Origin of the sequence: Bradyrhizobium sp. SZCCHNRI1029, assembly GCF_032487555.1 — a bacterium.
Classification (GTDB): domain Bacteria; phylum Pseudomonadota; class Alphaproteobacteria; order Rhizobiales; family Xanthobacteraceae; genus Bradyrhizobium.
Window position 1 is genome coordinate 56,406 of sequence record NZ_JAUEUK010000015.1, and the last position, 90,311, is coordinate 146,716.

Here is a 90,311-nt window from a genome sequence, read left to right on the forward strand (position 1 = left end):
TTCAAGGCCTTCGCCTACTTCCGTAAGATCTTCGACGAGGTCGCTCAACTTCATCCGGACGTGAAGACGGACCGCCTCTACATCGATGCTTGCGCGCTCATGCTGGTGAAGCGGCCGTGGGATTTCGACGTTCTGGTCACCGAGAACATGTTCGGCGATATCCTGTCCGATCTCGCCGCCGGTCTCGTCGGCGGCATGGGCATGGCGCCGTCGGCCGACATCGGCGATCGCCAAGCCGTGTTCCAGCCCTGCCACGGCACCGCGCCCGACATCATGGGGCAGGGCAAGGCCAACCCGACCGCGATGATCCTGTCGGCCGCGATGATGCTGGACTGGCTGGCGGACACCCATGGCATCGAGGGGGCAGCCGAGGCGGCCCAGCGGATCGAGCAGGCCGTCGACCAGGTCTACGCATCCGGCCTCAAGCCATTCGAGTTCGGTGGCAATGCCGGCACGATCGACGTGACCAGGGCGGTGCTGGAGGCGCTCTAACGTCCCTTGAAGGCTGGCTTGCGCTTCTCCATGAAGGCGCGGCGGCCCTCGCGGAAATCCTCCGAATCCATGCAGACGTCGCCGATCCGCTTGATGGCTTCCATGTCGCGGCGGCTTTCGTCCTTCAGCACTTCGGCGATGGTGATCTTGGCGGCCTTGACCGCCAGCGGCGCATTGACGGCAATGGTGCGGGCGATCTCCAGCGTGGCCGGCAGCAGTTCGTCGTTGCTCATCATCCGGTCGACGAGGCCGATCCGCAGCGCCTCCGCGGCATCGATCCGCAGGCCCGTATAGAGCAGCAGCCGCGCCTGCGACGGGCCGACCAGTGACACCAGGTTGCGCAGGCCGTCATAGCCATAGGCGATGCCGAGCCTGGCGGCGGGGATGCCGAACTGGCTGTCCGCGGCGGCGAAGCGCATGTCGGTCAGCATCGCGATCTGCAGGCCGCCGCCGAGGCAGAAGCCGCTGACGCAGGCGATCGTCGGCTTCGGGTAGCCGGCGAGCAGCGCCCGCTGGGCGGCGCTTCGCTCGGCATAGGCCTCCGAGGCCGCGGCATTGTGGCGGCTCTGCTCGAACTGGCTGATGTCGGCGCCGGACACGAAGGCCTTGCCGCCGGCGCCGGTCAGCACCACGACCCGGATCGCGTCATCGTCGCGCAGCGCGACCAGTGCCTGGCCGAGCCCCTCCCACATCTCCAGCGACATCGCATTGCGCTTGTCCGGGTTGTTGAAGGTAATGATGCCGACGCCATCGTCCGCTCTGGTCATGAGGATCTTGTCCCCGGCGAAGGTGGTGGGGAGCTCGGAGATGGTCGGCATGTGGGTCCGTCCGCAGGAGGGCAGGCGGCCGCCATCGTTCACCGCGCCCGTGACGGCGTCAATGCAAGTTCAGGACATGATGGGCAGGCAAAGGGACGTTCGGGCCGAGGCTCTCGACCTGTGCATGTGTGGCCCAGGAGAGGACGCGCAGCAGTCATGATCAGCGTCGGCCGGACGGGACCGAAACGCCGGCATGCCGCCACTTCCTATGACGGCAGAGAGCACGAGATTATAAAGGCGACGAAGCCTCAGACCGCGCAGCGATCGCTGTGCGGACGAGAAGGGCCGGTGTGTCGGCCGCGCCGATCGCTCGGCCTTGAGCCGAGGCAGTGAACTCGCCCGAGCTGGCAGAGCGCCTGGCGCCCCCAAGTTGCGCCCTCGAGCGAAGATGGCCCATATCCATCACGGGCAGACCTGTCTGACGGATCAGACAGCCTTGCCTATTCTTCGTTCGCTGCGATCGATTCCATCAAGGATACCAGCTGACGTTGCACGGTCTGGTCCTTGATCTTGCTGTAGGCGCGCAGCAACCGCAGGCTGAAGGCTGAGTCCAGGAACAGGAGGCTCTCGACCTCGCGCGCCTTGCTGTCGCCGTCGTAGAAGAACGTCACAGGCACGTCGAGCGCGGTGGCGATCTGCTGCAGACGCGCAGCGCCGACCCGGTTGACGCCCTTCTCGTACTTCTGGACCTGCTGGAAGCTCACGCCGAGCTTCTCGCCGAGCTCGGCCTGCGAGATCTTCTGCTCTACACGCCGCAGGCGAATCCGCTTGCCGAGCTCGATGTCGGGCTTGCCCGCACTGCGCTGCTTCATTTTCTTTGCCGCTGATTTGTTCATACTGATTTTACCGTCCTTCCATCGGAAAGCCCCCGAATAGATGGGTCAGGGGTTCACCCATATATACTGTTTTAAGTTGCTGTGGATGAATGAATTCGTCTTTAAACCACGGGTATTTGCCAGGGTTAAAAGCCTCGACCAGCCAGTCGATCATGTGACGCACCCTAGGGATGCGTCCGGTGGTGGCATGGTAAGACAGCCAGATGTCGTAGGACCACTTGAGATCAACCTCAAGTGGTACGATCTTCCCGCCCAGGGCACTCGCATAGGTTGGGAAGACCCCGATGCCGGCGCCGTGCGCCACGGCCCAGTAATTGGCGCTCGAGACATTGGTGGTCATCGCGATCAGGTCCCGCTGCTCGAAACCAGGGAAGATGGTGGCGAAGGCGGCATTGGCGGCGGCTTCGTCCGCCACCTGCAGAACCAAGCGGTGTTTGACGAGATCGTCAATCGTCTTTGGGATGCCAAATATCTCCAAATATTTCTCGCTCGCAAAGCACATCAGGTGCATGCGGCCAAGCCGGACCAGCTTGACGTCGAGCGCCGCCGGCCGGGAGAGGTGGATGGCGACGTCGGCCTCGTGACGCGACACGTCGGCCGAGCGCATCGCGCAATAGAGATCGACCATGACGTTGGGAAAGCTCTGCTGAAATTCGACCAGCCGGGGCGCCAGCCAGAACGTGCCGAGCCCCTCGGTCACCGCGACCCGGACCTCGCCCGACGCAGCGCCGGCGAGACCATCGCCCGCGCGCAGCAACTCGAATGACGCGGCCTCCATGTGCTCGACGGCGGAGACCACCAGCGCGCCTTCGTCGGTCAGCCGAGCGCCGTGGACATCGCGCGTGAACAGCGTCGCGCCGATCTGCCGCTCGAAATCATCGATGCGTCGCCGTACGGCATTGATCGAGAGCGTCAGCCGCTCGGCCGCGGAGCGAAAGCTGCCGGCCCTGACAACCTCGAGGAATATCCGCGCTGCATCCCAGTCGGTGAGGCTTGCCTGCGCCGATTTGCTCACGGTCGACTTGGCCGGGGCGGCCCGGCCCGTCGCAGTTCTTGCCGGCTTGCTCGCCGTTGCGCCCTTGGCGCCGCCACTCTCTCGGCTCAGTTCAATGCTCGATCCTGCCCCAGCAGACGAGCCGCCGTGCTCCCCTGGTGCCAGCGTCGCAGGGGTCTCGGCTAGTTCCCGGCGTTCCTTCTGAGGAACGCCCCGTTCCGCCGCAACGCGCATACAAGCTCTCTCCGCCTGCTAGAGTGATTCCGATAAATTACGGGCAGGGCACGTTCGTGCCATGATTTGGTTGAGCGATCGAGGGTCGATGAGTCTGCCACCTTCAGTTCTCTGCAGCATGGTCTTACCGCCAGCAGATGCGCGGTCTGACACATCATGTAGGACAGGGACACGCTTAACGCGAGTCGAACCTAAGATCGACGGTTTTTGCCTCGACCGCAATGAAATGGTATTCGAAGATGGGCCGTTGTCATGCTATCGTGATGAACGGATCGTGGCGCTAATTCATCGAATGCCGGGGAGCGGTGATGTCTCTTCACCCTGCGTCATGCCAGGACGCCGTCGTGCCGTCCCAGGGGGTGGGTGCATGGCTCGGCTGAGCCGCATCGGCAAAGCGCAGGGGAGCAACGACATGACGTATTTGGAAGCCATCCGCGAGTCGGGAGTTGCTCGGCTCCATCTCGTCGCACGCTACTAGAACGGAAACGACGCCTGTGGCCAATTCAGACGAACAAATGCTTGCAGTGCTTGCGTCCCTCGAGCAGTGCCGCGCCATGCTCGCGGCGACGGGCAATCGCGAATCGGCGCATTTGGTCTCGGTTGCCATCCTCGACCTGCGCATGAAGCTGAACCGTCTGAGCGAGGACGATCTGAAATCGCTCTGCGATGAGATGGTTCAAGCCGACAATCCCGACAAGCTGCGCGATGCGAAGCTGCAGCCGGGTCAGCGCCGGCCACCGTTGCTTCGAGTGGTGAAATAGCACAGTTCGATGTGTGCACAAGAGTGCATTTGGCGCATTTGTGATATGTCGTGATCCCACGGTGAGGCGCGCGCCGGCTCGCAGACGAGCCGGTTAAAGCGAGGCGACACTCCCTACCGGGGCGGGGGACTTCGCCAATGAGGCCCCGATCCGGGGACGTCTGGCTCTATCCTGGCGAAAGCCCGCAGGCCGCGATCATCGTTGACCGCCGTAACTTCGGCACGTCTGTTGCGTATTCCCCGCATCGGCGGCAAGAAGCGTCGTGCCCCGGCTTGCGCCTGGAGGGGCGTATCGCGGGACTCGCATGATCCAGAACGTATCGATTCCGGCCGCGTTCATTGCTGGCTTGGTCAGTTTTCTTTCGCCCTGCGTGCTACCGCTGGTTCCTCCGTATTTGATCTATCTCACCGGCGCCACGATCGAGCACATCGAGAGCGACGAGCCTCCGGCCGCGTCGCGTCGCGCCGTGATGATCTCGGCCGCACTGTTCGTGCTGGGCTTCTCCACCGTGTTCGTGATGCTGGGGGCGAGCGCCTCGCTGATCGGCGGCCTCATCCGGGCCTGGTCGGAGCAGTTGTCCATCCTCGCCGGCGTCGTCATCATCGTGATGGGCCTGCACTTCCTCGGCCTGACGCGGATCTCGTTCCTGATGCGCGAAGGGCGGCTGCCGATCCCCAAGCCGGTCGGCCTGTGGGGCGCCTATGTCATGGGGCTCGCCTTCGCCTTCGGCTGGACGCCGTGCATCGGGCCGATCCTGGCGGCGATCCTCTCGATCGCAGCCGCGGAGACGACGGTCGCCAAGGGGGCGGGGCTTCTTGCCGTCTATTCCGCCGGCCTCGGCATTCCGTTCCTGATCGCGGCGTTCATGATCGAACAGTTCTCGGCGCTGTTCATCCGCATGCGTGGCCATCTCGTGAACATCGAGCGCGCGATGGGCGTGCTGATGATCGCCACCGGCATCGGCTTTCTCACTGGCGCGGTCTCGACCTTCAGCATCTGGCTGCTCGAGACGTTCCCGGCGCTGCAGAGGTTCGGCTGACGCGGCTCAATCGTCGAGCTTGCAGGTGATGGTGTAGACCACGCCCGGCGGCAGGAAGTCGACCGTGGCCTCGCCGCCGAGCTGATCGCGCGCGCTGCGCTCGATCAGGCGGGAGCCGAAGCCGCGCTGGATCGGCGCCGAGACCACCGGGCCGCCGGTTTCCTGCCACACCAGCCGCAGCCGTGCCGGCAGCTTCTTCGCCGCGTCGGCCGCGTTCGCCAGCTCCCAGGACAGATCGACCGTGCCGGTGTCGTTGGAGAACGCACCATATTTGGCGGCGTTGGTTGCGATCTCATGCACGATCATCGACAGCACGACGGCGAGCCGCGGCGACAGCGCCACCTTCGGGCCGGAGATCCTGATGCGGTCGGGCGTGTTGAGGCGGTAGGGCTTGAGCACGCGCTCGATCACGTCCTGCAGCTCGGAACCCTGCCATTTCTCCTTGCTGAGCAGATTATGCGCCTCGGCGAGCGCGCCGAGCCGGCCCTCGAACTTCTCACGCTCAAGGCGGCTGGCGCTGCGGAAGGTCTGCACCGCGATCGCCTGCAGGATCGCCAGCGTGTTCTTGACCCGGTGATTGAGCTCCTCGATCAGCAGGTCGTGCAGCATCTCGGCGCGCGCGATCGTCGTCGCCATCCGCACCGCGAAGGCCAGACCGATCGCCAGCATGATGCCGCCGAGCAGGCTGGTGACGGCGAGGTTGCGCCACAACGGCGCAACCAGCGAATCCTCGGCGATGCCGGCGCCGATGGTCCATCCGGTGAGGGTGGAATGGGTGAAGCTCGACAGCAGCGGCACGCCCTCGAGCGATACGCTCGACAGCGTCGCCTCCTGCTCGTTGCGCATGCGATCAAACACCGAGGGCGAGGCCTGCTTGCCTATCGTCTCCGCCGGATTTGGCACGCGTGCGAAGACGGTCGCCTGGCGGTCGAGCAGCGACAAGGTCCAGTCCGGATTCGGCCGCTGCTTTTCCAGGATGGTCTGGAACATCTCGATCGGCGGGCTGAACGAGATGTCATAGACGACCTCGCCGTCGCGAAAGACGGGCACCTCGACGGTGACGATCAGGCTCTTCTTCACGACGCCGTAGAACAGGTCGGAATATTGCGGCTGCCGGGTCTCGAACACGCGGCGGGTGATCTCGCGGTTGTTGCGCGTCGGCAGGTGAGCCGTATCCGTCGTCGCCGACGAGAACAGCTGGCGTCCGTTGCGGTCGGCGACCACGATCGTGCCGTTCTTGCCGTACTGCTCGAGGAAGCCCGTCGCGATCGGCCGGAAGCGTTCGAAATCGCCGGTGGTCAGGGCATCGGTCAGCGCCAGGACCTGAACGCCGCCAGTCATGCGCTGCATTTCGGCATCGAGCGTCAGCCGGATGCTGCGCACCGTCTCCAGCACGCGCTGACGGGCGTCGCTGCGATCCTGCATGTAGCTGTGCAAGACGATTCCGCCTGCGAACAGGATGAGCGGCAGTGTGGTCCCTGCGACCAGAAGAGCAAGCCGGATCGGCAGGGAGAGTTTTGGCACGGATGCCCCGTTTGAGCTGGCGCTGCTGATCGCCGTTGGGACTGACGCAGGCGGGAGACGCGTCGGGCGGAGGCGAATTTGTGCGGCGAGCGCATATCAGGCTGGAGCGGCTGCCTCCGCAAGGGCTCGGCGGTTGCAGCCGTTCACATGACTGTCAGCATAGGAGAGCACCGCGTGCACGCCAAGCGCAACGCGCGGGGATCGCCGGTTCCCTGAGCGGCTTTACCGCCACGACGCCTCTCCTAGACGTTGCTTTCGGTGATCGCCGCGTACACCATCGTGCGCAGCTCGCGGCGGATCGGGTAGGCGCTCGACGGCAAGACCTGGGTCATGAAGATCGTGATCAGCTCCTCGGCCGGGTCGATCCAGAACGCCGTGGAGGCCGCGCCGCCCCAGGCATATTCGCCGGCGCTGCCGGGGATCAACGTCTTGGCCGGATCCATCGTCACCGAGAAGCCGAGACCGAAGCCGATGCCGTTATAGGCTGCTTCCGCGAACATCGAGCGCGACAGCGCCGGCAGGTCGACGCCGCCCGGCAGATGGTTCGAGGTCATCAGCTTCAGCGTCTTCGGTCCGAGCAGCCTGACGCCGCCGAGCTCGCCGCCATTGAGCAATGCGCGGCAGAACGTCAGATAGTCGGCCGTGGTCGAGCACAGGCCGCCGCCGCCGGAGATGAAGTCGGGCGGGCTCAGGAACGAGCTGGTCGCCGGGTCGTCCTGCAAGGTCAGGCCGCCCTTGCGATCGGCGGCGTGGAACGACAAGGCGCCGCCGGCATCGGCCGAGTAGCACGCCGCCAGCCGGTGCGCCTTCGCCGCGGGCACGTGGAAATCGGTGTCGCTCATGCCGAGCGGATCGAAGATGCGCTGCTTCAGGACTTGCTCGAACGGCTGGTCGGCGATCTTGCCGACGAGATAGCCGACCACGTCGGTCGAGACCGAGTAGTTCCAGGCCTCGCCCGGCGAGAATTCGAGCGGAATACGCGAGAGATCATCGATCATCGACTGCAGCGTTCCCGCCTTTTCGACTGCGCCGATCTTGGCGTCGCGATAGGCGGCATCGACGTTCGATCGCTGCTGGAAGCCGTAGGTCAGGCCGGAGGTGTGGCGCAGCAGGTCGACGATCAGCATCGGCCGCGACGGCGGCCGGCTGACAAAGGCCGGTGCGGTCCCGGCGACGAACACGCCGAGATTCTTCCACTCCGGAATGTATTTCGCGACCGGCTCGTCGAGCGCGACCTTGCCTTCCTCGACCAGCATCATGAAGGCGACGGAGGTGATCGGCTTGGTCATCGAATAGATGCGGTAGATCGTGTCGTCCCTGACCGGGACCTTGCGCTCGACGTCGGCATAGCCGAGCGAGCTCGCATGCACGATCTTGCCGCGGCGATAGACCATCAACTGCGTCCCGGGAAAGCGGCCGGCCTCGACATAGCGCTGCCGCAGATGGGCATCGATGCGATCGAGCGCGGCTTTCGACATGCCGACGGTTTCGGGCGAGGCGGGTGTCGGGGCGAGCATCGGGCGTCTCCGCTATGATCGGTTTCTGGCGGCCTGCGCGAGGATCGGCCGCGCATCCCGTTTGTTCCGGGTGATAGCCGAAAAACGCGCCGCGTCCAATGGCAGGCCAGGCATGCGTCGTGTACCCTTTGCGCCGGGAGGAATTGGCAATGACACAATTCAATGAAGCCGAGCTCACGGAGGCCGTCGTCGCGAGCTTCGAACGGACACCCGATCCGCGCGCGAAATTCCTGCTGCAGGAATTGGTGAAGTCGCTGCACGATTATGTGCGCCGGACGGAGCTCACTTTCGACGAATGGGCCGCCGCCATCGACTTTCTCACCCGCACCGGACAGACCTGCACCGCAAGCCGGCAGGAGTTCATCCTGCTGTCCGACGTGCTCGGCGTGTCGATGCTGGTCGACGCCATCAATCATCGCGACCGGGCAGGGGCGACGGAGACGACCGTACTCGGCCCGTTCTACGTCGGCGAGCACAAGGTGACGCCCCACGGCACCGACATCTCGGCGGATCTCAAGGGCGAGAAGATGTTCGTCCAGGGACGGGTGACCGATCTGGCGGGTGCCCCGCTGGCAGGCGCCGCGGTCGATGTCTGGCATGCCGACGACGAGGGCTTCTACGATTCGCAGCGGCCGTCCTATGAAAGCGATGGTCCGTCGTCGCGGGCGCGCTTCATCACCGATGCGGATGGCCGCTTTTTCTTCCGCACCATCCTGCCCTGCAGCTATCCGATCCCGACCGACGGTCCGGTGGGACGGATGATCCTCGAGACCAAGCGTCATCCGATGCGCCCGGCCCATGTGCATTTCCTGGTGGACGCCAAGGGCTACGAGCCGCTCATCACCCATGTCTTCGTCGGCGGCGACGAATATCTCGACAGCGACGTCGTCTTTGGCGTCAAGGACGAGCTCATCGCCCAGGTCGAGCGGCGCAGCGACGCGGTGATGCCGGACGGCAAGCTGGCCATCGGGCCATGGCACTTGATGACCTATGATTTCCGCATGAAGCCGGGAGCGGGCGTGGCGCCGAGGCCGCTTGGCGCGATCGCGCCTGAACCCGCCTGATCCGCGGCTGGCAGGTCCGCCTACCAGCCGCCGTGGCGAGCCGCGAGCAGGATGATCACTGCGATCGCGAGCAGCGCAGTCGTCGCCTTCCAGAACAGCAGCGGATTGCGCTCGATCAGGGGCGTCCGGCCGCCGCCGATATAGGCGGGATTGGGGTGCCGAAGGTCGAAGACGAATTCCGAGAGGCTCTCGTAACGTTTGGCGGCGACGGGATGGACGGCGCGCCGGAGTGCGCCATCGATCCAGAGCGGGACGGTTTGGTCATCGCCGGAGGCCGGGTGATAAAGCACCTTGCGAAACTGCGCCCGGGTTCGTGCACGTGCCATCTGCGCGCCGTAGGGCAGCCGGCCCGTCAGCATCTGGTAGGCGATCACGCCGAGCGAGAACTGGTCGGACCATTCGGAGCCGCCCTCGCCGAGAAAATATTCCGGCGCCGTATACTGCTGGGTGCCGAGGATGCTGTCGTGGTCGGCAGCCGGATCGGCCTCGACCACGCCGCTGACCCGCACCGATCCGAAATCGATGATCTTCACCGTCCCGGTCCGGTCGATCATGATGTTTGCAGGCCGCAGATCCTGGTGCAGCACTTCCTTGCGATGCAGCGCCTGCAGCCCCCTGGCGATCTGCTCGATGATGTCTCTGACGGTATCGAGATCGGCTTTGGGATGGTCGATCATCCATTGCGCCAGGGTCTGGCCTTCGACGAATTCGGTGACGACGTAGAGATGATCGCGGCGACGCGTCGATGGGAAGGCCTTCAGCACGTGCGGGTTGTCGATCCGCCGCGCAATCCAGTCTTCCATCAGGAACCGTTTGAGATAGGCCGGGTCGCCGCGCAGGTCGATCGAAGGCACCTTGAGGGCGACGGCGAGCTCCGTCTCGACGTCGACGGCCAGATAGATGTGGCTGCGGCTGCTGGCGTGGATCTCGCGCACGATCCGGTAGCCCTCGAAGATCATCCGCGCGTCCAGCAGCGGCGCCGGCGGCAGCTGCTCGGCCTGGACCGGAATCTCGGCGGCATCGCCGGCACCGAGTTCGTCGATCCGCACGATCTGGATCGTGAGATTGTCCGCGCTGCCCTGCGCCAGCGCCTCAGCGACGATGATACGGGCCGCCTGGTCGAGGTCGTGGGAATTCTCTTTCAACACGTTGGCGACAAAACGCTTGCCTACGTGTTCGTGAACGCCGTCGGTCGCGAGCACGAAGATGTCGCCGCGCTCGATCCGAATGGCCTGATAGTCGATTTCGACCTCGGGATTGACCCCGAGCGCACGCCCCAGATAGCTCTGCTGCGACGAGATGATGACGCGATGATCGTCGGTGAGCTGTTCGAGCGAATGGCCTGCGGGGCGATAGATGCGACAATCGCCGATATGGAAGAGATGCGCCGTGGCCGCCTTGATCACCATCGCGCTGAGCGTGCAGACGTAACCCTTGTCGCGGTCATAGGCGTATTGGCTGGCTCTGGTCTGGGCGTAGAGCCAGGAGTTGGCCGCGGCGATCACGCGTCGCGCCGAGGTCTTCACCGACCAGGCATCCGGCGTACAGTAATAGTCGGTCAGGAAGCTCTTGACCGCCGACTCGCTCGCAATGTGGCTGACCTCGCTGCTGCTGATCCCGTCCGCGATGGCGATCGCGATGCCCTTCAGGCTGAGCGCCGGCTCATCGGGAATCAGTGCGCCGTGGAAGTCCTGGTTGCCCGGCTTCTGCCCTTTGTCGGAATGCGCTCCGATGGTGATCCGCAATGGCATTTGGGCTATCGAGCGATTTGAGGAGAGCCCGACCTTAACTGAAGCCGGGCTCTCCAAGGGAGACGGAAATCAAGCCGCGACGCGGGCTGCGATCTTGGCATCACGCTTCGGCTGCGTCCTGACATGGGTGGCGTACAGCGTCAGGCCGGTGAACGAGAGACCGCCGACGAGATTGCCGAGCACGGTCGGGATCTCGTTCCAAATCAGGTAGTCCATGATCGAGAACTTCGCATGGAGCATCAGCCCCGACGGAAACAGGAACATGTTCACCACCGAATGCTCGAACACCATGTAGAAGAACACCAGGATCGGCATCCACATCGCCAGCACCTTGCCCGGGACCGTCGTCGAGATCATCGCGCCGACCACGCCGGTGGAGACCATCCAGTTGCACAGCATGCCGCGGATGAACAGCGTCGCCATGCCGGCCGCGCCATGCGCCGCGTAGCCGAGCGTCCTGCCTTCACCGATATTGCCGATGACAGCGCCGACCTTGTCCGGCTCCTGCGTGAAGCCGAACGTGGTCACGAATGCCATCATGAAGGCAACGGTCAGTGCTCCGGCGAAATTGCCGATGAAGACGAGGCCCCAGTTGCGCAGCACGCCCCCGAGGGTCACGCCGGGACGCTTGTCGATCAGCGCCAGCGGCGACAGCACGAACACGCCGGTCAGCAGATCGAAGCCCAGCAAATAGAGCATGCAGAAGCCGACCGGAAACAACAGCGCGCCGATGATCGGCTGGCCTGTGTTCACATTGATGGTGACGGCAAACCAGGCCGCGAGCGCCAGGATCGCGCCAGCCATGTAGGCGCGGATGACGGTGTCCCGGGTCGACATGAAGATCTTGGACTCACCTGCGTCCACCATCTTGGTCACGAATTCTGAAGGCGCGAGGTACGACATTCAAACGTCCTTTGTTTGCTCTCGGGAATAGATTGCGCGCTGCCTTGCGAGAGGTTCTGGCTCTCGCGGGACATCGCCACGGGCAGGCGGATCGGATGTCGAATGCGGGGAAGGGCGTCACGACGACCGCGCCGAGGTGACCCCGGTCGCGAGCGCGCGTCCGTCCCGGAGATCAGGCGCCATCGGCCTCGACAGTCCGGCGAACCGCAGTCATCGTTGACTTGTAGGCGTCGAAGCAATGCCTGTGCCAATTTTGACGCCAATCAAAAGATCATCGATTTCAATCGATTACGTTTGGACGTCCGGGCCGCGGCTGCTTGAAAGGGCTGATTTGCTGCCCTGGTGCTCATGGAACAATCGCGCCATGCCCGCTTTGTGTGCGGCGCACACAAAGTGGGCGAATCGCAAATTTTGGATGCGGCCTTCTGCCTCTGATGGATTTGCTGTGTGCAGTTAAACGATTGAATTTACTTGTAAATTCAAAATTGATGCGTTGGCACGAAGCTTGAAAGAGCATTCGCGACGCCATCGATGCCGTCCGCGCAATCCTCATCCGAATCGTGACGCTGCCCCTTCCGAGGCCACCTCGGAACACGCGCCTTCGTGCGTGGCGCAGCGACCCGCAACGGACGGCCTTTTCACCCATCGAGCGCTCTTCAGACAAAGGACGACAGCACTCATGACGAAGACTGCCAATCCTGCTCGCCGCAACGGCTTCAGCCGTCGTCAGCTTCTCAAGGCGGGCGCCGGCACGGCTGCGCTGCTAGCAGCCGCGAAGCTGAACTTGCCGGGCGGAGCGTTCGCCCAGGGGGCGGGGCCGGAAGTCGCCAGCGCCAAGCTCGGCTTCATCGCGCTCAGCGATGCCGGTCCGCTGTTCGTGGCCAAGGACAAGGGCATCTTCGCCAAATACGGCATGCCCGACGTCGACGTACAGAAGCAGGCCTCGTGGGGCACCACGCGCGACAATCTCGTGCTCGGCTCTGAAGGCAACGGCATCGACGGCGCGCACATCCTGACCCCGATGCCGTACCTGATCTCCTCGGGCAAGGTGACGCAGAACAACCAGCCGACGCCGATGTACATTCTGGCGCGGCTCAATCTCGATGCGCAGTGCATCTCGGTCGGCAAGGAATATGCGGACCTCAAGCTCGGCCTCGATACCGCGCCGTTCAAAGCCGCGCTGGAGAAGAAGAAGGCCTCCGGCAAGTCCGTGAAGGCCGCGATGACCTTCCCGGGCGGCACCCACGATCTCTGGATCCGCTACTGGCTCGCCGCCGGCGGCATCGATCCCGACAAGGACATCGAGACCATCGTGGTGCCGCCGCCGCAGATGGTGGCCAACATGAAGGTCGGCACCATGGACTGCTTCTGCGTCGGCGAGCCGTGGAATGCGCAGCTCGTCAACCAGGGTATCGGCTACACCGCCGTCACGACGGGCGAGATCTGGAACAAGCATCCCGAAAAATCCTTCGCGATGCGCGCCGCCTTTGTCGACAAATATCCGAAGGCCGCGAAAGCGTTGACGATGGCGGTGATGGAAGCGCAGCAGTGGGCCGACAAGATGGAGAACAAGCAGGAGCTTGCGACCATCATGGCCAAGCGGCAGTGGATGAATTGCCCGGTCGAGGACGTCGCCGGACGCACGGCCGGCAAGTTCGACTACGGTACCGGCAAGGTCGTCGAGAACTCGCCGCACATCATGAAGTATTGGCGCGACTTCGCGTCCTATCCATTCCAGAGCCACGATCTCTGGTTCATCACCGAGGACATCCGGTGGGGCAAGTATGAGGCTGGCTTCGACGCCAAGTCGCTGATCGCCAAGGTCAACCGCGAGGACATCTGGCGCGAGGCCGCCAAGGAGATGAACGTCGCAGCCGCCGAGATTCCGACCTCCAAGTCGCGCGGCAAGGAGACCTTCTTCGACGGCAAGGTGTTCGATCCGGAAGATCCCGCCGCCTACCTGAAGTCGCTGTCGATCAAGCGCGTCGACGCCTGATCAGGACCTCCCGCTGCGCGCGCAAGGCGCGCGGCCTCTCTCATTGCACGGAGAAAGATTTCCGATGTCCATGCCAGCGTTGACCAACGATAGCGCTCCCCAGGTCGTGCCGACCGCGGCGGCGTCCACCTCGGCGTCCATCGTGACCATGACGCCCAAGCAGGCGCCGAAAGCCGAACGCTATGGAAAGATGGCCCGCGAGGCCGCGGTGCGCGTGGTGCCGCCGTTGATCGTGCTGGCGCTGTTCCTGCTGATTTGGGAGCTGGTCTGCCGCCGGGCCGGCTCGGCGCTGCCGCCGCCCTCCCGGGTGTTCAGCGATACCCGCGAGCTGATCTTCGATCCGTTCTTCGATCATGGCGGCATCGACAAGGGACTGTTCTGGCATCTCGAGGCCAGCCTGCGCCGCGTCGCCTTCGGCTACGCGATTGCTGCCGTCGTCGGCGTCGGTGTCGGCACGCTGATCGGCCAGTCGGTGTGGGCCATGCGCGGCCTCGATCCGATCTTCCAGGTGCTGCGCACGATCCCGCCGCTCGCCTGGCTGCCGCTGTCGCTGGCGGCGTTCCGCGACGGCCAGCCGTCGGCGATCTTCGTCATCTTCATCACCTCGGTATGGCCGATCATCATCAACACCGCGGTCGGCATCCGCAACATTCCGCAGGACTATCGCAACGTCGCCGCGGTGGTGCAGCTCAACCCGCTGGAGTTCTTCGCCAAGATCATGATTCCGGCGGCCGCGCCCTACATCTTCACCGGCCTGCGCATCGGCATCGGCCTGTCGTGGCTCGCGATCGTCGCGGCCGAGATGCTGATTGGCGGCGTCGGCATCGGCTTCTTCATCTGGGACGCGTGGAATTCCTCGCATATCAGCGAGATCATCCTGGCGCTGTTCTATGTCGGCATCATCGGCTTCGTGCTCGACCGCCTGATTGCGGTCGTCGGCAAGATCGTCACCCGCGGCACCGCGACGAATTGAGAGGTAGAGATCATGGCCTATCTGAAGCTCGACCACGTCGACAAGACCTTCACCCGCGGCACCGCCACCGCCGAAGTGCTGAAGGACATCAACCTCTCGATCAACAAGGGCGAATACGTCTCGATCATCGGCCATTCCGGCTGCGGCAAGTCGACGATGCTCAACATCGTGGCGGGGCTCACCACGGCTACGACCGGCGGCGTGCTGCTGGAGGAGCGCGAAGTCAATTCGCCGGGGCCCGACCGCGCCGTGGTGTTCCAGAACCACAGCCTGCTGCCCTGGCTGACGGTCTATGAGAACGTGCGGCTCGGCGTCGACAAGGTGTTCGCCAAGACCAAGACCCGCGCCGAGCGCGACGCCTGGACCATGCACAATCTCAATCTCGTGCAGATGGCCCATGCCAAGGACAAGCGGCCCAACGAGGTCTCCGGCGGCATGAAGCAGCGCGTCGGCATTGCCCGCGCGCTCGCCATGGAGCCGAAAGTGCTGCTGCTCGACGAGCCGTTCGGCGCGCTCGACGCGCTGACGCGGGCGCATCTGCAGGACTCGGTGATGGCGCTGCACCAGAAGCTCGGCAACACCATCCTGATGATCACGCACGATGTCGACGAGGCGGTGCTGCTGTCCGACCGCATCGTGATGATGACCAACGGCCCGAGCGCGCATATCGGCGAGGTGCTCGAGGTCGCCCTGCCGCGGCCGCGCAAGCGGCTCGAGCTGGCGACCAACGCCACCTACGTCAAGTGTCGCCAGCGCGTGCTGGAGTTCCTGTATGAGCGGCATCGCTACGTCGAGGCGGCGTGACGATTGGAAAGCGGAGAGCGCATCGAACCGCTCTCCGCGTCGGGCGACTAACGGGTTCTCGTTTCCATCATAAGGATTTCCCATGACGCCGTCTCAGATCGCATTGGTTCAGGATAGCTTTGCCAGGGTCGCGCCGATCTCCGATCAGGCCGCGACCATCTTCTACGATCGGCTGTTCGAGGTCGCGCCGCAGGTGCGCGCGATGTTTCCCGACGATCTCACCGAGCAGCGCAAGAAGCTGATGGCGACCTTGGCGGTCGTCGTCAATGGATTGACGAATCTGCCCGCGATCCTGCCGGCGGCAAGCGCGCTCGCCAAGCGCCACGTCGATTACGGCGCCAAGCCGGAGCACTATCCGGTGGTCGGCGCCGCGCTGCTGTGGACCCTCGAGAAGGGACTTGGCGGCGGCTGGACGCCCGATGTCGCCGATGCCTGGACCGCGGCCTACGGCACGCTGTCCGGCTACATGATCGCGGAAGCCCATGGCAAGGCGCAGGCGGCGGAGTAGGCGCTTTGAGTGAACCGCTCGTCATCGTCGGCAACGGCATGGCTGCCGCAAAGCTGGTCGAGGAATTGTCGCAGACTGCGCTCGGCCGCTACGCGATCGCCGTCATCGGCGAGGAGCCGCGGCTCGCCTACAACCGCGTGCTGCTGTCGTCGGTGCTGGCCGGCGAGGCCGCGTCCCACGAGATCGAGCTCAAGCCGGCGGCCTGGTGGCGCGAGCGCGGGGTAACGTTGAAATACGGTGCGCGCGTCACCGCCATCGATGTCGGCCGTCGCGAACTGCGGATCGAGAACGACGAGAACGTGGCGTTCTCGCGCCTGGTCCTCGCCACCGGCTCGCTGCCGCTGCGGCTGCCGGTGCCGGGCGCCGATCTGCCGGGTGTGCACACATTCCGCGACAGCCGGGACACGGATGTGCTTCTGGCGCTGGCGGCGAAGAAGGGGCGCGTGGTGGTCGTCGGCGGCGGGCTGCTCGGGCTGGAAGCGGCCTATGGCCTGGCGCGTGCCGGCGCCAGGGTGACGCTGTTGCATCTGATGGACCGGCTGATGGAGCGGCAGCTCGATGCGCCGGCCGCCGCGTTGCTGAAGGCGCTGGTGGCACGCAAAGGGATCGAGGTTCTGCTCAATGCCAGCACCGCGGCCATCCATGGCGATGGTCGCGTCGAAAGAGTCGAGCTGGCCGATGGGCGGCGCCTCGCTGCGGATGCGGTGATCTTCGCCGCCGGCATCCGGCCGAATGTGACACTGGCGAAGGAGGCGGGGCTCGCCGTCAACCGCGGCATCGTCGTCGACGACGCGATGCAGACCTCGGCCCCCGGGATTTTCGCGCTCGGCGAGTGCGCCGAGCACCGTGGCACCTGTTATGGGCTGGTCGAACCTGCCTATGAGCAGGCGCGGGTGCTGGCGCGGCATCTCGCCGGCCGCCAGGCGGCCTATGGCGGCAGCGTCGTCTCGACCAATCTGAAGGTGTCGGGCGTGTCGGTGTTCTCGGCCGGCGACTTCATGGGCGCCGAGGGCAGCGAGGCGATCGTGCTCAACGACGTCAGGCGCGGCATCTACAAGAAGCTCGTCATCGCCGAGGGACGCCTCACCGGTGCCGTGCTGATCGGTGAGACTCAGGACGCGTTGTGGTATCGCGACCTGATCCGGAGCCGCGAACCGGTCGCAGCGATCCGGACAGCGATGATGTTCGGCCGCGCGGGGGCGCGGCCGCAGGCAGCGTGAGAAGGGGCCACGCACGACGATGACGACGCTCGATCCGAAGCTGCCGATGGTGCGCACCGCCTGTCCCTATTGTGGCGTCGGTTGCGGCGTGCTCGCCACGCCCGACGGTCGCGGCGGCGCGGCGATCTCCGGGGATCCTTCGCATCCGGCCAATCTCGGCCGGCTCTGCTCCAAGGGCTCGGCGCTCGGCGAGACGCTCGGGCTGGAGAGCCGCCTGCTGTACCCGATGATCCGCTGCAAGGGCGGCATGCAGCGGGTGGCCTGGAGCGATGCGCTCGATCACGTCGCGACCCGGCTGAAGCACATCGTCGCCCGCGACGGCGAAGACGCTGTGGCGTTCTATCTTTCCGGCCAGATGCTGACCGAGGACTACTACGTCGCCAACAAGCTGATGAAGGGCTTTCTCGGCTCGGCCAATGTCGACACCAATTCGCGGCTGTGCATGGCCTCGTCGGTCGCCGGCCACCGCCGTGCCTTCGGCGCCGACACCGTGCCCGGCACCTATGAGGATCTCGATCAGGCCGATCTGCTGGTCTTCGTCGGCAGCAACGCCGCCTGGTGCCACCCGGTGCTGTACCAGCGCATGCTGGCCAACAAGCAGGCGCGCGGCGCCAGGTTCGTGGTCATCGATCCGCGTCGCACCGACACGTCGAGCGAAGCCGATCTGTTCCTGGGATTGAAGCCCGGCGCGGATGCGGCGCTGTTCGCCGGCCTGCTGGTGCATCTCGCCGACAGCGGTGCGCTCGATCACGACTACATCAACGCTCACACCGGCGGCTTCGACGAGACCCTGGCCCGCGCCCGGAGCCTCGCCGGCAGCGCCGCGGCGACCGCGCTCGCCACCGGCCTGTCCGAGGTCGACGTCGCCGCCTTCTTCAAGCTGTTCCGCGATACTCCCAAGGTCGTCACCCTCTATTCGCAGGGCGTCAACCAGTCGGCGCAGGGCACCGACAAGGTCAACGCGATCCTCAACTGCCATCTTGCGACCGCGCGCATCGGCAAGCCGGGCATGGGGCCGTTCTCGCTGACCGGCCAACCCAATGCGATGGGCGGCCGCGAGGTCGGCGGGCTCGCCAACCAGCTCGCGGCCCACATGGGCTTCACGCCGCCGGACATCGACCGCGTCCGCCGCTTCTGGAAGGCCAAGGACATCGCCACCCATGAGGGTCTCAAGGCGGTGCAGATGTTCGAGGCGATCGTGCGCGGCGAGATCAAGGCGCTGTGGGTGATCGGCACCAACCCCGCGGTGTCGCTGCCGGACGCCGATCTGGTCCGCGCCGCGCTCAAGAAGCTCGAGCTGCTCGTCGTGTCCGAGAACGTCCGCTCCAACGACACCGTCGATGCTGGCGTCCACGTGCTGCTGCCGGCGCAGGCCTGGGGCGAGAAATCGGGCACGGTCACCAACTCCGAGCGCCGCATCTCGCGCCAGCGCGCCTTCCTTGCGCCGGCCGGCGAGGCCATGCCGGACTGGTGGATCCTGAGCGAGGTCGGCAAACGGCTCGGCCACGCGGGCGCCTTCAATTACAACTCTGCGGCGGACGTGTTCCGCGAGCACGCGGCGTTGTCGGCGTTCGAGAACGACGGCACGCGCGACTTCGACATCGGCGCGCTGGCGACGCTCACCGACGACGAATACGACGCGATGGCGCCGGTGCAATGGCCGGCGCGCGCGGGCAGGCCGCCCGAGCCGCGCTTTTTCGCCGAAGGCGCCTTCTTCACCAACGATCGCAAAGCGCGCTTCGTCGCGCCGGAGGTGCCGGCGCTGCGCGGCGAGACCACCGCCGCCCGCCCGCTGCGCCTGAACACCGGTCGCATCCGCGACCAGTGGCACACGATGACGCGCACCGGCTTGAGCCCGCGGCTATCAGCGCATCTGCCGGAGCCGTTCGTCGAGGTGCACCCGGATGACGCGCTGCGCTATGGCCTGATGCATGACGGTTTCGCCAAGGTCACGACCGAGCACGGCCAGTGCATCCTCAAGGTCGTCGTCAGCGAGCGCCAGCAGCGCGGCATGCTGTTCGCGCCGATCCATTGGAGCGCCACCAACTCATCGCATGGCCGCGTCGGCGCGCTGGTCGCCTCCTACACCGATCCGTTCTCCGGCCAGCCCGAGGCCAAGGCGACCCCGGCTGCGATCAGTTCTTATGAGTACGTATTCCGCGGCTTCATCCTGTCGCGCAACGAGCTCACGCTGCCGTCCAACCTGTGGTGGGCGCGCGCGACGGTGCAGGGCGGCTTCGGCTATCTGTTCGCCGACAACGGCGATCTGTCGCGCTGGCCGGCCTGGTTCAAGGCGCGCGCCACCGACGATGTCACGGACTACATGGATGTCGGCGGCGGCGTCTATCGCGCCGCGTCGTTCGCCGACGATCGCATCGAAACCTGTTTGTTCGTCGGCCCCGGCCATGATGCTGGCGACTGGAACGTCGTGAAGACGATGTTCGCCGCCGACCGCCTCGACGACGACCAGCGTCGCACGCTGCTGTCCGGCCGCGCGCCCGACGGCGTCGGCGGCGGCCCGATCGTCTGCGCCTGCTTCGGCGTCGGCCGCGACACCATCTGCGATGCGATCACGGCAGGTGCGCGCACGCCCGCCGCCATCGGCGCGCAGCTCAAGGCCGGCACCAATTGCGGCTCGTGCATTCCGGAGATGAAGCGGCTGATCGCGCAGACGGCCACGGACGCCCCGCCCATCGCGGCGGCGAGCTAGCCGAGAACACTGTCGTTCCGGGGCGAGGCCAACGGCCTCGAACCCGGAATCTCGACATGGTGGAAATGAAACAGCGCAAGACAAGCTCGGGATTCCGGGTTCGACGCTGACGCGTCGCCCCGGAATGACGTGGGTGTGGAAGCGTGTCAGATGCCTTGAGCAGGGAGGGCACCCAATCGACGCCGTGCGCCTCATCCACTATGCTCCCGCGCATGAAGCACAAGACATTCGGAACCGGCGGCGGCGGCGTCTCCGTCATCGGGCAGGGCACTTGGTATCTCGACCACGCCGATCGCAGCCGCGCCATCGCCACGCTGCGGCGCGGCCTGGATCTCGGCATGAGCCACATCGACACCGCCGAGATGTATGGCGATGCCGAGCTCGTCATCGCCGAGGCCATCGCCGGCCGACGCGACGAGGTGTTCCTGGTGTCGAAGGTGCTGCCGAGCAACGCCTCGCGCAAGGGCACCGTCACCGCCTGCGAGCGCTCGCTGCAGCGGCTGAAGACCGACCGGCTCGACTGCTATCTCCTGCACTGGCCGGGCTCCTATCCACTCGCGGAGACGGTGGCGGCGTTCGAGGAGCTCAAGGCGGCCGGCAAGATCGCGTCCTGGGGCGTCAGCAATTTCGACGTCGACGATCTCGACGAACTGCTGGAGGTCGCAGGCGAGGGCAAGATCGCCTGCAACCAGGTGCTCTATCATCTGCAGGAGCGCGCCATCGAGCATGCCGTCATCCCGTGGTGCGGCCAGCATGGTGTTGCCGTGGTCGCCTACTCGCCGTTCGGCCATGACGACTTTCCGGAACGCCGCAGCGCCGGCGGCGAGGTGCTGCAGCGGATCGCGGAGCAGCATGGTGCAACGCCGCGCCAGGTCGCGCTGGCCTTCCTGACGCGGGCGTCGTCGCTGTTCGCGATCCCCAAGGCGTCGCGGCCCGAGCATGCCGAGCAGAATGCGGCGGCCGGCGACATCGAGCTCACCGCGGCCGAGATCGCCGCGATCGATCGCGCCTTTCCGCGCGGGCCGAAGCCGCGTGGCCTGCCCATGCTGTAATGCAGCATCACGGAAAATTACGGATGTTTGCTACCCCGGCGCGTAGCAACGCATAAGTGCTGCCCGCTTCGATGGGTTGTCGCGGCGTCGCGATTGGCGTCTTGTCGCCACTCACCGAATCGTCCTGTTTCCAAACTTCCGAGTTCGACCGTGACCCCGCCACCGAGTGCGGCCGCCGCCGCGCGCCTCGACGACGTGCCGACATCCGTGCAGGAGAAGCCGCAGGCCACGCGCAAGCGCGCGCCCGCGCGCGCCGACCGGCCGTTCCGCGGCATCGCGCTGATCCTACTGTCGACCGTGTTCCTCGGCACCTCGGACGTCACCGCGAAGTATCTGTCGAAGACGCTGCCCTCGATCGAGATCACCTGGATCCGCTTCGTGGTATTCGCAGCGATCATGGTGCCGGCGATGATCCCGGGCTCGCCGCTGTTCGCGATGCGCACCGAGCAGCTCAAGTTCCAGCTGCTGCGCGGCGTTGCGCTGCTCGGCTCGTCGCTGATGTTCATCACCGGTTTACGCTATCTGCCGATCGCCGAGGCCTCCGCGACCGGCTTCGTCGCGCCGCTGTTCGTCACCGCGCTGTCAATCATCTTCCTCAGCGAGAAGGTCGGCCTGCGCCGCTGGGTCGCAACCGCGGTCGGGCTGTGCGGCGTGCTGATCATCCTCCGCCCCGGCACCGGCGCGTTCCATCTTGCCGCGCTGTTCCCGATCGTCTCGGCGTTCGCCTGGGCCTGCACGCTGATCATGACGCGGATGATGAGCGGCCGCGAGCATGCCATCACCATCATGACCTATTCCTCGATTGCCGGCGTCTGCGTGCTCACGGCAATCGTGCCGTTCGTATGGACCACGCCGTCCTGGCAGGACATCGGCTTCGGCGTGCTGGTCGGCGTCGCCTCGACCATGGGGCAGTGGATCGTGGTGCTGGCATTCCGCTATGCCGACGCCTCGGTGCTGGCGCCGTTCTCCTACACCCAGCTCCTGTGGGTCAGCATCCTCGGCTTCCTGGTGTTCGGCGAGGTACCGGACGTCTGGACCATCGTCGGCGCCGCCTTTATCGTCTCCAGCGGCCTCTACACCGCCCATCGCGAGCGCGTCCGCCGCTCGCAACTGCTCCAGGTCGCCGGCGAGAGCTCGCCGAATCCTTGAGCCATCGGTCGCACGCCCCCAGGCCATTACGGGGGAGCGACTTTTTGGGTGGATGCGTTGCGTGTCCGCTACACCTACGATCAAACGCGTAACGTGCTGATTTCAAATAAGAAACAGTAACGCCGTCGATCTCGGCGGGCGCCGTGCGCCTGCTAGGTCTTGGATTGCATCACGGGGTGCAGAGCAAGATCGGGGGATTGCGTGCGGAGGCGGGTCGAAACGGCGGTGTGTCGGACGGCGCGGGCCGTGTGGGGCGCGCTGGGACTCATGCTCGGGCTCTGTGGGCTCGGGCTGACGACGTCGGCGCAGGCCCAGACCGACTACACCTGGGGCGGCACCGGCTCGTCCACTGCGACCTCCGACTACAATCTCTCGACCAACTGGGAGAGCCCGCCGGCCGGCGCGCCGCCGGCATCGAGCGGCCAGGAGGCGCTGTTCGGCGCCACCGGCGCATCGACCATCACGGTCACCGCGCCGATCAATCCGGATTCCTGGATCTTCCTCAGCAACGCCCAGTCCTATTCGATTGGCGGCGCCGACGTGAATTTCGGCGTCGCCGGCTCCGGCTGGGGCTTCATCAACAACGCCAATTCCGGCCAGACGATCACGATCGGCAACAATCTCGGCGAGACCGTTGCCGGCGTGCGCGCCGAGCTGCTCGGCAACAGCACCACCATCCTGCTCGGCACCAACTCCTATTCCGGCGGCACCTTCATCGGCAGCGTCGCGACGCTGCAGCTCGGCGACGCCACCCACACCGCCCGCATCATCGGTGACGTGTCGAATTTCGGCATCTTCAACATCGTCAGGGCCGACACCTCCGGCATCACCTCGCTCACCAATGACGGCGGCACCACCAACTTCCTCGGCGCGAACTCCGCCGGTGCGATGACGATCGTGAACCAGTCGATCGCCACGACCGCGTTCGGCGTCGCCGGCGGCACCGACACGGCCACGGCGGGGAACGCCGTGATCACCAACCATCAGGGTCGTACGCTGTTCAACGCCAACACCAGCGCCGGCAACGCGACGATCACCAACGATACGTTCAGCATGCTGGCGTTCGTCAATGCCGCCACGGCCGCCAATGCGGTCATCACCAATGGCGGCAATTCGTACGTGATGTTCGGGATCGGCTTCGGCAGCGACACCCCGTCGGCCGGCAATGCCACCATCATCAACAACATGAACGGCCAGGTCCAGTTCAACGCCCATTCCACCGCGGCGAACGCGACCGTCACCACCAATGACGGCGGATCGACGCTGTTCTTCGATCATGCCAGCGCCGGCTCCGCCACGATCATCACCAATGATGGCGGCCGCACCCGCTTCCTCGACAATACGACCGGCGGCACCGCCCAGTTCGTCACCAATGGCACCGGCGTGGTCGATTTCTCCGGTAGCGTGGGTGTCAATGGCGACGGCCGCATCACCGCCGGCTCGCTGGCGGGTTCCGGCAACTACTACATCGGCGCCTTCAACACGCTGGTGGTCGGCGGCAACAATCTCTCCACCGAGGTCTCCGGCGTGATCGGCGACACCGATCCTTGCGGGTGCGGCACCATCGGCCCAGGCTCGCTGACCAAGGTCGGCAGCGGCAAGCTGATATTGTCCGGCATCAACACCTACACCGGCACGACCACGGTCGATGGCGGCATCCTCGCCGTCAACGGCGCCATCGCCGGCAGCAGCGTCACCGTGAATGCCGGCGGGAGGCTCGGCGGCAACGGCATCGTCGGCAGCACGCTGGTCAATGGCGGCGCGCTCGCGCCGGGCAATTCGATCGGGCTGCTCACGGTGCAGGGCAGCCTCACCTTCACGGCGGCCGCGAGCTACATGGTCGAGGTGTCGCCGGCCAATGCCGACCGGGTCAACGTGACGGGCACCGCGACGCTCGGCGGCGCGACCGTGCAGGCGGCGTTCGCCCCTGGCAGCTATGTCAACAAGCAGTACACGATCGTCAACGCCGCCGGCGGCATCAGCGGCACCTTCAACACGCTGATCAACACCAACCTGCCGGCCAACTTCTCTTCGAGCCTGAGCTACGACGCCGACAACGTCTATCTGAACCTGACGCTCGGCACGGCCGGGACCAACACCAACCAGCAGAACGTCACGGACACCACGACCGGCTATTTCAACCGCACCGGCGGCATCCCGCTCGCTTTCGGCGCGTTGACCCCAGCCGGTCTGACACAGGCGTCCGGCGAGATCGCCACCGCCTCGCAGCAGGCGATGTTCGACTCGATGAATATCTTCCTTGGCCTGATGACCGATCCCTTTGTCGCCGGGCGCAGCGCGAACGCATCTGGTCCGGCTGCAGCGTTCGCCGACGCAGGACAGGGCGCCGCGCCGCGCGATGCCTTCGCGCGCATGCCGGTGAAGGCCACACCGGCCCAGCGCTTCGATGAGCGCTGGAGCACCTGGGCGGCGCCGTTCGGTGGCGGTTCGTTCGCCGACGGCAATGCCGCGCTCGGCTCGAACAACGCCACCATCCGCGAGGTCGGCTTCGCCGCGGGCGCCGATTACATCGTGTCGCCGAACTGGCTGGCCGGCTTCGCGCTGTCGGGCGGCGGCACCAGCTTCGGCGTCAATGGCGGCGGCAGCGGCCGCTCCGACCTGTTCCAGGCCGGCGCCTTCGCCCGCTATCGCAGTGGTCCGGACTATCTCTCCGCGGCGCTCGCCTATGGCTGGCACGACGTGACCACCGACCGCGCCGTGACCGTCGCCGGCGTCGACCAGCTCCGCGCCCGCTTCGATGCGTCGGCCTATTCGGCCCGCCTCGAGGGCGGCCGCCGCTATGCCACGCCGTGGGGCGGGATCACGCCCTATCTCGGCGGCCAGGCGACGGCTTACGTGCTGCCGTCCTATGCCGAGCAGGTGCTCTCCGGCGCGGGCACCTTCGCGCTGAGCTATGCCGGCAAGACCGTGACGGACGCGCGCACCGAGCTCGGCGCGCGCGTCGACCGGTCGTTTGCGCTCGCCGACGGCGTGCTGTCGCTGCGCGGCCGCGCCGCCTGGGCGCACAATTTCAACCCCGATCGCACCATGACCGCGGGCTTCGAGGCGCTGCCGGGCACGAGCTTCGTCGTCAACGGCGCCGCGCAGTCGCGCGACCTCGCGCTCACCACCGCCTCGGCCGAAATCGCCTGGCGCAACGGCTGGTCGGCGGTCGCGACCTTCGAAGGCGAATTCTCGTCCATCAGCCGCTCCTACGCCGGCAAGGGCGTGGTGCGCTACAGTTGGTGATTGCGCGACGTCGTGTGGCTTGGAGCCGGCGTGCACCGATGCTAGGGGTGCGCTGAGCAACAAGAACAACAGGGAGCACGACGCCATGATCAACCTGACGCCCGAGACCGTCCTGCCCGACGACGGCACCAGCGGCACGCTGGTTGGCCGGGTCTGGCGCCCCGACGTGGACGGACCGGCCGTGGTCGCGGTGCGCGATGACGGTGTTTATGACGTCACCTCGGCTTTCCCCACCGTCAGCGCGCTGTGCGAGCAGGATGATCCGGCGACGGCGCTGCGCGGCATGGGCGGGCAGCGCATCGGCGACCTCGCCGCCATCCTCGCCAACACCCCGCCGGATCGCCGCGATCCGGCCAAGCCGTGGCTGCTGGCACCGGTCGACCTGCAGGTCCTGAAGGCGGCCGGCGTCACCTTCGCGATCTCGATGCTGGAGCGCGTCATCGAGGAGCGGGCGCGCGGCAATCCGGCCTCGGCCGAGGCGATCCGGAAAGAGGTGGTGCGTCTGGTCGGCGACGATTTCTCCAAGCTCAAGCCCGGCTCCGACCAGGCGATGCACCTCAAGCAGGTGCTGATCGAGCAGAACGCCTGGAGCCAATATCTCGAGGTCGGCATCGGGCCCGATGCCGAGGTCTTCACCAAGGCGCCGACGCTGTCATCTGTCGGCACCGGCATGGATGCCGGGCTGCATCCGAAATCGACCTGGAACAATCCGGAGCCGGAGGTGGTGCTGGCGGTGTCGAGCCGCGGCCGGATCGTCGGCGCGATGCTCGGCAATGACGTCAACCTGCGCGACTTCGAGGGCCGCTCGGCGCTGCTGCTGTCGAAAGCCAAGGACAACAACGCCTCCTGCGCCATTGGCCCCTTGCTGCGCCTGTTCGACAAGACCTTCACGCTGGATGACGTCCGCAAGATGGACGTGGCGCTGAACGTGACCGGCAGCGACGGCTTCGTGCTCGACGGCCATTCCTCCATCAGCAAGATCAGCCGCGATCCGACCGACCTCGTCGCCCAGACCATCGGTGCCGTGCATCAATATCCCGACGGCTTCGCGCTGTTCCTCGGCACGATGTTCGCGCCCGTCAAGGATCGCGACGCACCGGGCCAGGGGTTCACCCACAAGCGCGACGACATCGTCACCATCTCCGCGCCCCAACTCGGCCGTCTCGTCAACCGTATGCGCAACAGCGACGAATGCGAGCCGTGGACGTTCGGCGTGGGTGCGCTGATGCGTAGCCTGGCGCGGCGGAAGCTGATCTGAGGCACGCGGCTTCCACACCCACGATGTCATTCCGGGGCGCGCGACAGCGCGAGCCCGGAATCCATACGCCGCAGCGCTCGTGAGGCAGACGGCCTGAGTTACGATCGCGCTCCATCACGCAGGCTGGTGGTTATGGACTCCGGGCTCGCTCGCTTCGCGAGCGCCCCGGAGTGACGGAGAGACTGGGGGGACTCCTGCGTCATCTCACACATGCCCCGAGGCCATCTGGCTGGCGGCGCGGCGCGGGCGCTCCTGCAGCGATGAGGCGTCGCCCAGCGCGCGCTCGCGCACCAGCGAGAGCGCGTGGTCGCGTTCGGCGGCCGTGCTGCGCCGTGGCTCCGACCGGCGCAGGCCCAGATCGTCGTCGATCGGATCCTTCGGCACCAGCGACAGCGCCCGCTCGAACGGATCGAGCGACGCGTCACGCCCCCTGCCGCCGTCACGGCCCGGCTCAGGCTCGGGCGGACGTCGCGCCACGAGCGTCTTGATGCGGCCGATGAGGCCGGACGGCGCTTCCGGTGGCGCGGAATCGAACGGGTCGGCATAGAACGTCGCGCCGGCCTTCTCGACCATCCCGGCGAGCGCAGTCACCATGCGCGGCGAGCCGCAGGCATAGACGACATCGGAGGCCGTCAGCGTCGGCATGTGCGGCTCGATCCGTCCGGTGCGGATCGAGGGATGATTGACCGGACCTTCCTCGACCGTCGGGATGATCGTGACGTTCGGCAGCCGCGCCAATTGCGCCAGGATCGGCGTCATATAGAGCTGCGGCAGCTTCTTGGCGCCGGCGATGATCACCATGGGACGGCTGCGCTGCTCGCGTAGCGCCATCGCCGCGATTGCCCAGATCGGCGCGAAGCCGGTGCCGCTGCCGGCGAGGACGAGACGGCCGGTGCCGCCCGGGCGCAGGAACGCATGCCCATACGGCCCCTGGATACGCAGCCGATGGCCGGGACGGATGCCGCTGCCGAGCGCGGTCGTGACGCGGCCGCCACGCACGCGCTTGATGTTGAGATGGATGACGCGGCCGCCGATGCGGCCGTCGAACGACGCCGTTGGGCTGTAGGCGCGTGCCGGATAGCCGTTGAAGGTGAACTTGAAGTACTGCCCGGGCAGATAGCTGATGCTCTTCTCCGGAGCGATCATCAGCTCCATGATGTCGGGCGCGACCTCGCGCAGGCCGACCAGCCGCGCCTTGCTGGTGTCGATTTCCGGCACGTCCTCCAGCTCGACGTCGAGATCGGAGACGACGCGCGCCTGGCAGGCATAGATCATGCCCTGCGTATGCGTCTCGCCGCACACCGTCTGGCCCTTGGAGACGTGAACCATGCAGGTGCCGCAGGTGCCGGCGCGACAGTCGAACGGAATCTCGACGCCGTTGGCGAGCGCGCCATCGAGCAGCACGTCACCCGCGCGGACGCGGAACTGGCGGCCCTTGACGGTGACGGTCCTGAAGTTCGACATGGTTCACTCCTCGATCGGATACGCTGTGACGATGGTGGGATGAGACCGCGGGGATTCACGCCTTGCCGGGCGACACGCGGATGAGATTCTTGTTGGCGGTGCTCTCGAACCGGCTCGACCAGTAGTTCGACGCCATCACCGGCCGCTTCAGCCAGCTCACCTTCGGCGAACGCAGCACCAGGAACCAGAAGAAGAACGGCGTCGTGATGAGATGCGAGACCAGCGGAAACCAGTCCGGCAGCAAGGATGCCGGGCCGGGCAGGCGATACCAGTAGTAGGTGCTGATCGCGGCGGCCGCGAAGATGCGATGCATCCGGGTGCGGGCGGCGGGCCTGTAGCGCAGGATATGCTCGCCGATCCTGAAGACGACGTAGCTGACGAGCGCGGCGCCCAGCGGCCACACATAGGCGGTGATGATTGCGGCCTGGTCGACCTGCTGCGGCGGATAGTCCGGCACTTGATACCAGCCCCAGACGAAGCCGGGGAAGCTGCCGATCAGGAAGTTGCCGAGGAACTGCTGGACTTTGGTGGGCACGCCCGCCGTCGGCGTCAGCTCGGGCGTGGAGTCGGGACACGGATTGCTGCAGGCCTCGCAGATGTTGCAGCGGGCATTCTTGAAGGTCAGGGCGGGGTTGGTGCCGTAGAGCCGCTCGACGGGGTGGATCGGACACAGCGAGGTGCACCAGCCCGAGCGCATTTCGAACACAGAGCCCATCGCGAACGCCATGACCGCGGCCGACAGCAGCATGACCGCCGTCAGCGGACCGTCGACATTGAGTCCGATTCGTCGCATCGGCACGACGATGAAAAGAAGCGTCACGCTGATCACCGCGAGCGTCGCCGCGCCCCATTCCGGCATCCGGATGTTCTGCGAGATGCCCATCTTGTTCGGCAGCAGATGGAATGTCGCCATTGGACAGATGTTGCGCCACAGGCCGGGCGAGATCGTCACCAGCGCGGGCGCGATCGGAATCAGGAGATTCCACATCAGGGCGATGCCGAGGGGAGGGAAGAACAGCAGCAGGTTCACCAGCAGCACGCCGACGACCAGCATGACCGTCTGCATCGTCAGCCAGAATCGCCGCTCGGCCCGTCCGGTGCTGCGGCTGCCGGCCTGTGCGGCCGGCTGATACCTGGCGGGAGCCACCTTCACCGCCACGTGCGCGAGCGGCCGGGCATCTCGATGTTGCGAAGCGTAGTCGTGTCGGGGCGAACGTTGAGCGCTGTTGTTCTGCATTGCTTTCCAGGACGCGAGTTGGTCTTCACGATCGCGCCGACGTCACGTTCACAGGCGCGGAGTTGTTAGTCCCGCAATCCCTGTGACTTCGTGTCGCAGCGCATGCTGTGACGCAGAATCTGACGGCGAGATGTGGCGCTTTTTGACGGCCAATATGGACGTCCCTGGGCCATGCTGCGGTCGGCCTGCGGCCGTTTGATCTGGATCAAATCGAGGAACATCAAGGATTTGATCGGGGGCTGGAGCAGTTTTTCCAGATCGTTTGATCTGGATCAATGACGGCCTCGGCTGTGACGTAGTTCGGGCGTGATCAGGGCAGTGCGCAGATGATTTTTGACGCTGCCATAACGACCCGACGGGCAAATCAGATCGCGCGCTAAAATCCTGTCCAGCCGTCAGGCAAAAAATAAATCGCTTGCCGATTTCGTATAATCAGCATTACAGTCCAGCCCGTTCCGTTGCGTCGGAGGGGACGTATCGCGGTCGTCATGGACGTCGGCAGCGGAATGCGATGGGCGTGTGTCGTTGCAGCGTGATCATTCGCGCCGACGAACAATGATGCACGCACGGTCAAGTCGCGCGGTCCTGGCACCCCGATGCTGGTGTCCCCGCGGCGGCGCGCGGACAGCGCGTCGTCGCGCACGGTGGCCAAAAGCCGGCGCACCGGGGAGAACGCGAAGCAGCCGTCAAAACCATCGCGCAGGGAGGGCCGGGCGTCTTCGGCCAGACCTGTGGTACCTGCCGCCTGCATTTTTTCCGCAGGCGGGCCACGGGCGCGGCCAGCGCCCGGCCTTCCCTGCGCCCTTCACGTCATAAGGGCGATGATATCGGCATCACCCGGACGCAACGCGCCGCGGGAGTGAGAACGCATGTGACCATCCCGGTCGGTCCTGGACTCACGATTGTGGCAAATCCGATGACACAACAAAGGTCGTTATTCCGGGACGCGTCGCGCAGCGGCGCGGGCCCGGAATCCATACGCACGATCGTGGTTATGGATTCCGGGCTCGCCCTGCGGGCGCCCCGGAATGACGGCGCAGGGAGAGGGGCTCATGCGAGGTCTCTCATGGCCGAGCGCCAGAGCTGGCCGAAAGTCTCGCTTGGCTCTCCGCTGTCGTACCGGACAAGCGTGCGCAGCACGCGCAGATCCGGGACCCATAACCCCAGGGAGATGTTGTTGCGCACGATGTTGGACCAGTCGTTCTTCGCAACGTCTGCCGCGGAGTATGGGTCCCTGCGTTCGCAGGGACGACAGCTGAGGTCGTGGCGATGGCCTGCCTCACACCGGCAGCGCGATGGAGTACTTCACCTGGCTCAGCGCAAAGCTCGATTCGATCGAGGCGATGCCGTCGAGGCGGGTCAGCTTGCTCTTCAGGAACGCTTCATAAGAGGAGAGATCGGCCGCGACCACGCGCAGGAGATAGTCGCGATTTCCCGTCATCAGATAGCACTCCAGCACCTCGGGCCAGGCCGAGATCGCCTTTTCGAACCGCTTCAAATCCTCCTCCTTCTGCCGCGCCAGCTTGATGGAGATGAAGACCGAAACGTGCAGCCCGAGCGCCTTTTGGTCGACGGTCGCGAGATAGCGGGTGATGACGCCGCGCTCCTCCAGGAGCTTGACGCGGCGGTGGCAGGGCGAGACCGACAGCCCGACCTTGTCGGCGAGCTCCTGCATGGTGATGCGGCCGTCGGCCTGGAGATGGCCGAGGATCTTGCGGTCGATGGCGTCGAGCTCGGGCATTGGGATAAAATCGCTCAAAGTGGATCCTGAATGGGAAAATATCTCAACAATCGGCAACTGCACGCGAAAAATTGAGAATTATGGCCGGTGCGACAGGATTAAAATCGGCGAATCCAACAAGGCCCCGGGGAGCAGCGCGCCATGGCCACGCCATCCGCATCGTCAGACCGTCTCGACATCCTGAACGCGCTGACCCGCAAGGCGCTGTGGCTGTCGTCCTGGACCATCCATCACGCCAACCACATCCGGCCGAACACCGACGGCCTGAAGGTTGGCGGCCACCAGGCGTCGTCGGCCTCGCTCGCGACCATCATGTCGGCGCTGTACTTCTCGGTTCTGCGCCCCGAGGACCGCGTCGCGGTGAAGCCGCATGCGAGTCCCGTGTTCCACGCCATCCAGTATCTGTTCGGCCGGCAGACCCGCGAGAAGCTGGAGAATTTCCGCGGCTTCAAGGGCGCGCAATCCTATCCGTCGCGCACCAAGGATGTCGACGATGTCGACTTCTCGACCGGCTCGGTCGGCCTCGGCGTCGCGCAGACTTTGTTCTCCTCGCTGGTGCAGGACTACGTGCACGCGCATGGCTGGATGAAGGACCGCCGCGAGGGCCGCATGATCGCGCTGGTCGGCGACGCCGAGATGGACGAGGGCAATATCTTCGAGGCCCTGGCCGAAGGCTGGAAGCACGGCCTGCGCAACACCTGGTGGATCGTTGACTACAACCGCCAGAGCCTGGACGCCGTCGTGCGCGAGGGCCTGTGGGAGAAGTTCGAAACCATGTTCCGCAATTTCGGTTGGGACGTGGTGATCGTGAAATACGGCCGGCTGATGCGCGAGGCGTTTGCCGAACCCGGCGGCGAGGCGCTGCGGCGCTGGATCGATAACTGCCCGAACGCGCTTTATGCGGCGCTGTGCTTCCAGGGTGGGGCTGCCTTCCGCAAGCACATCCAGGACGAGATCGGCGATCAGGGCGACGTGACCCGGCTGCTCGACAAGCGCACCGACGACGAGTTGCTGGCGCTGATGAGCAATCTCGGCGGCCACGACATGGCCAGCATGCTTGATGCCTTCGAGTCCATCGACCACGACCGCCCGGTGTGCTTCATCGCCTATACCATCAAGGGCGTCGGCCTGCCGTTCCAGGGCCACAAGGACAATCACGCCGGCCTGATGACCGTCGCCCAGATGGAGAAGTGGCGCGCGCAGCAGAACATTCGCCCGGGCCATGAGTGGGACAAGTTCGAGGGACTGACGCAGGATGCTTCGACGCTGGAGTCGTTCCTCGCGTCGGTGCCGTTCAATCGCGATGGCCGCCGGCTCGATGATGCGGTGTTCGACGTGCCGGAGCGGCTGACCTTCACCGCGGCGGCGCAGATGTCGACGCAGCAGGGCTTTGGCCTGATCCTCAACGATCTCGCCCGCAGCGACACCGCGCTGGCCTCGCGCATCGTGACCTCGTCGCCCGACGTCACCGTCTCGACCAATCTTGGCGCCTGGGTCAACCGCCGTGGCCTGTTCGCCCGCGCGGAGAAGGCGGATTTGTTCCGCAGCGAGAAGATCCCGTCGACCTTCAATTGGGCGGCCTCGCCGAAGGGCCAGCATATCGAGCTGGGGATCGCCGAGATGAACCTGTTCATCATGGCCTCGGCGCTTGGCCTGTCGCACGCCATCAACGGCGCGCGGCTGCTGCCGGTGGTCACCTTGTACGATCCCTTCATCGAGCGCGGCCTCGATGCGCTGAACTACGCCTGCTATCAGGATGCGCGTTTCATGGTGGCGGCCACGCCGTCGGGCGTGACCTTGGCGCCGGAGGGCGGCGCGCATCAGTCGATCGCGACACCGTTGATCGGCATGGCGCAGGACGGGCTGTCGTCGTTCGAGCCGGCCTTCGTCGACGAGCTCGCCGCGATCATGAAATGGGGCTTTGCCCACATGCAGCGCGAGGCAGGCGAGGGCGGCTCGCTCTATCTGCGGCTGTCGACGCGCACCATCGATCAGCCGCAGCGGATCATGACGCCGGAGCTGGAATCCGACATCGCCGCCGGCGCCTATTGGCTGCGCAAGCCGGGACCGAATGCCGAGGTGATCGTCGCCTATACCGGCGCGGTCGCGCCGGAGGCGATCGAGGCCACCGGCCTGATCGGCGAGTCCCGCCGCGACGTCGGCCTGCTCGCGATCACCTCGGCGGACCGGCTGCATGCCGGATGGACGGCGGCGCGCAGCCTGCGGCGGCATCGGCGCGGTGTGCAACATCTCAGCCACATCGAACAACTGCTGGCGCCGCTGCCGCGCGATTGCGGCATCGTCACCGTGATCGACGGCCATCCGGCGACGCTCGGCTGGCTCGGCTCGGTGCGCGGCCATCGCGTCGAGGCGCTGGGGGTTGAGAAATTCGGCCAGACCGGGACGATCGACGACCTCTATCGCCACAATGGGATGGACGCCAACGCGATCATCGATGCGGCCGAGAGCCTCACTGGCGCGCCGGTCCGGCATCGCAAGATGGCAGTGTGAGGGCGGGCCAAGAACGGGGACGCCGTCTCCCTCACCTGGATGAAGGAGACGGCGTCGCAACTTGGATCAAATGTCTACGTACTGAAAGGCTGCGCAATAAGAACTGGCGAAAATATCGGTTCTGAAATCTTATCCGGCGTCCTTTCGAGATGCCGGGATGTCTATGAAGAGGAGATTAGCCAGAGCGATCGAACGGCGATGTGAAGCAGTTCACATCTTGGAAATGAATCTTCGACGGCGGGAATTCTGCCATCCGGAATGATGGCGATCTGGAGGGGGCGAAGGGGACACGCGGTTGCTGCGATGCAAAATGGAGCGGCGACGAAACGCAGGCCGGTCGGCTTGCGCCGGTCGCGGCCTTGCTCCTATATCCGCGGGACGCAACCCCGGTCCCCGCATGTGGCGGGTTCATCCCGCGGATCGCGCGTGCCAGGATGCCGGCCGCGTGCTGCCGCCCCCTCCAGATGCTTCCACGTGAAGAGGTTTTCCGATGGTCAATCGCCTGCAATTCTACATCGACGGCGCCTGGGTCGATCCGGTCGTCAAGAAGTCCACCCAGGTCATCAATCCGGCGACCGAGGAGGCGATGTACGAGGTTGCGCTGGGCTCCAAGGCCGATGTCGACAAGGCCGTCGCCGCCGCCAAGCGCGCCTTCGAGACCTTCTCACAGACCTCGCGCGAGGAGCGCGTCGCGCTGCTCGAGAAGATCATCACGATCTACAAGGGCCGCATGAAGGAGATCGGCGCCGCCGTCTCCGACGAGATGGGCGCGCCGCTGCCGATGGCGGAGAAGCTGCAGGCCGGCGCCGGCCTCGGCCATCTGATGTCAACGCTCGACGTGCTGAAGAAGTATGAGTTCGAGGAGACGCTGCCTGCGTCCGTGGTGGTGCGCGAGCCGGTCGGCGTGGTCGGCATGATCACGCCCTGGAACTGGCCGCTGAACCAGATCGCCTGCAAGGTCGCGCCGGCGCTGGCCGCGGGCTGCACCATGATCCTGAAGCCGTCGGAATTCACTCCGACCTCGGCGCTGATCTTCGCCGAGATCCTGCATGAAGCCGGCGTGCCGAAGGGCGTGTTCAACCTGATCAACGGCCTCGGGCCGGAGGTCGGCGCTGCGATGAGCGAGCATCCGGACATCGACATGATCTCGTTCACCGGATCGACCCGCGCCGGCATCGACGTCGCCAAGCGCGCGGCGCCGACCGTGAAGCGCGTCAGCCAGGAACTCGGCGGCAAGTCGCCGAACGTGATCCTGGAGGGCTCCGACCTGGTGAAGGCAGTGACCGGCGGCGTCATGCATATGTTCAACAACTCCGGCCAGTCCTGCAACGCGCCGTCGCGCATGATCGTGCCGGCCGCGCGCATGAAGGAAGTCGCTGCCATCGCGAAGGGCGTCGCCGACAAGACCAAGGCGGGTGACCCGCGCGGCGAGGGCACCACGATCGGCCCGGTCGTCAATCGCGGCCAGTGGGACAAGATCCAGGCCCTCATCAATAAGGGTATCGAGGAGGGCGCGACCCTCGTCGCCGGCGGCCCGGGCCTGCCGGAGGGCGTCAACAAGGGCTTCTATGTGCGGCCGACCATCTTCGCCGACGTCAAGCCTGAGATGACGATCTCGCGCGAGGAAATCTTTGGACCAGTGCTCGTGATCATCGGCGCCAAGGACGAGAACGAGGCGGTGCGTATCGCCAACGACACGCCCTATGGTCTTGCCGGCTATGTCACGGCCCCGACGATCGAGAAGGCCCGCGAGGTCGGCCGCAAGATCCGCGCCGGCAACGTCAACCTGCAGGGTGTCCCGAACGACCGCACCGCGCCGTTCGGTGGCTACAAGCAGTCCGGCAACGGCCGCGAATGGGGCCGGTTCGGTCTCGAGGAGTATCTCGAGGTCAAGGCCATCGCGGGCTACAACGCGGCTTGATTGGTCTCCGTCATTGCGAGCGCAGCGAAGCAATCCAGGGGCCGGGAAGGAAGTCTGGATTGCTTCGTCGCTTCGCTCCTCGCAATGACGGCCAATTATCCCCCCAGCGCGCCCTGCGTGTTGACGTAGAGCGCGTAGATCGACTGGCTGGCGGCCATGAACAGGCGGTTGCGCTTGAGGCCGCCAAAGCAGAGGTTGGCGCAGCGCTCGGGCAAGGCGATGCGGCCGATCGGGGCGCCGTCGGGTGCGAACACCATGACGCCATCGAGCTCGGGCGAGCCCATCCCCCAGCCGCACCAGAGATTGCCGTCGACGTCACAGCGCATGCCGTCCGGCGTGCCCGGACCGGCATCGATGTGGACGCGTTTGTTGGCGAGCTTGCTGCCATCGGCGGAGACGTCATAGGCGAGGATCTTGCGGTTCGGCACGCCGCGGGATTCGACGATGTAGAGGATGGATTCATCGGGCGAGAAGCACAGCCCGTTCGGTCCCAGCACGCCCTCGGCGACGATGGTCGCCCGGCCCGTGGCCGCGTCGATCCGATACACGTTGGCGTCGATCTCGGACTCGGCCTTGTAGCCCTCGTAATTGCCGAGCAGGCCGAAGGTCGGATCTGTGAACCAGATCGAGCCGTCCGATTTGACGACGACGTCGTTTGGCGAGTTCAGCCGCTTGCCGTCGAAGGAGTCGATCAGCACGGTGATGGAGCCGTCATACTCGGTCCGCGTGACGCGGCGGCCACCGTGCTCGCAGGTGACGAGACGGCCCTGGCGATCCCGGGTGTTGCCATTGGCGAAATTGGAGGGCTTGCGAAACACCGAGACCGCGCCGCTTTCCTCCTCCCATTTGAGGATGCGCTGGTTGGGGATATCGCTGCACAACAGATAGCGCCCGTCGCCGAACCACACTGGCCCCTCCGCCCAGCGCAGGCCCGTCGCCAGCCGCTCCACGGCCGAGAGCTTGAGCCAGTATTTCTCGAAGCGCGGATCCAGCGCCTGGATCGCCGGATCGGGATAGAAGGTGGCAGGGCGCCAGCCCTGCGCGTGAGCGTTTCCGTCGGACATTTGGCCGGTCCTGTTATTGCGCGGTTGCGATCTCTGCTATCATTGGCCCGCCACAACCGCAAACCTGCGGACCCAACACGAGGGATGAAATGCCACGTATCTTGATGACCGGTGCGAGCGGTGGAATCGGCACTTCCTTGCGGAAGCTGCTGCCGCCGATCTATCCGGACCTTCTGCTCAGCGACCTGAAACCGCCTGCCGATCTTTCCAGCCAGGAGACCTTCAAGGCGGCCAATCTTGCCGACCTCGCTCAGGTCGAGGCGCTGTGCGAAGGCGTCGACGGTATCATCCATTTCGGCGGCTATTCGGTCGAGGGACCGTGGAACGACATCCTGCAGGCCAACATCATCGGCGGCTACAACCTGTTCGAGGCGGCCCGCCGCAAGGGCGTCAAGCGCGTGGTGTTCGCCTCGTCGAACCATGCGGTCGGCTTCTATCCCCGCCACCGCAAGATCGACAATGACGTGCAGCCGCGTCCCGACGGCCGCTACGGCGTCAGCAAGGTGTTCGGTGAGGCGCTCGGCTCGCTCTATGCCGACAAGCATGGGCTGAAGGTGACGTGCCTGCGCATCGGCAATTTCGGCGACAAGCCGCTCGACAAGCGCCGGCTGTCGATCTGGCTCAAGCCGGAAGATCTGGTGCAACTTTGCCGCATCGGCCTCGAGCATCCCGACATCCATTTTGAAGTGCTCTATGGCGCATCGCTGAACGAGCGCGCCTGGTGGGACAACCAGCGTGCCTATGACCTCGGCTATCGCCCGACCGGCCGCGCGGAGGATTTCCGCGAGCACGCCTTGGCCGAGCAGGCCAAGCTGCCCGCCGATCCGATCGGCGACTATTTCCAGGGCGGCGCGTTCTGCACCACTGAGTTCGACGGCGACACCAGCCGGATCATCGACTGGGGTTGATCCGACCTCGTCATTCCGGGGCGCGTCCGCAGGACGCGAACCCGGAATCTCGATGTGAGAGCGCAAGACAATGTCTGGATTCCGGGTTCGCGCTTCGCGCGCCCCGGAATGACGTTGAGAATGAAAGAAGAGAAGACCATGACCGATGGATTGCGCAAGGGACTGACCGCTTACGGCGATGCCGGCTTCTCGCTGTTCCTGCGCAAGGCCTTCATCAAGGCGGCCGGCTATTCGGACGACGCGCTCGATCGCCCGATCGTCGGCATCACCAACACCTACAGCGACTACAATCCGTGCCACGGCAACGTGCCGCAGATCCTGGAGGCGGTGAAGCGCGGCGTCATGCTGTCGGGCGCGATGCCGTTCGTGTTTCCGACCATCTCGATCGCCGAGAGTTTTGCGCATCCGACCTCGATGTATCTGCGCAACCTGATGGCGATGGAAACCGAGGAGATGATCCGCGCGCAGCCGATGGATGCGGTGGTGGTCATCGGCGGCTGCGACAAGACCCTGCCCGCGCAGATCATGGCCGCGGTGTCGGCCGATCTGCCGACGGTGGTCATTCCGGTCGGGCCGATGGTGGTCGGGCATCACAAGGGCGAGGTGCTCGGCGCCTGCACCGACTGCCGACGTCTCTGGGCGAAGTATCGCGCCGGTGAGATGGACGGCGGCGAGATCGACGCAGTCAACGGCCGGCTCGCTCCTTCGGTCGGCACCTGCATGGTGATGGGAACGGCCTCGACAATGGCCTGCATCACCGAGGCGCTCGGACTGTCCTTGCCGATGAGCGCGACCATCCCGGCGCCGCATGCCGAGCGCTTCCGCTCGGCCGAGGCCAGCGGCCGGGTCGCGGCCGAGATGGCCAAGGTGAAGGGACCGAAGCCGAGCGAACTGCTGACCCCTGCGGCGTTCCGGAATGCGCAGGTGGTGCTGCAGGCGATCGGCGGCTCGACCAACGGGCTCGTGCATCTCACCGCCATCGCCGGCCGGACGCCGCATAAAATCGAACTCGATGCATTCGACAGCATCGGTCGCGAGGTGCCGGTGCTGGTCGATCTCAAGCCGTCCGGCGATCACTACATGGAGCATTTCCATCACGCCGGTGGCGTGCCGAAGCTGATGAAGCAGCTCGGCGATCTCATTGATCTCGATTGCCGCTCGATCACCGGCCAATCGTTGCGCGACATCGTGGCCGCTGCCGAGGACGTGCCGGGGCAGGACGTGATCCGCGCGCGCGGCGACGCGATCAAGCCGGAAGGCGGCCTTGCCGTGCTGCGCGGCAATCTGGCGCCGCGCGGCGCGGTCATCAAGCATTCGGCGGCAAGCCCCAAGCTGCTGCAGCACACCGGGCGCGCCGTCGTGTTCGAGTCGATCGAGGACATGACCTTGCGGGTCGATGCTCCCGATCTCGACGTCTCGGCCGACGATGTCCTGGTGCTGCGCAACGCCGGGCCGAAAGGCGCACCCGGCATGCCGGAGGCGGGGTACCTGCCGATCCCGAAGAAGCTCGCGCGCGGCGGCACGAAGGACATGGTGCGCATCTCCGATGCGCGCATGAGCGGCACCGCCTTCGGCACCATCGTGCTGCATATCACCCCGGAGTCCGCGGTTGGAGGCCCGCTGGCGCTGGTGCGGAGCGGCGACATGATCCGGCTCGATGTTCCCAAGCGCAGCATCGACCTGCTGGTCGACGACGCCGAGTTGGACCGGCGTCGCGCTGTGCTGAAGCAAGCCGCAACGCCCGAATGGGCGGAGCGTGGCTATGCGCATCTCTTCCATGAAACGATCCTGCAGGCCGACGACGGCTGCGATTTCGATTTCATGCGCCGGAAAGGGAAGGGGTGAGCGCAGTCCTACTTTCCCTTGCTGGTGAACCGCTTCACGGCGGCGCGGAATTCATCCGTGTGCATGCAGTTGATGATGGCATCGCGCTCGGCGGCGAGCTGGTCTTCGACCGAGCTGGTTGGCGCGCGATGGATTAGCGCCTTGGTCGCCGCGATCCCCGCCGGCACATTCAGCGCCAGCCGCGCAGCCAGCGCTTCGGTGGCTGCCGCGAGTTCGGGGGCGGGGACGACTTTCGCGACCAAGCCCCATTCACGGGCCTGCGCGGCCGTGAAGCTGTCCTCCGCCAGGAAGATCTGCAGCGCCCGCCTGATGCCCACAGTGGCGACCACGCCAACTGTACCGCCGCCGTCGGGCGACACGCCGAGCTTGGCATAGGCCGGCGTGAAGCGCGCGTCCTCGGCGGCAATGCAGAGGTCGGCGGCGAAGGCGAGCGACATCCCCGCGCCGGCGGCGGAGCCGTGCACGCTCGCCAGCACGATCTTGGGCATGCGCCGCAGGCTCGCGATGAAGGCATGGTAGTGATGCAGCAGTTCGCTGACGACAGGCGTGATGGCGTCGGCCTCGGCGGCAGCGCCGATCGTCTGCAGGTCGCCGCCGGCGCTGAAGGCGCGGCCTTCGCCTTTCAGGATCAGCACGCGGATGGTGTCGTCGGCCTCGACCTGGGCCGCAAGCAGCTCCAAGCGCTTCGCAATCGCAAGGTTGATGGCGTTGAACGCTGCCGGGCGGTCGAGCGTGATGGTCGCGATCGGACCTTCGATGCTCAGGCGGGCAGGTTCCGCTACGGCGTCCGACATTCATACCTCCCGGGGCGTGGCTTTTGTTGCCGCATTTAAACCGTATGGCGGGACCGGTGACAATGCCGGACAAGTCTGCCAAAACCCGGTTCCGTCGGCGTGGACAATGACAGAATGGGGCAGGGTGCAGTGACGAAGGGACCGGTGGTGATCGTGGGTGCGGGGCATGCGGGATTCCAGCTCGCGACCTCGCTGCGTCAGGCAGGCTTTGCCGATCCGATTCATCTGATCAACGACGAGCCGCATCTGCCGTATCAGCGCCCGCCGCTGTCGAAGGCGTATCTGAAGGGCACCGGCGGTCCCGAGACCCTGATGTTCCGACCGCAGAAGTTCTACGCCGACCAGACCATCGATCTCGTCTACGATCGTGCCGTCGCTGTTCAGCGCGATCAGCGACGGGTGCTGCTCGCCTCCGGTAGGACGCTCGACTATGGGCACCTCGTGTTCGCGACCGGTGCGCGCAACCGGCTGCTCGACATTCCCAACGCCAATCTCCCAGCGGTGCGCTATCTGCGCATTCTCGACGACAGCGAAGCGCTGCGAGGCTTGCTCGCCGATGCCAAGCGGGCCGTCGTCATTGGCGCCGGCTTCATCGGTCTTGAATTCGCAGCGACTGCGCGGATCAAGGGCCTCGAGGTCGACGTGCTCGAGCTCGGCGCTCGGGTGATGGCGCGGGCAGTGACCGCCGAAATCTCGGACTACTTCCAGAAGCAGCATGCGGAAGCCGGCGTGCGCATCCATCTCGGCGTGCAGGCCACCAGCATCGAGGCCGACGGCAACAAGGTCACCGGCGTCAGCCTCAGCGATGGTCGGCACATCCCCGCTGACCTCGTCGTGGTCGGCGTCGGCGTGCTGCCGAATGTCGAGCTCGCTGCCGAGGCTGGATTGCAGGTCGCCTCCGGCATCGTCGTCGACGAATATCTGCTCACCAGCGATCCGCACATCTCGGCCATCGGCGACTGCGCCCTGTTCGTCAGCCAGCGCTTCGGCGGGACGCTGCGGCTGGAGTCGGTGCAGAACGCCACCGATCACGCCCGCTGCGTCGCGGCGCGGCTGATGGGCGACGTCAAGCCCTATGACGGACAGCCGTGGTTCTGGAGCGACCAGGGCAATGACAAGCTCCAGATCGCGGGGCTCACCACCGGCTATGACCAGGTCGTTCTGCGCGGTGATCCGGCGCAAAAGGCGTTCTCCGCGTTCTGTTACAAGGAGGGCCGGCTGGTCGGCATCGAGTCGGTCAACCGCGCCGGCGACCATATGTTCGGCCGCAAGTTGCTGGCTGCGGGCGGCACCTTGGATGCAGCCAAGGCCGCTGATCCCAGCTTCGACCTGAAGAGCGCTCTGGCCTAGAGCCACGCGCGAACCTCCTCCTCGGTCGGCATCGACGGGCCGGCGCCCATGCGCTGCACCGAGATCGAGGCGGCGACGTTGGCATAGCCGATCGCATCCGCGATATCAGCGCCCTGCGACAGCCGCGCGGCGAGCGCACCGACGAAGCAGTCGCCGGCACCGGTGGTGTCGACGGCCTTCACCGCGCGGCCTTCGACCAGCCGGGCCTCGGCACCAGAAACCGCGACCGCGCCACGCGCGCCGAGCGTGACGCAGACCGTCTGGTCGTCGCGAGGCTTGAGCGCGCGAACCGCCTCATTCACCTGCTGCGGCGTCGGCGCGTCGCCGAGCTCGATGCCGGCCAGGAAACCGAGCTCGGTTTCGTTGAGCACGAGGACATCAACCAGCGCAAACAGCGGGCTGTCGAAGGCGCTCGCGGGGGCGGGGTTGAGGATCGTGGTGGCGCCGGCCGCTTTGGCACGCTGGAAGAACGCGACAATCGTCGCTTGCGGGATCTCGAACTGGCTGACGGCCACGTCTCCCGAGCCAAGAGACACCTGCGCCACATCGTCGGCGCTGACCTCGGCGTTGGCGCCTGATATCACCACGATCGTGTTGTCGGCCTTGGCCAGCGTGATGATCGCGGTGCCGGTCGACGCGCTGGCGCTGTCCTTCACGGCGGTGAGATCGATGCCCTGAGCCGTGAGAAATGCGCGCAACTGCTCCCCGAAGGCGTCGCGACCGAGCCGGCCGATCAGCGCCGTCGGCACGCCGAGCTTGGCCGCGGCGACGGCCTGGTTCGCTCCCTTCCCGCCCGGAAAGTACATCACCGACCGGCCGGCGACGGTCTCGCCGATGCGCGGATGGCGCTCGGCCGCAGCCACCACATCCATGTTGATGCTGCCGGCGACGACGACCCGCCCCATCCGCCTGCTCCCCACAACCGCTAGACGCGAGCCTCGAATTCCTGCCGGACCAGCTCGATATCGGCGAGCGTCGGCAGGCCGGCCTCGTTGCCGAGCTTCTGGATCTTGAACGTCGAGGCCGCGCGGGCGAACTCGAAATGCTCCTTCCAGCCCTTCGCAGGATTGGCGAGGTACGAATACACATAGGCGCCATGGAAGACGTCGCCGGCGCCGTTGGTGTCGATCACGCGCTCGCGCGGGATCGGATAGGCGGGCAGCGTATGCACGGCGCCGACCTCGTCATACCAGAGCAGGCCCTTTTCGCCCTGGGTGACGCCGCCGATGCGGCAGCCGCGGCTCTTCAGGTAGTCGAGCATCTTCTCCGGCGTGAGGTCCATCTGCTCGCACAGCCGCTCGGCCACGATCGCGACGTCGATATATTCCAGGAGCTCATGGGTGTTGGTGCGCAGGCCGCCGCCGTCCAGCGAGGTCAGGATGCCGGCCTCGCGGCACAGCTTGGCATAATGCAACGCCGCGTCGGGCTGGTGCCCGTCGACATGCAGCGCCTTGCAATTGCCGAGATTGAGCAGCGGGAACGGGTGGATATGCGCATCGTCGCGGCAGCGCACGATGGCGCGCTTGCCGTCCTTCGGCATGATGAAGGACAGCGAGGAGGCATTGACCTTCCGGGGATGGACGGAGATGCCGTATTTCGCGGTCATGTCCTGGAACATCCGCCCGAGCCAGTCATTCGCGACGGTGGCGATCAGGTCGGGCACGATGCCGAGCTTGGCGCAGCAAAATGCCGCAGTCACCGCATTGCCGCCGAACGAGACGGCATAGTCGGATGCCACGTGCTTCTCGTCCCCCGTCGGCATGTGGTCGGTGATGAACGTCACGTCGATGTAGGTCTGTCCGATGAAGAGGGCCTGCATTGCCATTTCTGTCTCACTAAGGGGTGATCGCGGCCCCGGCGCCGCAGATTAGCAAGCGGTCAAAGCGGATCAACGCTGAAATTCTTCGCCAAATCGTCACCTTGGTGGTTGAGATCGGCCGTCTGCTACCGGTGGCCCCCTGCCGCCGGCGCTCGGGTCGCGCTATGGTTGCCGGCCTGCAGAAGCGCAGATTCGGGAGTGGAATATGACTGTCTATGCGGGTCCGGTCTTCGAGATGGCCACCAATCAGTTCAACGTGATCGCCGACCACCTTGGCATCCCAGCCGACGAGCGGGACCGGCTGCTCTTGCCGAAGCGGGCGATCACCGTCTCGTGTCCGATCCACAAGGATGACGGCACGATCGCGGTCTATGAAGGCTACCGGGTCCAGCATCTGCTGACGATGGGGCCGACCAAGGGCGGCACGCGGTTCGCTCCGACGGTCGACATTGGCGAGGTCGCCGCGCTCGCGATCTGGATGAGCTGGAAATGCGCGTTGGTCGGGTTGCCCTATGGCGGCGCCAAGGGCGGCATCAACGTCGATCTCTCCAAACTGTCGAAGCGCGAGCTCGAATCGCTGTCGCGCCGCTATATGCAGGAGATGATCCCGTTCGTCGGCCCGCATACCGACGTGATGGCGCCCGACATGGGCACCAACGAGCAGGTGATGGCGTGGTTCATGGACACGTATTCCATGTACCAGGGGCAGACGGTGATGGAGATCGTGACCGGCAAGCCGGTGTTCTCCGGCGGCACGTTGGGGCGCCGCGAGGCGACCGGCCGCGGCGTCGCCCATGTGTCGAGGCGGGTGATGGATGAGCTGGGCATCGACCCGACCAAGTCCACCGCGGTCGTGCAGGGCTTTGGCAATGTCGGCTCCTATGCCGCGCTCGGCTTCCACCAGATGGGCATGAAGGTGATTGCGGTCAGCGATCACACCGGCGCCCTCCATGATCCGCGCGGCCTCGACATCCCGGCCTTGATGGCGCACGCCGCCAGGCACGGCAGCATTGCCGGCTTCTCCACCGAGCTCGCCTTCGATCCGCGGGAGATCCTGACCCTGGCCTGCGACATCCTCGTGCCGGCCGCGGTCGAGCGGGTGATCGACGCCAAGGTGGCGGCGAACCTGAAATGCCGCGTCATTGCGGAAGCCGCCAACGGCCCGACCACGCCGGATGCCGATCTGGTGCTCGACCAGCGCCGCAACGAGATCTTCCTCATTCCCGACATTCTCTGCAATTCCGGTGGCGTCATCGTCAGCTATTTCGAATGGGTGCAGGACCTGCAGCAGCTGTTCTGGGAGGAAGAGGAGGTGATGCGCAGGGAGTACCAGATCCTTGACCGTGCCTTCGAGCGCATGCTGACGCGCGGCAAGACCGACGGCATCTCCCACCGGACCGCGGCGATGGCGATCGGCGTGGAGAAGGTGCGCGCCGCCAAGAACTCGCGAGGGCTGTTTCCGTGATCACCGGCCTCGACCACGTCGTCGTCCTGCTGCAGGACATCCAGGCCGGCAGCGCCGCGTTCGAGACGCTGCTGGCGCGCAAGCCGTCCTGGCAGAATTCGGGCGAGGGCGCCGATCGCGTCCTGTTCACGCTCGACAATATGAGCCTGGAGCTGATGGCGCCGGCGGGCCAGGGCGTGGCCGCCGACCGCATCCGCAACGTGATCAAGATCTGGGGCGAGGGGCTCGCCAGTATCTGCTTCGCCACCGGCGATATCGGCAAGATGCATCGGCGGCTCGAGCGGGTCGCGCTGAAGCCGGATCCGATTGCCGAGGTCGACAGCACCGACCGCATCTCGGGCCAGACGCTGCATTGGAAGCGCACCCGCGCCATGACCGATCTCACGCGTGGCGTGCGCATGTTCTTCCTCGAGCTCGCCGAGCCGCGCCCGCCGTCCGCCAAGACCGCCGATACGGCCGTGCTCGGCCTCGACCATATCGTGATCTCGACCGAGGATCCCGAACGCGCCGCCGCGCTCTACGGCGCGCGGCTCGGCCTCGACATGGCGCTCGACCGCAGCCATCAGGAATGGGGCCAGTTGATGTTCTTCCGCTGCGGCGACCTGATCGTCGAAGTGGTGAAGCGGCCGGTCGCCGGCAACGACAAGGCCCATGACAAGCTGTGGGGCCTGAGCTGGCGCGTCGCCGACATCGAGGCGACGCGCGCGCGGCTGCTCGCCGCCGGCCTGCAGGTCTCCGAGCCGCGCGCCGGCCGCAAGCCGGGCACACGGGTGATGAGCCTCTACAGCGGCACCTGCGGCATCCACACGCTGATCCTCGAGAAGACCCCGCGCGCGGCGGAGTGAGGTCGAAGCCGAGCCGACGGCGTCATGGGCCAGCCGGCCGTGATATAGGTCGGAACGGCATTCGGAGTCTTTGCCACGCCGATGATCTCTCCTTCCGAACCGGCTCCCGCCACTGTGTCCCGTCCACGCCGCGTCTTCATGCTTGGCGCGACGGGAACGATCGGCCGTGCCACGGTACGCGCGCTCGTCGCGCGCGGGCACGAGGTGGTCTGCTTGGTGCGTCCGCGCCATGACGCCGTGAAGATCGCGGGCGCCACCGTCAGGACGGGGGATGTCACCGATCCCGCCTCCCTCGCACGTGACGGCTTTGGCGGTGAGCGGTTCGACGCCGTGGTGTCCTGCATGGCCTCGCGGACCGGCGTGCCCAGGGATGCCCAGGCGATCGACTACCAAGCCCATGTGAACGTGCTGGATGCCGCGCGGAGTGCCGGTGTGAGTCACTTCGTCCTGCTGTCCGCCATCTGCGTGCAGAAGCCGCTGCTGGCGTTTCAGAGGGCCAAGCTGGCGTTCGAAGCGCATCTGATGGAGCAGGGGCTGACCTACTCGATCGTCCGCCCGACCGCGTTCTTCAAGTCGCTGTCGGGACAGGTCGCGCGGGTGAAGCAGGGCCGGCCCTATATGGTGTTCGGCGACGGCCGGTTGACGGCGTGCAAGCCGATCAGCGACGGGGACCTCGGCGACTATCTGGCCGGATGTCTCGATGACGAGCGCCGCTGGAACCGGGTGCTGCCGATCGGCGGCCCAGGCCCCGCCATCACGCCGATCGAACAGGGCGAGCATCTGTTCGCGCTGCTCGGACGCAAGCCGCACTTCCGGCACGTCCCGGTGGCGCTGCTCGATGTCATCATCGGCGGGCTCGATGTCGCCAAGCGGATCGTGCCGTCGCTGGCCGACAAGGCGGAGCTCGCCCGCATCGGCCGCTACTACGCGACCGAATCCATGCTGGTGCTCGATCCCGCCACCGGCCGCTACGACGCCGACGCCACGCCGTCGACCGGATCGGAGACGCTGTTCGACTACTACGCCAGGCTGATCCGCGGCGAGGCGACCGCCGAGCGCGGCGATCACGCTGTGTTTTAACCTCGATCTCTCCGCGTCATTGCGAGGAGCGCAAGCGACGAAGCAATCCAGAGTCGCGGGCGCGGCCCTGGATTGCTTCCGCCGTCGCCCTTCGGGCTTTGGCGGACAGGTCGCTTCGCTCGCAATGACGGAGAGATGAGACATGCGGTCTTCTTCTCGCGGCGCGTTTCGCGTCCGAGCTTTACCGTTCGTCCTGCCCTCTTCGAGAAGAGGGCACGGGGAATGCCGGGCGCTGGCCGCACCCATGGCCCGCCTGCGGAAAAAATGCAGGCGGCAGGAACCACAGGTTCAGCCGAGAACACCCGGCATTCCCCGCGCGATGGTTTGACGGCTGCTTCGCGTTCTCCCCGGTGCTCCGGGCTTTCTGGCCACCGTTGCCCGCGCGGCGCGTGAGCGCCGGCGCAAGCGTGACACCAGCGTCGGGGTGTCAGGACCACGCGACTTGACCGTGCGCATCGCTGCCGTTCGTCCGCGCGAGGTTCACTCGCGCGCAGCACCGACACGCCCACCGCATCCCGCACCCGACGTTCGTGACGACCGCGAAGCGCCCCTCGTGTGAGGCGGGACGATAGCTCTATAGCATCTTTCCCGGAAAGTCGAAATAGAAATCTTATTAATCGAAGGGAAATTTCCCAATCGTGAGAACCACTATCGCGGCAATCCCTGTATGCCCCATTGATGCCAGCGCAACTCAGGCCTGACTTAAAGTGTACAACAGGATGAATTTTGGCAAATGGGTTCTCGCGAATCTCTACTGTTTGCTTATCCGAAGACTAAGCTCCAGAGCCGCTCCGGCAGATTCAAATCCGCAACGCCACGAGAAACGCCGAGAATATGGAGGCCGAGCCACGGCATTACATATCCGACTATGCCGAGCAATAGCAGTATCTGAGCGGCGACGCCAAGCGTTGCGCCTACGAACGTTTGAGCGGTGAGTACAAGTGCAATCCAGGGGCGATCAAACGATGGCACAGCCTTTCCGTTAGGTAAGAAACGCAGCAACAGAGCGCGTAAACCTGGGACCCCGCGCAAAAATGCGGCGCCTCCAATCATAAGGTTCACAAAGCTTGGTATCATGGAGGAAATCAAGAGCGCGTAGAGCCACCAATACTCCGGCTCGGCAGGGTGGCTAGCAATTCCGTCAAATAGCGATTGTAGCGGCAGAATGGGCTTGCCGCCATGGTGAATCCTGATCGTGTCAAATGCCTGCACAGCAACCACCATCGCGATGGCTAAGATCATAATGATCATTGCTGCTAGGGCCGTATCTAGTAGCGCGAGCAAGTACGGCCACCAGCCGCCTCGTTCGAGGCCTCGGCGTAAGAGCGCCCTAGTCATTCCCAGGGAGGCCCAATCAAAGGGTGCGTTGACGAGCGTAAGAAGACCGAGAAATAGCAACAATGGGCCTGATGGATCTAAGGAACTCGTTGATGTAAGAACCGCTGGTGCAGATAGGCAGAAGGCGGTTAGCGCCATCACGATTGTGGCGAGCAGTAATCCCTCCTTCTGTTTTGCTATGGCAATACGATTAATTAGGCGTAGAGCAATGATAATCGCTGTGAAGGCAAAGTAAAAAGTGACGGCTATGGCGGTGGCCACGGTCAATACAATTAGCGCGATGGTTAAGACGACAGCCGTTGAAGTAGTGCCCGCATAGGCGGAAGCTGCGCTAACAATCGAAAAAGTCCCTGCGACTGCACCGACGAAAATTATCGCGAAAGCGACCGCGAACGCGACAGCTAGAGCGCCAGCATAGGGGAGCGTGATAGACCCGGTTAATGCGACGGCGATTGCGACGGCGCACACCCCATTGATAACGACAGTGCTAGCGCCCGCACCTGCTACGACCGTAGCGAGAACTACAGTCAGGGCTCCCCATGCATAGATATCTAGCTTGTCTTTTTCTTTGTATGATAGCCAAACGACAAAGCCGGTGATAGCGCAGAACGGGGCCGCCAATACTCGCTGCCAGCCCGCTACTCCGGATTGCAAGCCGAGGGCGGTTTCCGCCGGGCCGGCATGGCCGGAGATTATCCAAATTAGTACTATAGTGGCAAAGGGGTAGATCAGGGCAAGCCATAAGCAACGATCAAAAGCTGGCGCTGTCCAGAGCGGCTGCGGTGCGTGAAGTCCAAAAGCTTTTGGAAAGAGCGTGCGATCTGCCATGCCCGTATCCCCAAGAAAGCGTTCAACTTTGTCGAGAAAGGCGGTGAGACGTTCGTGGTAGATTCTTGCCGCAGTATTGTTGCCAGTCAGATTCTGGCGAAGTGCGTCGTAGGACGTGCGCGCTGGACTCCCTATGGGGGCGCCACCTGCGCCAAGCACCGCGACTGTGCGTCGGTAAAGCAAAGAAAATGCTAGCGCTAAGATCGCAGAAATAAGCGTTAGGCCGGTGGTGAGCAGAATCGTTGCCTGGTTTGAACTACCGGCGAGCCAAGCGCCCGTCGCGGCCGCAGCGGTCACCACAATATGAGTTAATGTCTTGAAAATATTGGTATCAAGCGATTGGCTGGTCATCCTGAGCCTTCCCCGTTGGCTCAACCAAAAGTTATATGATAATCATTCGAAAGATTCTGGTTGGGTGTCAATCCTTCAATCAACGGGTAGGTGAGCGGCCGTACTTTGTCGTATTTGTGGGTGGGCGACCGCAGTGGTATGGCCGAAGGTGGAGCACGGTGCTTGGCTGCTCGTTGCAGGACCATAAGATGCAGAGTTTGTGAACAACTTCATCATCAGAGCAAGGAAGCAACGACTCCAGGGCAACTGTTGTCCTCTGTTGATGCTATTCGTTTCCAACTAGTCTCTTACGGCTGGCTCTGAACCACACACGGCACGTTCGCAAACCCGCGAAACCGCACCCGGCCGCCGCGCACTGGCTCGCCCTCGAGCTGATAGTTCGGAAACCGCGCCAAGAACCGCCCAATTGCCACGGCGCCCTCCAGCCTTGCCAGCGCCATCCCTGCGCATTGATGGGCGCCGGTGCCGAAGGCGAGGTGGCGGTTGGCGAGGCGGGTGATGTCGAAGCGTTCGGGATCGTCGAACTGGGCGGGATCGCGGTTGGCAGCGCCGATGCACAGCGTGACCGATGTTCCGGGCGCCAACGCGATGCCGCCAAGCTCGACGGCTTCCGTCGTCATCCGATTGCCGAGCTGGTTGGAGCTCTCGTAGCGCAGGATCTCTTCGACCGCGGTGCGGATCAGGTTGGGGGCCTCGATCAGCCTCCTGCGCTCGGCCGGATGCTGGCCCAGCAGCACGAGGCCGTTGCCGATCAGATTGGTGGTGGTCTCGTGGCCGGCATTGAGGAGGAAGATGCAGTTGTGCAAGAGCTCCGTCTCGCTCAGCCGCTCGCCGTCGGCCTCGCCCTGGATCAGCCGGGTCAGCACGTCGCGTTCGGGATTGCCGGGAGCCGCGCGCCGCCGCGCGACCAGGTCTTTGAGATAAGTCAGCATGTCGCCGACCGCCTGGTTGCCACGGGCGAATTGCTCGGCCGACAGCACCGGCTCGAGCGCGCCGAGGATGGCGAGCGACCAGTCGCGCAAGGGGGCGCGCTCCTCGTGCGGCACGCCGAGCAGGTTGCCGATCACTTCGATCGGAATTGCCGCGGCGAAATCCTCGATCAGCTCGAAGCGGTCCTTGGCGGCGATCCAGTCCAGCAGTCCGTCGACCAGCGCGATCAGCGCCGGCTCCATCTCGGCGATCGCGCGCGGCGACAGCGCGCCCATGATCAGGCGGCGCACCCGGGTGTGCGCCGGAGGATCGTTGAAGACGAGGCTCGTCGTGTGATGCTCGTACAGCAGCGAGTTGCCGTATTTGGGCGCGAACTCGCGCTTCTTGTCCGACGAAAACGTCCTGGTTGCCTTGTAGGCGGTGATCAGATCGTCGTAGCGGGTGAGGAAATAGGAGCCGTTGCGCATGCGCTTGACCGGGGCGTGCCGGCGCAGCGCGCGATAGGTCGGGTAGGGATCGGCGTAGAACTCCGGCGTCAGGCTCTCGAGATCGAACTGGCTGGCGAGCGCTGCGTCGTCGGTCATGTCTGGTCCTCCCGGCCGATTCTTGTTTTTGTCCCGGCGACCGTCGCACGGCGAGCGGCGGAAGAAAATGTGCCCGCCGCGGTGGTCTCCGCGCGGCCTTGCGTCCACCGATGGAGCGGTGCCCCAGATCCGCCGCTTTGAGAGGTATAAAATTGCCTTTGGCGCCGGTGAAATCCCGCCTGCAATTTCAGGGACTTGGCCGCCGACCCTGCTGCGCCGCGGCATCTTTCTTGACACAGATCAAGTGAGTATTTACTCACGGCCGATGTCCACTTTGCGCATGACAAGCGATCTCCGCAGGCAGCTGATCCTCGGTGCAGCCAAGCGCTGCTTCGCGCGTCATGGCTATGCCGGCACCACGACCAAGAGCGTGGCCGCCGCGGCGGCGATCTCGGAAGCGCTGCTGTTCAAACATTTCCCCTCCAAGGCGGCGCTCTATGCGGAGATCCTCACCGAGGAGTGCGAGACCGATCCGGATTTCGAGGTGCTGCTCAGCCAGGAACCTTCGACCGCGACGCTGGTCATGCTGATGGCCGGGATGGTCCGGCATTTCCTCGGCATTGCCGACGGCCCCAATGAGGAAGAAGAGCAGCGGCTGCGGCTGATGGCGTCGAGCCATCTCGACGATGGCGAGTTCGCAAGGCTGCTGTATACGAAGATCGATGATCTGATCGGCGCCAAGTTCGTTAACTCTCTGGACAGCGCCGTTGCCTCCGGTGACGCCGTGCGATTGGCGGCCGCGCCGCGCGATCTGTTCTGGTTCGCGCATCACACGGTCTTGATGGCGGCATTGACGCGGCTTCCATCCATTCCCTGTGTGCCGTATGGAACTGCGGCGAGCCTGGAGCGCCAGCTCAGCGAATTCATCCTGCGCGGCATCGGACTGACCGACGCCGCCATTGCGTGCTACCTCGATCACGAATTGTCGCAACCTCCGGCCCGGCCGGCGACGGCAGAAAGTGCATGACATGAACATTGCGACGGAACCCAAGCTCTCAGGAAAGCCGGTCCACGGCAAGCCGCGCAAGCGCACCCGCCCGGTGCTGTGGTTCATCGTGGTTGGCGGCCTGCTCGTGGCGCTGGTCGGCGGTCTCGTATGGTTCAACATGTTCCGCGACAAGATGATCGCGCAGTTCTTCGCCAACATGAAGCCGCCGCCGCTCAACGTCAGCGTCGCGACGGCGAGTTCGGAGACGGTGCCGAACCTGTTGACTGCAGTCGGCGATCTCGCCGCCGTGCATCAGGTCAACGTGACCTCGGACGTCAGCGGCCGCATCACCGACATCATGTTCACGCCGGGCTCCACGGTGAAGCAGGGCGCGCCGCTGGTGCAGCTCTATGACGCGCCGGATCAGGGCGATCTCGCCAACTACAAGGCCCAGGTGACTGTGGCGCAATTGTCGCTTGATCGCGCCAAGCAGCTGGCGTCGCGCCAGTTCGGGCCGCAGGCGACCGTCGACCAGGCCCAGGCCGCCTACGACCAGGCCCAGGCCGGCATCGCCAAGACCGAGGCGCTGATCGCGCAGAAGCTGGTGCGCGCGCCGTTCGACGGCGATCTCGGCGTCCGCAAGGTCGAGGTTGGCCAGTATCTCAGCGCCGGCACGCAGATCGTGTCGCTGACCGATCTGTCGGAGCTGTGGGTGAACTTCACCGTGACGGAGAAGGACAGCGGCCAGCTCAAGGTCGGCCAGACCGTCCGCATCGGCGTCGATGCCTATCCGGGCCGGACCTTCGAAGGCAAGATCACCACGATTGAGCCGCAGATCGCGACCGACACGCGCAACATCCGCGTGCAGGCGACGATCGCCAATCCGGAGCGCATCCTGAAGCCGGGCATGTTCGCCACCGCCACCGTGGTGCTGCCGGACAAGCCGCCGGTGCTGACGGTGCCGGAGACCGCGGTCGACTACACGCTGTATGGCGACTCGGTGTTCGTCATCAACGAGAAGAAGACCGACGACGGCAAGACCGCGCTGACGGCCGACCGCATCTATGTGCAGACCGGCGACCGCATCAACGGCCGCGCGGTGATCCTCAAGGGCCTCAAGGAAGGCGATCGCGTCGTCGCCGTCGGCCAGCTCAAGATCCAGTCCGGCGCCGCGGTCGCGATCTCCACCGATCCGCTGCCGCCGGTCCCGGCGAAGCCGCCGCGCTACTGAGCGACCTCTGATCCAATGGCGGGCCGCCCTGAGGCGGCCCGCCCGGACCTCATCTGACTTCTGCTGACGGGATTGCCGCGATGCGTTTCACCGATATCTTCATCAAGCGCCCGGTGCTGTCGGTCGTGGTCAGCCTGCTCATTCTGCTGCTCGGCCTGCGCGCCGCCTTCGTGCTGCCGATCCGGCAATATCCGAAGCTGTCCAACACCGTCGTCAACGTGACGACCGTCTATCCCGGCGCCTCCGCCGATCTGATGCAGGGCTTCATCACCACGCCCTTGGAGCAGGCGGTCGCATCCGCCGAGGGCGTCGACTACATCACCTCGTCCTCGGTGCAGGGCACCAGCACGATCCAGGTGTTCATCAAGCTCAATTTCGATCCGAACCAGGCGCTCACTGAGGTGCTCGCCAAGGTGAACTCGGTCCGCTACCTCATTCCGAAGGAATCCAACGATCCCATCGTCACCAAGACGACGGGACAGACGACCTCGGTGATGTATCTCGGCTTCTCCAGCGAGGAGCTGTCGGGCTCGGCGATATCAGACTATCTGACGCGCGTGGTGCAGCCGGTGCTGTCGACCGTCGATGGTGTCGCCGCGGCGAACATCCTGGGCGGCCAGACCTTTGCGATGCGGATCTGGCTCAATCCGGAGAAGATGGCCGGCCGCAACGTGTCGCCGACCGATGTGGCGGCGGCCATCGCCGCCAACAACTTCCAGTCCGCGGCCGGCCAGGCCAAGGGCTATTTCATCGTCTCCAACGTCACGACCAACACCGGCCTGACCGACGTCAACCAGTTCAAGCGGATGATCGTCAAGGCCAAGGACGGCGGCTTCGTCCGCATGGAGGACATCGCCACCGTCGAGCTCGCCGCGCAGAGCACCGACGCCAGCGTCGCCTTCAACGGCGAGCGCGCGATCTTCATCGGCGTCGACGCGACGCCGCAGGGCAACCCGCTCAACATCGTCAAGGGCGTGCGCGCGCTGTTCCCGGACCTCGAGCGCAATTTGCCGCCGTCGATGAAGATGAAGGTGGCCTACGATTCCACCAAGTTCATCCAGTCGTCGATCGACGAGGTCGAGCACACGCTCGGCGAGGCCGTGCTGATCGTCATCGTCGTGATCTTCCTGTTCCTGGCGTCGCTGCGCTCGGTCATCATTCCCGTCGTAACCATCCCGCTGTCCTTGATCGGCGTCTGCACGATGATGCTGGCGTTCGGCTTTTCCATCAACCTGCTGACCCTGCTCGCCATGGTGCTGGCGATCGGCCTCGTCGTCGACGACGCCATCGTGGTGGTGGAGAACATCCATCGCCATCTGGAGGAGGGCAAAGCGCCCGTGCAGGCCGCATTGCAGGGCGCCCGCGAGATCGTCGGTCCCGTCGTCTCGATGACGATCACGCTGGCTGCGGTGTATGCCCCGATCGGCTTCCTCGGCGGTCTCACCGGCTCGCTGTTCCGCGAATTCGCGTTCACGCTCGCCGGCTCGGTCATCGTCTCCGGCGTCATCGCGCTGACCCTGTCGCCGATGATGTGCTCGGTGCTGCTGCGCAGCGCCGAGGAGGGCCGCTTCGCGCGGCTCGTCAACCGGGTGTTCGGCGCGATGACGCGCTGGTACGGCCGGCAGCTCGACCGCTCGCTCGACTACCGGCCGGTGACGGCGCTGTTCGCGCTGACGATCCTCGGCCTCGTCGGCTTCCTCTACATGCACACCTCGAAGGAGCTGGCGCCGGAGGAAGATCAGGGCATCGTGTTCTCGATCACCAAGGCACCGAAATACGCCAACATCGACTACATCAACTTCTACACCGACAAGGTCGACAAGGCGTTCCAGAAGTTCCCCGAGACCGACCTTCGCTTCGTTCTGAACGGCATCCTCGGCCCGCAGGGCGGCTTTGCCGGCATGCTGCTCAAGCCCTGGGACGAGCGCACGCGCTCCTCGATCAAGCTGAAGCCGCTGGTGCAGGCGGAGCTGTCCAAGATCGAGGGCATCAACGCCTTCGCCTTCAACCTGCCGGCGCTGCCGGGCGGCCCCGGCGGCCTGCCGGTGCAGATGGTGATCAGCTCGACCAGCGGCTTCCAGGCGGTCTATGAGCAGATGGCCAAGCTGAAGGACGCCGCCCGCAAGAGCGGCAAGTTCATCGTCTCCGACAGCGACCTCGAGTTCAATCAGCCGGTGGTCAAGGTCTGGATCAATCGCAGCAAGGCGAGCGATCTCGGCATCACCATGCAGTCGATCGGCAACACGCTGGCCGTACTGCTCGGCGGCAACTACATCAACCGCTTCAACCTCGAGGGCCGCTCCTATCAGGTGATTCCGCAGGTGCCGCGTGACAAGCGGATCTCGCCGGAATCGCTGTCCGGCTACTATGTCGCGACCTCGGCCGGCCAGCAGGTGCCGCTGTCGACCGTCGTCAACATCGAGACCGCGACCGACCCGAACTCGCTGACGCATTTCAACCAGCTCAACTCGGCGACCTTCTCCGCCGTGCCGATGCCGGGCGTCACCGTCGGGCAGGCGGTCGACTTCCTGGAGAAGCAGGCCAAGAACCTGCCGTCCGGCTTCAGCCACGACTATCTCGCCGACGCCCGTCAATACGTCCAGGAGGGCAATCAGCTCGCCATCACCTTCGGCTTCGCGCTGGTCATCATCTTCCTGGTGCTGGCGGCGCAGTTCGAGAGCCTGCGCGATCCGCTGGTGATCATGATCAGCGTGCCCATGGCGATCGTCGGCGCGCTGATCCCGCTGTTCTTCGGGCTGGCGACCATGAACATCTACACCCAGGTCGGCCTGCTGACGCTGGTCGGCCTGATCACCAAGCACGGCATCCTGATGGTGGAGTTCGCCAACGAGCTGCAGCTCAACGAGGGGATGGACCGCCGCACCGCCATCGAGACGTCCGCGCGCATCCGCCTGCGGCCGATCCTGATGACCACGGCGGCGATGGTCACCGGCCTGATCCCGCTCTTGACCGCGACCGGCGCCGGCGCCGCCAGCCGCTTCTCGATCGGCCTCGTCGTCGTCGCCGGCATGTCGATCGGCACCTTGTTCACACTGTTCGTGCTGCCGGCCGTCTACACCGTCATCGCCACCAACCACCAGGCCGCCGCCAAGTCGCTGCGCGCCCGGCAGATCGCCCAGTTCGACGCCGAGACCGACCACGCGCTGAAGGCGACGTGAGCGGGCAGTTTCTTTGGGGGGCTGAAGATCAACGGCGGCTGCTCCTGGCAGTCGCCGTTTTTGTCGGGCCGTCTCTTTCTCCCCTTACTGTCGTCACGGCCGGCGGCGCCCGCCGCGGCGCTCAGCACAGCGGCCTCTTAAAGAACAGATGGTCGAGCAGGATCAGCAGAGCGGCGATGCCGATGATGATGAGAAACGCGAAGGCGTAGTGCAAGGACCGATGGAAGTGCGCGCGATAGGCGCGGGAATATTCGTCGGCAGTCACACGGCGGAGCGTGAACCAGCCGCGCCATTCCGGTGCATGGCTCGCCATCAAGACCCGCTCGCGAAACGCCAGCGCCCAGATCACGACGCCAGCCCCCATGTCGACGATCGTCAACAATCGCAGGAGATCCTCAGCCATTCGAGCTAGCATGGAGAGACCTCGCTCACTCCTCCTGCTGCGGATCGAGCGCGTCGCGCAGGCCGTCGCCCAGCAGGTTGAGCGACAGCACGACCAGGAAGATCGCAAGCCCCGGCCAGATCGCCATCCATGGCGCGTTGGTGAGGAAGCGCTGGGCGGCGTTGAGCATGCTGCCCCAGGACGGGGCCGGCGGCTGCTGGCCCAGGCCTAGGAATGACAGCGCGGCCTCGGCGATGATGGCGGCGGCGACCGACAACGTCGCCTGCACCAATAGCGCCGGCATGATGTTCGGCAGGATGTGCCTGACCGCGATCTGCAGGTCGGTATCGCCGACGCTGCGGGCGGCCTCGACATATTCCTCGACCTTGACGCTCATCACCTCGCCGCGGGTCAGCCGGACGAAGATCGGCGTCGCCGAGATGCCGATCGCGATCATGGCATTGCCGAGGCTCGGCCCCAGGAACGCCGCCAGCGCGATCGCCAGGATCAGGAATGGGCAGGCCAGCATCGCGTCGGTGATGCGGCTGATCAGGGCATCGAGGAAGCCGCCGCGGTAGCCTGCGATCATGCCGATCGGGACGCCGATCGCCAGCGCGATGGCGACCGAGATCGCTCCGGCCAGCAGCGAGGCCCGCGCGCCGTAGATCACGCGGGCCAGCACGTCGCGGCCGAGATCATCGGTGCCGAGCCAATGCGCCGCCGACGGCGCCTTGCGCACCAGCGCCCAGCTCGTCTTGATGGGATCGTAGGGCGCCACCACCGGCGCGAGCACGGCGAGCAGGATGAAGGCCGTGATCAGGCAGAACCCGACCATGGCGCCTTTGCGCTTCACCAGTCGGCGCAAGGTGCGCTGCATCGGCCGCTCGAGCGGAGCGAGGGCGCGTGCCCCGTGCGGAGCTGACAGCGTCGTCTCGGCCATCTCAGCTCCTCAGCCGCGGATTGACGAGGACATAGGCGAGATCGGCGATCAGGTTCAGCATGATGTAGACGGTGGCGGTGACCAGCACGACGCCCTGCACGACGGCGTAGTCGCGATTGAACACGGCATCGACGATCAGCTTGCCGAAGCCGGGGATCGAGAAGATCTGCTCGGTCAGCACGGCGCCGGACAACAGCGTCCCGAGCTCGAGCGCGCCCAGCGTGATCACCGGCGTCAGGGCATTGCGCAGCGCGTGGCGCAGGATGACCTGGCGTTCGGAGATGCCCTTGGCGCGCGCGGTGCGGATGTAGTCGCTGCCCAGCACCTGCAGCATCGCGCTGCGGGTGTGGCGCATCAGGATCGCGGCGATGGCATTGCCGAGCACGAAGGCCGGCATGATGGTGGCGGCGAGACTGGCCCGCCAGTCCTCGGCGGGCGAGACGTAACCGGAGGCGGGGAGCCAGCCGAGCTGGATCGAGAACAGGAAGATCAGCATGATGCCGAGCCAGAAGTTCGGCGTCGAGATGCCCCACAGCGCAAACAGGTTGGCGGCATAGTCCCAGGCCGTTCCGCGCTTCACGGCGGAAACGATGCCGGCGGGAATGCCGATCAGGAACGCGATCACGATCGCCATCGAGGCGAGCTGCAGGGTTACGGGCAGCTTCTGCAGGATGAGGTCGCGTACCGGCATCTTGATGCGCAGCGACTCGCCGAAATCGCCCGAGAGCACGCCCTTGATCCAGTAGCCGTACTGAACCGGAAGCGGCTGGTCGAGCCGATACTGTTTGCGGATCTGCTCGATCACCGCCGGATCGCGCTCCTCGCCGGCCATCACCAGCGCGGGATCGCCGGGCAGGAGCTGTTGCAGCGAGAAGATGAGGATGGAGACAAAGATCAGCGTCGGGATGATCTGGGCGATGCGGCGGGCGAGGAACGTCAGCATGATCTGCGTCCCTCGCGGCAGTCACCCGGCGCGTCATCGGAAACCGGTCGTGCTCCCAGCGTTCCCTCCCCCACAAGGGGCGAGGGAGCGCAGCGCGCGCGAGGCGTCGCGGTCGCGTCCCAACGAAGGGGGGCCAAGTGACTGCTCACTTCAGCTTCAGGCCGATCACGCGCACCAGGCCGTCCGGCATCTGCTTGTAGCCCTCGAGCTTCTTGGTGTGCGCGATCAGGATGCGTCGGTGGTAGAGGTAGAGAATCGGCTCGTCCTCGATCTCGAGCTTGGTCAGCTTCTCGTAAAGCGCCTTGCGCTGGGCCATGTCGGTCACCAGCCGTGCGTCGCTGAGCGCCTTGTCGGCCTCGGCGTTGGCCCAGACGCTGTAGTTCTGCGGCGCGTTGCTGTGCAGGAACACGTAGCTGTTGCCGTCGGGATCGATCCGGCCGCTCCATGACAACATGAACGCCTGATAGTCGCCGGCCTCGGCCTGCTTCAACGAGGTCGCAAACTCCGTCACTCGGATCTTCATGTCGAAGCCGGCCTCGGCGGCCATCGACTGTACGACCTGGGCGGCCGCCTCGGTCTCGGCGCCCTTCGGTACCATGAAGTCGACCGCGACAGGCGTCGTCACGCCGGCCTCTTTCAGCAGCGCCTTTGCCTTCTCGACATCGCGGGCACGCACCGGGAAGGCCTTCTGATAATAGGGATGCGAGGGATTGACCCACTGGTTGCCCGGCATGAATTCGCCGTTGAAGACCACCTGGTTGAGCGCCTCGCGGTCGATCGCGAGATCGAGCGCCTGGCGCACCTTCGCGGACTGGCTGAGTGGGCCCTTGGCCTTGTCCTTGCCGATGTTGAGCGTGATGCCCTGATAGCCGAGCTCGATCGCGGTCGACAGCGCAAGCTTGGAATCGGCGCGCACGTCCTTGATGTCGGTGGCGAGCACGCGCTCGATCAGGTCGAGGGCTCCGGACTTCAGGTTCGCCAGCCGCACCGTGGCGTCGACGATCGGCTGGTAGACGATCCTGTCGATGAAGACGTTGTCCTTGTTCCAGTAGTCGGCGAACTTCTCGAACACGATGCGGTCCTGCTGGACGCGCTCGACGAACTTGTAGGGACCGGCGCAGACCGGATGCAGGCCGAACTTGTCGCCGGCCTCCTTGGCCGCCTTCGGCGACACCATCATGCCGGCGCGGTCGGTGAGCTGGGCGATCAGCGGCGAGAACGGCGCTTTCAACACCAGCTTGATCGTCAAGGGATCGACGACGTCGACATGATCGAGCGAGGCCAGCTCCGGCTTGCGGAACGAGCCGGGGAGGGTGAGATGGCGGTCGAGCGAGAACTTGGCGGCCTCAGCGTCGAACGGCTCGCCGTCATGAAACTTGACGCCGGGCCGGAGCTTGATGGTGACCTCCTTGCCGTCGGCCGAGGTCTGCTGCGACAGCGCGAGCTGCGGCACGATGTTGAGCTTGTCGTCGATGTCGAACAGCTTGTCGCAGGTCGCGGCGAAGACGATGCGGCCGACATAGGTGCGGGCCATGGTCGGATCGAGAACGTCGGGGTCCTCGGCAAGGCCGATGCGCAAGGTGGTCTGCGCCTGCGCGACCGGCCCCCAAGAGGCCACGACAACGGCCGCGACCGCGGCCAAGCACCAGTTCCTCATCATCCGATGTCCCTCACGCGAATGCAGCCTGCGTTGTTGCACTATCAATACCAACCCCGATCACGCGCCGTCCTTCCGGCTCGGTCATGTCTGGTTCGCGAGCGCGGTGGCGATGCCGGCATCAATCGTGGCGCGATCCGTAATCCCTGCCGGATTGTCGCGCGTCGGCATGAACTGCCGGAACACGGCCCAATGCTTGCGGCTAACGCCCTCCAGTCGTTCGAGCTCTGCCAGCGGATCGGGGTGATCATCGACACGCAGATCGAGCTCGGACCATTCCTCCTTGCCGTGGACCAGAAGAGCGGCCGACTGTTTGCCGCGCTTGTCACCGCCGGCGGCCTCGCCGGCCTTCATGGCTGCGATCAGACGCTCCGCGAAGGGCAGGGCGTGGCTGGCGATAAACGCGTTCGCGGTTTCGTTCAGCACCTGCGGGCCGGCCAGCATGTTGCCGGCAATCGAAAAGCCACGGCCTTCGAGATGGCCGCACCAGTCGATGCAGTCGCGGCCGGTGTGGGCGGCAATCTGGCCGTTGTGATCGAGGACGTGGAGCTGGCGGCTCTCGCGGCCGGGATCGGCAGATGTCAGCAGTTGCACGATCTCGCGCGGATGCCGGCCGTCGCGCAGTAGCGTGACGCCGTCGATGCCGTAATAGGGATTGACCAGCGCCTGTGTGGCGATGCCGCCGTGGCCGGCGACGATGAAGGGCACGCGCGCGCCGACGGCGAAGAAGCGGGTGGCGACGGCGATGCCGATCCGGCCGGTGAGATCGTCCTTGGCAATGATCGACCAGGTCATCGGCGTCTCGCTGTCATCGTCCGGCGGCGTAGCCCTGCATGCCCCGTGGATTGGCCGCGGCGCGGCGGCGGCGGCCGACGCGTGATGCGGCCGTGAGCCGGCCTTCCGACCAGTCCGGCCCGACCTCGACGACATGGCCGCGACGGCGCAACTCCTCGACGGTCGCCTTGGGCACGCGGCCCTCGACCACGAGCACGCCGGGGCGCGCGGTGCGCGGCCAGAACGAGATCGGGAAATGCTCGGAGTGCCACGCCGGCGCGTCGATCGACTCTTGCAGGTTCATGCCGGCATGGACGTGGCGCAGGAAGAACTGCGTGTTCCACTGGTCCTGCTGGTCGCCGCCGGGCGAACCCCAGGCCACATAAGGCTCGCCGTCGCGCAGCGCCATGGTCGGCGACAGCGTGGTGCGCGGACGCTTGCCCGGCACCAGCGCGGCCGGATGATCCTCCTCCAGCCAGAACATCTGCGCGCGCGTCCCCAGGCAGAATCCGAGTTCGGGAATGACGGGCGAGGATTGCAGCCAGCCGCCGGAGGGCGTCGCCGAGATCATGTTGCCGTCCCGGTCGATGATGTCGAAATGCACGGTGTCGCCGCGCACCTCGCCGAAGCGGCCGACGGTCGGCTCGCCCGAGCCCATTGCGCCGACGGCATCGCGGCGGCCTTGGGCCTCGCGCAACTTCACCTTGGCGCCGTAGCCGTCGAGCGTGCCGGGACGCAGCTCGAGCGAGGCCTTGTCGGTGATCAGCTTGCGGCGCTCGTCGTTGTAGGCATCCGACAGCAGCGTCTCGATCGGGATGTCGGCGAAAGCAGGATCGCCGTAGAAGGCCTCGCGATCGGCGAAGGCGAGCTTCGCGGCTTCGATCTGCCAATGAATGAAATCGGGACCGGTCGGATCGAGGCCGTCGAGCGCAAAGCCCTTGAGCAGCGCGAGCTGCTGCAGCAGCACCGGGCCCTGGCTCCAGACGCCGGCCTTGCACACGGTGTAGCGGCCGTACTGATAGGTCAGCGGTGCCTCGATGGTCGGCTGCCAGCGCGCCATGTCGTCGGCTGTCAGCACGCCCTTGTGGCGCGAACCCGAGACGTCCATCACTTCCTGCGTCCGGCAGAAGCGGTCGATAGCCTCGGCGACGAAGCCCTGCGACCAGGCCTTGCGCGCGCGCTCGATCTGCGCGTCGCGATCAGCACCCGCGCTTTCGCCTTCACTCAGGAGGCGTGCGTAGGTTTCCGCGAGCTGTGGATTGGTGAACAGCGTGCCCGGCCTCGGCACCTCGCCATTGGGCAGATAGAGCGCGGCCGAGGTCGGCCAATGCGTCTTGAACAGCTGCTCCACGGTCTGGATCGTCGCCGAGATGCGCTCGACAAGCGGATAGCCGTCGCGCGCGTAGGAAATCGCCGGCTCCAGCACGTCGCGCAGCCGCATCGTGCCGTAGTCGCGCAGCAGCAGCATCCAGGACTCGAACGTGCCGGGCACGCAGGCCGCGAGCAGGCCGGTGCCGGGCACCATGTCGAGGCCTTCGTTCTTGTAGTGCGCGATGGTGGCGCCTGATGGCGCCGGGCCCTGGCCGCAGATCACCTCGGTGCGCCCGCGCCTGACGTCGTGCAGGATGATCGGCACGTCGCCGCCGGGGCCGTTCAAATGCGGCTCCACCACCTGCAGGGTGAAGGCCGCCGCGACGCCGGCATCGAAGGCGTTGCCGCCGCGCTCCAGCATCGCCATACCCACCGCGGTGGCGAGCCAGTGCGTGGAGGTGACGACGCCGAAGGTGCCGTCGATCTCGGGGCGGGTCGTGAAGGGATCGGGGTTGATGAAGCTCATGTGACTTTCATTCTGATGATCGGTCCGTCCGCACCACGACTCGTTGCCTCATGCAGGAACGGCCGCGCTCGCCGGCTGGTTCACCGCATGGCAGGCCACGCCGCCGATGAGTTCGGGCGACTGCTGCCGACAGAGATCGAATGCAAGGGGACAGCGTGGGTTGAAGGTGCAGCCCGAGGGCGGATTGATCGGGTTCGGGATCTCGCCTCTGACCGGAATGCGCTGGCGGCCGGACATCGACAGGTCCGGCACTGCGCCGAGCAGCATCTTGGTGTAGGGCATGCGCGGGTCGCTGAACAGCGTGCGGCCATCGGCGATCTCGACGATGCGGCCGAGATACATCACGCCGATGCGGCTCGCCATGTGGCGGACGACTGCGAGATTGTGGCTGATGAACAGATAGGTCAGGCCGAACTTGTCCTGCAAATCGCGCATCAGATTGAGGATCTGCGCCTGCACGGAGACGTCGAGCGCCGAGGTCGGCTCGTCGCAGACGATGAACTCGGCCTCGGAGGCGAGCGCGCGCGCGATGGCGATGCGCTGACGCTGCCCGCCAGAGAATTCGTGCGGGAATTTCTGGCCGTCGTCGGGATGCAGGCCGACCAGCGTCAGCAACTCGCCGACGCGGTCCTTGATCTGGCGCTCACCCTCGATGATGTCAAAGGCGCGGATCGGCTCGGCGATGATGCTATCGACGCGGAAGCGCGGATTGAGGCTCGCGTAAGGATCCTGGAACACCATCTGGATGCGGCGGCGCAGCTTGCGCCGCACCTGGGCCTGGCGCGCTTCGCTCATCGACACGCCGTCGATGATGACCTCGCCCGACGTCGGCGCCAGCAGCCCGACCACCATGCGCGCGACCGTGGTCTTGCCAGAACCGGATTCGCCGACCAGCGCGAAGGTCTCGCCCTTCCTGATGCCGAAGCTGACGCCGTCGACCGCCTTCAGGAACTCCTGCGGCTGACGCTCGATCACGCGGTTGAGCCAGGGTTTCGAGACGTCGAAGACCCGGCGCAGGTTCTTGACCTCGACGAAATCAGTCATGCCGCGGTCTCCGTCGCGCGATCGTACAGATGACAGGCGACGGCCTGCGTGCCCTGGCGCAGCGGCTCCGGCCGGTCGACGCGGCAGCGGTCGAAGGCGAAGCTGCAGCGCGGATTGAACGAGCAGCCGGGCGGGATCGCGGACAGTCGCGGCATCGAGCCTGGGATCTGCACCAGCCGCTTCTCCTCGCCCGCGAGCGTCGGGATCGCGCCCATCAGCCCCTTGGCGTAGGGGTGCAGCGGGTTATTGATCACCTCCTGCACCGGGCCGATCTCGGCGACGCGGCCGGCATACATCACGGCGACGCGGTCGCAGGTCTCGGCGATCACGCCCATGTCGTGGGTCACCAGCATCACGGCGGTGCCGTGGTCGCGGCCGAGCCGCTTGATCAGCGAGATGATTTGCGCCTGCACGGAGACGTCCAGCGCGGTGGTCGGCTCGTCTGCGATGATCAGCTCCGGCTCGGCGCACAGCGCCAGCGCGATCACGACACGCTGGCGCATGCCGCCGGAGAATTCGTGCGGATAGCCGTCGATGCGCTTCTCGGGCGCCGATATGCCGACCTCGGCGAGCAGGTCGATGGCTCGCTTGCGCGCCTGCTGCTCGGTGAGGTTGGTGTGGGTCCTGATGGTCTCGATGATCTGGTCGCCGACGCGATACAGCGGATTGAGCGAGGTCAGCGGATCCTGGAAGATCATGCCGATGCGCTTGCCGCGCACCTTGCGCATCTCCTCCGGCGGCAGGTTGTCGATCCGCAGGCCGGAGAGCTGGATCTCGCCGCCGGAGATGCGGCCCGGAGGATCGATCAGGCCGATCACGGCGAGGCCGGTGACGGATTTGCCGGCACCGGATTCGCCGACGACGCCGAGCACCTCGCCCTTGGCGATGTCGTAGGAGACGCCGTCGATCGCGCGCAGGGTGCCGCGCCGGGTCGCGAACTCGACCTGCAGGTTGCGCACGGACAGAACGGGGGCGGTCATGAGCTCAAGTCTCGGAAGGACGCATTCACGCGGGTCATCGCAGTTTCGGGTTGAGGGCGTCGCGCAGCCAGTCGCCGAGCAGGTTGATGGCGAGGATCAGTCCGGCCAAAGCGATGCCGGGGAAGGCAACGATCCACCATTCGCCGGCGAACAGATAGTTGTTGCCGATCCGGATCAGGGTCCCGAGCGACGGCATCGTTTCGGGCATGCCGGAGCCGAGGAACGACAAGGTCGCCTCGGTGATGATCGCCAGCGCGAGGTTGATGGTGGCGATCACCAGCACGGGACCGGTGGTGTTGGGCAGCACGTGGCGCAGCATGATGACGGGCGCGGGCAGGCCGATCAGCTGTGCCGCGGCGACGTAGTCCTTGTTCTTCTCGACCAGCACTGAGCTCCGCACCGTGCGTGCATATTGCACCCAGAAGGAGAGGCCGATCGCCAGCACGAGCACGACCAGCATGCTGAGCCAGTCCAGCCGGTTGCCGGACACCGACTTGGCGATGCCGTTGACCAGCAGCGCAATCAGGATCGGCGGAAAGGTGAGCTGGACGTCGGCGATGCGCATGATCACTGTGTCGACCCGGCCGCCGAAATAGCCGGCGATCAGGCCGAGGCCGATGCCGAGCGCGCCGGAAAAGGCAACGCCGAGAATGCCGACCAGGAGCGAGATGCGCAGGCCATAGAGGATGGCCGAGAGCACGTCGCGGCCCTGCTCGTCGGTGCCGAGCAAGAACGGGCTCTGCCCGTCGGCGGTCCACAGCGGCGAAATCCGCGAGTTCAACAGCTGCAACTGGGCCGGGTCGAACGGGTTCTGCGGCGACAGCAGCGGCGCGAAGATCGCCAGCAGGAAGAACAGCAGCGTGATCACGGCCGCGGCGACCGTCAGCTTGGAGCGGCGGAACGAGTAGAACAGGTCGCTCGCAAGCGCACGCTTCAGCCATCCGTCGGCGGCGCGCGGCGTCTCGACGGGCGTGGGGTGGGGAAGGGCTGCGTCGCTCATAATCAGGCCGGACGGCTGATGGTCGCGCGCAGGCGCGGATCGACCACGGTGTAGAGGATATCAACCACGAGATTGATGGTGACGAAGATCAGCGACACCATCATCAGGTAGGCCGCCATGATCGGGATGTCGACATTCTGCACCGCCTGCACGAACAACAGGCCCATGCCCGGCCATTGGAACACCTGCTCGGTGATGATCGAGAACGCGATCACCGAGCCGAACTGCAGGCCGACCACGGTGATCACCGGCACCAGCGTGTTGCGCAGGGCATGGCCGAAATGAATCGCGCGCGTGGTCAGCCCACGGGCACGAGCGAAGCGGATGTAGTCGGTGCGCAGCACCTCGAGCATCTCGGCGCGAACCAGCCGCATGATCAAGGTCATCTGGAACAGGCCGAGCGTGATGGAGGGCATGATCAGCGCCTTCCAGCCGGAGACGGTGAACAGGCCCGATGTCCACCAGCCGAACCTGACGGTGTCGCCGCGGCCGAACGACGGCAGCCAGCCCAGCGTGACCGAGAACAGGTAGATCAGGAGGATGCCGATCAGGAAGGTCGGCAGGGAGATGCCGATCAGCGACAGCATCTGGAACAGCTTGGCGAGCAGGGAGTCGCGGTGCAGCGCCGAGAACACGCCCATCAGGATACCGCAGAACAGCGCCAGGATCGTCGCGCAGACCGCGAGCTCCAGGGTGGCGGGCATGCGCTCCTTGAGCAGATCGGAGACCGGCTGCCGGAACTGATAGGAGACGCCGAACTTGAACTGCGCCGCGTCGAACAGATAGCGACCGAACTGCACGATGAAGGGATCGTCGAGCCCGAGCGACTGGCGGATGCTGGCCCGTTCCGCGGCCGACGCGTCGATCGGCACGATCTGGCTCACCGGGTCTCCGGCGAAGCGGAACATGGCGAACGCGATGATTCCGACGGCGATCATGACGCCGATGGCCTGAATTGCTCGGCGAAGCGCGAAGGCGAGCATCTGATCCTTTCAGGTCCTTCGAGATGCGGCGGCGCGTAGCATCTGCCGCAGGAAATGAAAAGTCCCGAAAAGCAGTTCTGCTTTCCGGGACTTGTCGTTGCGTCTGGACTACTCGGTCTTGGTGGCGAGGAACAGCAGCACGGCGTTGTCGGCGCGCAGCGGAATCTTCACCTTCTTCGAGACGCCCCAGGCCACCGCCTGCTGATGCAGCGGGATGTAGCCGTAATCCTTGATGCCGATCTCGAAGGCCTGCTTGATCAGTTGATTGCGCTTGGCGGTATCGGTCTCGACCAGGACCTTGTCGGTCAGGGCGTCGAACTCCTTGTTGCAGTAATTGCCGAGATTGGCCTCGCCCCGGGTCGGGTCCTTGGCATCGTCACGGCAGCCCATGATGTCGTGCATCACGTTGTGCGCGTCCATCGAGGAGGGCGTCCAGCCGAGCAGGAAGAACGAGGTGTTGTAGCCGCCGGGCTTCAGCACCTTGGCGAAATACTGCGCCTTGGGCTGGGCGTTCAGGTTCACCTTGACCCCGATGCGGGCGAGCATGCCGACCACGGCCTGGCAGATCGCGGCGTCGTTGACGTAGCGGTCGTTCGGGCAATCCATGCCGACCTCGAAGCCGTCGGGATAGCCGGCCTCGGTCAGCAGCTTCTTGGCGGCGTCCGGATCATATTTCGGCCGGGTGAAGTCCTTCGACAGCGCATAGAGCTGCGGAGCGATCATCAGCGCCGACGGGGTCGACAGGCCGCGCATGACGCGGGTCTTGATCAGCTCGACGTCGATCGCCTTGTAGAAGGCCTCGCGGACGCGGATATCCTTGAACGGGTTCTTGCCCTTGACGTTGGAGTACAAGAGCTCGTCGCGCGTCTCGTCCATGCCAAGGAAGATCGTGCGCAGCTCCGGTCCCTTCAGGACCTGGGCATTCGGGCTGGAATCGACGCGGCCGATATCCTGCACCGGGACCGGCTCGATGACGTCGACCTCGCCGGACAGCAGCGCGGCGACGCGCGTGGCGTCGGAGGCGATGGTGGTGAACACGATCTCCTTGAGATTGTGCTCGGGCTTGCCCCACCAGTTCGGATTGACCTTGAACACGGTCTTCACACCGGGCTGATGGCTCTCGATGATGAAGGGGCCGGTGCCGTTCTCATGCAGCGCGGCGTAGCTCGGCGTGGTTGCCGACACCGGCGTCGGCGCGACCGAGTTGTTGTCCTCGCACCACTTCTTGCTCATGATGTACCACGTATCCCATTGCGAGATCAGGATGGGATTGGGGGCATCGAGCTTCACGTCGACGGTGTAGTCGTCGACCTTGATGAATTTTGCGTCCGGCGGAACGTTGGAGAGGAAGTTGGAACCGGTGGCGCGGACGCGATCGGCGGAGAAGATCACGTCGTCGGCCGTGAAGGGTTCGCCATTGTGGAACTTGACGCCCTTGCGCAGATGGAAGCGCCAGCGGGTCGGCTCGGGCGTTTCCCAGCTCTCGGCCAGCGCGGGGATGATCTTCAGATCCTTGTCGCGCGCGGTCAGCCCCTCATAGACGTGAGCATGGTGCGCAATCGTGGTCGATTCCTTGAAGGTGTAGGGATCGAGCGATTTCAGGGTGCCCTGGTTGGCATAGCGCAGGGTCTGGGCCGAAGCTGGCATGACGGCGAGGCCGAATGCGACCGCTGCCGCGATGAGCAGGGATTTGCGTCCCGACATATGTCCAAATTCTCCGCGTTTGACGCTTGGTTTTTCGGCAGGCGCGATTGTGTCCGGCCTGTTTTGCTTCGAAGTTCGTGTTGTCTGCAGCGCCTCTTGCACGAACTTCAAGAAGCAACAAGACGCCGGGCGATATGCTTGCAAGTCTGATGCCGCGCCGGAATGAACTGATCCCGTTGGCTCTGGCCTGGCGGTGCGTCGTGCGACCCGCGGCAGATCGATCCGAATATGTTGCCAGAGTTCAGCGGCGGCACACAAGTGCAGTTTGTTTAAGCCTAAACGATATGGTTATCCCCCCCGCCGCCGCTGTGCGGCGCACGCGAGCGGCGGCTTCCGGGATGGGGCTGAGGGCTCGCCGGATTGACCATGTCCCGGGAATTGCGCACCTGCAGCAACGCGCCGCTTGCTAGAGGGGGGCCGGCGCGGTGATACTGGACACCCCCTGCCGCGAGTCCGGGATGGTCTTCCTGGTGAAGGGAGCCCGGCCCGGGGCTCGCGTCGGGATGGTTCGAACAGCGGAGCGGACATGAAAGTCAATATCGAGATCGATTGCACACCGCTCGAAGCGCGGCAGTTTTTCGGACTTCCCGATGTCGGTCCGATGCAGGCTGCGGTCATGGACCGGCTGCAGAACCAGATGACGAGCAACATCGACAAGCTCACGCCCGAAGCCATCATGCAGAGCTGGTTCACGTTCGATCCCCGCTTGGCCGAACGGTTTCAGGACCTGATGCTGACCATGACAGGCCTCGGCGGCAGCCGCTCGAACGACAAGAAGTCGGCCTGACGCGGCCGACGGCCGCACGGATTACGCTTGCGCGGAACTCCGAAGGGACGTGGCGTGACGTCACGGCATGGAGCAGGCTCCATGCCGGAGCCGAAGACCGGTCGAAAAAGACCGGCTGAACACTTCAGGGGAGGACGCATGACCGATCCGTCTTGGATGCCGGCGCTGCAGTTCGCGACGACCAACGGCATCCGCATGGGCTATTACGAGGCGGGCCCCGTCAGCGACCGGCCGCCGATGATCCTCTGCCACGGCTGGCCGGAGCTGGCCTTCTCCTGGCGGCATCAGATCAAGGCGCTGGCCGAGGCCGGCATCCGCGTCATCGCACCCGATCAGCGCGGCTATGGCGCGACCGACCGGCCGGAGCCGGTCGAGGCCTATGACCTCGAGCATCTCACCGCCGACCTCGTCGGCCTGCTCGATCATCTGAAGATCGACAAGGCGATCTTCGTCGGTCACGATTGGGGCGGCTTCGTCGTCTGGCAGATGCCGCTGCGATACCCCGACCGAGTCGCGGGCGTGGTCGGCATCAACACGCCGCATCTGCCGCGCGCGCCCGCCGATCCCATCGCCATCATGCGCAAGCGGTTCGGCGACATGATGTACATCGTGCAGTTCCAGGATCCCGCACGCGAGCCGGACCGCATCTTCGGCAGCCGTGTCGGGGAGACCTTCGATGCCTTCATGCGCAAGCCGCTGCCGCGCAGCGATACGCCGCCGACGGAGCCGCCGGACGGCGGGATCGCAGCCTCGCCATCGCTCAACCTGGCGTTCCCGCAGATGATCGCAGCCTATGACGCCGCCAAGGACACGCGGCAGCCGATCCTGTCGGAGGCGGAGAAGCAGGTGTTCGTCGACACCTTCACGCGCACCGGCTTCACCGGCGGCATCAATTGGTATCGCAACATGACGCGCAACTGGCAGCGCGCCGAAGGGCTAGATCAAACGGTGCGCGTGCCGTCGCTGATGATCATGGCGGAGAACGACGCCGTGCTGCCGCCCTCGGCCGCCGACGGCATGGAGAAGCTGGTGCCGGACCTGGAGAAACATCTCGTCCGCGACAGCGGCCATTGGACACAGCAGGAGCAGCCCGCGGAGGTCAGCGCCAAGCTGATCGAATGGCGGCGGCGACGGTTCGGTTGAAGAACGGCCGAGGCAGATTGCACGTCCGAGTGAGAGGCTGCGGCCGAGCCAAACAACAACAGATGTCGTCAAGCCTGCCGACGCAGCGCGTCGGCTCTCCTAAGCCGCCTGCGGATTCGCGCCGTGCGCGTGCTCGGCGATTGCGTCGATGATCTGCGGCCACATCGGCCGCGGAGTAGCGTGACCCATGCCGTCGATCATCAGGAGCTTGGCATTCGGAATCGACTCCGCCGTGTCCTTGCCGGCGGTGGGATGGACCAGCGGGTCGACCTCGCCGTGGATCACGAGTGTCGGCGCCGTCACCAGATGCAGCCGCGGCTTGCGGCTGCCGGAGGCCAGGATCGCGCGCAACTGACGTCCGACGCCGGCGGGATTGATGCCGCGCGCGAAGCAGCGTTCGGCGAGTGCCACGTCATTTACCTCGTCCTCGGGAAATGAGCCGACGCGCAGCGCCTTCCAGGTCTTCTGGAAGCGCTTGATGTAGTCGTCCTTGGTCTTCGGCGGCGGCGCCATCAGCAGCATCGCGACCTCGCGCGTCGGCGGCGGGATGCGCGGATTGCCGGTCGTCGACATGATCGACGTCAGCGAGCGCACGCGATGCGGAAAGGAGATCGCGATCTCCTGCGCGATCATGCCGCCCATCGACGCGCCGACCAGATGTGCCGACTTGATGTCGAGCGCGTCCATCAGGCCGACCGTGTCCTTGGCCATGTCGAGCAGCTTGTAGGGCGCGGAGACGGGAATGTTGAAGAAGCGCAGCTTGATCAGCTCGAACGGGGTCAGCCGGCGGCCGCCATGCAGCTTGCTCGATTGGCCGATGTCGCGGTTGTCGAAGCGGATCACGCGGAAGCCGCGGCTTGCGAGCTGTTCGCAGAACTCGTCGTACCAGATGATCATCTGGCCGCCGAGGCCCATGATCAGCACGAGGGGAGGGGCCGCCGGGTCGCCGAAGATCTCGTAGCAGATGTCGATACCGTTGGCGCGCACAGTCTGCGGCGGCTGATGAGCAGTTGCAGTCACTTGATCCCTCGTTCAAGGCCTTGGAACCCTCTATGGCATGGTTCTGTTGGTCGAGAGAAGCAAGCTACAAGTTCTCCCGCACCGCAGCGAAGGCGTGCTATGATAAGTTGTGTTTGAGTCTTGTATTGGTCTGAAGGAGCGTGCCGATGGCGAACAAAGCTGGCGACCCGATCGCATTCTGGCAGCAGATGGTCGGAGAGATGCAGAAGAGCTTCAGCGCCTTCACGCGGCTGCGCCCGATGGGTGTGACGCCCCGTCCATCCTCCGATGGTCCCGCAACTGGTTCAGGAAACGGACAGAAGCCCATGGTTGATCTGATGGAAAACTACTTCGCCGGCATGAACGTGCCGAGCCGTGGTCAGCTCACCGCCTTGAATGAGCGGCTCGCCTCCATCGAGGGCGAACTGGCGGAGACACGGGTGTTGTTGAAGGAGCTGCTGGCTTCCGCGCAGGTGCCCGCGACGACGCCCGCCGATCCCGCTCCGCAGTTGAACGAGATCAAGAGCGTGCTGGATTCGCTTCTCTCCGCGTCCAAGGCGCCGGCGCCAGTCGTGGCGCCGCCGCGCGACGTCACGCCGGACTTGAAGGCGATCAAGGACTTGCTCAACGAGCTTCTTGCCGCGACCAAGGCTCCGCAACCGGCGGCAAAACCCGCCGTCGACGTCACGCCCCAGTTGAGCGAGATCAAAGCATTGCTCGACCGGACGCTGAACGCCGCCAAAGCACCCGATCCGTCACCGACAGTCGCGATCGAGGCAGAGCTGCGCGAGATCCGGGCCATGCTCGACACGTTGATGAAGCCGTCTCAGCCCGTCGACGCCGCGCCCAAGGCTGATGAGGCGGCTCCAAAGCCGGCCGAGCCGGCCCGGCCGGGGAAGAACCGCAACAAAAAGCACGGCGGCGCCCCTGCCGAGCACTGAGGCTCACCCGAACGTTCCGACGTGCGGCGGGTCGCTCAGCGGTTGCCAGTCCTTTCCTCCCATCCTAAGATGGTGCATTGCAACATTTATGTTGCGCTGCACCATTCAGAATGATATAGCTGAGTCACTCCGGTTTCATAAGGGACGGAGCGAGCCATAGCTCAGAAGCATTGAGGATGGAGACAGCCATGACCACCGAGACCAATACCGTGTTCGACACCGTCAAGGACGCCTTTGCACCGGTGACCGACGCGTTCAAGAATCTGCAGACGATGGAAGTGCCGGAGTCCGCGCGGGAGTTCGTCAAGAAGACCGCGTCGACCGCCAAGGAGCGCGCTGCGGAGGCCCTCGCTGGCTCCGAGAAGGTGACGTCGGCGATCGAGACCGCCGTGTTCGACGGCGTGACCGAGGCCGGCAAGATCAGCCGGAACATTCAGCAGGCGCTGTATCAGGACACCGAGGCCTTCTTCGACGGCATCGACCGGCTGGCGTCCGCCAAGTCGATCAGCGAAGCCGTTCAGATCCAGGGTGAGCTGGCCCGTGCCCGTGGCGAGGCGCTCGTCGCCCGCGCCAAGTCGACCAGCGAGTATGTCGGCAAGCTCGTCACCGAGGGTGCCAAGCTCGCCCAGGAGAACATGGCCAAGGCCTACAACAAGACCGCCTGAGCGCGCCTCGCGCGTCAAACGATCGACCTGCAAGGCCCGCATCGTGCGGGCCTTTTCTTTTGTGACCAGGCGAAACCGGATAAAGCGGAGACATGGCGCAGCCTCTGTCCCGCATCGTCAATCAACTGAAGAGCGAGCCGTCGCGCACGGGTTCGCTGATCATCACCGTGTTCGGCGACGCCATCGTGCCGCGGGGCGGCAGCGTCTGGCTCGGCAGCTTGCTGGCCTTCTTCGAAGGGCTCGCCATCGACGGCAGCGTGGTGCGCACGGCGATGTCGCGGCTGACGGCGGAAGGCTGGTTCGAGCGCAGCAGAATGGGCCGCAACAGTTTCTATCGCCTGACCCGGCGCGGCGAGCAGACCTTCGCCGGCGCCACCCGCCACATCTACGATTCGCCGCCGGCGGAATGGAACGGCAGCTTCGAACTGCTGCTCATCGGCAGCGCCGAGGATCGCGAGCAGGCGCGGACTGCGCTGCGCGATGCGGGCTTCGGCAGCCCGCTGCCCGGTGTGTTCGTGGCCCCCTCGAGCATCGCCGTCCCTGACGCAGTGGAGGGGGCCATCCGCCTGCAGGCGTCCGCCGGCTCCGACATGGCGCGACGGCTGGTCGCCGAGAGCTGGGCGCTGGAGCGGACGGCGGAGGCGTACCGCAAGTTCAGCGCCTCCTTTGCGCCGCTCAAGGACAGCATCGCGCGCGGCGAGGTGTTGTCCGACGGGCAGGCCTTCACCGCCCGGATCCTGCTGATCCACCACTATCGACGCATCGTGCTGCGCGATCCGCTGCTGCCGGCCGAGCTGCTGCCGGGGAATTGGCCTGGACGGCAGGCCCGGGCGCTGTGCGGCGAGATTTATCGGTTGCTGCTGCCGGGTTCCGAGCGCTGGCTCGACGCGCATGCGACAAATGAAGAGGGGCCTCTGCCGGCGGCCGGAGCGGCGCTGCTGCGGCGTTTCGCCGTTGAGAATGAGGTTCGTTGATATATTACAGAATTCGATTGCACGGATGAAATCTCGTTATATATTGGCGTCAACCAAGTCCTGGGAGGACGCCGCCGCATGTACACGCAGGCGCTCAATTCGCCCGAGGAGGGCAGCTTCGCCGAGGACGCTGGACGCGCCTCGCGCTTTCAGGCGCGCATCGATGCCGAAGAGCGCATCGAGCCGAACGATTGGATGCCGGCGGCCTATCGCAAGACGCTGGTCCGGCAGATCTCGCAACACGCCCATTCCGAAATCGTCGGCATGCTGCCCGAGGGCAACTGGATCACGCGCGCGCCGAGCCTGCGCCGCAAGGCGGCGTTGCTCGCCAAGGTCCAGGACGAGTGCGGCCACGGGCTGTATCTCTACGCCGCCGCCGAGACGCTCGGCGCCTCGCGCGAGGAACTGGTCGATGCGATGCTCGCCGGCAAGGCCAAGTACTCCTCGATCTTCAACTACCCGACTCTGACCTGGGCAGACATCGGTGTGATCGGCTGGCTGGTCGACGGCGCCGCGATCATGAACCAGATTCCGTTGTGCCGCTGTTCCTATGGTCCCTATGCGCGCGCGATGATCCGCGTCTGCAAGGAGGAATCGTTCCATCAGCGGCAGGGCTACGAGATCATGCTCACGCTCTGCCGCGGCACGCCCGAGCAGAAGGCGATGGCGCAGGACGCGCTGAACCGCTGGTGGTGGCCGGTGCTGATGATGTTCGGCCCGCCCGACCAGGCCAGCCAGCACAGCGACGCCTCGACCAAGTGGAAGATCAAGCGCTTCTCGAACGACGAGCTACGCCAGAAGTTCATCGATGCCACCGTGCCGCAGGCGCAGTATCTCGGGCTCACCATTCCTGATTCCGAGATGACGCAGGACGAGCAGGGCCATTGGGTGCACGGCCCGATCGACTGGAGCGAGTTCAAGCAGGTGCTGGCCGGCAACGGCCCGTGCAACCGCGATCGCATGGCCGCGCGCCGCAAGGCGCATGCCGAGGGCGCTTGGGTGCGCGAGGCCGCGACCGCCTACGCCGAGAAGCGCGCGCGGCGCCGGATGGCACAGGCTGCCGAATAGGACAGGGAGATCGAAATGGCGACGCCGAACACGCCGTTGTGGGAAGTCTTCATCCGCAGCCGCAACGGGCTTGCGCACAAGCATTGCGGCTCACTGCACGCGCCGGATGCGACCATGGCACTGCAGGCGGCGCGCGATCTCTACACCCGCCGCGGCGAGGGCCTGTCGATCTGGGTGGTGCCGTCGAGCGCGATCACCGCGTCCGATCCGGCCGACAAGGGCATGATGTTCGAGCCGGCGGAGTCGAAGATCTATCGGCATCCGACGTTCTACGAGGTGCCCGAGGAAGTCGGGCATATGTAAGTGCGGACGGCCGTCAGCCGTCGCTATTGCGAGCGCAGCGAAGCAATCCAGACTGCCGGCTCGGATGAATCCCTAGATTGCTGTGCTCGCAATGGCTGAGTTCGTGGCGGGCCTGATCGGATCACAACCATGACCGCTCCCTCGATCACCGTCTGCGAAACGCCGCTGGTGCTCTACACCTTGCGCCGCGCCGATGATGCGCTGATCCTCGGCCATCGCCTCTCCGAATGGTGCGGCCATGCGCCTGTTCTCGAAGAGGACATGGCGCTGTCCAACATGGCGCTCGACCTGATTGGCCAGGCGCGCGAGCTCTACGGCTACGCCGCCAAGGTGGAGGGTCACGACAATGACGAGGACAAGCTCGCCTATCTTCGTGATGTCAGGCAGTACCGCAACCTGCTGCTGGTCGAGCGTCCCAATGGCGACTTCGCGCAGACGATGGTGCGGCAGCTGTTCTACGCGGCCTTCGCCGATCTGTATTGGCGCGGCATGATGGACTCGACCGATGCGACGCTGGCGGCGATCGCGGCCAAGTCGGAGAAGGAATGCGCCTATCATTTGCGCCACGCCAGCGAATGGGTGATCCGGCTCGGTGACGGCACCGACGAAAGCCACGCCCGCGCGCAAGCCGCGATCGATGACCTCTGGGCCTATACCGGCGAGATGTTCAGCGTCGACGAGAGTGAGCGCGGTCTGATCGACGCGGGTATCGCGATCGATCCGACGCAACTGCTGCCGGAATGGCTGTCGAGCGTGTCGCATGTCGCGCGCGAGGCGACCCTGGTGCTGCCGGAGAACGAGTGGATGCAGCAGGGCGGCCGCGACGGCCGCCACAGCGAGCATCTCGGCCATCTCCTCTGCGAGCTGCAATACATGCAGCGCAGCTTCCCCGGTGCGACATGGTAGTTGCGGATTTCTGCCCCGCCGAGCTGCGCCAGCGCGCCTGGGACGCCGCGGCATCGGTGGCCGATCCGGAAATCCCGGTGCTGACGATCGACGATCTCGGCGTGCTGCGCGAGGTCGAGGTGGTCGGTGACCGCGTCGAGGTCGCGATCACGCCGACCTATTCGGGCTGTCCGGCGATGAACATGATCGCGCTGGAGATCGAGCTGGCGCTCGAGCGCGCCGGCTTCCGTGAGACCCACGTTCGCACAGTGCTGTCGCCGGCCTGGACCACGGACTGGATGAGCGAGCAGGGGCGGCGCAAGCTCAGGGAGTACGGTATTGCGCCACCGCAGCCGTCGAGCGGGCGCCGCGCGCTGTTCGGCGTGGCCGAGGTTGCGTGTCCGCAATGCGGATCCGTCGACACCGAGCAACTCGCCGAGTTCGGTTCGACCTCGTGCAAGGCGCTGTGGCGCTGCAGATCGTGCCGCGAGCCGTTCGATTATTTCAAGTGTCACTGATGCAGCAGCCGTCATCGCGAGCGCAGCGACTTTGTCCGCCGAAGCCCGAAGGGCGTCGGCGGAAGCGATACAGAGTCCCGCGCGCGGTCCTGGATTGCTTCGTCGCTTCGCTCCTCGCAATGACGGGAGGATGAACCCGATGTCGACCACGCCACGCTTCCACCGTCTCGCTATCCGTGACCTGCGCCGCGAGGCGCCCGATGCCGTGTCGCTGACCTTTGCGATTCCGAACGAGCTGGCGGCGGACTATCAGTTCGCGCCGGGGCAATATCTCACGTTGAAGACCACGCTCGGCGGCGAGGAGGTGCGGCGCTCCTATTCGATCTGCTCCGGCCCCGATGATGACGAGATCCGCATCGCGGTGAAGCGCGTCGATGGCGGCGCGTTCTCCAGCTTCGTCACTGACGAACTGAAGCGCGGCGACGAGATCGACGTGATGACGCCGACCGGACGTTTTGGCGTGGCATTGCAGCCTGAGGCCGCGCGCACCCACGTCGGCTTCGCGGCGGGCTCCGGAATCACGCCGATCCTCTCGATCGTGAAGGCCGTGCTGGCGCGGGAGCCGCACAGCCGCTTCTTCCTGTTCTACGGCAACCGCACCACCGCAGGCATGCTGTTCCGCGAAGAGCTCGAGGAGCTGAAGGATCGCTTCCTCGACCGCTTCTCGCTGTTCCACGTCATCTCCGGCGAGGAGCAGGATCTGCCGATCCTGCACGGCCGGCTCGATGGCGAGAAGGTGCGCGTGCTGCTGCGCTCGCTGGTGCCGGCCGAGACCGTCGATCACGTCTTCATCTGCGGTCCCACCGGGATGAGCGAGGATATCGAGGCCGCCTGCCGCGCGCTCGGGATCGCCGACGACCGCGTCCATGTCGAGCGCTTCGTCTCCGGCGCCGGCGGCAAGCCGCGGCCCAAGATGGTCGTTCCGGACTCGGCGCCGCCGAAGGCCATCGCCGCACTGATCATCGACGGCAAGCGCCGCGAGGTTCCGGTCGCCGACGGCGAAGCCATCCTCGACGCCGCGCTGCGTGCCGGTGTCGACTTGCCCTTCGCCTGCAAGGGCGGCATGTGCTCCACCTGCCGCGCCAAGCTGGTCGAGGGCAAGGCCGAGATGGAGCTGAATTACTCGCTCGAGCCTTGGGAGCTGAAAGCGGGGTTCGTGCTGACGTGTCAGGCCAGGCCGGTGACGGAGCGGGTGGTGGTGGACTACGATCATATGTGAGGTAGTGGCCGCGAAATTTCGACTGCTGATCGAGGCTTATGTGAGCACTCTCGCTCGCTGCACCTCGCCCCGCTTGCGGGGAGAGGTCGGATCGCATCGTTAGATGCAATCCGGGTGAGGGGGACTCTCCGCGAGTTCGGTGCGTGGAGAGTCCCCCTCGCCCAACCCTCTCCCCGCAGGCGGGGCGAGGGAGCTCACTGTCATCGGCGCTCAATCTCGATTTCATCTCTGAACGGCTACCCCACCGGCCGCTTGTCCTTGATCCGTTTCGCTTTGCCGGCCGAGCGCTCCAGCGTGTCGGGTGGGACGACTTTCACCTTTGCCGTGAGGCCGATGGTGTTCTTGATGTGGATGGAGATGCGCTCGGCGTGCGCGCCGAGGCCGGTCTCGTCCCAATGCTCGGGGCGCGACTCCGCGTAGATGGTCAGCTCGTCCATGCGGCCCTCGCGCGTCAGCTCCAGCATGAAATGGCCGCCGCACCACTCGGTCGACAGCAGGATCTCCTCGATCTGTGACGGGAACAGGTTGACGCCGCGCAGGATGATCATGTCGTCGGAGCGGCCCGTGACCTTCTCCATCCGTCGCATTCCCGGCCGCGCGGTGCCCGGCAGCAGCCGCGTCAGATCGCGGGTGCGATAGCGGATGACGGGAAAGGCCTCCTTGGTCAACGAGGTGAACACCAGTTCGCCCATCTCGCCGTCGGGCAGCACCTTGCCGGTGTCGGGATCGACGATCTCCGGATAGAAATGATCCTCCCAGATGTGCAGCCCGTCCTTGGTCTCCAGGCATTCCTGCGCCACACCAGGGCCGATCACCTCGGACAGGCCGTAGATGTCGGTGGCGTCCATCGCGAACGCATCCTCGATCTCGGCGCGCATCGCATTGGTCCACGGCTCGGCGCCGAAGATGCCGATCCTGAGCGAGCTCTGCCGCGGATCGAGGCCCTGACGCTTGAACTCGTCGAGGATTGCCAGCATGTAGCTTGGCGTCACGGTGATGATGTCAGGGCGGAAATCATTGATCAGCTGCACCTGCCGCTCGGTCATGCCGCCGGAGATGGGCACCACCGTGCAGCCGAGCTGCTCGGCGCCGTAATGGACGCCGAGGCCGCCGGTGAACAGGCCATAGCCGTAGGCGTTGTGGATGATCATGCCGCTCCGGCCGCCGGCGGCGCGGATCGAGCGGGCCATCACGGCCGACCAGGTCGCGATGTCGTTCCTGGTATAGCCGACCACGATCGGCTTGCCGGTCGTGCCCGAGGAGGCGTGTACCCTTACCAGTTGCTCGCGCGGCACGGCGAACATGTTGAACGGGTAATTGTCGCGCAGGTCGGTCTTCACCGTGAACGGAAACTTGGCGAGGTCGGCGAGCTCGCGGAAGTCGGAGGGATGCACCCCCGCCTTGTCGAAGGCGCGGCGGTAATGGGCGACGTTGTCATAGGCGTGCTTCAGCGACCAGGCGAGCCGGCTCGTCTGCAGCGCCATGATCTCGTCGCGCGAGGCTTGCTCGGCTGCGTCCATCTCGGGAACGTAGCTGCCGGTCGATTGAAGCTTGGTCGATGTCATGGTCAGGTCCTCCGGCAGGGGCGCGGGGCGATAGGGAAGCGGATCAGCTCGCGGCGGCCGGGACCAGCGTGCCGCCGATGCTGCGGGAATGGCCGCGGAATTCGGCGATCACCGTGTCGCCTGCCGTAACGCGGACATCATAGATGCCTGAGCGCCCGCTGCGGGATACCTCGTGCGCGCGAGCAAGCAGAACGTCGCCGAGCTTGCCGGGGCGGATGAAGCTGATGCTGCCCTGTGCGGCCACGGTGCGGTCGTTGTGCGAGTTGCAGGCAAAGGCGAAGGCGGAATCGGCCAGCGTGAAGATGAAGCCGCCATGGGCGATGCCATGGCCGTTGACCATGTGCGGCTGCACCGTCATCTGCAGCGTGGCGCGTCCGGGGCCGATCTCGACGATGTGCATGCCGAGCCCCTGGCTGGCGCGATCATCCTGCCACATCGCGTCGGCGCAGGCGCGGGCGAGAGCGTCGGGGGAAAGTGTCGCCACGCCGCTCACCGTGCGGCCTCCATGCATGCGCAATGCGTCGGCCACCCCTGAGGATGCGCTTCTGAAATCACGGCGTTCTCTCCCGTCGATGCTTGTTGGAACAAGCATTCTCATCTAGTTAGGTGCGACATCGTGGCAAATATTCTGCGCGCGTCAAGCGAAAGCGCTGCCTGCGCAACGCGCGTGTTGTCCGCAACCGGAAGGAATCCTGAACGTGCCCGAAGCCGCCAATCTGGCCATGATGGCCGGTCTCATGATCGGCCTGGTCTATGGCGTGGTGGGGCTGCTCAGCGGCTTCTGCATGATGAGCAGCCTGCGCGGCTGGTGGGCCGACGGCGACCGCCGGCTGGTGCGAACTTACGCCCTGGCGATGGGCATCGCCATCATCGCCACGCAGCTGCTCGCGGCCAACGGGGCCGTCGATCTCGGCAAGTCGATCTATCTGCAGCCGACGTTCTCGGTGCCACTGATGCTCTTGGGCGGTGTTCTGTTCGGCTACGGCATGGTGCTCGCCAACGGTTGCGGTTCGCGCGCGCTGGTGCTGCTCGGCCGCGGCAATCTGCGCTCCTTCGTCGTCGTGACCGTGCTCGCGATCGCGGCGGAGATGACGTTGAAGGGCCTGATCGCGCCGCTGCGCATCGCGCTGATGCAGGGCTCGCAGACCACGGCGACCGCGACGTCGCTGCCGGCTGTGCTGTCGGTCGGTGGCCTGCATGGTGCAGCGGCGCGGCTGCTGCCGGCGCTCGGGCTCGGCGGCGCGCTGATCGTCTTCGCCCTTGCGCATGCGCCATTCCGGCGCGCGCACGGCCAGATGCTCGCCGGCCTCGTCGTCGGCCTGCTGATCGCGGCCGGCTGGTTCGCGACCGGCACTCTCGGCGCGGACGATTTCAACCCCGTGCCGGTCGCGTCCCTGACCTTCGTCGCGCCGATCGCCGATGCCCTGCAATACATCATGCTGTCGACCGGCTCGACCGCCAATTTCGGCATCGCCACCGTGGCCGGGGTGCTCGCCGGCAGCCTCGTCACCGCGGTGGCGACGCGGCGCTTCAGGCTCGAAGGCTTCCACTCTCCGCATCACATGCTGCGTTCGGTTGGCGGCGCCGCGCTGATGGGCATCGGCGGCGTGATGGCGCTGGGCTGCTCGGTCGGGCAGGGCCTGACGGGGCTGTCGACCCTGGCGCTGCCGTCCTTCGTCGCCATCGCGGGAATCTTCATCGGCACGGCGGCCGGCCTGCGTGGAGCGTTGCGCGTCAGGCCGCTGAAGATCGAGCCGCAGGCCGCGCGTTAGTCTCATTGTGTCACGACCACCGTCATTCCGGGGCAATCGTCGATGCGAAGTCGCGAAGCGGCTGCGCGTCGGCGATTGAACCCGGAATATCGACATTGCCGGAAATGGACGCAAGACAATCTCGGGATTCCGGGTTCAAGGCCTCACGGCCTTGCCCCGGAATGACGGTGGTTGTGACTCAGTCGAATGAGCTCACTCCGTCGCGCGCGTGACGATACGGATCTCCGACGTCAGCGTCCGGTGCACCGGGCATTTGTCGGCGATCTCCATCAGCTTCCTGCGCTGCTCCTGATCGAGCGCGCCGTCCAGGTGGATCTCGCGGTCGAGCTGATCGATCAGCCCGACCTTGGTCTCGCACTCCGCGCAGTCCTCCGCATGGATCTTGCTGTGGCGCAAGGTGACCGTGATGCGGTCGAGCGGCAGGAATTTGCGGTCGGCATAGAGCCGCATCGTCATCGAGGTGCAGGCGCCGAGCGCCGCGAGCAGGAGGTCGTAGGGGCCCGGGCCGGTGTCCTGGCCGCCGACCGAGAGCGGCTCGTCCGCGGTGAGATGATGCGGGCCGAGCGCGATGGCCTGCTGCAGCTTGCTCGACCGGGTCTCGCGCACGACCACGTCGCGCGGACCATCTGCGGGCGCCGGCTCGGCGGCCGCGGGCGCGACGTAACGGCCGGCCCAGCTCGCGATCACCTCGGCGATGTAGGCTGCGTCCTCCTTCCTGCTGATGAGATGATCAGCGTGATCGAGCGAGATGAAGCTCTTCGGATGCCTGGCGGCGATGAAGATCTTCGTCGCGTTGTCGATGCCGACGGTGTCGTCGACAGGCGAGTGCATCACCAGCAGCGCCTTGTGCAGATGCTTGACCCTGTCGAGCAGGCGCTGCTCGACGACGTCGTCGAGGAACGAGCTGCTGATGCGGAACGGACGGCCCGCGAGCGAGACCTCGGCCGAGCCGTCGCGGCGGATCGCCTCGAGGCTGTCCTTGAATAGCGCGGTGACGTGGCCCGGGTCGGAGGGCGCCGCGATCGTCACCACGGCTTTCGCATCGGGAATGTCGCCGGCGGCGGCCAGCACGGCGGCTCCGCCGAGGCTGTGGCCGATCAGGATCGCCGGCGCCTGTCGGGTCTCGCGCAGATGATTGGCGGCGCGGACGAGGTCGGCGACGTTGGAGGAGAACGTCGTATTGGCGAAGTCGCCTTCGCTGGAGCCCAGGCCGGTGAAGTCGAACCGCAGCACGGCGATGCCATGCGCCGTCAGCGCCATGGCGATGCGCCGCGCCGCATGCGTGTCCTTGCCGCAGGAGAAGCAATGCGCGAACAGCGCATAGGCCCGCGGCGCGCCATCAGGCAGATCGAGCGCCGCGGAGAGCTTGTCGCCGCCTGCGCCTTCAAACTGGAAACGTTCGGTCGGCATGATGTGGTCTCCATCCGTTGCGTCTTCACCGCCGTGCGAGGCGATGACACGGCATCGTTCCCCGTTGTCATACAACAGATCTGGCCATACGCGCAGACATGGTGGCATACCCTCGCGGCCTGCACGGCCCGAGCTCTGCGGATCTTCCACCCTCTTGAAACAAGAGGGCGCAGGGAAGGTCGGGAGCCTGCCGCCCCCATGGCCCGCCTGCGGAAAAAATGCAGGCGGCAGAACCACAGGTACGGCTGAGGACATCCCGGCCTTCCCTGCGCAATGGTTGGAACGGCTTATACGTGCTCTCTCCGGGGAACGGCTTTCTTGCCCCCGTCATCGCGATGCGCGTCATCCGCACCACGACTTGACGCCAGCACCGCGGCGCCGAGACCACACGATTTCACCGTGCGCACCGGATCGTTCGTCCGCACGGAAGACCATGCTGCGACCCGTCGCGCCCACCGCATCCCGCGCTCCACGTCCGTGACGATCGCGATACGCCCCTCTGCAACGAGGCGGGATGGCGAGGAGTAAATCACGATTTTCAGAAATTAGCAAGAGGGAGATTATTTGGGGGGCGAGGCTGGACGTGGGACCACATGATTGACGCCAACACCTTCCGGTCAGACCGAGGGCTGTCGCATTTGACGAACGGAGTTTTGTGCCGCCTGTCTCCAGGTCGTCATGGCCGGGCTTGTCCCGGCCATCCACGCCGTTCGGCATGCTGGGAACGACGTGGATGCCCGGGACGAGCCCGGGCATGACGGAGTAACTGGTGTGATGGTTCGTTACGACGTAGGTCAATATGCGATTGGACTGCGGTCGGCCCGGACCAGCGATCGATCTCACGACCAGGCGCCGATCAGTCTCGCGGAGGCAGGAGCTCGATCTCCTGTTCGCCATGCCGGATCGCGGTCGGCAGGTCCTGCGAGACGAGATCGGTAATCCATCGGACGAGCGCCGGCAGCGCTTCGTCCTTCGCTTGCCGGCGGAGTGGGGGTAAATCCCGCTCGTGCGCGGTGCCGACCTTGATGTTGAGACGCTCGTAAGGAATGTCGCCGTCCGGCGGCCGATATCGTGCATCGAACAGACGCCTGCCGTGGCTGCGAACGAGGTGGATGCGAATGCCGCCGAGATCTCTTGCGGTCAGTGCGGCGAGGATGACGCTCGGCTTGAGAAGGTACCCATAGCCTTTGGGGATCTTGCCGGTTTCTGAGGTGAACTCCATGCTGCATCTCTGGCACGTTCGGATATCGCGGTGACCGCGCTTCGGGTCGGAAGCGATAGCATGCAGTCCGTAGGGTGGGCAAAGCGAAGCGTGCCCACCAATCTTTTCTCATCGGCGGGGCGATGGTGGGCACGACGCGTTCCGCGTCTTTGCCCGCCCTACGGCTCCGCGGGCGTGTCGATACGCGAGCCCGTCAGTCCGAATAGCGCTGCTCGGCCCATGGATCGCCGCGGTTGTGATAGCCTCGCACCTCCCAATAGCCGGGTCTGTCGGCCTCGAGAAACTCGATCGCCTTGAGCCATTTCGCGCTCTTCCAGAAATACAGATGCGGCACGACGACGCGCACGGGGCCGCCATGCTCTCCAGTCAACGGCGCGCCGGACCAGCTATGCGCGAGCAACGCATCCTCGGTCGCGAAGTCTTCGAGCGTCAGGTTCGTCGTGTAGCCGTCATAGGAATGCAGCACGACGAATTCAGCGCTGTCACGCGGCCGGCAGGCGGCGAGCAGGTCACGTGTGGCGAGCCCTTCCCATTGATTGTCGTAGCGCGACCAGGTCGTGACGCAGTGGATGTCGGAGACGAACTGGCGCTGCTCCTGGGCGAGGAAGGCGCGCATGTCCCAGAACAGCGGGTTCTCGACGGCGCCATAGACATCGAGTCGCCAGCGCTCTGATGTGACCGACGGTGTCAGGCCGAGGTCGAGCACCGGCCAGTCGCGGGTCAGATGCTGCCCCGGCGGCAGGCGCTGGTCCTCCGGCCTGATGATGCGGCCGGTCAGGAATTTGCCCTCGCGCGCCCAGCGTTCCTTGCTGCGGGTCAGCTTGCTCTCGGGCGGCAGGCTGGACTCGTCGGCCATCTCGACACCTCGTCAATTCGTGCGGGCTCTTTTGCGCGGGCTCATTCGTGCCGGTGCATCGCGGACGCATGCTTGGTATCGCGCATGCTCGCATAGATCAGCAGCGACAGGAAGATCACGCCGGTGAGATAATAATAGAACCACGTCTCGTGCCCTATGCTCTTGAAGTAGAGGGCGATCGCCGGCGCGGTGCCGCCGAACAGCGATACGGTGATCGCATAGGGCAGGCCGACACCGAGCGCGCGGACATTGGTCGGAAACAGCTCGGCCTTCACCACCGCATTGATCGAGGTGTAGCCCGCCGTGAAGATCCAGGCGCCGCAGATCAGCAGGAAGGCTGTGAACGGCTCCTTGGTGCCCTTCAGTACCGTCAGGATCGGGATCGTCGACAAGGTGCCGGCGACGCCGAAGAAGATCAGCAGCGGCTTGCGACCGATGCGGTCGGAGATCGCGCCATACAGCGGCTGCAGCACGCAGGCGAACAGCAGCGAGCCGAAGATCACCATCGTGGTCTGGTCCTCGGTGAGGCCGACCGAGAGCTTCACGAAGGTCTGCATGTAGGTGGTGAAGGTGTAGAACGCGGCGGTGCCGCCCGCGGTCAGGCCGACCACCAGCAGCAGCTCCTGCGGATATTTGAACAGGGCGGTGATCGAGCCGGAAGGGCCTACGGTCTTCTTGGCCTCCACGAAGGCTTCGGTCTCGTGCAGGTTCCGCCGCATCACCGCGACGAAGATTGCGAGGCCGGCACCGATCGCGAACGGAATGCGCCAGCCCCAGGCTCGCAATTCTTCCGGGGTCAGGAACACCTTCTGCAACAGCAAAAGCACGATGATCGCGGTGAGCTGCCCGCCGATCAGGGTGACATATTGGAAGCTCGAATAGAAGCCGCGATGCTTGGCGTCGGCGACCTCGGAGAGATAGGTGGCGCTGGCGCCATATTCGCCGCCGAGGCTGAGGCCTTCGATCACGCGGGCGAGCGCCAGGATGATCGGCGCGGCGATGCCGATGGTGGCATAGGTCGGTGTCACCGCGATGATCAGCGAGCCGAAGCACATGCAGAGCACCGAGACGGTCAGCGACAGCCGCCGGCCATGGTGATCGGCGAGATAGCCGAACAGCCAGCCGCCGAGCGGGCGCATCAGGAACGTCGCGGCGAACACGACGGCGGCGTTGAGCTGCTCGACCACCGGGTCCTTCGACGGAAAGAAGGCCGGCGCGAAGTACAGCGCGAACGCCGTATAGGCATAGAAATCGTACCACTCGACCAGGTTGCCGGCCGAGCCGATCAGGATCGCCTTGATGCGCCGCTCGACGTCGGTGAATGTGGTAGTGTCCGCGGCAGGCGGCAGCGCCTGGTCTGTCATATCCGGTCTCCGGCAAGCATGATTTGCGGCCCTTCTACGGCAGCCGCCCGGATTGCCAACAGCCGATAACGGACATGGGTCCCATGTTCAGAGCATGGAACTCGGCGGATGGCGGCCTTGAAAAAAAGCCCCGTTCGTCGGCCATCGCGCCACGAAAGCAAGTCCCGATCCTCATGGTGAGGCGCGCCGCAAGGCGCCTCTCGAACCATGAGGCCGCCGACCAAACTAGCCCTTCGGCGCGCGCGGATCGATCGGGGTCGAGCTGGCCACGCCAAGAACATCTTCCAGCAACTTGGCGCCGGCGAGCAGCTTGGCGTCGGCGCGCGGCGCCGCGATCATTTGCAGGCCGATCGGCAGGCCCGTTTCCGTGAAGCCGCAGGGCAGCGACAGGGCTGGGCAGCAGGCCAGCGTGATCGCATAGACGATGCCGAGCCATTGCACGTAGTTGTCGAACTTCTGCCCGGCGCATTCGGCGACGTAGCGGTTCTCGACCGGGAAGGGGGGCACGATGGTCGCCGGCGCCAGCAGCAGATCATACGTCTCGAAGAACTTCACCGCGCGCGCGGTGATCGCGACGCGCTGCGCCTCGGCGCGCGCGATCTGCGCGACCGTGAGCTTCAGCCCTTCCTCGATGTTCCAGATCACCTCGGGCTTGAGCAGGTCGCGCTTGGTGCGCAGCAGCTCCGCCTTGCTCATCGCGAAGTCGAGCGCGCGCAGCACGTGGAAGCATTCATGCGCCTCGCTGAAATCGGGATGCGCCTCCTCGACGATCACGCCGAGCTCGGCGAAGCGCTGCGCCGCCTTGCGGGTGACGGCAGCGACTTCGGGATCGACGGGCGTGATGCCGAGATCGGGCGAGTAGGCGACGCGGACCGGCTTCCTGCCGGAGCGCGCGGCGGCCAGGAACGACGTCGCAGGCGAGGGCAGCGAGATCGGATCCGCGGCGTGCTCGCCGCTCATCGCGTCCAAGAGCAGCGCGAGGTCCGCGACGTTGCGGGCCATCGGGCCCTGGACGGCGAGATTGCGGTCGATGGTCACCGCCGGCGTATTCGCGACGCGGCCGAAGCTCGGGCGCAGGCCGACGATGCCGCAGAAGCTGGCGGGGTTGCGCAGCGAGCCGCCCATGTCGGAGCCGTGTGCCAACCAGGCCATGCCGGTGGCGAGCGCCACCGCGGCGCCGCCGGAGGAGCCGGCTGCCGAGCGGGACGTGTCCCAGGGATTGCGCGTCGCGCCGAACACCTCGTTGAAGGTGTTGGCGCCGGCGCCGAACTCCGGCGTGTTCGACTTGGCGTAGATCACGCCGCCATTGGCTTCGAGATGCTCGACCACGAGATCGGAGCGTTCCGGAATCCGGTCCTTGAAGATCGGCGAGCCCTGGGTGGTGAGCACGCCGGCGACGTCGGTGAGGTCCTTGATCGGCACGGGCAGCCCGGCCAGCACGCCGCGCTCGGCAGCCGGTTTCTGCATCAGCGCCTTGGCGTGACCGCGCGCGCGGTCGAAGCACAGGGTCGGCAGCGCATTGACCTTGCCGTCGACGGCTGCGATGCGCGCTTCCAGCGCGTCGAGGCAATCCAGCGGCGTGACCTCGCCGGACTTCAACTTGTCGACGACGGCGCAGGCGCTCTCGCGGATCAATCCCTGGTCGGCCAAAGCTTAGTTCTCCTGATGGCAGGCGTCCCGGCGCTTCGCTGTAGATCACGTTTCGGCTGAGGTGGAAAGGTCGCGGCGATCAACCCCACCCTGCGCTGATGCCGCCATCGACGGTATAGATCACGCCGGAGGTGTAGCCGGCACGGTCCGAGGCCAGGAACGCCATCAGGTCGGCGATCTCGCTGACATGCGCGGGACGGCCGAGCGGCAGGCTTTTCTGGAACTCCGTGTAGCGGCTCTCGTCACCGAACAGATCGCGGGCCCGCGTCTTCAACAGGGTGACGTGACGATCGGTGCCGACCGGCCCGGGATTGATGCCGACGACGCGGATGTTGTCGGCGAGGCTCTTGGAGCCGAGCGCGCGGGTGAGGGCCATCAACGCTGCATTGCCGGCGCTGCCGCAGATGTAGTTGGCGTCGAACTTCTCGCCGGCCGCGCCGATGTCGTTGATGATCACGCCGCCGCCGCGCGCCTTCATCTGGGCATAGACCAGCCGGGTCAGGTTGATGAAGCCGAACACCTTGAGGTCCCAGGCATGCCGCCAGGCCGCCTCGTCGATCTTGTCGATCGCGCCGCCCGGAATATCGCCGGCATTGTTGACGAGAATGTCGATGTCGGACGCCTCCTGCGCCAGCCGCGCGACGTCTTCGGATTTCCGCAGGTCCACCACATGCGCGGCTGCATCGATCTGGTGCTTCGATCGGAGCTGCTCGACCAGGGCGGAAAGGCGATCGCCGCTGCGCGCAGCGAGCCGGACGTGGCAGCCTTCCTCGGCAAAGGCTTCGGCCGCCCCGGCGCCGATTCCCTTGGACGCGCCGGTGATGAGAACGCGCTTGCCGCGCAGATGAAGGTCCATGGAGGTGCTCGCTGAGGGGAGGGAGACCGGATTGTCGGGCGCGTCAGCCATGCGGTCAATCTTGCACCGCAGCGTTGCGCTGGGCCGTCGTTTGGTCCATTCAGGCGTCGACGATTTCAGCCGGGACAGTCCGGCAGCACCATCTGAGGATCCGCTCGATGAGCAAGAAGCCCTATCGCATCGCAGTCATTCCCGGCGACGGCATCGGCAAGGAGGTCATGCCCGAGGGCATCCGCGTGATCGAGGCCGCCGCCAAGAAGCATGGCGTCGCCGTGCAGTTCGACCATTTCGACTTCTCGAGCTACGACTACTACGAGAAGCACGGCCAGATGATGCCGGACGATTGGAAGGCGCAGATCGGCGGCCATGACGCGATCTATTTCGGCGCCGTCGGCTGGCCGGCCAAGATCGCGGACCACGTCTCGCTGTGGGGCTCGCTGATCAAGTTCCGCCGCGAGTTCGATCAGTACGTGAATCTCAGGCCCGTGCGGCTGATGCCCGGCGTGCCGTCGCCGCTGGCGGGCCGCAAGCCCGGCGATATCGATTTCTGGGTGGTGCGCGAGAACACCGAGGGCGAGTATTCCTCGGTCGGCGGCCGCATGTTTCCGGACACCGACCGCGAGTTCGTGACGCAGCAGACGGTGATGACCCGCACCGGCGTCGACCGCATCCTGAAGTTCGCCTTCGAGCTGGCACAGTCCAGGCCGAAGAAGCATCTGACCTCGGCGACCAAGTCCAACGGCATCTCGATCACGATGCCGTATTGGGACGAGCGCGTCGAGGCGATGGCGAAGAACTATCCGGGCGTGAAGTGGGACAAGTACCACATCGACATCCTCACCGCGAACTTCGTGCTGCACCCGGACTGGTTCGACGTCGTCGTCGGCTCCAACCTGTTCGGCGACATCCTGTCCGATCTCGGCCCGGCCTGCACCGGCACCATCGGCATCGCGCCGTCGGGCAACATCAATCCGGAGCGCCATTTCCCGTCGGTGTTCGAGCCGGTGCACGGCTCCGCGCCCGATATCGCGGGGCAGGGGATCGCCAACCCGATCGGCATGATCTGGTCGGGCGCGATGATGCTGGAGCACCTCGGCGAGAAGACCGCGGCGCAGTCGATCGTCGGCGCGATCGAGCGTACGCTCGCCGAGCGCACCTTGCGCACGCGCGATCTCGGCGGCAATGCCGACACGGTGGCGTGCGGCAAGGCGGTCGCGGAGATGGTGGACTAGGAACGCTGTTTGTTGTCGCCCCCGGCGAACGCCGGGTTGCATAGCCACGGTTCTTAGGGCGGGTTAGCGGAGCGTAACCCGCCTTACTCATCGTTGCTGGACGACGGCGGATTACGCTGCGCTAATCCGCCCTACGCGATTGCCACCGTCCGCTCTCGATCAATCACGCGGTATGATCCCGGCATTCGCCGGGACGACAGTGGTAGTTTAGGCGACAGCTCGACCAACAACCTCACTGCGAGGAGCGCAGCGACGAAGCAATCAGGGTCGCCGCGGGACTCTGGATTGCTTCGCTGCTGTTCAGCCCGGAGACATAGCTTACACCTGTTCGGGGACATAGTTGACAGTTTTGGGGTCGCGCAGATCAATCGCT

Annotated in this window: 74 protein-coding genes (1 of these 74 only partly in view); 37 read left to right on the top strand and 37 right to left on the bottom strand. The window is 65.4% G+C overall.

Annotated elements, in window-relative coordinates:
- Positions 1-492, top strand: the 3' portion of a protein-coding gene (locus tag QW861_RS31045) for an isocitrate/isopropylmalate dehydrogenase family protein (RefSeq protein ID WP_316170615.1). 588 nt of this gene lie to the left of the window's left edge; 492 of the gene's 1,080 nt are visible here — the last part of the coding sequence; the start codon falls outside the window, past its left edge; the stop codon is at positions 490-492.
- Here the strand turns inward: QW861_RS31045 and QW861_RS31050 are convergent.
- The 3 genes from QW861_RS31050 to QW861_RS31060 all read right to left on the bottom strand — a co-directional run bounded on the left by QW861_RS31050 (position 489) and on the right by QW861_RS31060 (position 3,374).
- Entirely contained in the window at positions 489-1,310 is an 822-nt protein-coding gene (locus QW861_RS31050) for an enoyl-CoA hydratase (RefSeq protein WP_316193911.1), read from the bottom strand. The genes QW861_RS31045 and QW861_RS31050 overlap by 4 nt on opposite strands.
- A gap of 440 nt (positions 1,311-1,750) precedes the next feature.
- Positions 1,751-2,146, bottom strand: coding sequence for a helix-turn-helix domain-containing protein (locus tag QW861_RS31055; protein ID WP_015668220.1), 396 nt, complete (start codon positions 2,144-2,146; stop codon positions 1,751-1,753).
- 7 nt (positions 2,147-2,153) lie between these two features.
- Positions 2,154-3,374: a LysR family transcriptional regulator gene (locus QW861_RS31060; protein ID WP_315754185.1), complete on the bottom strand. Its 1,221-nt coding sequence runs from the start codon at positions 3,372-3,374 to the stop codon at positions 2,154-2,156.
- Between the two features lie 515 nt (positions 3,375-3,889).
- On the opposite strand from QW861_RS31060, the gene QW861_RS31065 reads away from it, so the two are divergent.
- Together QW861_RS31065 and QW861_RS31070 are read left to right on the top strand one after the other, a co-directional pair.
- Positions 3,890-4,135: a hypothetical protein gene (locus QW861_RS31065; protein WP_315737708.1), complete on the top strand. Its 246-nt coding sequence runs from the start codon at positions 3,890-3,892 to the stop codon at positions 4,133-4,135.
- Positions 4,136-4,439: 304 nt separating this feature from the next.
- Positions 4,440-5,174 carry a cytochrome c biogenesis CcdA family protein gene (locus QW861_RS31070; protein WP_315754184.1) on the top strand — a complete coding sequence of 245 codons (735 nt, stop codon included), beginning with the start codon at positions 4,440-4,442 and terminating at the stop codon, positions 5,172-5,174.
- A 6-nt stretch (positions 5,175-5,180) separates the two neighbouring features.
- Here the strand turns inward: QW861_RS31070 and QW861_RS31075 are convergent, their stop codons facing one another.
- Together QW861_RS31075 and QW861_RS31080 are read right to left on the bottom strand one after the other, a co-directional pair.
- A complete protein-coding gene (locus QW861_RS31075) occupies positions 5,181-6,698 on the bottom strand; it encodes a sensor histidine kinase (RefSeq protein WP_315754182.1) in 1,518 nt (505 codons plus the stop codon).
- A gap of 242 nt (positions 6,699-6,940) precedes the next feature.
- Positions 6,941-8,215 carry a serine hydrolase domain-containing protein gene (locus QW861_RS31080; protein ID WP_315715725.1) on the bottom strand — a complete coding sequence of 425 codons (1,275 nt, stop codon included), beginning with the start codon at positions 8,213-8,215 and terminating at the stop codon, positions 6,941-6,943.
- Between the two features lie 149 nt (positions 8,216-8,364).
- Between QW861_RS31080 and QW861_RS31085 the strand changes: the two genes are divergently transcribed.
- Positions 8,365-9,279 carry a dioxygenase gene (locus QW861_RS31085; protein ID WP_315754180.1) on the top strand — a complete coding sequence of 305 codons (915 nt, stop codon included), beginning with the start codon at positions 8,365-8,367 and terminating at the stop codon, positions 9,277-9,279.
- A gap of 20 nt (positions 9,280-9,299) precedes the next feature.
- Here QW861_RS31085 and QW861_RS31090 read toward each other — a convergent pair whose 3' ends face one another.
- Together QW861_RS31090 and QW861_RS31095 are read right to left on the bottom strand one after the other, a co-directional pair.
- On the bottom strand, positions 9,300-11,030 hold the full coding sequence (locus QW861_RS31090; protein WP_315754178.1) for a bifunctional protein-serine/threonine kinase/phosphatase: 1,731 nt from the start codon (positions 11,028-11,030) through the stop codon (positions 9,300-9,302).
- A gap of 69 nt (positions 11,031-11,099) precedes the next feature.
- Positions 11,100-11,933 (bottom strand): formate/nitrite transporter family protein, encoded by an 834-nt coding sequence (locus tag QW861_RS31095; protein WP_315754176.1) that lies wholly within the window; start codon positions 11,931-11,933, stop codon positions 11,100-11,102.
- A gap of 679 nt (positions 11,934-12,612) precedes the next feature.
- On the opposite strand from QW861_RS31095, the gene QW861_RS31100 reads away from it, so the two are divergent.
- The 10 genes from QW861_RS31100 (at position 12,613) to QW861_RS31145 (ending at position 26,852) form a co-directional block, all read left to right on the top strand.
- The gene (locus tag QW861_RS31100) at positions 12,613-13,929 is read left to right on the top strand and encodes a CmpA/NrtA family ABC transporter substrate-binding protein (RefSeq protein WP_315754174.1); all 1,317 of its coding nucleotides are present in this window, start codon (positions 12,613-12,615) and stop codon (positions 13,927-13,929) included.
- Between the two features lie 64 nt (positions 13,930-13,993).
- Positions 13,994-14,902 (top strand): nitrate ABC transporter permease, encoded by a 909-nt coding sequence (ntrB, locus tag QW861_RS31105; protein WP_315715730.1) that lies wholly within the window; start codon positions 13,994-13,996, stop codon positions 14,900-14,902.
- Positions 14,903-14,911: 9 nt separating this feature from the next.
- On the top strand, positions 14,912-15,706 hold the full coding sequence (locus QW861_RS31110) for an ABC transporter ATP-binding protein (protein ID WP_315754246.1): 795 nt from the start codon (positions 14,912-14,914) through the stop codon (positions 15,704-15,706).
- Positions 15,707-15,788: 82 nt separating this feature from the next.
- Positions 15,789-16,214 carry a globin family protein gene (locus QW861_RS31115; protein ID WP_315754172.1) on the top strand — a complete coding sequence of 142 codons (426 nt, stop codon included), beginning with the start codon at positions 15,789-15,791 and terminating at the stop codon, positions 16,212-16,214.
- A gap of 5 nt (positions 16,215-16,219) precedes the next feature.
- Positions 16,220-17,434, top strand: a complete 1,215-nt coding sequence (locus QW861_RS31120; RefSeq protein WP_409998689.1) for an NAD(P)/FAD-dependent oxidoreductase — start codon at positions 16,220-16,222, stop codon at positions 17,432-17,434.
- Between the two features lie 19 nt (positions 17,435-17,453).
- Complete coding sequence (locus QW861_RS31125; protein WP_315754170.1) at positions 17,454-20,144, top strand: molybdopterin-dependent oxidoreductase; 2,691 nt, start codon at positions 17,454-17,456, stop codon at positions 20,142-20,144.
- 212 nt (positions 20,145-20,356) lie between these two features.
- A complete protein-coding gene (locus tag QW861_RS31130; RefSeq protein WP_316191785.1) occupies positions 20,357-21,196 on the top strand; it encodes an aldo/keto reductase in 840 nt (279 codons plus the stop codon).
- 195 nt (positions 21,197-21,391) lie between these two features.
- Positions 21,392-22,345 carry a DMT family transporter gene (locus QW861_RS31135; RefSeq protein WP_315715821.1) on the top strand — a complete coding sequence of 318 codons (954 nt, stop codon included), beginning with the start codon at positions 21,392-21,394 and terminating at the stop codon, positions 22,343-22,345.
- Positions 22,346-22,612: 267 nt separating this feature from the next.
- Entirely contained in the window at positions 22,613-25,594 is a 2,982-nt protein-coding gene (locus QW861_RS31140) for an autotransporter domain-containing protein (RefSeq protein WP_316193912.1), read from the top strand.
- Between the two features lie 85 nt (positions 25,595-25,679).
- Entirely contained in the window at positions 25,680-26,852 is a 1,173-nt protein-coding gene (locus tag QW861_RS31145; protein ID WP_315715735.1) for a fumarylacetoacetate hydrolase family protein, read from the top strand.
- Between the two features lie 204 nt (positions 26,853-27,056).
- On the opposite strand, the gene QW861_RS31150 is transcribed toward QW861_RS31145, so the two are convergent.
- The 4 genes from QW861_RS31150 to QW861_RS31165 form a co-directional block, all read right to left on the bottom strand.
- Positions 27,057-28,316: a 2Fe-2S iron-sulfur cluster-binding protein gene (locus QW861_RS31150; protein WP_315754164.1), complete on the bottom strand. Its 1,260-nt coding sequence runs from the start codon at positions 28,314-28,316 to the stop codon at positions 27,057-27,059.
- Between the two features lie 55 nt (positions 28,317-28,371).
- A complete protein-coding gene (locus tag QW861_RS31155; protein ID WP_315754163.1) occupies positions 28,372-29,475 on the bottom strand; it encodes a ferredoxin in 1,104 nt (367 codons plus the stop codon).
- Positions 29,476-29,929: 454 nt separating this feature from the next.
- Complete coding sequence (locus tag QW861_RS31160; protein ID WP_315715738.1) at positions 29,930-30,304, bottom strand: hypothetical protein; 375 nt, start codon at positions 30,302-30,304, stop codon at positions 29,930-29,932.
- 528 nt (positions 30,305-30,832) lie between these two features.
- Positions 30,833-31,294, bottom strand: a complete 462-nt coding sequence (locus QW861_RS31165; protein ID WP_315715739.1) for an Lrp/AsnC family transcriptional regulator — start codon at positions 31,292-31,294, stop codon at positions 30,833-30,835.
- 141 nt (positions 31,295-31,435) lie between these two features.
- Here QW861_RS31165 and QW861_RS31170 point away from each other — a divergent pair, with 141 nt between their 5' ends.
- Both QW861_RS31170 and QW861_RS31175 read left to right on the top strand, forming a co-directional pair.
- Positions 31,436-33,805, top strand: a complete 2,370-nt coding sequence (locus tag QW861_RS31170) for a transketolase (protein WP_315754731.1) — start codon at positions 31,436-31,438, stop codon at positions 33,803-33,805.
- A gap of 490 nt (positions 33,806-34,295) precedes the next feature.
- Positions 34,296-35,726, top strand: coding sequence for an aldehyde dehydrogenase family protein (locus tag QW861_RS31175; RefSeq protein WP_315754729.1), 1,431 nt, complete (start codon positions 34,296-34,298; stop codon positions 35,724-35,726).
- Between the two features lie 95 nt (positions 35,727-35,821).
- Here the strand turns inward: QW861_RS31175 and QW861_RS31180 are convergent, their stop codons facing one another.
- Positions 35,822-36,790, bottom strand: coding sequence for an SMP-30/gluconolactonase/LRE family protein (locus QW861_RS31180; protein ID WP_315754727.1), 969 nt, complete (start codon positions 36,788-36,790; stop codon positions 35,822-35,824).
- A gap of 89 nt (positions 36,791-36,879) precedes the next feature.
- On the opposite strand from QW861_RS31180, the gene QW861_RS31185 reads away from it, so the two are divergent.
- Complete coding sequence (locus QW861_RS31185) at positions 36,880-37,698, top strand: NAD(P)-dependent oxidoreductase (protein WP_315715743.1); 819 nt, start codon at positions 36,880-36,882, stop codon at positions 37,696-37,698.
- Positions 37,699-37,836: 138 nt separating this feature from the next.
- Positions 37,837-39,543, top strand: coding sequence for an IlvD/Edd family dehydratase (locus QW861_RS31190; protein ID WP_315754724.1), 1,707 nt, complete (start codon positions 37,837-37,839; stop codon positions 39,541-39,543).
- A gap of 8 nt (positions 39,544-39,551) precedes the next feature.
- On the opposite strand, the gene QW861_RS31195 is transcribed toward QW861_RS31190, so the two are convergent.
- Positions 39,552-40,337, bottom strand: coding sequence for an enoyl-CoA hydratase/isomerase family protein (locus QW861_RS31195; RefSeq protein ID WP_315754722.1), 786 nt, complete (start codon positions 40,335-40,337; stop codon positions 39,552-39,554).
- 114 nt (positions 40,338-40,451) lie between these two features.
- Between QW861_RS31195 and QW861_RS31200 the strand changes: the two genes are divergently transcribed.
- Positions 40,452-41,687, top strand: coding sequence for an NAD(P)/FAD-dependent oxidoreductase (locus tag QW861_RS31200; protein ID WP_315754720.1), 1,236 nt, complete (start codon positions 40,452-40,454; stop codon positions 41,685-41,687).
- On the opposite strand, the gene rbsK is transcribed toward QW861_RS31200, so the two are convergent.
- Together rbsK and QW861_RS31210 are read right to left on the bottom strand one after the other, a co-directional pair.
- Entirely contained in the window at positions 41,684-42,592 is a 909-nt protein-coding gene (rbsK, locus tag QW861_RS31205; RefSeq protein WP_315754718.1) for a ribokinase, read from the bottom strand. The genes QW861_RS31200 and rbsK overlap by 4 nt on opposite strands.
- A gap of 20 nt (positions 42,593-42,612) precedes the next feature.
- Positions 42,613-43,506 (bottom strand): sugar kinase, encoded by an 894-nt coding sequence (locus tag QW861_RS31210; protein ID WP_315715822.1) that lies wholly within the window; start codon positions 43,504-43,506, stop codon positions 42,613-42,615.
- Between the two features lie 205 nt (positions 43,507-43,711).
- Between QW861_RS31210 and QW861_RS31215 the strand changes: the two genes are divergently transcribed.
- The 3 genes from QW861_RS31215 to QW861_RS31225 all read left to right on the top strand — a co-directional run bounded on the left by QW861_RS31215 (position 43,712) and on the right by QW861_RS31225 (position 46,896).
- On the top strand, positions 43,712-44,971 hold the full coding sequence (locus QW861_RS31215; protein ID WP_315754716.1) for a Glu/Leu/Phe/Val dehydrogenase: 1,260 nt from the start codon (positions 43,712-43,714) through the stop codon (positions 44,969-44,971).
- Positions 44,968-45,816: a VOC family protein gene (locus QW861_RS31220; protein WP_315754715.1), complete on the top strand. Its 849-nt coding sequence runs from the start codon at positions 44,968-44,970 to the stop codon at positions 45,814-45,816. The genes QW861_RS31215 and QW861_RS31220 overlap by 4 nt, the downstream gene beginning before the upstream one ends.
- 138 nt (positions 45,817-45,954) lie before the next feature.
- Complete coding sequence (locus QW861_RS31225) at positions 45,955-46,896, top strand: NAD(P)H-binding protein (RefSeq protein ID WP_315754739.1); 942 nt, start codon at positions 45,955-45,957, stop codon at positions 46,894-46,896.
- Between the two features lie 762 nt (positions 46,897-47,658).
- Here QW861_RS31225 and QW861_RS31230 read toward each other — a convergent pair.
- Together QW861_RS31230 and QW861_RS31235 are read right to left on the bottom strand one after the other, a co-directional pair.
- Positions 47,659-49,413, bottom strand: a complete 1,755-nt coding sequence (locus tag QW861_RS31230) for a hypothetical protein (protein WP_316193913.1) — start codon at positions 49,411-49,413, stop codon at positions 47,659-47,661.
- Positions 49,414-49,700: 287 nt separating this feature from the next.
- Positions 49,701-50,927, bottom strand: a complete 1,227-nt coding sequence (locus QW861_RS31235) for a cytochrome P450 (RefSeq protein WP_315754711.1) — start codon at positions 50,925-50,927, stop codon at positions 49,701-49,703.
- A 280-nt stretch (positions 50,928-51,207) separates the two neighbouring features.
- Here QW861_RS31235 and QW861_RS31240 point away from each other — a divergent pair, with 280 nt between their 5' ends.
- The 3 genes from QW861_RS31240 (at position 51,208) to QW861_RS31250 (ending at position 56,265) form a co-directional block, all read left to right on the top strand.
- Positions 51,208-51,894: a helix-turn-helix domain-containing protein gene (locus QW861_RS31240; protein ID WP_315715751.1), complete on the top strand. Its 687-nt coding sequence runs from the start codon at positions 51,208-51,210 to the stop codon at positions 51,892-51,894.
- A 1-nt stretch (position 51,895) separates the two neighbouring features.
- The gene (locus tag QW861_RS31245; protein ID WP_315754709.1) at positions 51,896-53,086 is read left to right on the top strand and encodes an efflux RND transporter periplasmic adaptor subunit; all 1,191 of its coding nucleotides are present in this window, start codon (positions 51,896-51,898) and stop codon (positions 53,084-53,086) included.
- Positions 53,087-53,166: 80 nt separating this feature from the next.
- The gene (locus QW861_RS31250; protein ID WP_316193914.1) at positions 53,167-56,265 is read left to right on the top strand and encodes a MexW/MexI family multidrug efflux RND transporter permease subunit; all 3,099 of its coding nucleotides are present in this window, start codon (positions 53,167-53,169) and stop codon (positions 56,263-56,265) included.
- A 121-nt stretch (positions 56,266-56,386) separates the two neighbouring features.
- Here the strand turns inward: QW861_RS31250 and QW861_RS31255 are convergent, their stop codons facing one another.
- From QW861_RS31255 to QW861_RS31305, 11 genes are all read right to left on the bottom strand, one after another.
- Positions 56,387-56,668 (bottom strand): hypothetical protein, encoded by a 282-nt coding sequence (locus QW861_RS31255; protein ID WP_315754707.1) that lies wholly within the window; start codon positions 56,666-56,668, stop codon positions 56,387-56,389.
- Positions 56,669-56,693: 25 nt separating this feature from the next.
- Positions 56,694-57,524: an ABC transporter permease gene (locus QW861_RS31260; protein ID WP_315754737.1), complete on the bottom strand. Its 831-nt coding sequence runs from the start codon at positions 57,522-57,524 to the stop codon at positions 56,694-56,696.
- A gap of 64 nt (positions 57,525-57,588) precedes the next feature.
- Positions 57,589-58,530 carry an ABC transporter permease gene (locus QW861_RS31265; RefSeq protein ID WP_315715755.1) on the bottom strand — a complete coding sequence of 314 codons (942 nt, stop codon included), beginning with the start codon at positions 58,528-58,530 and terminating at the stop codon, positions 57,589-57,591.
- Between the two features lie 145 nt (positions 58,531-58,675).
- Positions 58,676-60,187, bottom strand: coding sequence for an ABC transporter substrate-binding protein (locus QW861_RS31270; protein WP_315715826.1), 1,512 nt, complete (start codon positions 60,185-60,187; stop codon positions 58,676-58,678).
- A gap of 84 nt (positions 60,188-60,271) precedes the next feature.
- A complete protein-coding gene (locus QW861_RS31275) occupies positions 60,272-60,982 on the bottom strand; it encodes a DUF1028 domain-containing protein (protein WP_316193915.1) in 711 nt (236 codons plus the stop codon).
- A gap of 13 nt (positions 60,983-60,995) precedes the next feature.
- Positions 60,996-62,798, bottom strand: a complete 1,803-nt coding sequence (locus tag QW861_RS31280) for a gamma-glutamyltransferase family protein (protein WP_316193916.1) — start codon at positions 62,796-62,798, stop codon at positions 60,996-60,998.
- Positions 62,799-62,846: 48 nt separating this feature from the next.
- Complete coding sequence (locus tag QW861_RS31285; protein WP_315754701.1) at positions 62,847-63,842, bottom strand: oligopeptide/dipeptide ABC transporter ATP-binding protein; 996 nt, start codon at positions 63,840-63,842, stop codon at positions 62,847-62,849.
- Positions 63,839-64,822: an ABC transporter ATP-binding protein gene (locus tag QW861_RS31290; protein WP_315715759.1), complete on the bottom strand. Its 984-nt coding sequence runs from the start codon at positions 64,820-64,822 to the stop codon at positions 63,839-63,841. Before QW861_RS31290 ends, QW861_RS31285 begins: the two co-directional genes overlap by 4 nt.
- Positions 64,823-64,856: 34 nt before the next feature.
- The gene (locus QW861_RS31295) at positions 64,857-65,822 is read right to left on the bottom strand and encodes an ABC transporter permease (RefSeq protein WP_315715760.1); all 966 of its coding nucleotides are present in this window, start codon (positions 65,820-65,822) and stop codon (positions 64,857-64,859) included.
- 2 nt (positions 65,823-65,824) lie between these two features.
- A complete protein-coding gene (locus tag QW861_RS31300) occupies positions 65,825-66,805 on the bottom strand; it encodes an ABC transporter permease (protein WP_315715761.1) in 981 nt (326 codons plus the stop codon).
- Between the two features lie 108 nt (positions 66,806-66,913).
- Positions 66,914-68,509, bottom strand: a complete 1,596-nt coding sequence (locus QW861_RS31305; RefSeq protein WP_315754699.1) for an ABC transporter substrate-binding protein — start codon at positions 68,507-68,509, stop codon at positions 66,914-66,916.
- A gap of 526 nt (positions 68,510-69,035) precedes the next feature.
- On the opposite strand from QW861_RS31305, the gene QW861_RS31310 reads away from it, so the two are divergent.
- On the top strand, positions 69,036-69,296 hold the full coding sequence (locus QW861_RS31310) for a DUF6489 family protein (RefSeq protein WP_315715763.1): 261 nt from the start codon (positions 69,036-69,038) through the stop codon (positions 69,294-69,296).
- A gap of 138 nt (positions 69,297-69,434) precedes the next feature.
- Positions 69,435-70,439: an alpha/beta hydrolase gene (locus QW861_RS31315; RefSeq protein ID WP_315715764.1), complete on the top strand. Its 1,005-nt coding sequence runs from the start codon at positions 69,435-69,437 to the stop codon at positions 70,437-70,439.
- A gap of 99 nt (positions 70,440-70,538) precedes the next feature.
- On the opposite strand, the gene QW861_RS31320 is transcribed toward QW861_RS31315, so the two are convergent.
- The gene (locus QW861_RS31320) at positions 70,539-71,459 is read right to left on the bottom strand and encodes an alpha/beta hydrolase (protein ID WP_315754697.1); all 921 of its coding nucleotides are present in this window, start codon (positions 71,457-71,459) and stop codon (positions 70,539-70,541) included.
- A gap of 146 nt (positions 71,460-71,605) precedes the next feature.
- Here QW861_RS31320 and QW861_RS31325 point away from each other — a divergent pair, with 146 nt between their 5' ends.
- The 8 genes from QW861_RS31325 to paaE all read left to right on the top strand — a co-directional run bounded on the left by QW861_RS31325 (position 71,606) and on the right by paaE (position 78,011).
- Positions 71,606-72,379, top strand: a complete 774-nt coding sequence (locus QW861_RS31325) for a hypothetical protein (RefSeq protein ID WP_315754735.1) — start codon at positions 71,606-71,608, stop codon at positions 72,377-72,379.
- A 188-nt stretch (positions 72,380-72,567) separates the two neighbouring features.
- Entirely contained in the window at positions 72,568-73,044 is a 477-nt protein-coding gene (locus QW861_RS31330) for a phasin (protein WP_315715766.1), read from the top strand.
- A gap of 92 nt (positions 73,045-73,136) precedes the next feature.
- Positions 73,137-74,018 (top strand): phenylacetic acid degradation operon negative regulatory protein PaaX, encoded by an 882-nt coding sequence (gene paaX, locus QW861_RS31335; protein ID WP_315754695.1) that lies wholly within the window; start codon positions 73,137-73,139, stop codon positions 74,016-74,018.
- Between the two features lie 78 nt (positions 74,019-74,096).
- On the top strand, positions 74,097-75,086 hold the full coding sequence (gene paaA / locus QW861_RS31340; protein WP_316193917.1) for a 1,2-phenylacetyl-CoA epoxidase subunit PaaA: 990 nt from the start codon (positions 74,097-74,099) through the stop codon (positions 75,084-75,086).
- Between the two features lie 15 nt (positions 75,087-75,101).
- The gene (gene paaB, locus QW861_RS31345) at positions 75,102-75,389 is read left to right on the top strand and encodes a 1,2-phenylacetyl-CoA epoxidase subunit PaaB (protein ID WP_009025702.1); all 288 of its coding nucleotides are present in this window, start codon (positions 75,102-75,104) and stop codon (positions 75,387-75,389) included.
- 129 nt (positions 75,390-75,518) lie between these two features.
- Positions 75,519-76,295, top strand: a complete 777-nt coding sequence (gene paaC / locus QW861_RS31350; RefSeq protein ID WP_316193918.1) for a 1,2-phenylacetyl-CoA epoxidase subunit PaaC — start codon at positions 75,519-75,521, stop codon at positions 76,293-76,295.
- On the top strand, positions 76,289-76,792 hold the full coding sequence (gene paaD / locus QW861_RS31355) for a 1,2-phenylacetyl-CoA epoxidase subunit PaaD (RefSeq protein WP_316193919.1): 504 nt from the start codon (positions 76,289-76,291) through the stop codon (positions 76,790-76,792). Before paaC ends, paaD begins: the two co-directional genes overlap by 7 nt.
- A gap of 139 nt (positions 76,793-76,931) precedes the next feature.
- A complete protein-coding gene (gene paaE, locus QW861_RS31360; protein ID WP_316193920.1) occupies positions 76,932-78,011 on the top strand; it encodes a 1,2-phenylacetyl-CoA epoxidase subunit PaaE in 1,080 nt (359 codons plus the stop codon).
- A 236-nt stretch (positions 78,012-78,247) separates the two neighbouring features.
- Here paaE and paaK read toward each other — a convergent pair whose 3' ends face one another.
- Both paaK and paaI read right to left on the bottom strand, forming a co-directional pair.
- Positions 78,248-79,576 (bottom strand): phenylacetate--CoA ligase PaaK, encoded by a 1,329-nt coding sequence (paaK, locus tag QW861_RS31365; protein ID WP_316193921.1) that lies wholly within the window; start codon positions 79,574-79,576, stop codon positions 78,248-78,250.
- Positions 79,577-79,619: 43 nt separating this feature from the next.
- Entirely contained in the window at positions 79,620-80,087 is a 468-nt protein-coding gene (gene paaI / locus QW861_RS31370; protein ID WP_410052344.1) for a hydroxyphenylacetyl-CoA thioesterase PaaI, read from the bottom strand.
- A gap of 214 nt (positions 80,088-80,301) precedes the next feature.
- On the opposite strand from paaI, the gene QW861_RS31375 reads away from it, so the two are divergent.
- Positions 80,302-81,348 (top strand): YeeE/YedE family protein, encoded by a 1,047-nt coding sequence (locus tag QW861_RS31375; protein WP_316193931.1) that lies wholly within the window; start codon positions 80,302-80,304, stop codon positions 81,346-81,348.
- Positions 81,349-81,540: 192 nt separating this feature from the next.
- Here QW861_RS31375 and QW861_RS31380 read toward each other — a convergent pair whose 3' ends face one another.
- The 6 genes from QW861_RS31380 to QW861_RS31405 form a co-directional block, all read right to left on the bottom strand.
- A complete protein-coding gene (locus tag QW861_RS31380) occupies positions 81,541-82,758 on the bottom strand; it encodes a bifunctional alpha/beta hydrolase/OsmC family protein (RefSeq protein WP_316193923.1) in 1,218 nt (405 codons plus the stop codon).
- 856 nt (positions 82,759-83,614) lie between these two features.
- Positions 83,615-83,980: a hypothetical protein gene (locus tag QW861_RS31385; RefSeq protein WP_315754677.1), complete on the bottom strand. Its 366-nt coding sequence runs from the start codon at positions 83,978-83,980 to the stop codon at positions 83,615-83,617.
- Positions 83,981-84,173: 193 nt separating this feature from the next.
- Positions 84,174-84,836 carry a sulfite oxidase-like oxidoreductase gene (locus QW861_RS31390; RefSeq protein WP_315715778.1) on the bottom strand — a complete coding sequence of 221 codons (663 nt, stop codon included), beginning with the start codon at positions 84,834-84,836 and terminating at the stop codon, positions 84,174-84,176.
- Between the two features lie 41 nt (positions 84,837-84,877).
- Entirely contained in the window at positions 84,878-86,200 is a 1,323-nt protein-coding gene (locus QW861_RS31395; protein WP_316193924.1) for an MFS transporter, read from the bottom strand.
- 225 nt (positions 86,201-86,425) lie between these two features.
- Positions 86,426-87,850, bottom strand: coding sequence for an amidase (locus QW861_RS31400; RefSeq protein ID WP_316193925.1), 1,425 nt, complete (start codon positions 87,848-87,850; stop codon positions 86,426-86,428).
- A gap of 79 nt (positions 87,851-87,929) precedes the next feature.
- Positions 87,930-88,706: an SDR family oxidoreductase gene (locus tag QW861_RS31405; RefSeq protein WP_316193926.1), complete on the bottom strand. Its 777-nt coding sequence runs from the start codon at positions 88,704-88,706 to the stop codon at positions 87,930-87,932.
- Between the two features lie 158 nt (positions 88,707-88,864).
- Between QW861_RS31405 and QW861_RS31410 the strand changes: the two genes are divergently transcribed.
- Positions 88,865-89,938: a tartrate dehydrogenase gene (locus QW861_RS31410; protein WP_315754669.1), complete on the top strand. Its 1,074-nt coding sequence runs from the start codon at positions 88,865-88,867 to the stop codon at positions 89,936-89,938.
- Positions 89,939-90,311: the final 373 nt, after the last annotated feature.

Coding starts and splice junctions, on each gene's coding strand:
- QW861_RS31325 (WP_315754735.1), top strand. CDS start 71,606: ATGGCGAACAAAGCTGGCGACCCGATCGCATTCTGGCAGCAGATGGTC.
- QW861_RS31145 (WP_315715735.1), top strand. CDS start 25,680: ATGATCAACCTGACGCCCGAGACCGTCCTGCCCGACGACGGCACCAGC.
- paaC (WP_316193918.1), top strand. CDS start 75,519: ATGACCGCTCCCTCGATCACCGTCTGCGAAACGCCGCTGGTGCTCTAC.
- QW861_RS31245 (WP_315754709.1), top strand. CDS start 51,896: ATGAACATTGCGACGGAACCCAAGCTCTCAGGAAAGCCGGTCCACGGC.
- QW861_RS31055 (WP_015668220.1), bottom strand. CDS start 2,146: ATGAACAAATCAGCGGCAAAGAAAATGAAGCAGCGCAGTGCGGGCAAG.
- paaE (WP_316193920.1), top strand. CDS start 76,932: ATGTCGACCACGCCACGCTTCCACCGTCTCGCTATCCGTGACCTGCGC.
- rbsK (WP_315754718.1), bottom strand. CDS start 42,592: ATGGGGCGGGTCGTCGTCGCCGGCAGCATCAACATGGATGTGGTGGCT.
- QW861_RS31065 (WP_315737708.1), top strand. CDS start 3,890: ATGCTTGCAGTGCTTGCGTCCCTCGAGCAGTGCCGCGCCATGCTCGCG.
- QW861_RS31280 (WP_316193916.1), bottom strand. CDS start 62,798: ATGAGCTTCATCAACCCCGATCCCTTCACGACCCGCCCCGAGATCGAC.
- paaB (WP_009025702.1), top strand. CDS start 75,102: ATGGCGACGCCGAACACGCCGTTGTGGGAAGTCTTCATCCGCAGCCGC.
- QW861_RS31160 (WP_315715738.1), bottom strand. CDS start 30,304: ATGCAGGCGGCAGGTACCACAGGTCTGGCCGAAGACGCCCGGCCCTCC.
- QW861_RS31255 (WP_315754707.1), bottom strand. CDS start 56,668: ATGGCTGAGGATCTCCTGCGATTGTTGACGATCGTCGACATGGGGGCT.
- QW861_RS31060 (WP_315754185.1), bottom strand. CDS start 3,374: ATGCGCGTTGCGGCGGAACGGGGCGTTCCTCAGAAGGAACGCCGGGAA.
- paaX (WP_315754695.1), top strand. CDS start 73,137: ATGGCGCAGCCTCTGTCCCGCATCGTCAATCAACTGAAGAGCGAGCCG.
- QW861_RS31275 (WP_316193915.1), bottom strand. CDS start 60,982: ATGACCTGGTCGATCATTGCCAAGGACGATCTCACCGGCCGGATCGGC.
- QW861_RS31270 (WP_315715826.1), bottom strand. CDS start 60,187: ATGAGGAACTGGTGCTTGGCCGCGGTCGCGGCCGTTGTCGTGGCCTCT.
- QW861_RS31180 (WP_315754727.1), bottom strand. CDS start 36,790: ATGTCCGACGGAAACGCTCACGCGCAGGGCTGGCGCCCTGCCACCTTC.
- QW861_RS31070 (WP_315754184.1), top strand. CDS start 4,440: ATGATCCAGAACGTATCGATTCCGGCCGCGTTCATTGCTGGCTTGGTC.
- QW861_RS31405 (WP_316193926.1), bottom strand. CDS start 88,706: ATGGACCTTCATCTGCGCGGCAAGCGCGTTCTCATCACCGGCGCGTCC.
- QW861_RS31125 (WP_315754170.1), top strand. CDS start 17,454: ATGACGACGCTCGATCCGAAGCTGCCGATGGTGCGCACCGCCTGTCCC.
- QW861_RS31130 (WP_316191785.1), top strand. CDS start 20,357: ATGAAGCACAAGACATTCGGAACCGGCGGCGGCGGCGTCTCCGTCATC.
- QW861_RS31225 (WP_315754739.1), top strand. CDS start 45,955: ATGCTTGGCGCGACGGGAACGATCGGCCGTGCCACGGTACGCGCGCTC.
- QW861_RS31230 (WP_316193913.1), bottom strand. CDS start 49,413: ATGACCAGCCAATCGCTTGATACCAATATTTTCAAGACATTAACTCAT.
- QW861_RS31085 (WP_315754180.1), top strand. CDS start 8,365: ATGACACAATTCAATGAAGCCGAGCTCACGGAGGCCGTCGTCGCGAGC.
- QW861_RS31115 (WP_315754172.1), top strand. CDS start 15,789: ATGACGCCGTCTCAGATCGCATTGGTTCAGGATAGCTTTGCCAGGGTC.
- paaD (WP_316193919.1), top strand. CDS start 76,289: ATGGTAGTTGCGGATTTCTGCCCCGCCGAGCTGCGCCAGCGCGCCTGG.
- QW861_RS31385 (WP_315754677.1), bottom strand. CDS start 83,980: ATGGAGTTCACCTCAGAAACCGGCAAGATCCCCAAAGGCTATGGGTAC.
- QW861_RS31095 (WP_315754176.1), bottom strand. CDS start 11,933: ATGTCGTACCTCGCGCCTTCAGAATTCGTGACCAAGATGGTGGACGCA.
- paaA (WP_316193917.1), top strand. CDS start 74,097: ATGTACACGCAGGCGCTCAATTCGCCCGAGGAGGGCAGCTTCGCCGAG.
- QW861_RS31175 (WP_315754729.1), top strand. CDS start 34,296: ATGGTCAATCGCCTGCAATTCTACATCGACGGCGCCTGGGTCGATCCG.
- QW861_RS31150 (WP_315754164.1), bottom strand. CDS start 28,316: ATGTCGAACTTCAGGACCGTCACCGTCAAGGGCCGCCAGTTCCGCGTC.
- QW861_RS31100 (WP_315754174.1), top strand. CDS start 12,613: ATGACGAAGACTGCCAATCCTGCTCGCCGCAACGGCTTCAGCCGTCGT.
- paaK (WP_316193921.1), bottom strand. CDS start 79,576: ATGACATCGACCAAGCTTCAATCGACCGGCAGCTACGTTCCCGAGATG.
- QW861_RS31295 (WP_315715760.1), bottom strand. CDS start 65,822: ATGAGCGACGCAGCCCTTCCCCACCCCACGCCCGTCGAGACGCCGCGC.
- QW861_RS31285 (WP_315754701.1), bottom strand. CDS start 63,842: ATGACTGATTTCGTCGAGGTCAAGAACCTGCGCCGGGTCTTCGACGTC.
- QW861_RS31140 (WP_316193912.1), top strand. CDS start 22,613: ATGCTCGGGCTCTGTGGGCTCGGGCTGACGACGTCGGCGCAGGCCCAG.
- QW861_RS31390 (WP_315715778.1), bottom strand. CDS start 84,836: ATGGCCGACGAGTCCAGCCTGCCGCCCGAGAGCAAGCTGACCCGCAGC.
- QW861_RS31050 (WP_316193911.1), bottom strand. CDS start 1,310: ATGCCGACCATCTCCGAGCTCCCCACCACCTTCGCCGGGGACAAGATC.
- QW861_RS31375 (WP_316193931.1), top strand. CDS start 80,302: ATGGCCGGTCTCATGATCGGCCTGGTCTATGGCGTGGTGGGGCTGCTC.
- paaI (WP_410052344.1), bottom strand. CDS start 80,087: ATGCATGGAGGCCGCACGGTGAGCGGCGTGGCGACACTTTCCCCCGAC.
- QW861_RS31240 (WP_315715751.1), top strand. CDS start 51,208: ATGACAAGCGATCTCCGCAGGCAGCTGATCCTCGGTGCAGCCAAGCGC.
- QW861_RS31310 (WP_315715763.1), top strand. CDS start 69,036: ATGAAAGTCAATATCGAGATCGATTGCACACCGCTCGAAGCGCGGCAG.
- QW861_RS31260 (WP_315754737.1), bottom strand. CDS start 57,524: ATGCAGCGCACCTTGCGCCGACTGGTGAAGCGCAAAGGCGCCATGGTC.
- QW861_RS31250 (WP_316193914.1), top strand. CDS start 53,167: ATGCGTTTCACCGATATCTTCATCAAGCGCCCGGTGCTGTCGGTCGTG.
- QW861_RS31080 (WP_315715725.1), bottom strand. CDS start 8,215: ATGCTCGCCCCGACACCCGCCTCGCCCGAAACCGTCGGCATGTCGAAA.
- QW861_RS31315 (WP_315715764.1), top strand. CDS start 69,435: ATGACCGATCCGTCTTGGATGCCGGCGCTGCAGTTCGCGACGACCAAC.
- QW861_RS31200 (WP_315754720.1), top strand. CDS start 40,452: ATGGGGCAGGGTGCAGTGACGAAGGGACCGGTGGTGATCGTGGGTGCG.
- QW861_RS31305 (WP_315754699.1), bottom strand. CDS start 68,509: ATGTCGGGACGCAAATCCCTGCTCATCGCGGCAGCGGTCGCATTCGGC.
- QW861_RS31165 (WP_315715739.1), bottom strand. CDS start 31,294: ATGCCCGAGCTCGACGCCATCGACCGCAAGATCCTCGGCCATCTCCAG.
- QW861_RS31210 (WP_315715822.1), bottom strand. CDS start 43,506: ATGCAGGCCCTCTTCATCGGACAGACCTACATCGACGTGACGTTCATC.
- QW861_RS31195 (WP_315754722.1), bottom strand. CDS start 40,337: ATGTCGGACGCCGTAGCGGAACCTGCCCGCCTGAGCATCGAAGGTCCG.
- QW861_RS31300 (WP_315715761.1), bottom strand. CDS start 66,805: ATGCTCGCCTTCGCGCTTCGCCGAGCAATTCAGGCCATCGGCGTCATG.
- QW861_RS31090 (WP_315754178.1), bottom strand. CDS start 11,030: ATGCCATTGCGGATCACCATCGGAGCGCATTCCGACAAAGGGCAGAAG.
- QW861_RS31185 (WP_315715743.1), top strand. CDS start 36,880: ATGCCACGTATCTTGATGACCGGTGCGAGCGGTGGAATCGGCACTTCC.
- QW861_RS31190 (WP_315754724.1), top strand. CDS start 37,837: ATGACCGATGGATTGCGCAAGGGACTGACCGCTTACGGCGATGCCGGC.
- QW861_RS31410 (WP_315754669.1), top strand. CDS start 88,865: ATGAGCAAGAAGCCCTATCGCATCGCAGTCATTCCCGGCGACGGCATC.
- ntrB (WP_315715730.1), top strand. CDS start 13,994: ATGTCCATGCCAGCGTTGACCAACGATAGCGCTCCCCAGGTCGTGCCG.
- QW861_RS31215 (WP_315754716.1), top strand. CDS start 43,712: ATGACTGTCTATGCGGGTCCGGTCTTCGAGATGGCCACCAATCAGTTC.
- QW861_RS31330 (WP_315715766.1), top strand. CDS start 72,568: ATGACCACCGAGACCAATACCGTGTTCGACACCGTCAAGGACGCCTTT.
- QW861_RS31380 (WP_316193923.1), bottom strand. CDS start 82,758: ATGCCGACCGAACGTTTCCAGTTTGAAGGCGCAGGCGGCGACAAGCTC.
- QW861_RS31290 (WP_315715759.1), bottom strand. CDS start 64,822: ATGACCGCCCCCGTTCTGTCCGTGCGCAACCTGCAGGTCGAGTTCGCG.
- QW861_RS31265 (WP_315715755.1), bottom strand. CDS start 58,530: ATGCTGACGTTCCTCGCCCGCCGCATCGCCCAGATCATCCCGACGCTG.
- QW861_RS31235 (WP_315754711.1), bottom strand. CDS start 50,927: ATGACCGACGACGCAGCGCTCGCCAGCCAGTTCGATCTCGAGAGCCTG.
- QW861_RS31170 (WP_315754731.1), top strand. CDS start 31,436: ATGGCCACGCCATCCGCATCGTCAGACCGTCTCGACATCCTGAACGCG.
- QW861_RS31395 (WP_316193924.1), bottom strand. CDS start 86,200: ATGACAGACCAGGCGCTGCCGCCTGCCGCGGACACTACCACATTCACC.